The sequence below is a fragment of the Paenarthrobacter sp. NPDC018779 genome (assembly GCF_044391085.1).
GTDB lineage: Bacteria > Actinomycetota > Actinomycetes > Actinomycetales > Micrococcaceae > Arthrobacter.
Window position 1 is genome coordinate 312,685 of record NZ_JBIRZS010000002.1, and the last position, 112,506, is coordinate 425,190.

The window sequence follows — 112,506 nt, forward strand, 5'->3', positions numbered from 1 at the left end:
GGTCCCGTCCTCCAGTGCGACCTCGGCGCCCATGGATGCAAGGATGCTCCGCCACAGGTCACCCACCTGGGTGGTTTCGAGCGGCCAGTTGGGGATCCGGACGGTTCCACGTGTGGCAAGCGCTGCCGCGAGGAACGGACCGGCGTTCGAAAGGTCCTGTTCGATGCGCTGGTCGAAGGCCTTGATGGGGCCGGGAGCCACGCGCCAATGGTTCGGCACGGAATCGTCCACCTGGACACCGACGCTGCGCAGGACTGCGACCGTCATGTTGATGTGGTCCAGGCTGGGCACCGGCTTGCCGACGTGCTCCAGGTGCAGCCCCTCCGTGAAGCGGGCGCCAACCAGCAACAGGGCAGAGACGAATTGCGAGGAAGCGCTGGCGTCAATGACCAGGTGCCCGCCGCGGACTTCGCCGGAGCCCTCCACCGCGAACGGAAGGGCCGACGGCGTCCTGCCGCCTTCGCTGCGGACGGGCACGCCAAGCGCCACCAAAGCCTCGATGATGGTTCCCATGGGACGCTTGCGCGCGTGGGGGTCGCCGTCGAACACCGTGACGCCGGCGCGCAGGGCCGCCAGGGGCGGGACGAAGCGCATGACCGTTCCCGCGAGCCCACAGTCGATGGCTGTTTCCCCGCCAGCGGAGGACGGATCCATCGGTGTGATGTCCAGGTCCGGGCCGTAGTCGCCGTCGCCGGGTACTTCGGTGACCGTGGCGCCGAGCTGGCGCAAGGCCTGGATCATCAGCACGGAGTCCCGGGAGTGGAGTGGCGCCCGCAGTCGTGAGGGTCCGTCGGCCAACGCAGCCAGGACCAGGAAGCGGTTGGTCAACGATTTGGATCCCGGTACCGTCACCGTGGCATCCACCGGTCCCGTGGCATAGGGAGCGGGCCACAAGGGGAGGGGTGTGCCGTTCTTCGGGTCGGCGTTTGCTGCGGTGGTACCAGTCATGCTTCCTTATGCTCCAACTGCGTTATCTACGGCCTTGCGAACTGCTTTGTCTGCGCGCTTGATCTGCTTGCCCGTTGCTTTGCGGGCATCCGTGGCGAGGTGTTCGGCGCGCCATGCCAGGCTGGGGCGTCCCTCGGTGTCAACCGATGCCAGCAGCACGCCGCCCGTGAGGGAAATGTTCTTCAATAGCTGCGCCCTGCGCGCGCCGCGGGCTTCCTTGGTGCTGATGTCCGCCGAACGCCACTCGACATAGGTGTTCAGTGCGGACGTCACGGCCAGGACGGTGGCCGCGAAACGTGACAGCTTTCCCAGGCCGAGCAGGGCGCCGGCGCCAAGCTGGGCGCCGCCGATCACCCGTGCAAGGACCTTCTCATCGGCCGGGAACGGCAGGGACTCGGAGGCGCGGCGCAGGACCGGCGAGAGTTGCCGGGCAGTATCGTCCGCGTTCTTGAGCTTGTCCAAACCTGCGATGACAAAGCTGGACGCGAGCATGGGCCGCGCGAGAAAACGGATTACTGACATGTCTTGCCTCCTGGATGGCTTGCCACAAAAGTCACTGAGCGTTGTGTTCAAGGGGTGCAGTCTGCTCTAGTCTTGCACCTTTGCGGAATAATTACCCACCGGGACCCGTTGTGAACATCAGGCGCGGTGAAGACCGGGCTGCGGCATGGCGTTTGCCGCTTCGCGAATGGAGTTGGTTTTTTGACCCTGGTTGAGGACCGTCTGGATTTACTGGGGGCCCGGGTACCGGCGCAGCCGGATTCCCTGAAGCTGACAGTAGACTTGGCTTCGATGAGCACCATTGAACCGGCCGCAGCGGCCATGGACCAGGCAGCCGGAGGGTTGGACGACGCCGGGGCGGTCACCGACGTCGATCCCGCCAAGGAGACACCCGAACAGCGGCGGGAGCGCTTTGAGCGCGACGCCATGCAGTATGTGGACCAGTTGTACTCGGCGGCCATGCGCATGGCGCGGAACCCGTCCGATGCCGAAGACCTGGTCCAGGAGGCCTATACCAAGGCGTTCTCGGCTTTCCACCAGTACAAGCCGGGGACCAACCTCAAGGCGTGGCTGTACCGGATCCTGACGAACACCTACATCAACCTCTACCGGAAGCGCCAGCGCGAGCCCTTGCAGTCCAACTCGGACACGATCGAGGACTGGCAGTTGGCCAAGGCGGAGTCCCATACTTCGTCCGGGCTCCGTTCAGCCGAAGCCGAAGCCCTTGACCATCTCCCGGATTCGGATGTGAAGAACGCCTTGCAGGCCATACCGGAGGAGTTCCGCTTGGCCGTGTATTTCGCGGACGTCGAGGGATACGCCTACAAGCAGATATCCGAAATCATGAACACCCCCATCGGTACCGTCATGTCGCGACTCCACCGCGGCAGGAAGATGCTGCGGGACATGCTGGCGGACTATGCCGCCGAACGGGGCTTCAGTGCCCAGACAGAAGACCAGGCCTCGGCCGGTAGCAACAATCAGGAGAAAGAGAAATGAGCGACTGCCAGGGATTGGGCGATTGCGACGATACGCGGATGCAGCGTATTTATGAGTACCTCGACGGCGCCTTGACCCGCGAGGACCTCGGCGAGATCAAGCAGCACTTGGACGGTTGCGAGGAATGCTCCGAGCAGTACGACCTCGAGTGCCTCATCCGCACCATGGTCAAGCGCTCCTGCACCGAATCGGCACCGGAAAACCTCAAGAACTCCATTCTTGACAGGATCCATTCGATCAAGCCGGTGGACGCCTGAGACAGGCCCGTTGATGCCGATCCGGCCTTGAACGCCAAGGGCCCCGGAAACCTGATGGTTTCCGGGGCCCTTGCGGTTTAAGCCTTGACGCTAAGCCTGTGCTTAGGTGTTGGGGCGCTTGCCGTGGTTCGCGCCGCCGCGCTTACGGTCACGACGCTTACGTGCACGCTTGCTCATAGCTGGCCTCCTTCAATGATTGATACTCAATAAAGCTGCCCTCCAGTTTCGCACATCCGGGCACGGGCTAGCGAACCGGGACGGTGCTGGTCAGCCGCGCAGCGAATTTCTGATGGCGACGCGGGCCTGGTCCAGCACGGTGCGCACTGTTTCCAAGGTCACGGGGGAGATCGGGTGTGATGCCCCGTGTTTCCTGAGCTCAACGCGGACATCGTCCCTGAAGGATTGCACCATGAGCTCGGCTTCCTTGAGGATGCGCTGGCCTTCGGGCGAGTAACCGGAGGGCCGGCCGGGTGCCGCGGTGGCCGTCCTGGCACTGCTCCGCGCAGCTTCCGCCGTTGCCGCCAGGTCCGCCCGCAGGCCCTGCATGTTGCTTCGGATGTCTGCCCGCAGATCGTCGGCGAGCCGCCTGACGGAGGCCGAGATGTTGTCCTCTACATCGGCCAGTTCCTGGCGCCGGCGGTCAAGCTCCGCGCGGCCGGCGTCCGTGATCAGGTACTTCGTGCGCCTGCCTTCGGTTTCGGTAGCCACCAGCCCTTCCTCTTCGAGCTTGGCCAGCCGGGGGTAGATGGTTCCGGCGCTCGGGGAGTAGGTGCCGCCAAAGCGGTCGCCGAGGGCCTTGATGAGTTCATAGCCGTGCTTGGGGGCTGCCTCCAGCAAGGCAAGCAGGTACAGGCGGAGCGCTCCGTGGGCAAAGACCGGGGGCATCAGAGGCCCGCTTCGCCGGGGAACGGGTGCTCGCCCTCCGCTGCCGGCGCGGTGGCGTGCATGATGAACGTCTTGCCCGAGACCGTATTGGTGCGCAGCAGCATGAGCTTCTCGTCAGGGCCCACGATCGTGTGGACGTTGCTGCCTGGCTGGGCATAGAGCTGATCGTCAATGACAACCGATCCGCTGGCCGATTTCGCCACGACGTCGAGGCCCACGTCGTGGGGCAAGCGGATGGTGAGGTCGCCGGAGACCGAATTGGCGCCGAAATCGCTGGTGTAGTCCTGCAGGTCGAAGCTGAGGTCGCCGCTGACGGTCGTGGCCCGAACGTTCGAAAAGTTGCCCGAAGCGGTTACTTCGCCGGAGACGCTCTTGGCGGTCAGGACGCCGTCGTGGTTGCGGGCGATGACCTCGCCACTGACCGTATTGACGTGCAGTTCGCCACTGGTGCCATCGGCCATGACGGAACCCGAGACGGTGTTCAGCCGCACGCGGCCGCTGATGCCGGATACCAGGCCGTCGCCGCTCACCGTCCCCGCCTCGACGTCGACGCCGGGCGGAAGTGCGATCCCGACGATCACCGAATTGGTGCTCGTGTTGTTCACGGTGCCCATCAGGTTGCGGAACCAGCCCTGCGGTCCCTGCAGTTGATGGCGGACTTCGAGCCGGCCATTGACCAGCGTGACCGTCAAGGGGTCGCCGCTGATCTCGCTCACCTCGATCCGGACAAAGGGCTCATCGTGGGTCACCACGTCGAAGCGGCCCTTCACGATTCCCAGTTTGAGTGAACGGACATCGTCCACGTCGATGGTTTGCGGGCCCGTCACGGTCCATAGCTCGTCTGACATGATCCCTCCAGAGATGCGATATATCGCGTTGATAAAAACACGATATATCGCGAATCCCGGATTGGCAACGGTCTGATGGCTTCAGTCGACCCGTTTGCGGACCCCTGCACGTTCGGCGTCGTGGCTACTCCGGTTGGGCGATGTTAAGCCATTGGAACCAGCCGCGATGAAGGACCAGCCACGCAATCAACCCGTAGCCGGCCTGTCCCGGCGTGCCCCCGTTGGCTGCGAGGTCCGTCCTCCACTGCTCGTGGTTGAGGAGCGGCGAAAAAGTGTCAACGTAATGGTGGTTCCGCCGGGTTGTGACGTCGGCGAAGGCGGTGTTGAGCTCAGCCAGCCGCTTGTTGCGGGCAGGATCCAGCGTGGGCGGCGGCCCCACCACAAACACTTCCACACCGCTGTGCGACGCCCCGTCAAGGATGTTCGCCAGGTTCAGCCGGCTCCGCGCGGTGGACAGTCCGAACTCCAGGTCACGCCCGGACAAGCCGATGACCAGGCGGTTCTCGTGCGTATCGCTGAAGCGCCGGCCGGCCTCGTCCTGCCACCGGGCCGCCAGGCCTTCGGTGCCTTCCATGGGGCAGGGGAGCGAAAAGCATTCCACCGTGACGGATTCCTGCGGTGTACGGGCCAGCACGCGGCCCAGCCAACCCAGGGCACGGGGATCGCCCAGTCCGGCCAGCAGTTCATCTCCAACAGCCGCGATGCGCAGCTTCCTGTCTTCCACGATTACCTCTTCACACTCGTTACGGTCCATGCTCGGCTTATGCGGTCAGCGCCGGTTAGCGAACCGGGTATCTGTCCCATTAAACAGAAAATGCCCGGCCCGCGGCGCATGACAGCGCCCCGGGCCGGGCAGATTTCCTTACTTGCGTTCGAACGCCTGCTTGATCAGGGTGTCCTGTTCGGCGGCGTGGCGCTTCATGGAGCCTGCCGCGGTGGATGCAGAAGCCGGGCGCGATACCAGGCGGACCTTGCGGTCCAGCTCGGGCGCCAGGTTGAGGCCCATGAACGGCCACGGACCCTGGTTGGCCGGCTCATCCTGTGCCCACACGATGTCCGCGTTGGGGTACTTGGCAAGCTCTGCCTCGATCTCGGCCTTGGGCAGCGGGTAGAGCTGCTCAACGCGGATGATCGCGGTGGAGGTATCGCCGGACTTCTGCCGGTTGGACAGAAGGTCGTAGTACAAACGGCCGGAGACCAGGATGACGCGGTCAACGTTGGCAGCCTGGACTTCGTTCTCGCCGATCACCGGCTTGAAGCCACCGGTGGTGAAATCCTCGACGGCGGAAGCGGCGCCCTTGAGGCGGAGCAGCTGCTTCGGCGTGAAGATGATCAACGGCTTGCGCGGGCGGCTGTAGGCCTGGCGGCGCAGCAGGTGGAAGTGCGAGGCCGCCGTGGTCGGGTTGGCGACGATCATGTTGTCCTCGGCGCACAGCTGAAGGAAGCGCTCGATGCGTGCCGACGAGTGGTCGGGTCCCTGGCCTTCGTAGCCGTGCGGCAGCATCAGGACCAAGGAGGAGCGCTGGCCCCACTTCTGCTCAGCCGAGGAGATGAACTCATCGATGATGGTCTGTGCACCGTTGACGAAGTCGCCGAACTGGGCCTCCCACAGCACCAGGGCATCCGGGCGCTCTACCGAGTAGCCGTATTCGAAGCCCATGGCTGCGTATTCGGACAGCAGGGAGTCGTAGATCCAGAGCTTGGCCTGGTTGTCCGAGAGGTTGCCCAGGGGGAGCCACTCGTTGCCGTTGGCGCGGTCGTGGAACACCGCGTGGCGCTGCACGAACGTACCGCGGCGGGAGTCCTGGCCGGCGAGGCGGACGGGCACACCCTCCATGATGAGCGAGCCAAAGGCTGCGATTTCGCCGAAGCCCCAGTCGATGCCGCCTTCGCGGGACATCTGCTCGCGCTTCTCAAGGAGTTGCTTGAGCTTGGAGTGGACCGTGAAGCCGTCCGGGATTTCCAGGTGGGCCTTGCCGATGCGGGCCAGGGTGTCCGTGGAAATCGCCGTGGAGGCAGGCGAGTTGGTGCCGAAGTCGGCCTGCTGGGCGATGGGGCGCTCGATGTCCGAGACCGCCGCGGAATCCGCGGTGATGATCGGGATCGGGGAGGTCTGGGCGGCGTGCGTCTCCGCGAACACGCGTTCCAGGCGTTCCTGGTAGTCGCGGAGCAGCTGCTCTGCTTCTTCCTCGGTGATGTCGCCACGGCCGATGAGCGATTCGGTGTACAGCTTGCGGACGGAGCGCTTGGCTTCGATCAGGTTGTACATCAGCGGCTGGGTCATCGAGGGGTCGTCGCCCTCGTTGTGGCCACGGCGGCGGTAGCACACCATGTCGATGACAACATCCTTGTGGAAACGCTGGCGGAACTGGTACGCCAGCTGGGCCACGCGGACCACGGCCTCGGGGTCGTCGCCGTTCACGTGGAACACCGGCGCCTGGATCATCTTGGCGACGTCCGTGGAGTACGTGGACGAGCGTGAGGAGGACGGAGCCGTGGTGAAGCCAACCTGGTTGTTGACGATGACGTGGATAGTGCCACCGGTACGGTAGCCACGCAGCTGGGAGAGGTTCAGCGTTTCGGCTACCACGCCCTGGCCGGCGAAAGCGGCGTCACCGTGGACCATGATGGGCAGCACGGGGAACGATTCGCCCTGGTCCAGGCGGTCCTGCTTGGCGCGGACGATGCCCTCGAGTACGGAGTCGACGGCTTCCAGGTGGGACGGGTTGGCGGCGAGGTAGACCTTGGTCTGCTTGCCGTTGTCCGAGGTGAACGTGCCTTCGGTACCCAGGTGGTACTTGACGTCACCCGAGCCCTGCACGGAGCGCGGGTCCTGGGTGCCTTCGAACTCGCGGAACACCTGGGCGTAGGTCTTGCCCGCGATGTTGGTGAGGACGTTGAGGCGGCCACGGTGGGCCATGCCGATGGCGACTTCGTCGAGTCCGTCGTCGGCCGCGTCCGAGATGACGGCGTCCAGCAACGGAATCAGCGACTCGCCACCTTCAAGGGAGAAGCGCTTCTGGCCCACGAACTTGGTCTGCAGGAAGGTCTCGAAGGCTTCTGCGGCGTTGAGCTTGGACACGATGCGCAGCTGCTCTTCGCGGCTGGGCTTGGAGTACGGGTGCTCCAGCTCGTCCTGGAACCACTTGCGCTCGGCAGGCTCCTGGATGTGCATGTATTCGATGCCCGTGGTGCGGCAGTACGCGTCGCGAAGGACGCCGAGGATGTCGCGGAACTTCAGCTGCGGCTTGCCGCCGAAACCGCCGGTGGGCCACTCGCGGTCGAGGTCCCACAGGGTCAGGCCGTAAGTGAGGACGTCCAGGTCCGGGTGCTTGCGCTGCACGTACTCCAAGGGATCGGTGTCTGCCATCAGGTGGCCGCGCACGCGGTAGGAGTGGATGAGCTGCTGGATGCGGGCAACCTTGTTGATCTCGTCGGCCGGGTCAACCTGGAGGTCCGGGCTCCAGCGCACGGGCTCGTACGGGATGCGCAGGGCTTCGAAGATCTCGTCGTAGAAGTTCTGCGCGCCCAGCAGGAGCTGGTGGACGAGCTTGAGGAACTCGCCGCTGCCTGCGCCCTGGATGACGCGGTGGTCGTAGGTGGACGTCAGCGTCAGGATCTTGCTGATGGCGTTCTGGGCGATGATCTTCTCGCTGGCGCCCTGGAACTCAGCGGGGTAGTCGAGGGCGCCGACGCCGATGATGGCTGCCTGGCCCTTGGAAAGACGCGGCACGGAGTGGACGGTGCCGATGCCGCCGGGGTTGGTCAGGGAGACCGTGGTGCCGGCGTGGTCGTCGGCCGTCAGCTTGCCGTTGCGGGCGCGCTTGATGAGGTCCTCGTAGGTGTGCCAGAACTCCGCGAAGTCCATGGTCTCGGCCTTCTTGATGTTGGGAACCATCAGGAGGCGGGTGCCATCGGGCTTGGGCATGTCGATGGCGATGCCGAAGTTGACGTGGGCGGGCTGGACGGCGCTGGGCTTGCCGTCGATCTCGTCGTAGTACACGTTCATGGACGGGAACTGGGAAAGTGCCCGGACTACGGCGTAGCCAATGATGTGCGTGAAGGAGACCTTGCCGCCGCGGGCACGGGCAAGGTTGGAGTTGATGACCACGCGGTTGTCGATCAGCAGCTTGGCCGGAACGGCGCGCACGCTGGTGGCGGTGGGAACCTCGAGGCTGGTGACCATGTTGGAGGCAATGGCCTTGGCCGGTCCGCGAAGGACGGAAACGACGTCTTCCTCGGGTGCGGTGGGCGCCTTGGTGCTCTTGGGGAGCTGGGCCGGAATGGGCTGTGCTGCGTTGCCGCCGGAGGGCTTCTTTGCCCCGTCCCGGGCAACCGTGGCAGGTTCCTTCTTCGCCGGTGCGGGAGCTGCGGCAGCGGCGGGGGCTGCAGCCGGCGCGGCCGGGGGAGCGGCCGGCGCCGGTGCCGGTGCCGCTGCAGCCGGGGCTACAACCGGAAGTACTTGGGTGGGGGGATTGGCAGCTGCTGGGGCTGCGGAGGTTCCGTTGGAAGAAGTGCCGTCACCGGTGTCAAAGGATTCGAAGAGCGGCCACCACTTGGCGTCGACCGAATTCTTGTCCTGCTGATACCGCTCGTACAGTTCGTCAACGAGCCACTCGTTTCCGCCAAATTCCTCTGGTAGACGGTGGCTGGGCTGCTCTGGCACTTGAAATACGCCTCTTCCATGAGTGTTGATTTCCCGCTGGCCACGTTGCTTTTCCACAACAATGCGCCAGGGTCCGGGTCCCGCGAACTCAGACCCCTGTCAGTCTAGTTAGGATCGTTGGTTAACTGCCAATAGTGGTGACCTAAATCATGTTGCGGGCTCCAGTGAAGGATTTCAGGCCGTCACCAACCCCTGAAAATGAGTAAGGTGCGGGCAGGCTGGCCTGTAAACTGGAATCCTTATGGACAGTAAATCCAGGTGCCGGCCTGGGTACTGCTGGGGGAGCCTGAAGGGCAACTCTCCACAGCGTGCCCCGCGAGCCGGCAACACCCGTTCACATGCCCATCACGCGCCGGCCCTCCACGCCGGTGGTCCGGCAGGTTCCAGGCCTGCGGGACCGGACCAGCCTCCGCCGGCCCTCCGCCGCCGACGCCAGGCGGGCACCCCATCCCACGCACCGGCCCTTGGAGGGATCCGCTAAGTGGAATGGCTCCTCCTCCTTGCCGGCTTTGCCCTGATCCTGGGCACCGGTTTCTTCGTTGCCGTTGAGTTTTCCCTGGTCGCTTTGGACCAGGCAAGCGTTCAGCGCGCGGTGGACAACGGCGACCACGCCGCGGCGCCCTTGCTCAAGTGCCTCAAATCCCTCTCAACGCAACTTTCCAGTTGCCAGCTGGGCATCACCCTCACAACGCTCCTGACGGGTTTCGTCATGGAACCCTCGGTTGGCCAGCTTCTGTCCGGGCCGCTGGGGCTGCTGGGGCTGGCTCCCGAGGTGGCCCGATCCGTGGCACTGGTGGTGGCCATGATGTTGGCAACCCTGCTGTCCATGCTCTTGGGTGAACTCGTGCCGAAGAACATGGCGATCGCCCTCGCTTTCCCCCTGGGCAAGCGCCTTGCCCGCCCCCAGTTGGTCTTCACCGCCGTCTTCAAACCTGCGATCGTGGTCCTCAACGGGTTCTCGAACAAGGTCCTGAACCTCTTCGGGCTGGAGGCCAAGGAGGAAATCTCCGGTGCCCGCACTCCAGCGGAGCTTGCCTCCTTGGTGCGGCGTTCGGCAGAACTGGGCACCTTGGACGCCGGGACTGCCAACTTCGTGGCCCGCACGTTGAACTTCTCCGGCAGGACCGCAGCCGATGTCATGACGCCCCGCATCCGTATGGAAACCATCGATGCCGACCAGCCCGTCACCGATATCCTCGATGCCGCCCGCCGCACCGGCTATTCACGGTTTCCCGTGATCGGCGACTCCGCGGATGATATCCGCGGGGTGGTCCATGTGAAGAAGGCAGTGGCCGTACCGTCCGACCGCAGGGCCAAGCTGGAAGCCGGAGCGATCATGACTGAAGTCCTCCGCGTGCCCGAGACGATCCACCTGGACTCGCTCCTGGCTGAACTGCGTGAAGGAAACCTGCAGCTCGCCGTCGTCCTGGATGAATACGGCGGTACTGCGGGCATTGCCACGCTCGAAGACCTTGTGGAGGAGATCGTGGGCGAGGTGTCCGACGAACACGACAAGGTCCGCCCGGGACTGCTCCAGAGCGCGTCCGGGGATTGGTACTTCCCCGGCCTCCTGCGGCCGGACGAAGTTTCCGAGCAGATTCCCGGCCTGACTGTCCCTGACGAGGCTGCCTATGAAACCGTTGGCGGCTACGTCATGAGCAAGCTGGGCCGCATCGCCAAGGCGGGCGACGTGGTGGACGCCGGCGGAGGGACATTGACGGTTACCAGGATGGATGGCCGCAGGATCGACAGGATCTGCTTCCACCACATCGAGGAGCCGGAAGAGGCCTCCGACGACGGCCGCGCACAGTCCCACGGGGCGGGGGCCCTGTGAGCGACTGGGCAGGCCTGGTATGGCTGGTGATCCTCCTGGTTGGCAATGCCTTCTTTGTGGGCGCTGAGTTCGCGGTCATGTCCGCGCGGCGCAGCCAGATTGAACCCTTGGCGGAGGCAGGGTCCAAGCGCGCGCAAACCACCCTTGTGGCCATGGAAAACGTGTCGTTGATGCTTGCGTGCGCACAGTTGGGCATTACCGTGTGTTCGCTCCTGATCCTGCAGGTTGCGGAACCGGCAATCCACCACCTGCTGGCTGAGCCACTTGAGTTGGTGGGTGTCCCGGTGGAGTTGGCCGACGTGATTGCGTTTGCCATCGCCCTCCTGTTCGTCACGTTCCTGCACGTGACGTTTGGCGAAATGGTGCCCAAGAACATCTCCGTATCCGTGGCAGATAAGGCGGCATTGCTGTTGGCGCCGCCGCTGGTGTTCATTGCCCGTGTGGTCAAACCCATCATCTGGACGCTGAACTGGCTGGCAAACCACATCCTGCGGCTCATGAGGATCGAACCGAAGGATGAGGTTTCATCCTCCTTCACCTTGGAAGAGGTGCAGTCGATCGTCCAGGAGTCCACCAGGCACGGCCTGGTGGATGACGAGGCCGGGTTGTTGACTGGTGCGTTGGAGTTCTCCGAGCACACCGCTTCCCACATCATGGTTCCCCTGGACAAGCTGGTGGTGCTCAAGACGGCTTCCACTCCTGTGGATCTGGAGAAGGCGGTCAGCCGTACCGGCTTTTCGCGGTTCCCCATGGTGGACGACGACGGCGAACTCGCCGGATACCTGCACGTCAAGGACATCCTCTCCATCCCGGAGGAGGGGCGCCGCCACCCGATCGCCGAGGGGCGGATCCGTTCGTTGGCGAACCTTTCCCCGGAGGATGAGATTGAACGGGCCATGTCCGTGATGCAGCGGACGGGTTCACATCTGGCGCGTGTGGTGGGACCGGGCGGGAATACCCAGGGGGTGCTCTTCCTTGAAGATGTCATTGAGCAATTGGTGGGCGAGATCCGCGATGCCACCCAGGCCACCGGGATCCGCCGGCTGGGCGGTGGCGGACAGCAGTCGTAGCGGAGACCACGTCCGGCTATCCGCGGAAAGCGGAGCCATCCAACCCCAAATAGGAATGATTCCTATTTAGGGTTACACTGAAGTCATCCACTTGTTGTGTTTGATTCTCATTTTGAGTAGAGCCGAGGTTTTCGTGCGTCGTAACGCCGCCCGCCTGTCCATGGTCGCAGTGGCCGCTGCTGCTGCCCTGTCCCTGTCCTCCTGCGCCGGCAACGCCGGGGCGGGTTCGCCGTCGTCGTCCGGAGCGATCGAGGTGGTGACCTCCACCAATGTCTACGGCGACATCGTCAAGGTGATCGGCGGGGACAAGGTGAACGTCAATGCCATCATCACCAAGACCAGCCAGGACCCCCATTCCTACGAGGCAAACGCCCAGGACAAACTGGTGATCTCCAAGGCCAGGCTTGTGGTGGAGAACGGGGGAGGCTACGACGACTTCCTCCACAAGATCGCCGACGACACCAACATTGGCCACGACAACATGATCAGCGCTGTAGAGGTGTCCGGGCTGGCTCCAGAGGAGGCCGGCCACAGCGAGGAGGCACACTCCGATGATGCCCACGGCCACAGCCACAGCCACGGGGAGTTCAACGAGCACGTCTGGTACAGCCTGGAGTCCATGGGCAAGCTGGCGGATGCCGTGGCAGCAAAGCTTGGGACGCTGGACAGCGGATCGGCGGCCACGTTCAAGAGCAACGCGGATTCCTTTAAAGGCAAGCTGGCGGAACTGACCGGAAAGCTCCAAGCCCTCAAGGCAAGCAACCAGGACGCGCCCGTGGCCATCACCGAACCGGTTCCCCTCTACCTCCTTGAGGCCGCCGGACTGGTGAACAAGACGCCGGAAGCGTACAGCGCCGCCGTCGAGGAGGGCACGGATGTCCCCGCCTCCGTCCTGAAGGAAACCACCGACCTTGTCTCTGGCGTCAGGCTGCTGGCGTACAACGAGCAGACCGAGGGGCCGCAGACCGAGGCCGTCAAGAAGGCGGCGGAGGCTGCCGGCGTGCCGGTAGTGAACTTCACTGAGACGCTGCCTGAGGGCAAGGACTATGTTCAGTGGATGGCCGGCAATGTCGATGCCATCTCAGGGGCACTGGCCAAGCAGTAGGCCCCGACAACCAGCGCCGCGTTGCCGCGGAGGGCACCGCAAGCGTCCTAAGATAATCAGGATGGCTGCGGGGCCCACGCTTGCCATCACCTACCCCGCGGACCATCGCGGCACCCAACTACCACGGCCTGGCGCCGTGCACGGATCGAGGACACCTTTTGACACCGGTAGTGAGCCTCCGCGGAGCGAGCCTGAAGTTCGGCAAGAGGACACTCTGGCAAGACCTTGACCTCGACATCCATCCGGGGGAATTCTTCGCGGTGCTCGGGCCCAACGGCAGCGGCAAGACCAGCTTCCTCAAGGTCCTCCTGGGGCTCCAGGAACTGCACTCCGGAACCGTGGCCCTTGGTGGCCACCCGGTGGAACGCGGGAGCAGGCGCATCGGCTATATTCCGCAGCAGAAGTCGTTCGCACCGGATACGCCCCTTCGCGCCAGGGACCTTGTGGGCCTGGGGATCGACGGACACCGTTGGGGCCTCAGGCTGGCTTCGCGCGCCGTCAACAAGCGCGTGGATGAACTGCTTGAGCTGGTGGGCGCCGCGGATTACGCAAAGGTTCCGGTGGGCCAATTGTCCGGCGGCGAACAGCAGAGGCTCCGGGTTGCCCAGTCCTTGGCCACCGAACCGCAGGTCCTGCTCTGCGACGAGCCCCTGCTGTCATTGGACCTCCACCACCAGCAGGCCGTCAGTTCGCTCATCAACGAGCAATGCCATTCCCGCAACAGCGCAGTGGTGTTCGTGACGCATGAAATCAACCCTGTCATCGACTACGTGGACCGCGTGCTCTACCTCGCCGGCGGCCGGTTCCGGGTGGGGACCCCGCAGGAAGTGATGACCACCGAAGTCCTCTCGGATCTCTACAACAGCCATGTGGAGGTTATCCACGCCAACGGAAGGATCGTCGTCGTGGGTCTTCCCGACGCCACCACGCACTTCCATGACGATGCCCACGCGGCTTCCGGGGAGGAGTTCTGATGGACTGGGGAAGCGTCCTGCAGACGATCTTCAATTTCGAGAACTACGGCGAGTTGCTGGTCCTGGTGCAGAACTCCATCTGGGCGGGCGCCGTCCTGGGCCTGCTGGGCGGGCTGGTAGGCACCTTCGTGATGAAACGGGACCTTGCCTTTGCCGTGCATGGCATCTCCGAGCTCTCCTTTGCCGGTGCCGCTTTTGCCCTGCTCATTGGTGCCGACATTATTTTCGGCTCGCTCATAGGTTCCGTGGCCGCGGCCGTCCTCCTGGGCTTCATGGGTGTCAGGGCGCGGGACAAGAACTCGATCATCGGCGTCATCATGCCCTTCGGGCTCGGCCTGGGGATCCTCTTCCTGGCCCTCTATGAAGGACGCGCGGCCAACAAGTTCGGCTTGCTGACCGGCCAGATCGTGTCCGTGGACACCGTCCAGTTGCAGGTCCTCGCCGGAACGGCCGTGGTGGTAATGCTTGCCCTGGCCGCCATCTGGCGGCCCTTGAGTTTCGCGAGCGTGGATCCGGACATGGCCGAGGCACGCGGCGTGCCGGTGCGTGGGATCGCCATCGGCTTCATGGTGCTCCTGGGCGTGAGCGTGGCATTGTCCATCCAGATCGTGGGCGCACTCCTGGTGCTCGCGCTCCTGATTACTCCGGCGGCGGCGGCCCTCCGGGTAACGACGTCACCGCGGTTGGTGGTGTTGCTGAGCGTCGCTTTCGCCATCACTGCCACGGTGGGTGGAATTCTCCTGGCCCTCGGCAGCCGGATCCCCATCAGCCCCTACGTCACCACGTTGTCCTTCCTGATCTACGTGGTGTGCCGGGTGATCGGCCGGGTCCGGGCCAGGCGGGGACTCAACGGACGCGTGTCCCGGGACCAGCCGGCGAGGGCGCTCTAAAGCTTGCCTTCGGCCTTCCTGGCGGTGCACTCCGGGCACAGCCCGAAAATCTCAACGGTGTGGGCCACTTCCGTGAAACCGTGCTCGGCAGCCGTACGGGCGGCCCAGGTTTCGACGGCGGGCGCCTCGACCTCCACGGCTTTGCCGCAGTTGCGGCACAGGAGGTGGTGGTGGTGCCCGGTGACGGCGCAACGCCGGTAGACGGCCTCGCCATCGCCGTTGCGCAGGACATCGATCAAGCCGTCATCCGCGAGGGATTGCAGGATGCGGTAGGCCGTAGCCAACGAAACCGAGACGCCTTTGTTCTGCAGGAGGCGGTACAGCTCCTGCGTGCTGACGAAGTCGTCCAGTTCATCCAACGCAGCGCTGACCGCCAGGCGTTGCTTGGTGACGCGCTGCTCCTTGACACCGCCGGAAGCAGGCGCAGATGGACCACTCGTGGCGGACTGGGTGCCGTGTGGCATTGTGGAAGGCTCCGTTTCCTGGGGTGCTGGCGAGTCCCAATTTTACCAGCCGGGCTGCTTGGAAACCCTTTGCGGCGGACCATAGGCTGTGACCATGAAGCTCACCAAGTACACGCATGCCTGTGTCCGCCTGGAAAAGGACAGCCACGTCCTGGTCATTGATCCGGGGACGTTTTCCGAATCGAAGGAAGCCCTGGACGGTGCGCAGGCAGTACTTATCACCCATGAGCACGCGGACCATATAGACCAGCCTGCGGTCCTTGAGGCCATGGAAGCCAATGGGGGACTGGAGCTGTATGCTCCGGCGGGGGTGGCCAACTCGGTGAAGAAGGCCGCGGAGGATGCGTCCGCCGGAAACGTGGCAGACCGCATCCATGCCGTCGATCCCGGTTCGGCCTTCGAAGCGGCCGGATTCGACATCAAGACGTTCGGTGGCCAGCACGCGTTGATCCACGCCCAGATTCCGGTGGTCTCCAACATCGGCTACCTCGTGGACGGCAACGTGTTCCATCCTGGTGATTCCTTCGTGGTACCGGACGGAATCGACGTCAAGACACTCCTGGTGCCCATCCATGCGCCGTGGTCCAAGGTGGGCGAAGTGGTGGACTTCGTGATCGCAGTCCGTGCGCCGAAGGCTTTCCCCGTCCACGATGCCTTGCTCAACGACCTTGGCCGCGGCCTGGTCGAGGGCCACGTGACGCGCATCGGAGCGCGGTACGGAACCACGTACGCATCACTGGCTGCACGCGAGAGCGTCGAGGTCTAGTCCCCGTTGTTCCAGGCTCCGGTCTCGTGGAACGTGTCAAGGACGGTTTCGAACGGGGCCGGATCCAGTCCCTTGCCGGCCAGCCATCCGGCGTCGTAATAACTGCCCGCGTAGCGGTCACCGGCGTCGCACATGAGCGAGACGATGCTGCCCGCCCTGCCTTCGGCCACCATCTCCGCAACCAGCTGCCAGACGCCCCACAGATTGGTGCCCGTGGACGGCCCCGTGTGCAGGCCGGTGAGTTTCTTCAGGTGCCGCATGGCGGCAACGGAGGCAGCGTCCGGGACTTGGATCATGTGGTCGATGACCGCCGGGACGAAGCTGGGCTCGGCCCTGGGGCGGCCGATGCCTTCGATGCGGGAGGGCAGGCCCGTAGCGGTTCCCGCCGTTCCGTCCCGCCAGGCCGGGTAGAATGCTGAGTTCTCCGGATCCACCACGGCCAGCCGGGTGCTGTGCCGGTTGTAGCGCAGGTAGCGGCCAATGGTGGCGCTGGTTCCGCCGGTGCCGGCGCCCACCACGATCCATTCCGGAACCGGGTGGCGTTCCAGCGCAAGCTGCTCGAAGATCGATTCGGCGATGTTGTTGTTGCCTCGCCAGTCCGTGGCCCGTTCGGCGAAGGTGAACTGGTCCATGTAGTAGCCGCCGGACGTCCGGGCGGTCTGTTCGGCAACCGCGTAGACCTCCGAGGCATGGTCAACCAACAGGCAGGCGCCGCCGAACTCCTCGATCAGGGCGATCTTCTCGGCGCTGGTGCTCTTGGTCATGACGGCGATGAAGGGCAAGCCGATGAGCCGGGCGAAATAGGCTTCGGAGACGGCGGTGCTGCCGCTGGACGCTTCCACGATGGTGGTGCCTTCGGTGATCCAGCCGTTGACCAGGCCGTAGAGGAAAAGGGACCGCGCCAGGCGGTGCTTGAGGCTGCCGGAGCGGTGGGTCGATTCGTCCTTGAGGTAAAGGTCCACGCCCCAGTGTTCGGGCAATGGAACCGCGTAGAGGTGCGTGTCCGCCGACCGGTTGTTTTCGGCCTCGATCTTGCGGATGGCCTCGTGGGCCCAGGCCCTGTCCTGAATGCACGAATTGCTCACCGGACAAGCCTACCGGCGGCTGCGCCCTGCGGGCCGGACTAGGCTGGAACCAGACATCAGCAGGGAACTGCTTAGCGAAGGAGAATCATGGCGATCCTGATTGACGCAGCCGGGTTGCAGCGCCGCCTCGACGCGGGAGAGCGTACCGTGCTCCTGGACGTGCGGTGGGTCCTGGGACGGACTGACGGGCACAGCGAATACGTGGCCGGGCACATCCCGGGCGCGGTTTTCGTGGATCTTCCCAGCGAGCTCGCCGACCATGCGCAACCGTCCCTGGGCAGGCACCCGTTGCCCTCCGTGGCCCGCTTCCAGGAAGCCGCGCGGCGTTGGGGCATCAACGACGGTGACACCGTGGTCGCCTACGACAACAGCGGCAGCATGGCGGCCGCCCGGGTCTGGTGGATGCTCCGAAACGCAGGGGTCGCCTCGGTGTACCTGCTCGACGGCGGCCTGGCCGCCTGGCGTGCGGCAGGGAACCGCGTGGAGGCAGGCGAGGTGACTCCCGACGTCGGGCAAGTCACCTTGGGCGACGGGGCAATGGCGACGATCGGCGAGGGCGAAGCTGCCCAATGGCACGGTGAACGCCTGCTGCTCGATGCCCGTGCGGGGGAGCGGTACCGGGGCGAGGTGGAACCGATCGACCCACGGGCAGGACACATCCCGGGTGCCGTGAGTGCGCCCACCACGGCCAACGTGACCGCCGACGGCACGTTCCTGCCCGCCGCGGAACTCAGGGAGCGATTCGAGGAGTTGGGCGTGGGAGCGTCATCCGAGGTAGCTGTCTACTGCGGTTCGGGTGTGACGGCTGCCCACCAGATCGCCGCCCTGGAAATCGCCGGCTTCGAGGCCGCGTTGTTCCCGGGATCGTTTTCGCAATGGTCGAACAACGACGCGAATCCCGTCGCGGTGGGTGACCGACCCTTCGAAGCGGAGGGCGTCGCCGGGCCGAGTGGCACCAGCAGCGCCGCCGGGAGTAGCGTCAAAGCATGACCCCCGGACGCCCTGTGCCCCCGCCCCTTGGAAAAACAATCACCCCTGAAGCATCGCCGTCGTTCGCCGGTTCCCTGCTCGCGGCCGCCTATGGTGCCACGTCGCCGGAAAGCGGCCTGGTGCCGCTGACCGTTTCCCGGCGGGCGCCCAAGGAAGACGACGTGGAGATCGCGATCGAATTCTGCGGGCTCTGCCACTCCGATGTCCACGCCACCAGGGGCGAGTGGCGCATCCCGCCGTACCCCCTGGTGCCAGGCCACGAAATCGTGGGACGGATTACCCGGGTCGGTTCCGCGGTGCAGGATTTTGCGCCCGGCGACCGTGTGGGCGTCGGCTGCATGGTGGACTCCTGCCGCGAATGCGACAGTTGCCTTGAAGGCCTGGAACAGTACTGCGAGCGGGGAAACGTTGGCACGTACGGCGCCAAGGATCCCCGCAACGGCGACGCCGTCACCCAAGGCGGTTACTCCACCTCGGTGGTGGTGGACCGCCGGTTCGTCCTGCGTATTCCGGATGGGCTGGACCCGGCGGCCGCAGCGCCGCTCCTGTGCGCCGGAATCACCACCTACTCGCCGTTGCGCTACTTCGACGTCGAGGAAGACGACGCAGTGGGCGTCGTTGGACTCGGCGGGCTGGGGCACATGGCGGTCAAGATCGCCAAGGCCATGGGTGCCGATGTTACGGTCTTCACCACTTCCGCTGACAAGTTCGCGGCTGCCCGTGAGCTTGGTGCCCACCACGTGGTGCTGTCCACCGACTCCGAAGCAATGGAAGCCGCCACCAGGAGCATCGACGTGATCATCGATACCGTCGCCGCACCCCACGACCTCAACCCGTACTTCAAGACGCTCCGCCTGGACGGTGCGTTGTTCCAACTGGGCCTGCCTGCGGAGGATATGCCGCCAGTGAGCCCGGGGCTGTTGATCCGGCGCCGCCTGGCCTATGCCGGGTCCCTGATCGGCGGCATCGCGGAGACCCAGGAAATGCTGGACTTCTGCGCCGCGCATTCGGTGGCGAGCGATATTGAAATCGTCGGAGCCGATCAACTGAACCAGGCCTACGACCGCATGGTGGCAGGCGACGTGAAATACCGGTTCGTGTTGGACACTTCGACACTCCAGGAACCTTCGGAAAGGGCAGACGCATGAGCACGCTGTTTACCAGGATCATCAACGGGGAGATTCCCGGCCGTTTCGTGTGGAAGGACCCGGAGGTGGTGGCGTTCCTGACCATCGCGCCCATCACGTCCGGACACACCCTGGTGGTTCCACGCGATGAGGTGGATTCGTGGACCCATGCCAGCCCCGAACTGCTGGGCAAGGTCATGGACGTTGCCCAGAAGATCGGCAAGGTACAGGAAGACGTGTTCGATGCCAAGCGGGTTGGCGTCCTCATGGAGGGCTTCGAAGTGGACCACCTCCACGTCCACGTGTGGCCGGCCTATTCGATGGCCGACTTCGAGGTGCATAACGTGGACCACAATCCTGACCCGGCCATCATGGACGCCACAGCCGTGAAACTGCGCGCGGCGCTCCGCTCCGCCGGCCACGGCGACGTGGTTCCGGAGGACTGATCCCTTACCTCTTAACCCGGTGGTGCTTTTTCAGCGCCACCGGGTTCTTTTTTTGGGCCGGAGCCCGGCCGGGCACCGGAGGGCCATCAGGCGGGTGCGAGGGCCTGGTTAAGGACGGTCCGGATGCGCTTCTCGGACACGGAATACGCCGTGCCAAGCTCCACCGCGAAGAGGCTCACCCTGAGTTCTTCGATCATCCAGCGCACCCGGGTTAAATCAGGCCCGATCCTGCGTCCCGGCAGGAGCGCGGAGACGGCGTCGTCGTAATCGTCTTCAAGGCCCTGGATCACGGCCATGTTGAGGCCATCGCGTTGGACGTTGCCGGGCAGCTTTTCGAGCCGCTTTTCCATGGCCTGCAGGTAGCGTGGCACTTGGCTCAACTGGGCGTAGCCCGTCTGTGCCACAAACCCGGGAAAGACCAATTGCTCCAACTGGCTCTTCATGTCGTTCAAGGCACTGATCAGGGCGAGGCTGGCACTGCCCTTCAGTTGCTTCTGGATCCGGCGCGTACTGGCCAGGATGCGCTCGACGACGGCAGTTACCGTGAAGACGGTATCGATCAGTTCCGCACGGACCGCCTCGTATAACGCATCGAACGCCTCCTTGTCCCAAGGAAGGTCCCTGGGCGTCAGCTTGTCGATGGCGGCCAGGGCGCAATCGGCGATCAGGGCATTGACCGAGCCGTGCGGATTCTGGCTGAAGGTCAGCTTCTCCGTGTTGCTCAGGTGTTCCAGGACATAGCGGTCCGGCGACGGAATGCGGAGGGCCAGGAGCCGGATTACTCCGCCACGCATGGCAGCTTCCTGCTCCTGCCGGGTCTGGAATACCCGCAGGGAAACGGATGATCCTTCGTCCACCAACGCAGGGTAGCCCGTGACGGCATGGCCTTTGACGGTCCTGGTAACCTGGCGTTCCACCGGGCCGAAATCCCAGGAAGTGATGCCGTCGCGCTCGGCAACAGCGCCGTTGCCCGACGTGTTTGACGCCGCGGGCGCCGGTTGGGAACCCTTGCCTTCGCTGCGGGCCGGACCGTTCTTCGGGGCCCGGGTGGTGGCCGGCGTCGCTCCGAGCGACTCTGCGATGGCGCGACGGGTGGCCGGGGCCAGGGCTTCCTGGAGGCCGGCGAGGTCCTTGCCTTCGCCCAGGACCTTGCCGCGGCTGTCCACTACTTTGAAACTCACCCGCAAGTGCGGGGGAACTGCCGCCCAGTTCCACGAGCCCGGCGGAATGATGTGCCCCTTCAACCGGCGCAGGACCAGCTCGAGCGAGGTTTCCAGCTCATCCGAGGCGGGGTCGAAGTCCGCTTCAAGGGCAGCGGTTGCCTGGCGCGCGACGTCGGGGGCCGGAACAAAGTTCTTCCGGACCTGCTTGGGCAAGGACTTGATCAATGCGGTGACCAGGTCCACCCTCTGGCCCGGGATCTGCCAACGGAAAGGAGCGTCCTCCATTTGGTTCAGGAAAAGCACGGGTACTTCGGCCGTGACGCCATCCGAGGGATTAGGTGCCGAACCAGGCGCCACCGGGTGGAACTCGTAGCTCAGCGGAAGCTCGAATCCCTTGTGCACCCAGACCTTGGGGTAGGCCGAGTCATCCAGGTCATCGGCGTCTTCGGACATCAGGAAGGATTCATCGAAGTCCAACAACGTGGCGTCGGACTGGCGGGCTTCCTTCCACCACTTGTCGAAGTGCCGCTCGGACACCACGTCCTTGCCCACACGGGCATCGTAGAACTCGAAGAGCGTTTGGTCGTCCACCAGGATGTCCCGGCGCCGCATCCGGGTCTCCAGTTCCTCGACTTCCTGGAGGAGGGCGCGGTTCCGGTGGAAGAACTTGTGGTGGGTGCGCCACTCACCCTCCACCAGGGCATGCCGGATGAACAACTCCCGCGACAGTTCGGGGTCGATCCGGCCGTAGTTGACGCGGCGGTTGGGAATGATCGGCACCCCATACAGGGTGACTTTCTCGTGCGCCAGCACCGCACCCTGGCGCGACGACCAGTGCGGTTCGCTGTAAGTGCGCTTGACCAGGTCCGGGGCCACTTGCTCGGCCCACAACGGATCAAACTTCGCAGCCACGCGGGCCCAGAGCCGGCTGGTCTCCACCAGCTCCGCCGCCATGACGAACGCAGGAGACTTCTTGAACAACGCCGAGCCGGGGAAGATCGCGAAACGGCTGCCGCGTGCGCCGGCGTACTCGCGCTTGCGTTCGTCGTAGATGCCAATGTGGCTCAACAAGCCGGACAGCAGGCTGATGTGGATGCCGTCGTGGTGCCCCACGGGATCGGCTACCCGGGTGTTGTCCAAGGTAATGCCCAGTGGCTTGGCCAATTGCCGAAGCTGGGTGAAAAGGTCCTGCCACTCCCTGATCCGGAGGTAGTTGATGAACTCCGTGCGGCATAGGCGGCGGAACTGCGTGGAGGACAACTCGCGCTGTTTTTCCTGCACGTAGTTCCACAAATTGAGGTATCCGGTGAAGTCGGAGTTCTCATCGCGGAAGCGGGCATGCTTCTCCGAGGCGAGCTGCTGCTTGTCCGTGGGACGCTCACGGGGATCCTGGATGGTCAGCGCCGCCGCAAGGATCATGACCTCACGGACACAACCGCGCTTCCCGGCTTCCACGATCATGCGGCCCAGCCGGGGGTCCACAGGCAGCTGGGCGAGTTTCTGCCCGACGGCGGTCAGTCCACTGCCGCCGCGGCCCTGGCTGCCGCGGCGGTGCCCGCCCCGGACCGTGGCCGGCTGATCCTGGCCGTCTTGTTGCCGGGGCGCGCTCAAGGCGCCGAGTTCGCGGAGGAGGGTGACGCCGTCGTTAATGGCACGCGAGTCCGGCGGCTCCACGAACGGGAAGTTTTCCACGTCCTTGGGACCCCGGGCCACGCCCATGGCAGTCATTTGCAGGATGACGGCTGCGAGGTTGGTCCGCAGGATTTCCGGGTCGGTGAATTGCGGGCGGGACTCGAAGTCTTCCTCCGAATAGAGCCGGATGGCGATGCCCTCGGAGACGCGTCCGCAGCGTCCGGAGCGCTGGTTGGCCGAGGCCTGCGAGACCCGCTCGATCGGCAGCCGCTGGACCTTGGTCCGGTGCGAATACCGCGAAATGCGGGCTGTTCCCGTGTCCACCACGTACTTGATGCCCGGAACAGTCAGGGAGGTTTCCGCCACATTGGTGGCCAGGATGATGCGGCGTTTGCCGCCCGGGTTGAACACCCGGTGCTGCTCCTGCAGGCTCAAGCGTGCATACAGCGGGAGGACCTCCGTGCCTGCCAGGCGGCGGTTGCCCTGGATCCGGCTGTTGAGTGCCTCGGCGGCATCGCGGATCTCGCGCTCGCCGGAGAAGAAGACAAGGATGTCCCCGGGCGCCTCCTTGGCGAGCTCGTCCACGGCGTCGCAGACGGCGTCCAAGGGATCCCGGTCCTCTTCGAGTTCGTCGTCGGTGTCATGGTCGTCACCGCTTGGCTGCGAGAGCGGACGGTAGCGGATTTCCACGGGATATGTCCGGCCCGAGACCTCGATGATCGGAGCCGGCGAGTCCTCCGTGCCGAAATGCCTGGCGAAGCGGTCGGGGTCAATGGTGGCCGAGGTGATAATGACCTTCAAGTCCGGGCGCTGGGGGAGGATCCGCTTCAGGTAGCCGAGGATGAAGTCGATATTAAGGCTGCGCTCGTGGGCTTCGTCAATAATGATGGTGCTGTATTTGCGCAGCAGTTTGTCCCGCTGGATTTCGGCCAGCAGGATGCCGTCGGTCATGAGCTTGACCTTGGTGGCCGCACTGACCTCGCCGGTGAAGCGGACCTGGAAACCGACTTCCGCACCGATGTCCACGCCAAGCTCGGAAGCGATCCGCTCCGCTACCGTCCGGGCAGCGAGCCGCCGCGGCTGGGTGTGGCCGATCAGTCCCTTCTCGCCCAATCCGAGTTCCAGGCACATCTTGGGAATCTGGGTTGTCTTCCCCGAGCCGGTCTCGCCGGCGATGATGGTCACCTGGTTCGCGGCGATGGCCGCCATCAAATCCTCGCGGCGCTCGGAGACGGGGAGCTCGGCGGGGTAGGAAATATGAAGTGTCATGGTTGATGCCAGTCTACTGCCGGGCATCAGGCGGTGTGCCGCACAGGCAGGGGAGGCGCAGAGGGACGCCCGTTGGTTCATGGAGTCCTGCAGTAACTCCGTGAACCAACGGGCGCCGGATGGATGGGGCGTGCGTGGATCCTTGACAGTGTTCCGGGCTGGCGGGCTCAGTAGATCCGCGGGTTCCAGTAGGGGCTGCTGGGGGCCTCGAAGGCGCTCCAGGGTTCCTTGGAGGAGATGGGCGGGTTGTGTCCGCGGCCGTCCTTCAGGAGGGCGGCGATGGTGGCTGAAACGGCGGTGATGAGGACGATGAAGAGGATAATTCCGAAGATTTCCATGCCTCCATCCTTCTCTTGCAGGCACTGGGAAAACAGTGGCAGAAATGACCCAAATGAACAATTTTCTGCCATAATGGAGAGATGTTGACATCAGTGGCCGTGATAGTGGTTCCCAACTTCTCCATCTTTGAGTTCGGCACTGCGTTCGAGGTTTTCGGCATCGACAGATCGGACAGGGGAGCCGGTGTTCCCGCCTTCGATTTCCGCGTATGTGCGCCCGAACCCGGCGATGTCCGCATGAAGTCCGGGCTCTCCCTGCACGTCAATCTCGGCCTGGAGGCAACAGCGGACGCTGACTTGGTGATCATGGCGCCCTTTGGCCGGGACCAGGAGGTGCCGGAGTCTGTCTACACGGCTTTGCGCGCTGCCCATGAGCGCGGGGCCTGGGTGATGTCCATCTGCTCGGGAGCGTATGCCTTGGCGCGGGCAGGGCTTCTGGAAGGGCGCCGTTGCACCACCCACTGGCATTACTCCCAGGACCTCGCCAGCCGGTATCCCGGGGTGATCGTGGACGAAAATGTCCTCTACGTCCAGGACGGAAACATCATCACCAGCGCCGGAACCGCCGCCGGCATCGACGCGTGCCTGCACCTGGTGCGGGTGGAGTTGGGGGCCAACGTGGCCGCATCCATTGCGCGCGACATGGTGGTTCCCCCGCACCGCGACGGCGGACAGGCCCAATTCATCGACCGGCCCATGCCAACCTGCGGTTCGGCGCCGATGGAGGCCCTCCTGCGCTGGATGGTGGAGCATTTGGACCAAGAGCACAGCGTGAACGATCTTGCAGCCCGGCTCCACATGTCCCCGCGCACCTTCGCCCGACGCTTCCGCGCCGAAACGGGCGCAACACCCGCCGCATGGTTGAACTCCCAGCGGGTTCTCCGCGCACAGGAACTGCTGGAAACCACGGAACTGAACATCGACGAGATTGCACGTGAGGCCGGCTTTGGGCATTCGGTGCTGTTGCGACACCACTTCACGAAAGTGCTGGATACGAGCCCCCAGAGTTACCGCAGGGCCTTCCGGGGGCAGTTGGCCGAGGCAATCTAGCGGCTGTCAGAGGCGGCGGGGGACTAGCGGCGGCCGCCCACGCGCCCACGCGTTTCGGCGCCTTCGGCCTTGGCGCACTCCACGAGGTCCTGCCACGGTCCAGTGACGGCCCGCTCGGGCAGGGTAGCCCGGCGTTGCCCTGCCCGGATGGAGTACATGAAACGGTCGGGTTCGTTCAGTGCGCGGGCCTGGTTCTTGGCTTCCTCCCAGGGGCAGGCCTCCACCATGGGCATCCAGCGCTCTTTTTGGTCTGCGGACACGGCCTCGACGCTCCAGACGCGGGTCATGGCGGCGACGCCCCCGCTGCGTTGGACGGTGATCTTCATGTCCGGCTGCTTTCCCGTTAACTGGCCTGCGGCGGCCAGTCCGGGGCGGGACTGCAGGGAGTGCGCAATCCCGCCGGCTGGCCTAAACCTTCACCTTCACAGTGTCCCACGCCTTCCGGACGGCGTCATGCTCTACCGAGCCGGCACCGAAGAGCTCCTCCGCCGTGGACAGTGTGGTCCTGGCGAACTTGCCGAACGTGCAGGCAGGAGGCAGGGAGCCGCTGGTCAGCGTTCCGTACCAGATCTGGCCCGGGGCGCCCCAGGCGTTGCCGCCGAGCTCGGCTGCCACCAGGTAGAAGGCACGGTTGGGGATTCCGGAGTTGATGTGAACGCCGCCGTTGTCAGCGCTGGTGCGGACGTAGGTGTCCATGGAGTCGGGCTGCGGGTCCTTGCCCAACACGTCGTCGTCATAAGCGGTGCCGGGCGCTTTCATGGACCGCAGTGCAGCGCCCTGGACCTTCTCGGTGAACAGTCCTTCACCGATCAGCCATGACGCCTGCGCGGTGGTCTCCTGCTTCAGGTACTGCTCCACCAGCACGCCGAAGACGTCGGACATGGACTCGTTGAGCGCGCCGGCCTGGTTGCGGTAGGCAAGTCCGGCCGTGAACTGCGTGACACCGTGGGCGAGCTCGTGGCCAATGACGCTGACCGATTTGGTGAACCGTTGGAACACTTCACCGTCGCCGTCCCCGAAGACCATCTGCCGGCCGTCCCAGAACGCGTTGTCATAGAGATTGCCGTAGTGGACGGTGGCATCCAGCGGCAAGCCGGCGCCGTCGATCGAATCGCGGCCGAAGATGTCCGCGTAGAGGCGGTGGGTGCTGCCCAGGCCGTCATATGCTTCGTCCGCCGCGACATCGCCAGTGGCAGCAGCGCCCTCCTTGCGTACCAGTTTGCCGGGCAGATTCTCCGAGGTGTCGGCGTCGTAGATGGACCGCTTGGGTGGGCCCGGCTGGGCTTGCCGGGCGCTCGGCGGTGCGGACGGTGCAGGAGCCGAGCGGACGGCCTGCAGTTCCTTGATGTGCAGCAAGGACTCCTTGGCAGCCCTTGCCACGGCCCAGAGCCGCGGCTCACTCCGGGCGGCAAGCTTACGCAGCATGTATGGCGGAACGATCGAACAAAACACGGCAACCCCTTTGGCTGGAAACGTCTGACGGGCAACTTGTGCCCAGCTTAGGATCGGGGGCCGACATTTTGGCCGTGGGCCTCCGGCAAGCCTCGAACTGATAGCCCTGCCTTGCGTTTCCGGGCCAGTGCTGCGGCCGGCAGAATGCCTCGTGCGGACATGAAAATACCCCGCCAGCTTGGCTGGCGGGGTATTCAATGTGCCCTCGATAGGATTCGAACCTACGGCCTTCTGCTCCGGAGGCAGACGCTCTATCCCCTGAGCTACGAGGGCAACCGGGGTTCCCTCCGTTGCCGGTGGGACGTCCTAGAGCTTAGCAGCCCACGCGGTGCAAAGGAAAACCGGGCACCACCTCGGCAAACACGCGGAGGCCTGCACGTCTCAATACCCGGCGAAGGAGTCCACATGCACCTTCCGTGCCCCTGCCCCGCGTGCGGCTGCCCGGAGTGAATCCACGCTCGCCGGAGACCCGGAGACGTACACCTCACGGTCCTTGACGTCCGGAACCAGCTCGGCAAGGCGCGCCGCATCGATCCTTGAGCTGCCGGCGTCGTGCATGAACTCAGGCGGCGTGGAACCGTCCGCCAGCCGGGCAATCACGTGGGCACCCGAGGCCTCCAGTTGTTCGCAGGCAGCCAGCTCGTCCCGGCTCTTCGCCAGGTACAACACCACAGCGTCCCTGGAGGCCTCGGACGCAAGGTGGGACAGGAAAGCCGTGATCCCGATGCCGGCGGCTATCAGCAGGACCGGCCTGCCGGCGTCGTGGGGCAGCAGGAAGTCGCCGCCCACGGCCGTACCGGCCACCCGGTCTCCCGGCTTCAACGCAAGCAACGATTTCTTCGCCGAGGAGAGCGGTTCGGCAGTTCCCACTCCAAAGGTCACTTCCGGCGCTCCCGGGGCGCTGGTGATGCTGAACACCCGGCGCCGTCCTTTGCCGTCCGAACCCGAGTGGGGGAGGTTGAGTTCCATGAACTGCCCGGCCGCAAAACGTACCGGCCGCCGTGGTTCGAAGCGGAACTCCGTGGTTCCGGGCGTAAGCTTCCGCGAGTCCTTGAACGTCAGTTCCACGCCACCGCGCTGGCCGAGGAAGAACGCCAACGCGTTGCCCACCAGCAGGGCCAGTTCGGGGGAGTTGGCGACGAAGCCCAGGTTGTACGGAACAGCAAAAACAAGGCCCACGACGGCGGCAAGCGCCAGTTGCTGCCACCGGCGCGGAGGCAGGGTCAGCGGCTCTGAAAGCATGAAGCCCACGAAGAACAACAAGGGGCGTTGTGCCAGCGGCTGCCACAGGGCCTGGCCCGCTGTCATGCCGCGGTTGATCAGCTCAGTGAAGATGATGCCCGTGGCCACCACCAGGAACACCGAGGCCATCAGGAGTTTCCGCGTCCGGTAGAGCACCACGAACACTCCCGGAACCAGCAGCCACAACATGGCCGGAGTGGCCGCCCACCACGTTGCGATGTTGAGCCCCGTCAAGCCGGTGATGAAGGCCCCGGCAGCAGCAGGGTTGAAGATGTGCCGGCCCCGGAAGGCCAAGGCATACTTCGACGCACTGGCCAGGACACAGGCCAGGGCAACCCCGAGCATGTCCATGGCACCGAACGTTGGCCAGAACAGGAAGTAGAGCAGCAGCCCGGTGATGAGCGAGGATTCTGAATGCGGCCGGGTGCGGAACAGTGGCGCCAACAAGCGGTTGGAGGCGTACGTCAGTCCCAGGCACAAGGCCAGGTGCACCAGCATTTGGGGAATGCCGAACGTCAACCAGCCCAGGACATTCAGCACCAGGCTGTACACCACCAGGATCCCCAGGACCCAGAGGATCAGTCGGTACATGGTGAAGCGGCCCAGCCACGTATCCAGTCGCGACTTAACGGCAATCATGAGAACAGTCTCCCCTCAAAGCCGCCAGATAATGTGGCGGCACCATTCGAAAAAACCCGGAGCCAGGAAAAGTCGAACACGGTTTCCAACGTTTCCGGTTCAACCATGAAAAGTGCCGTCGCCAGGGCATCGGCCGCCAGGGCATTTTCCGCCATGGTCCAGGTGGCAACCGTGGTTGGGATGGGTTGCCCGGTGGTCGCATCCAGGACGTGGTGCAGGCCATCGCCCCACGCGCGCCTGTTGGCGGCGGAGGCACACAATGCGGCATTGTCCAGCTCGACCGTTCCGATGGCCTGCTTGGGGTCGTAAGGATGTTCCAGCGCCACGGTCACCGGTTGGCTGCCGGAATGGAGCATGTCCCCGCTGCCATCCACCAGGAAATCCGTGTGGCCGGCCTCGCGCAGCACGCCGCCCAGCAGATCCACGAGTTGTCCCTTCCCGGCCGCGCCTATGTCCAGCACCACTGCCTCCCTGGCCGTGATGGTGGTGCCGTCCCAGTCGAGGACGTCCTCCCAACGCGGCGCGGGCTCGGGCGTTCCCGAGGGAACCAGCGTGTACGCCGCGTCATAGCCCAAACGGTTCAGGCTGCTGCCCACCAGGGGCGTCATGGCGCCCCGGCTGAGCCGGTACAGATCGGCGTAAACCCGGTGCAATGCCCCGGCATGCCGGGGCAGCATGATGGTTCCGGGTGCCTTGGCCAGAGCGGCGACGAGGGAGTCCGGCCTGAACCGCGAATACGTATGGTCGTAGTCAGCGACCATGCCGAGCAGTTCCTCCCGTACCTCCGGAGCGAGCTGTTCCGGCGTCGAAACGTCCCACTGGGTACCGATGCCCGCAAAGCCGAAGGTGCTCCAGCCCGGGTGCGGCATGGCTGCTACTTGGCCTGGGACTTGATCTGCTGGACGGCGTCGTTGAAGCCGCCCGAGGTCAGCGAGGAGCCAGCCACCTTGGATACGTTGAGCTCATCGATGTCCTTGCCCACGATCTGGGCGGCGATGCCGCTGGCGAACTCGCCCTGGAACTTCCTGGTGTTCGGGTTGGACGGGTGCGTGGTGATGTTGACAGCCGAAACCTTGTCCCCGGCGAGGGTCAGTTCGACGCCCACGGTTTCCTGGCCGTTCGGCGACGTGTAAGTTCCGTCGGCGCTGTACGTGCCGTCCTTATAGGTGGAGCCGGTGGTGCCGCTGGACGCAGCCGACGACGCGCTGGGGCTGGTGGTGGATTCCTGGCCGCCGTTCTGGCTGGCCGGTGTCTGCGAGGGGGCCTGCGTACTGGGCGCGCACGCTGCAGCCGTACCAATAATGGAAAGGCCTGCGAAGCCGGCGTAGAGGGTCTTGCGGAGTGGCGTAGTCATGGTTCTGCTCGTTTCAACTGGACAAGATTCGTCTGGACAAGATTCAACTGCTGGGATGGGTCTGGGTTCGGTTTTATCGTTGATGACTTCATGGCCACCTCTTACGTCTTCAACAACGTCGGATTCAGCGTAATGGTTCACCCTGTGCCGGCAGGCGTCCTTTCCTGTGTCCCGGCTGTGGGCACGTTACCCACATACGGCCGTCCAAATTCCGCGACTTTGCGGGCCCCCGGTAGGCTAGATGCGTGACTCCCGAAGAACTCTCCACTGCCATATCCACTTGCCTTAAGGACGCCGTAGCTGCCGGTGAAATTGCCCTGGCGGAATCTGCCCTTCCCAACGACGTCCGAGTGGAACGACCCAAGAACAGGGATCACGGAGACTGGGCCACCAACATCGCCCTGCAACTGGCCAAGCAGGCAGGCACCAATCCGCGGGAATTCGCCGGAATCCTTAGCAACCGCCTGCAGGAAATACCCGGAGTGACCGGCGTGGAAATCGCAGGTCCCGGCTTCCTTAACATCACGGTGGATGCCGCAGCTGCCGGGGCGCTCGCCAAGGTGATTGTGGAGGCCGGCCCGTCCTACGGAACCAACCAGGCGCTCGCCGGCCACATCATCAACATGGAATTCGTGTCCGCCAACCCCACCGGCCCGCTGCACATCGGGCACACGCGCTGGGCTGCCCTGGGTGACGCGATCGCACGCGTGCTGCGTGCTTCCGGCGCAGACGTCACAGCCGAGTACTACATCAACGACGCCGGTTCGCAGATGAACGTCTTCGCCAACTCTGTCCTGTCCCGGTTGCATGGCCGTGGTGTGCCCGAGGGTGGCTATCCGGGTGAATACATCATGGAACTGGGTGACGAAGTCCTGAAGGCCCACCCGGACATCCGTGAATTGACGGACCAAGCTGCGCTGCCGGTGATCCGCGCTGCGGCCTACGAGGCCCAGATGGTGGACATCAAGAACACGCTGGGCGATTTCGGCGTGGACTTCGACGTCTTCTTCTCGGAGAAGGAACTGCACGACGCCGGCGCGATCGAGGCCGCTGTGGCCCGCCTTCGGGAGCAGGGCCACGTGTTCGACGACGGCGGTGCGGTGTGGCTGCGCACCACCGATTTCGGTGACGACAAGGACCGGGTCATGATCCGTGCCAACGGTGAACCGACGTACTTCGCCGCCGATGCTGCCTACTACCTTTCGAAGAAGGACCGCGGCTTCATCGAGAAGATCTACCTCCTCGGCGCCGATCACCACGGCTACATCAACCGCCTCAAGGCCATCGCGGCCTGTGCGGGCGACGATCCCGAGGTGAACATTGAGGTCCTCATTGGTCAGCTGGTTTCCGTTAACGGTGCCAAACTGTCCAAGCGGGCCGGCAACATCATCGAATTGAAGGACCTCATTTCCTGGCTGGGCAAGGATGCCGTGCGCTACTCGCTGGCACGCTTCCCCGCCGACTCGCCGCTGACGCTGGACCCCGAGCTGCTCAAGAAGAACAGCAACGAGAACCCAGTGTTCTATGTCCAGTACGCCCACGCCCGCTCGCGCGGCACGGCCCGCAACGCCGCCGACGCCGGGGTGGACCGTTCGGTCTTCGACGCCGCCCTGCTGGACCATGCCACCGAGAACGAGCTTTTGTCCTACCTGGGCAGCTATCCCTCGATCGTTGCCAAGGCTGCCGAGCTGCGCGAACCGCACCGCGTGGCACGCCACCTTGAGGTCATTGCCGGCGCTTACCACCGTTGGTATGACGCTTGCCGTGTGTCGCCGCAGGGCGATGAACCTGTCCAGGACGTCAACCGCACACGGTTGTGGCTCAATGACGCCACCAGCCAGGTTCTGGCCAACGGACTCGAACTGCTGGGCGTTTCGGCGCCGGAACGGATGTAGGGAACCATGACTGAAAATTCTTCCCCGCTCGCCCCCGGGTGGCTGGCAGTACCGGAAAACCTCGACGCCTTGCAGGAACCCATGTGGGCTGCCGGGGTGGAACGGAATGACGCTGGCGAGGTCACCATCGATGGCCTGTCCGTCAGTGAGCTCAAGGCGCAGTTCGGCACGCCGCTCTTCGTCATGAGCGAGACGGACTTCCGTTCCCGGGCACGCGCCTTCAAGGACGCCTTTGACGCCGCCTTCGCCGACATTTGCGGGGGAGTGGACGTCTACTACGCCGGAAAGTCCTTCCTGTGCACCTCGGTGGCCAGCTGGGTTACCGACGAAGGCCTGCGCCTGGACACCTGCTCGGGCGGCGAGCTGGCTGTCGCGGCGCGTGCCGGGGTGCCGGGCGGCAACCTGAGCCTGCACGGAAACAACAAGTCCGATGCCGAAATCAACAGGGCCCTGGACATGAAGCTTGGCCGCATTGTGGTGGACAGCCTCGATGAGCTGGAACGCGTCGCCAAAATCGCGTCCAGCCGCGGCGAAACCGCCAAGGTCATGCTCCGCCTGACGCCCGGAGTGCACGCCCACACCCACGAATTCATTGCCACGGCCCATGAGGACCAGAAATTCGGGTTGTCCATGGCCGGGGATTCAACGGAGGAAGCGGGCCTGTCCGCAGCCGAGGAGGCCGTGGCAGCAGCAACCTCGTACGCAAGCATTGAACTGCTGGGCCTGCACTGCCACATTGGATCCCAGATCTTCGAGCCCGATGGCTTCGCCCTCGCGGCCAGGAAACTCCTTGCTTTCCAGGCGGCCATGCAGTCCAAGTACGCCATCGTCATGCCTGAGCTCGATCTCGGCGGCGGTTACGGAATCGCCTACACGCCGGTGGACACCCCCCGCCCCGCAGCAGAAATCGCGGAGGCGATGGCCGCCGTCGTACGTTCCACGTGCGCGGAACTGGGCATCGCATCACCCCGCATTTCCATCGAACCCGGCCGGGCGATCGTAGGTAGCACTACCTTCACGCTGTACGAGGTGGGAACCCTCAAGACGGTCCGTGTGGATGCCGAAACGGGGCAAGAAGGCCAGGAGAACGTTACGTATCCCCGCCGCTATGTGTCGGTGGACGGCGGCATGAGCGACAACGCCCGTCCGGTGCTTTACGACGCGGATTATTCGGCCGTTTTGGCTTCCCGCGGCTCCGAAGCGGCTCCGCAGCTGTCCCGCGTAGTGGGCAAACATTGCGAGAGCGGCGACATAGTTGTTAGAGATGTATATCTGCCCGCGGATGTGGCAGCCGGTGATTTGCTCGCAGTACCGGGTACCGGCGCCTATTGCTGGGCACTCTCCAGCAACTACAACTACCTGGCCCGGCCCGGCGTTGTCGCTGTGCGCGACGGAGCCGCCAGGCTCATTGTCCGCGGGGAAACCGAAGAAGATCTCTTGAACCGCGACATGGGAGTGGCGAATGTCTGAAGTGCGAAACCTGAAGGTGGCCCTGCTGGGCTGTGGCAACGTTGGGGCCCAGGTCGCGCGGATTCTGATTGACGACGCCGACGCCCTTGCCGCCCGCAGTGGCGCCCGCCTGGAACTGTCCGGCATTGCCGTGCGCACCATCGACGCGCCCCGCGACGTGGAACTGCCCCGCGAACTCTTCACCACGGACGCCGAGACCCTGGTCAAGGACGCCGACCTCGTGATCGAGCTCATGGGTGGCATTGAGCCTGCCCGTTCGCTGATCCTCACGGCCATCCAGAACGGCGCCTGCGTTGTCACCGGCAACAAGGCCCTCCTGGCGCAGGACGGCCCCACGCTCTACGAAGAGGCGGACAAGGCCGGCGTGCAGTTGTCCTACGAAGCCGCAGTAGCCGGGGCCATCCCCATCCTGCGGCCCATCCGCGACAGCCTGTCCGGCGACCGCATCACGCGCGTGCTGGGCATCGTCAATGGCACCACCAACTTTATCCTGGACCAGATGGACAGCACGGGTGCCCAGTTCAGCGACGCCCTGGCCGAGGCCCAGCGCCTTGGCTACGCGGAGGCCGATCCCACCGCCGACGTCGAGGGCCACGACGCCGCTGCCAAGGCCGCAATCCTGGCGTCCCTGTCCTTCCATACCCGCTTCTCCCTGGACGACGTCTACTGCGAAGGCATCACCAAGGTCAGCGCCGAGGACATCGCATCTGCCAAGGAAGCCGGCTTCGTCATCAAGCTCCTGGCCATCGCGGAGAAGATCGAAGCCTCGGACAATGGCAGCGGCATCTCCGTCCGCGTCCACCCCACCCTGTTGCCGCGCGAGCACCCGCTCGCTGCAGTCCGCGGAGCGTTCAACGCCGTCTTCATCGAGGCCGAGAACGCCGGCGAGCTGATGTTCTACGGCCAGGGCGCAGGCGGAACCCCCACGGCGTCTGCCGTCCTGGGCGACCTCGTCTCCGCCGCCCGCCGGTTGGTACTTGGTGGGCCGGGCCGTACCGAAACCACCACGGGCCATGTTCCGGCCCTCCCGGTGGATGCCTCGAACACCAGCTACTACATTGGCCTGGACGTCGCCGACCAAGCCGGTGTCCTGGCGCGCATCGCCCACATTTTCGCGGAGAACGGTGTCTCCATCGAAATCATGCGCCAGACGATCCACCGGGATTCCGCATCCAAGGTTGAGTCGGCTGAGCTGAAGATCGTGACGCACCGTGCATCCGAAGCTGCACTCGCAGCAACCGTCGAGGCCGTGAAGGGCCTTGACGTCATCAATTCTGTGACATCCGTACTGCGGGTAGAAGGGGTCTAAGTGGCTCACCAATGGCGCGGAGTAATCCGCGAATACGCTGATCGTTTGCCTGTAACGGAAGCCACGAAGGTCATCACCCTCGGCGAGGGCGGCACTCCTCTTGTCCACGCACAGAAGCTTTCTGAGCTGACGGGCTCCCAGGTGTACCTCAAGGTCGAAGGCATGAACCCGACCGGTTCCTTCAAGGACCGCGGCATGACCATGGCAATGACGGCCGCAGTGGAGGCCGGAGCCAAAGCAGTTGTTTGCGCTTCCACCGGCAACACGTCCGCTTCCGCGGCTGCCTACGCCACGGCTGCCGGCCTCAAGTGCGCCGTGCTGGTGCCCGAAGGCAAGATCTCCATGGGCAAGCTGAGCCAGGCCATCGCCCACGGTGCCACGCTGCTGCAGGTGGACGGCAACTTCGACAACTGCCTGGACATCGCCCGCAAGCTTGGCGAGTCCTACCCTGTGTTCCTGGTGAACTCCGTGAACCCGGCCCGTATCCAGGGCCAGAAAACGGGTGCGTTCGAGGTAGTGGACTCCCTGGGCGACGCCCCGGACATCCACGTGCTGCCGGTTGGCAACGCCGGAAACATCAGCGCGTACTGGAAGGGCTACAAGGAGTACTCAGCTCCCTTCGAGACCGCGAATGGCACGCTGCCTGCGGTTTCCACCAAGACCCCCATCATGTGGGGCTTCCAGGCTGCCGGGGCTGCGCCGTTTGTTGCCGGCCACCCCATTACGGAACCGGACACCATTGCCACGGCCATCCGCATCGGCAACCCGGCTTCGTGGGAGACTGCCGAGGCAGCCCGGGACGAGTCCGGTGGCCTCATTGAAGCAGTGACCGACGAGGAAATCCTGGCCGCCCATCGCTGGCTTTCGTCCAAGGAAGGCGTCTTCGTGGAGCCCGGCTCCGCAGCAGGCGTCGCAGGCTTGATCAAGAAGCACGCCGCAGGCGAGGTGCCCTCGGGCAAGACGATCGTCATCACGGTGACCGGCCACGGCCTCAAGGACCCCCAGTGGGCCCTCCGTACCGAGGACGGCAGCGATGTCCAGCCGGTCAAGGTACCGAACGACGTCGTCACCGTTGCAGCAGAACTGGGACTGGAAGAAAAGTAAAGAGTGGAAACATCGCAGCCCACCGCGACTGATCGTGCGCTCGTCGCGGCAGGCCAGCGGCTGACCGTCAAGGTCCCCGGAACGAGTGCCAACCTGGGTCCTGGCTATGACAGCCTCGGTTTGGCCCTGTCCATCTACGACACCTTGACGGTGGAGACCCTGTCCACCGGAGAGCTCGAGTTCGAGCTCTCCGGTGAGGGGGCAGACACCCTTCCGCGCGATTCGTCCCATCTGGTGGTCCGCGCCATCGACCTGGCCTTGGCGCGCCTCGGCTTCGAACGGGGCGGCCTGAAGATCATCGCGGACAACGTGAACCCGCATGGCCGCGGACTCGGCTCCTCAGCCTCGGCCGTGGTTGCCGCCGTGACCGCGGCGAATGCCCTGGTGCCTGAAGAAGCCCGGCAGGACCGCGACTGGATCCTTCAGCTGACCAGCGAAATCGAAGGCCACCCGGACAACGTCGCACCCGCGATTTTCGGCGGACTGGCGCTGTCATGGCAGGACAGCGAGCAGTACAGCAGCACCCGCGCGGATGTAGCGCCGTCGGTGGTTCCCGTGGTGGCCGTTCCGGACTATGAACTCTCCACCGAGACGGCCCGTGGCCTCCTGCCGGCCTCCGTCGGCCACCACGCCGCCGCCATGAACTCGGGGCGGGCCGCCCTGCTGGTCCACGCCCTCACCACACAACCGGCGTTGTTGCTGCCCGGCACCGAAGACTACCTGCACCAGAGCTACCGCGCCGAGGCCATGCGCCCCAGCGCCAACCTGATCGCGTCCCTGCGTTCGGCAGGTTTTGCCGCCGTGGTTTCGGGCGCAGGACCCACCGTCATGGTGCTGGCCAATGGCCCGGCTGAGGCCGATGCCATCACCGAACACATCAACGGATTCACGTCGGCCAACACACCGGACGTCGCTTGGCGTGTGATGACGCTGGCTGTGGACGTTGAAGGTGCTAGAGTGGAAGTGCACCGGCGGTAAAGCCGCGGGCAGTTCCCTGATTTTGGATCTCGGTGGTTTCGCCGTACCTTTCGTCAACTGTGCCAACGTCTGGCGGTGCCGTCTCCTTCCGGCCTGTCTCAGGTGCCGCAGAACTCTCTCTGTTTCCTGAAAATTCAGTCGGCTGTCCGGGCAACTGGATCCAGTGAAGACGATCAGTATCCGGCCCTGTTGGCCACAATCCATCAGGCACGGCCGAAATCAACGATTGCAGATCTGAACTGCAATCTGGAACAAATCATCGCGTCCGGCTCTCGCTTCGGACGCCGTCGAGGGGGAAGGATCCTTCGTGACAGAAACCACTGAGCTGGCTTCAGCTGTGGACACCACATCTTCTGCTGCCGAGTCGTCAACGGCAGCAACCACCAAGAGCAGCGGCCTTGCCGGCCTTAAGCTCGCCCAGCTCCAGGCTCTTGCCAGCCAGCTGGGCATCTCCGGGGGATCCCGTATGCGCAAGGGGGACCTGGTCAACGCCATTTCCGCCCATCGTGCCGGTACCTCCACGGCAAAGGCGCCCACCAAGGCTGCTGCCGCAAAGTCGGCCGCACCCAAGGAAACTCCTGCTGCCGAAGCAAAGCCGGCTGAAAGCAACGCTCCCGCAACCGAGGCCGCTCCGGAAGCTGCGGCCCAGGAGGCACCCCGCCGTGGCCGTGGCCGCAGCCGTCGTGCCACCAGCGATGGCGTCGTTGCCGCAGCAGAAGCCGCCGCGGCTACCGCCGAAGCCGCTTCTGCTCCCGCCGCTGAGGCACCGGCCGCGCCCGAAGCAGCCGAAGCCGGAACCGAACGCCGCCAGCCGCGGACGCGCAACCGCCGTCGTAATGACGCTCCCGTAGCCGAGACCGCAGAGGCGCCCGCTGCCGAGCAGCCGGCACCGGAAGCCCGCGGCACCGAACAGCGCGGAACCGAGCAGCGCAGCACCGAACAGCGGGGAACCGAGCAGCGCGAAGCCCGCACCGAGCAGCGCAGCACCGAACAGCGCGAAGCCCGCGCTGAGCGTTCCGAGCAGCGCGAACAGGCCGACAGCGGTGACCAGCAGCAGCGCGAACGCCGTGACAATTCCCGCAACCGCCGCGAGGACAGCAACGACGCCGAAGACGGCGGCAACCGCCGTAGCCGTCGCAACCGTCGCGACCGCAATGACCAGAACGACCGGAGCGATCGTCGCGGCGGTCAGGACAACCGTGACGGCAACAGCCGCAGTGACCGCTTCCGCGACCGCAACGAGCGTCGCCGCGGACGTGCGCAGGGACCCGACGTTGACGACGTCGAAGTTACCGATGACGACGTCCTCCTGCCTGTGGCGGGCATCCTGGACGTGCTGGAGAACTACGCGTTCATCCGCACCTCGGGTTACCTCCCGGGCGCCAACGACGTCTACGTCTCCCTGGCGCAGGTCAAGAAGTACAACCTCCGCAAGGGTGACGCCGTCGTCGGAGCCATCCGTGCGCCGCGTGACGGTGAAGACCGCAACCAGCAGTCCTCCCGCCAGAAGTTCAACGCCCTTGTCCGCGTCACTTCGGTCAACGGCAAGACGCCTGAAGAACTGAAGGACCGCGTCGAATTCGCGAAGCTCGTCCCGCTTTACCCGTCGGAGCGCCTGCGCCTCGAAACGGACCCCAAGAAGATCGGCCCGCGTGTCATTGACCTCGTTGCTCCGATCGGCAAGGGCCAGCGTGGCTTGATCGTCTCCCCGCCGAAGGCCGGCAAGACGCTCATCCTGCAGTCCATCGCGAACGCGATCACCACCAACAACCCTGAGGTCCACCTCATGATGGTGCTGGTTGACGAACGTCCGGAAGAAGTCACGGACATGCAGCGGACCGTCAAGGGCGAGGTCATTGCCTCCACCTTCGACCGTCCCGCCGACGACCACACCACGGTTGCCGAACTGTCGATCGAACGCGCCAAGCGCCTGGTCGAAATGGGCATGGACGTGGTGGTCCTCCTCGACTCCATGACCCGCCTGGGCCGTGCCTACAACCTGGCAGCACCGGCGTCCGGCCGTATCCTGTCCGGTGGTGTGGACTCCGCAGCCCTCTACCCGCCCAAGCGCTTCTTCGGTGCCGCCCGCAACATCGAAAACGGCGGCTCGCTCACCATCCTGGCCACCGCGCTCGTGGAGACCGGTTCCAAGATGGACGAGGTCATCTTCGAAGAGTTCAAGGGCACCGGCAACATGGAACTGCGGCTGTCCCGCCAACTGGCAGACAAGCGCATCTTCCCCGCCGTGGACGTCAACGCTTCCGGCACGCGCCGCGAAGAGAACCTGCTCTCGGCCGAAGAAGTCAAGATCATGTGGAAGCTGCGCCGCGTCCTCTCCGGCCTGGAGCAGCAGCAGAGCCTCGAACTGCTGACCAACAAGATCCGGGAAACGCAAAGCAACGTCGAGTTCCTCATGCAGGTCCAGAAGACGACGCTTGGAGCAAAGTCGGACAACGACAAGTAGCTGCTCTGGTGAGCCGCTGATTCTGCTGCCCCCGCCCCTACGCGTGGTGGCAAAGTCCCTTCGGACTTTGCCACCACGCTCCGGCAGGCCCGAAGCCACTCCCGGGGCAGCAGAATCAGCGGCTCGTTCCGCTTTCGGCCCGCCTTCGCGGGTTGGCAAAATGCTCGACGGCGGCACGGGTCTCCTGAAGGATCAACGTGGGCTCCAGCCCTGTGTCATTGGCCCGACGCCGCAGTTATTAGACTTGTACGAGTCGAAAGAGGTTTGAAAATGTTTGAGTCCGTCCAGGGATTGCTTGATGAGCACGCTGCCATCCAGGCACAGTTGAGCGATCCTGCTGTTTACGCCGACCAGTCCGTAGCCCGTAAGTTGGGGCGGCGTTCTGCCCAGCTCCAGGGCATTGTGGAGGCGTACAACAAGTGGCGCGGGCTCAACGATGACATGGAAGCCGCCAAGGAGATGGCGGCCGAGGATCCTGACTTCGCTGCCGAAGTGGAGCAGCTCGAGGAGCAGATTCCCGCGGCGCAGGAGCGGCTTCGGCGGCTCCTCATTCCGCGCGACCCGGATGACGCCCGCAACGTGATCCTCGAAGTCAAGGGTGGTGAAGGCGGCGACGAGGCTGCCCTGTTCGCCGGCGACCTGCTGCGCATGTATATGCGTTACGCGGAATCCCGTGGCTGGAAGACGGAAATGATCTCCGCCACCGAGTCCGATCTGGGCGGGTACAAGGACGTTTCCGTCGCCATCAAGGGCAACTCGAACGATCCCGCGGAAGGCGTTTTTGCGCGCTTGAAGTTCGAAGGCGGCGTGCACCGCGTGCAGCGTGTTCCCGTGACCGAATCGCAGGGACGCATCCACACGTCCGCGGCGGGTGTCCTGGTGCTGCCGGAAGTCGACGAACCCGAAGAACTCGAGATCAACCAGAACGACCTCAAGATCGACGTGTACCGTTCCTCGGGTCCGGGCGGTCAGTCCGTGAACACCACCGACTCCGCGGTCCGCATCACCCACTTGCCCACGGGCATTGTGGTGGCCATGCAGAATGAGAAGTCGCAGCTGCAAAACCGTGAAGCCGGCATGCGCGTCCTGCGGGCAAGGCTCCTTGCCCACCAGCAGGAGCAGATCGACGCAGCGAACTCCGAGCAGCGCAAGTCGCAGATCCGTACCATGGACCGCTCCGAGCGCATCCGCACCTACAACTTCCCGGAAAACCGCATTGCGGACCACCGCACCGGCTACAAGGCGTACAACCTGGACGCCGTGATGAACGGGGACCTGGAACCGGTCATCCAGTCGGCGATCGAAATGGACGAGCAATCGCGGCTTGACGCCATCGGCGAGTAAAGCCCGGTAGCCGAAGCCATGCCGTTCTACCCTGGCCAGAGCCTCGCGGACGCCGTCCGTGAGGCCACGGCTGTTTTGTCCGACGCTGGCGTCCCCACCCCGCGGGTCGACGCCGAGCTCCTTGCCGACCACCTCCTGAACGTGGGCCTTGGACGCTTGCGTGCGTTGCTCCTTGGCGATTCGCCGGCACCGGAGGGCTACGCCGCCTTGGTTGCCGAGCGTGCCGGACGCGTGCCGCTCCAGCACATTACCGGCGTCGCTTATTTCCGCCACCTGGAGTTGCGCGTGGGACCCGGCGTCTTCATTCCCCGGCCTGAAACCGAGTCCGTGGTGCAGTTGGTGATCGACCACCTGGCGGGGGTGTCCGCTCCGAAAGTGGTGGACCTCGGAACGGGTTCGGGCGCAATCGCCGGTTCGATCGCGCACGAGATCCCGGGGGCCGACGTCTACGCAGTCGAATTCAGTGCCTTGGCCCACGCCTGGGCTGCCGGCAACCTGGAACCTTTGGGTGTGACCTTGGTGGAGGGCGATCTCAGGGATGCGTTGCCCGAGCACGACGGAACCTTCGACGCCGTCGTTTCCAACCCTCCCTACATTCCTGCCGAAGCCATCCCCAACGAACCCGAGGTGGCCCTGCACGATCCCCCCGAAGCGCTGTACGGCGGGGGAGCAGACGGGATGGAACTTCCGACGGCGGCAGCCGCCTCTGCGGCCCGCCTCCTGAAGCCAGGGGGCTACTTCGTCATGGAACACGCGGAAGTCCAGGCCGGGTGGATCGCCGGCATGCTGCGGCGCGCCGGCCACTGGCAGGAAATCACTACGCACTTTGACCTCAACGGCAAGGAACGTGCCACGAGCGCAGTGCTGGCAAAGACCGCTCCCAACGAGTGAAAGAATAGCGCTGTGACCACAACCTACAATTGCACTTCCGATGACCAGCGGGCTGAAGGGCTGCAGCACGCGCAGCGCGCCATCAGCGAAAAAAAGTGCATCGTGATGCCCACGGACACCGTGTACGGCATCGCGGCAGACGCCTTCTCTCCACTCGCGGTGACCATGCTGCTGGCATCCAAGGGCCGCAGCCGCCAAATGCCTCCGCCTGTGCTGATCCCGCGGATCAACGCTTTGGATGGACTGGCCACCGATGTTCCGGCTGATGCCCGGGCACTGGCACAGGCTTTTTGGCCGGGTGGGCTGACGCTCATCCTCCACGCACAGCCTTCACTGGACTGGGACCTCGGGGATACGAAGGGCACCGTGGCCCTGCGTATGCCCGATGACGAGCTCGCCCTGGAACTGCTGGGCCTCACCGGTCCGCTCGCCGTCTCCTCGGCCAACCGCACTGGCCAGGAAGCAGCACAGACCGCCTCCGAAGCACGCCTGCAATTGGCGGAATCGGTGGAGGTGTACCTTGAGGGTGGCTTCCGGCCGGTCCAAGGCACGGCCGCCGTTCCTTCGACGATTGTGGACGCGACCTCCACCCCCTTCAAGGTGGTACGCCAGGGAGCGATTTCCCTGGACCGGTTGCGCGACATAGTGCCTTCCGTCTTGGGCGTGGGCGAAGTGGCGGCTCCGGAGGCAGCCGGGGAACAGAGCGAGGCCGACGCCGGGGGCGTCATCGATGCTGCTTCGGAACGCGTTACGGAAGCACCGTCCGAAAGCGTTACGGAAGCACCGTCCGAAAGCGACCTTGGGGCTGCTTCGGACACAACCCCCACATCGGCTTCGGCGGACGGGGAGGCAGGACCATCGTCCGGGGCCGCGCGCGAAGCCACCCCCGAATGATTCCCGAACGCCAGCGCGTCCCCGTCCTCGACGTCGACGCCACTCCGTTGCGCGCGGACGGGGTGGTTGCGGCGCTGGGACGTCTCATCGCCGATGGCAAAACCAGTACGATCCTTGGGCACAACCTGCACAGCGTCACGTTGTTCCATTCCCGACCGGAGTTCCGTGCGCTCTATGACAACAGCGAGATTGTGCTTCTGGACGGCGCTCCGGTAGCCATGCTGTGGGGCCTTGCCCACAGGGAGCAGTTGAAACCCCTGGGCCAGGGCACCATGGCTTTCCGGATGGGATCCATGGACTGGATTCCGGAATTGGGCGGCGTACCCGGACTGGAACGCGTGGCGGTGATCGGCGCCGGACGTGACGCCAACACCAAGGCAGTCGCCAAGCTCCGCACCATCATCCCGGGTGCTACGGTGGACGGCATGCCCGGCGAAGGCTGGGACGGAGCACTTGAGGACGCCGTGGTTGACTGGCTCGCGTCCTATCGCCCCCAACTGGTTTTGCTGGGCCTTGGCATGCCCTTGCAGGAGATGGTCCTGCAACGGAGGATCCAGCAGCTGCCGCCTGCCGTCTATTGCGCCGTGGGTGGAGCGATCGAACAAGTTGCCGGCGTGCAGAAGCTTGCTCCCCGCTGGTTGGGGCGGCTGGGCCTCGAATGGGCCTGGCGCCTGGTACTGCACCCGGGCCGGGTGGCCTACAGAGTATTCGTTGAACCGTGGAAGCTGGCGGGCCTTTTGATCCGCAGGCGTTTCCAGCCATCCCAGACCAAAGGGAAGTAATGTCAAAACCCGTGGTGGTTGCCGTAGTGGTGACCTATAACCGGCGCGAACTCCTTGAGACAACCTTGGCGGGCATCGCCGCCGGCACCCAGGTGCCGGACGCCGTCGTCGTGGTGGACAATGCCTCCACCGACGGAACTGCAGACTTTCTGCGCAGTTACGCGGGTCCGGTGCCTACCGATGTAGTCACTTTGAACACCAACGTGGGCGGCGCCGGTGGGTTCGTAGTAGGGATGGAACGCGCCGTTTTGGACCATGGAGCCCACCACGTGTGGATCATGGACGATGACACCGAGCCGCAGCCCGGTGCCCTCCGTGAAGCCCTGGATGTGTCCGAGGACTACGCCCGGCAAACGGGGGAGACGCCGGCATTCATCGCCAGCCGGGTGGTGTGGACCGATGGCCGCGACCATCCGATGAACCGCATGCGGCCGAGGATTGGTGCTGCTGAATCGGCGCGGGTGGCGGCCACACGGGTGGGTGCGACCCAGATCCGCAGTGCCTCGTTTGTCTCCGTGCTGGTCCATGCGGAGGAGATCAGGCGCCACGGCTTGCCGATTGCCGACTACTTCATCTGGAATGACGACCTTGAGTTCACGGCCCGGGTATCCCGGCGCGGTGTGGCGCTCACAACCGATGCGTCCGTTGCCAACCACCACACGAAGGTATTCGGCGACGCCGGCGCGGATCCCGGTCCCCGCTTCTATTACGAGGTCCGCAACAAGCTGTGGGTCTACACGCGGTCCAACGCACTGGCCCCGTGGGAGAAGGTTCTCTTCACGGGTGCTTCGCTGCGCAATTGGACCCGGACCATTGCGTCCTCATCCAACCGCAAAGTGTTGGTGGCAGGGTTCCTGAAGGGCCTGCGCGACAGCTACCGGCCGCCGCGGTCCAATGAAAAAGTCCTGGAGGGCATCTACGCCTTGCGGGACGTCACGGGCCCGCAAAAGTAGCGCGAACGCAGTTAAACGGCGGCCAAAAGCAGGCCTGCCGGCGGCTGCGTCGCGCCGGTGGTCACGGCGGTTGGCATTAGTATCGTGACTAGAGTCCACAGAAAACCAGCAACATTCGGCACGGCCGGTGCAGGCATGGCGACGGAGTAGTTCCATTTATCCACAGACAGCGTTCCACACACCAAGCTGCCCCGAATCATTCGATTTTTCAGCGGCCACCGCGCTGCGTTCCGGAGCCGCATCATGATCATGTATCTGCTGATGGCGCTCACGGCTGCCGTGGTGTCCTATGCGGGAACATGGGGTGCCCGGGTCCTGGGCAACAAGCTCCGGCTCTACCGCCCCATCCGCAGCAGGGACATGCACTCGTCTCTGATCTCCAAGCTGGGAGGCCTTGGCATCTTCGCGGGCTTTTTCGTAGCGCTTGTGGTGGCCAGCAACTCGTTCTTCGTCAAGGACATCTTCAGGCATAACGATGCCCCGTGGGGGATTCTCGCTGGTGCAGTGGTGATCGTCGCGGTGGGTGTGGCGGACGACATCCTGGACATCCGGTGGTGGATCAAGCTCCTCGGCCAGGCCGGAGCCGCCTTCATTGTTGCGATCTGGGGCGTCCGGATGTCCGTGGTTCCTTTCATACCTGAGCCGATCTTCATTCAGTCCGAGCTGGTCCAGATCGTCCTCACTGCAGGGTTGATCGTGACCACCATGAACGCGGTGAACTTCATCGACGGCCTGGACGGACTCGCTGCGGGCGTGGCGACCATCGGTGGCGGGGCGTTCTTCCTGACGGCCTACTGGGTGCACCGGAACAATCCCTCAACGGACAACTCGGACCTGGCCACGCTCCTGATGGCCATCCTGGTGGGTGGCTGCATCGGGTTCCTGCCGCACAACTGGTTTCCCGCCAAGATTTTCATGGGTGATTCCGGGGCCATGCTGATTGGCCTCCTCATGGCCGCGGCAGGTGTCGTGGCCACCGGACAGATCGGTTCCGGCCTCTATGACCGCGCCAACGGTATTCCCACCGTCATTCCGATCCTCTTGCCATTTGCCGTCTTGTCGCTGCCGCTGCTCGACTTCGGCATGGCCGTGGTCCGCAGGACCGCGCGGGGACAGTCGCCGTGGTCAGCGGACCGCGGGCACCTCCACCACAAGCTCGTGGACCTCGGGTACTCGCACCGCACCGCCGTCGTGATGCTGTACGTGTGGACGTGCATCCTTGCCTTTGGCGGCGTCGCGTTCGCTGTCTTTCCCTGGCAGATCGTCCTGATCGTGGATGTTGCTGCGGCCCTGGTGATGGCAGCTGTCACAGCCTGGCCCTACTTCACCCGAAACACGGCGCAACCGGGGGAGTAGCCGGAAGCTCCCGGTTAGGGTCACAGTTCTATCTCGTGTAGAATTTTCGGTGCGGACAGTCACTCGCCCGTAACCCCCACTTTGAGAATATGGCTCCCCTGCCACGAGGATTGGTATCCCCATGACATCCAACGCCGAAACCGGACGTCCGTCCGGCAAACGTGGTGTTGGAGTTTTCGGGCGCATGTCCTCGCTGTGGTTGGGGCTGCTCCTTCTGAGTACCTGCGTCGCGGCTATCGCCGCTGCGGTCACTTCAGTGATCGCCGCCGTGCTCGACGGCGGACCGGCTTCGCTTTCGACGGCGGCCGGCGCCCTGCTGGTCATGCTCTTCTTTGCCATCAGCCTGCTGATTGGCCATTTCGTCGGCCGGAACAATCCTTCCGGGGCTATCGGTCTCTTTGTTGCGACGTATTTCGTCAAAGTCGTCGGGTTCGCAGTCGTGCTTTTTGCGCTCGGCAGGCCTGACTGGCTCAACGGCCGCTGGTTCCTGATCGGCGCCGTGGTCAGCGTCGTGGCATGGCAGGCAGCCGAACTCTACGGTTTCAGCAAAGCCCGCCTCCAGATCTTCAACGATCCTGCGGACCGAAAGGGGGGCCCTGATGGCACTGCGTAAGCGCAAGTCTTCTCCGGCAACTCCCGCTTCCGGATCCACCCACGCAGCCGATAATGCCGAAGTCCGGAATGACGGCGGATACAACGCCGGCCTCGCGGTCTTCAGCTACATCATTGGCGGGATCATTGTCTGGAGTTTGATAGGCTGGGGACTGGATAATCTGTGGGGGACCCGCTGGATTGTGCTCCTTGGCGCTCTGCTGGGAGCCGCAGGAGGGTTCTATCTTTCCCATATGCATGGCCTCACCAAGCAAAGCACTTCTGCCGGAGAGAACAACGCAGACAGCGGTCCGTCCAAGGACGGGGACAGTAATGCCAAATAATTTCACATGGAATGGGGATGCGTCGAACGTGTCCACGTTCCGCCCAATGCCCAATGATGGACACAGCAGAGAGGAAACGCGTTGATCGCGCTTGCGCTCCCAGCCCAGGATTCGGGGTCCTTCACCCCACCCGGAATCGAAGAAATGCACCTGCCGGCAATCCTGCCCTGGGGTGCTGCGGACGGCTTCTCCAAGCAAATGCTGCTGGTGATCCTGTCGGTCGTCATTATCGCCGCCTTCTTTGTGGCCGCCGCCCGGAAGCAGCAGCTGGTCCCCGGCAAGCTGCAGTTCGCCGGCGAGATGGCCTACGGCTTTGTCCGTAACAGCATCGCCAAGGACATCATCGGCGGCAAGGACTTCATCAAGTACGTCCCCCTGCTGTTCAGCCTGTTCTTCTTCATCCTGGTGAACAACATCTACGGCGCCATTCCGGTGATCCAGCTCCCGAGCTTCTCCCACGTGGGCGGCGCCTACGTGCTGGCAGGCATCGTGTACTTCACCTGGATCATCATCGGCATCAAGAAGAACGGCTTGAAGTACTTCAAGCTCGCAACCGTTCCCTCCGGTGTTCCGTGGTACATCCTCCCGATCGTCGTTCCGATCGAAATCATTTCCAACTTCCTGGTCCGCCCGGTAACGCACAGCCTCCGTCTGTTTGCGACCATGCTGGCCGGCCACCTGATCGTCATGCTCGCCGGATCCGGCATCGAGTTCCTCGTCATGCAGGAGAATGTCCTGCTCAAGGGAACCTCCGTCCTGGTGCTGGTCGGCGCCATCGCCATGTACATGCTCGAAGCCCTGATCATGGCGCTGCAGGCTTACGTGTTCACGCTGCTGACCGCGATCTACATCGAAGGCGCCCTGCACGCCGACAGCCACTAAGGCACCCACACTTCCCCTGTAGGGGATTGAAGTAAACCAAACAACCTGCCACATGGGTGGCATCTTGAAAGGAAAAAAATGGAAGGCAATCTCAACCTCGTAGGTTACGGTCTGTCCGCAATCGGCGGTGGTATCGGTGTTGGTCTCGTGTTCGCGGCTTACATCAACGGTGTTGCTCGTCAGCCGGAAGCTCAGCGCGTGCTGCAGCCGATCGCGTTCCTTGGTCTGGCCCTGACCGAAGCTCTTGCCATCCTCGGCCTCGTCTTCGCTTTCGTTCTCTAGTTTCAACTTCAGAACACAGCGAATTCCGCAACCGAGTAGATAGGACGGGTGAAACATGAATCAGCTGATCATCTCAGCCGCCACTGAAGGGGCAAACCCGCTCGTTCCCAACGTTTGGGAAATGGGCGTTGTCCTGGTCGGCTTTGCTGTCCTCCTGTTCATCGTGGTCAAGTTTGTTGTCCCGATGTTCGAGAAGACGTTTGCAGAGCGCGCCGAAGCAATTGAAGGTGGCATTGCGAAGGCCGAGCAGGCCCAGGCAGAAGCTTCTGCAGCTCTTGAAGAGTACAAGCAGCAGCTCACCGATGCCCGTGCCGAGGCCAACCGCATCCGCGAAGAAGCACGTGCCGAAGGCGCCCAGATCCTCGCGGACCTGAAGGCCAAGGCAGCTGCCGAGTCTGCACGCATCACCGAGCAGGCACACGCCGCCATCGAGTCCGAGCGCCAGGCAGCTGTTGTCTCGCTCCGCTCCGAGGTTGGCACGCTTGCTACCACGCTGGCAGGCCGCATCGTCGGCGAAGCACTCAACGACGACGAGCGTTCGGCACGTGTCGTGGACCGCTTCCTGGCTGATCTGGAGACCCAGAACGCAGGTGCAGCTAAGTAATGGCAGGAATATCGAGCGAATCGCTGACCACAGCACTGGCAGACCTGGAAGCCAAGCTTCCTTTGGCCTCGCTGCAGTTGGCAAAGGACCTCTTCGGAATCCTGGGAACGGTGGACAGCTCGGCTGGCTTGCGCCGCGCCCTGACTGACCCTTCCCGCAGCGGGGACGAGAAGTCGGCGCTGGTCAAGCAGCTGGTTGGCGGAAAAGTCTCCGCTGATGCTGCTGAGATTGCAGGCGGACTGGCCAGCTCGCGCTGGGCATCCGCACGCGATATCGGCGATGCACTCGAGACGCTTGCCGCCACGGTCGTCATTGCGGTAGCTGAAAACAAGTCGGCCGTTTCTGCCTCCGGTATTACGGGGCTGGAAGAGCTGGAAAACGATCTGTTTGCTTTCAACCAGGTTGTCGCTTCCAGCCACGAAGTACAGCGGGCTTTGTCTGAGCCGCAGGCATCGGGTGCCGCCAAGACTGCCCTTGCCGAGAAGCTTGTTCCTGGCATCAGCGAGGAAGCCAAGGTTCTTATTGGCCAGGCAGTTTCGGAGCCGCGCGGTGTCAAGCCGAGCAAGCTCGTCGAATCCTTCGCCAAGCTTGCAGCCAAGCGCCAGCAGCGCTGGATTGCAACTGTCAGTGTTACCCGTCCGTTGACGGAAACGCAGGCCAGCCGACTGCAGGCCGGGCTCAACGCCCTCTACGGCCGCGAACTGAAGGTCAACATCACTGTTGATCCTGCACTGATCGGTGGAGTCCGTGTCCAGGTAGGCGACGAAGTGCTTGACGCTTCGGTCATCGCCCGCTTGACCGAACTCCGCCGTCAGCTCGCTGGCTAGTGAAGACAAAGCACAACTAACTGATATAAACCCGGTCATCGTGAGCAACGATGATCACGAAAACAGGAGAGCAGGGACTGCAGATGGCCGAATTGACCATCAACGCCGACGACGTCCGTAATGCGTTGAACGAGTTCGCGGCGTCCTACGAACCCGGTAACGCAGAGCGCGTAGAGGTTGGTCGCGTGACCACCGCAAGTGACGGCATCGCCCGTGTTGAGGGTCTTCCCTCGGTCATGGCGAACGAGCTGCTTCGCTTCGAAGATGGCACGCTGGGCCTGGCCCAGAACCTTGACGTCCGCGAGATCGGTGTCATTATCCTCGGTGACTTCACCGGAATCGAAGAAGGCCAGGAAGTTCACCGCACCGGTGAGATCCTGTCCGTGCCCGTTGGCGACGCCTTCCTGGGCCGCGTGGTTGACCCCTTGGGCCAGCCGATCGACGACCTCGGCGAGATCAAGGCCGAGGCCACCCGTGCACTGGAACTCCAGGCTCCGGGCGTGACCGAGCGCAAGTCCGTTCACGAGCCCATGCAGACCGGCCTCAAGGCCATCGACGCCATGATTCCGATCGGCCGTGGCCAGCGTCAGCTGATCATTGGCGACCGCCAGACCGGCAAGACCGCCATCGCCGTTGACACCATCATCAACCAGAAGGCCAACTGGGCTTCGGGCGATGTCAGCAAGCAGGTTCGTTGCGTTTACGTTGGTGTTGGCCAGAAGGCTTCCACCATCGCAGCCGTCCGTCAGACCCTCGAGGACCACGGTGCACTGGAGTACACCACCATCGTGGCTTCCCCGGCTTCGGACCCTGCCGGCTTCAAGTACCTCGCACCGTACGCAGGCTCGGCCATCGGCCAGCACTGGATGTACGGCGGCAAGCACGTCCTGGTGATCTTCGACGACCTGTCCAAGCAAGCCGAAGCCTACCGCGCCGTGTCCCTGCTGCTCCGCCGCCCGCCGGGACGTGAAGCATACCCGGGTGACGTCTTCTACTTGCACTCCCGTCTCCTGGAGCGTTGTGCAAAGCTCTCCGACGAGCTCGGTGCGGGTTCCATGACCGGTCTGCCGATTGTCGAGACCAAGGCGAACGACGTTTCCGCCTACATCCCCACCAACGTGATCTCCATCACCGATGGCCAGATCTTCCTCCAGTCGGATCTCTTCAACGCCAACCAGCGTCCTGCTGTTGACGTTGGTGTGTCCGTCTCCCGCGTTGGTGGCGCCGCACAGGTCAAGTCCATGAAGAAGGTCTCCGGTACCTTGAAGCTGGACTTGGCCCAGTACCGCGACATGCAGGCTTTCGCCATGTTCGCCTCGGACCTGGACGCTGCTTCCCGCCAGCAGCTGACCCGTGGCGCACGCCTCATGGAGCTCTTGAAGCAGGGCCAGTACTCGCCGTTCCCGGTTGAGAACCAGGTTGTTTCCATCTGGGCCGGTACCAACGGCTACCTGGACGACGTTCCGGTTGAGGACATCAGCCGCTTCGAGTCCGAGTTCCTGGAGCACCTGAAGCACCAGTCCTCCATCCTGACCACGCTGGCCCAGACCAACGTCCTGGATGACGACACCGCCGCAGCGCTGAAGGAAGCAGTCGTTTCCTTCAAGAAGGGCTTCTTCGGAGAGGGCGACAACCGACTGGTCGGTGCCGGACACGAAGAGCACGAAGCGATCTCGGGCGGCGACGTCGACCAGGAAAAGATCGTCAAGCAGAAGCGCTAGTTTCGATGACCTGCTCTGCCGGGGTCCGCAAGGGCCCCGGCAGGGCGGTACGTCGGGAACTTAGGAAAGGATAAGTATGGGAGCCCAGATTCGGGTCTACCGTCAGAAGATCAGCTCGACGACGTCGATGCGCAAGATCTTCAAGGCGATGGAACTGATCGCTACCTCGCGCATCGGTAAGGCCCGCGCCCGCGTAGCAGCTTCACTGCCTTACGCGAACGCCATTACCCGTGCCGTTTCTGCTGTCGCGACCCAGAGCGAAATCGACCACCCGCTGACCACCGAGCCGGAGCAGATCCGCCGCGCCGCCGTCCTGATCATCACCTCGGACCGTGGCCTTGCAGGATCGTACTCCGCAAGCGTGCTCAAGCAGGCCGAAGGCCTCACCGAGCTTCTTCGCGCAGAAGGCAAGGAAGTCAAGTCGTACCTGGTTGGCCGTAAGGCCCAGGCGTACTTCGAATTCCGTAACCGTGACTACTCCCGTGTTTGGACGGGTGGTACGGACGCTCCGGAATTCGGAACAGCCCAGGAAATCGGTGCTGCACTTCTCGAAGACTTCGCCACTGACTACGCCGAGGGTGGCGTGGACGAGATCCACGTCGTCTACACGCGCTTCAAGTCGATGGTGACGCAGGAGCCGACGGTTATCCGTTTGCTTCCGTTGGAGGTCGTCGAAGAGGAAGCAGCCTCGGAGTCCGAGCTGTTGCCGCTGTACGAATTTGAGCCGGAAACGGAGCAGGTCCTCGACGCCCTGCTCCCGCGTTACATCGAGTCCCGCATCTTCGCAGCCATGCTGCAGGCAGCAGCTTCCGAGCTCGCGGCCCGCCAGCGGGCCATGAAGTCGGCCGGTGACAACGCAACGGAACTCATCAAGAAGTACACGCGCCTTCGCAACACGGCCCGCCAGGCCGAGATTACGCAGGAGCTTTCCGAGATCGTGGCCGGCGCCGACGCCCTCGCGTCCTAGCCGGTACGGATCCGGCTCGAAGCCGCACCTGCACCAAACAGATAAACTTAACCCCACGCCATCTACTGAGTGAAGTGAGAGAGATGACTGCCACTGCTACCGAACACGTAGCAACGGCCGGCGCCACCGGCCGCATTGCCCGTGTTATTGGTCCGGTTGTCGACGTCGAATTCCCGGCTGACGCAATCCCCGAGATCTACAACGCACTGACCACTGAGGTCACCCTCAACGGCCAGACCAAGACCATCACGTTCGAGACCTCCCAGCACCTGGGTGACAACCTCGTTCGCGCCATCTCCCTGCAGGCAACCGACGGCCTGGTCCGCGGTACCACCGTGCAGGACTCCGGCGCTCCGATCTCCGTGCCCGTTGGCGACGGCGTCAAGGGCCACATCTTCAACGTCCTCGGCAAGCCGCTTGACGTTGACGAGTCGGAGATCAAGGCTGACGCCTACTGGCCGATCCACCGCAAGGCTCCGAACTTTGCGTCCCTCGAGGGCTCCACGGAGATGCTCGAGACCGGTATCAAGGTCATCGACCTCCTGACCCCCTACATCAAGGGTGGAAAGATTGGTCTGTTCGGTGGCGCCGGTGTTGGCAAGACCGTTCTGATCCAGGAAATGATCACCCGTGTGGCCCGTAACTTCGGTGGTACCTCGGTATTCGCCGGCGTTGGCGAGCGTACGCGTGAAGGCAACGACCTCTGGGTTGAAATGGAAGAGGCAGGCGTCCTCAAGGACACCGCCCTCGTGTTCGGCCAGATGGATGAGCCGCCGGGAACGCGTCTGCGCGTGGCACTGTCCGCCCTGACCATGGCGGAGTACTTCCGCGATGTCCAGAACCAGGACGTGCTGCTCTTCATCGACAACATCTTCCGCTTCACGCAGGCAGGTTCCGAAGTTTCCACGCTGCTCGGCCGTATGCCGTCCGCCGTGGGTTACCAGCCGAACCTTGCTGACGAGATGGGCCTCCTCCAGGAGCGCATCACGTCCACCAAGGGCCACTCGATCACGTCCATGCAGGCAATCTACGTCCCTGCTGACGACTACACCGACCCGGCTCCGGCAACCACCTTCGCCCACCTCGACGCGACCACGGAGCTTTCCCGTGAAATCGCATCGCGTGGTCTGTACCCGGCTGTTGATCCGCTGACGTCCACGTCCCGTATTCTGGACCCCCAGTACATCGGCAAGGACCACTACAACACGGCTGTCCGTGTGAAGCAGATCCTGCAGAAGAACAAGGAACTCCAGGACATCATCGCCATCCTCGGTGTTGACGAACTGTCCGAAGAAGACAAGATCGTCGTGTCGCGTGCACGTCGTATCCAGCAGTTCCTGTCCCAGAACACCTACACCGCCAAGCAGTTCACCGGCGTCGAGGGCTCCACCGTCTCCATCAAGGACACGGTTGAAGGCTTCACCGCCATCTGCGACGGCGAGCTGGACCACATCGCAGAGCAGGCGTTCTTCAACGTCGGTGGCCTGGATGACGTCGAGCGCAACTGGGCCAAGATCCAGGAACAGACCAAGTAGTATGGCTGAGCTTGAGGTTGAGATTGTCGCAGCGGACCACTTCGTGTGGTCCGGCGCGGCCAAGATGGTGAAGGCCCGCACCAGCGATGGTGAAATCGGAATCCTGCCGGGCCACTCGCCCCTTCTGGCCATCCTGGCCGAGGGCGAGCTGGCAATCCAGCCGGTTTCCGGTGACCGCATTGCGGTAGTGGTGGACGGCGGATTCTTCTCCGTCGACAACGACCGTGTGGTCATTGTTGCTGACAACGCCCAGTTGGGCGAAGCGGCTACAGCGGGGATCCGATAGCACGACCTTGATGGACGATTCCCTTATTCCGTTCATCGCCCTGGCAACGGCGTTTGCGTTGCTGATTCTTACACTGTGCCTGTTTGGGGTGCGCCGCTTCAATCTGCGGCGCGCCCTGGGCACGGTAGACGCCTCCATTTGCATGGCTGGAAACAGCTGGCAGATGGGGGTTTGTCGTTATCAGGACAATGAACTTGAGTGGTTCCGCTTGATGTCCCTCAGCGTGATACCCAAATACCGTTTCAAGCGCAGTTCCCTGGAACTCCTTGGACGGCGTAAACCCACCGAGGACGAACTTGTCCGGGTCCAACCCGGCGTGGTGGTTGTGGAGCTTCAATACGAAGGCCAAACCTTCATGCTGGCCATGAAGTTCGAAGCCTACGCCGGGCTTTCATCATGGCTTGAAGCCGGGCCTGTCATCGGTGTTGGAACCTGGCGTTAGGCGTCATGGATTTCCTGTCCGACGTCAGCCTCGTTGACGGGCCGTTCTTCTGGTTCTCCCTTATCTGCGGAGTTGTTGGCGCATCCTGGTTGCTTTGGCGGCGCAGGCGCTGGTGGCCGGTGGTGGTGGTTGCTTCCCTTGCGCTGGCTGCCGGCGTGGTGGCACTGACGCATTGGCTGCTCATCGACGTGATGGCCACGTTCTCTGAGAACCTGCCTTTTGAGACGCTGGTGTGGTCCACCGTTGCGGTAGCTGCACTTCTTCTTTGCGTGGCCCGCTTTCCCCGCGCTGCCTGGAAGGGGCGCTCCGCGAGTGTCGCCGCAATGCTGGGCGTCGTGCTCCTGTCCGTGGTCCAGGTCAACTCCTACTTTGGCCTCAACAACACCGTGGCCGACCTGCTGGGTACAGCCGTTGCGCGTATCCAGCCGTTGGAAGCAGGACTGCAGCGTGCTCCGGACAGCACGCCCGGCCCGTCGCCGTCCGCCTGGAAGGCGCCCGAAACCATGCCCCGTGGGGGTACGCTGCGCCGGGCGGACATTCCCGGTACTGTTTCCGGCTTTACCGCGCGGGAAGCATACGTCTACCTCCCGCCGGCGTATCTGACCGAAAACCGCCCCAGCCTTCCCGTGCTTATCCTGTTCTCGGGTCAACCCGGCGGTCCGGCCGATTGGCTCACGGGCGGGCAGCTCCGCTCGCAGCTGGACAAATTCGCCGAAGCACATGGCGGTATTGCACCCGTCACCGTGGTGGTCGATCCCAATGGCTCGGCCAACGCAAACACCATGTGCATGGACAGCAGGATTGCTCCCGCGGATACCTATCTCTCCCAGGACGTCCCCATGTGGATCAGCAAAACCCTGGCTGTCTCCACCGACCACCGGCAATGGGCCGTGGGAGGGTTTTCCTTTGGGGGAACGTGCGCGGTCCAGATGGGTACCGCCCACCCGGAGCTGTTTCCTTCCGTGGTTGGGTTCTCGGCCGAGCAGGAGCCTGCCCTCGCCAAGGACAGGAACAAGACGATCGCTGACTCGTTCGACGGCGACGCAGCGGCTTTCGAGTCCAGGACCCCTTTGTTCCTGATGCAGCAGAGGCAGTATCCAGGCAGTGGCATGTACTTGACGGCCGGGGCTACGGACAATGAGTTCATCGCTTACATGCACGCCTTGGCAGACGCTGCCCGGTCTGCGGGTTTCACGGTTGAGGACCACGTCATAGACCACTCCGGACACTCGTGGGACTCAGTGGTTCGCGGCATGCCCGGTGCCCTGGACTTCTTGGCGGCCAGATGGGGGTTGCCGCAGTGAGCCTCGCCCTGAAGGGTTTCATCCAGCCGGCCATGCGGCAGGCGGGGCGGCATTTGCTGGCTACGCCCTTGACGCTGGCCGTGGTGGGAGTGTTCGTCCTTGTCTCCATCGTTTCCGGCAGCATCGTCGCCGGTCCGCCCGAGTCCTGGCTGCCCGTGGCGGGCGTGACGCTGCGCGGACTGCGTGCCGGCGAATGGTGGTCCATCTGGACCTCCCTCTTTTTCACCACCAACGTTCCTGCCTTCGTCGTCGTCGTGCTGATGATCCTTTTCCTCCTGGGCCTGGCGGAGCGCCATTTCGGGTTCCTGAAAACATCCCTGGTATTTCTCGCCTTCCAATTCGCCTGCGTCACGGCCTTCTTCCTGGTGACCCAAATAGCGCGGTACGCGGACGACGGCTGGATCTCCCGCATGGTGGACACCCGGCTCATAGGTCCCTACGGCGCCTTGCTGGCCACGGCCCTGGCTGCCAGCGCCAAGCTGCCAACGCTGTGGCAGCGGCGGTTCCGCACGGTGGCGTTGTCCATCACCTTGCTCCTGGTGCTTTTCGTTGGGCATCCTGAGACGCTCATGGGCTTGTTGGGCGCGTTGATCGGGTTGGCGGCGGCGTGGTGGATGCAGAGCAACCAGGGCCATCTCCATCTGCACAGGTCCACGGGCCGCGAGGTGCGGAACCTCCTGTCGCTGACCATGGCCATCTTTGCCGTGGGCCCCATTCTTACTGCCGTAGCCAAGAGCCCATCGGGGCCGCTTGCCTTGCTTCGCGATGTGATCCTCAACCCCCTGCCCACGCTCAGCCAGTTGGAGGGCAACTGCGGGGGGACCATTGATGTAGCGTGCCTGGAACTGGGCCGGCAGGGCTATACCGGGCCCTTCGGCCTGGCCCTGGCCGTGGTTCCGGTGGTCCTGTTGCTCATCTGCGTTGACGGGATGCGCCGTGGACGCCGCCTGGCCCTGGGCATTGCAATCGGCGTCCAGGTGGTGGTGGTGGCTTTGTCCACGCTCTATCTCGGCCTGTTTGCCGGCATGCCGCAGCTGCCGGGCCGTCCGAGGGTGGGCATGATGAACTCGGCTGTGGCGCACCTGATCCCGCTGGTCATGGTTCCGCTGATCCTGGCGATCCTCCTCTTCGCGTACCGGGGACATTTCCGGGTGGAGTCGTCGACGCGGATGCGTCGCAGGGTCTTTTGGTTCGTTGGGCTCAGCGGTGTGGCCCTCGCTCTGGCGTACACCATCGTTTGGTTGGCTTCCGGCGGAATGGCGCGCGACGGCGGCTTGCTGGGTTTGGGTACTGAACTGGCCCGCCAATACCTGCCGGTTCCTTTGCCCGGCCTTTACCGCAAGGTGTTCGCCGAGCGCGATGCCCTCGAAGTGTTCCTTTTCTCCTACTCGGGCACTGCTTTTTGGCTGGTGGCCCTCATCGGCGTCTGGTTGCTGTTGATCCGCGGACACCATGCAGGTGGCCTTGACCACCAGTCCCGGGAAAAGGCCCGTTCCCTGGTGAAGGCGGGCGGCGACTCCTTGTCCTGGATGGCGTTGTGGGAACCAAACAAGTACTGGTTCACTCCGCAAGGGACCGGGGGAGTGGCCTACCAGCAGCACGGACACGTTGCGCTGACGTTGGCCGGACCCATTGGTGCGGCGGAGGGGCATCGGGCCACTGCTTTGGGTTTCCTGGAGCATTGTTCGCGGAACGCCCTGATCCCTTGCCTGTATTCGTGTACGGACGAGTTGTGGCCGGAGCTGCAGGCAAGGGGTTTCCGGAGGGTCGCCGTTGCGCAGGAAACCCGGCTCAGGATCCGTGGCCTGGAATTCCGCGGCAAAGAGTGGCAGAACGTCCGGACTGCCCTCAACAGGGCCAACAAGATGGGAATCACCGCCGTCTGGGGTGCCTTTGGAGAGCTGCCGCACTCCTTGCGGGCAAAGGTGGGCGAGGTTTCCGAGGAATGGGCGGCGCAGAAACGCGTCCCGGAAATGGGTTTCACCTTGGGCGGCATGGATGAGCTTGAGGACCCGGATGTCCTGTGCTGCGTTGCTGCCGACGAGGCGGGCACGGTCTACGGAGTCACCAGTTGGTTGCCGGTCTATGACAACGGCACGGTTGTCAGTTGGACCCTGGACTTCATGAGGCGCAGTGGTGATGCCTTCCCCGGAGTGATGGAGTTCCTGATCGCCTCGGCCGTGCTGCACCTGCGCGAGTCGGTGGAGGTGATCTCGTTGTCAGGTTCACCACTGGCCAGGGACAAGGATGAACCGGACCAGCGGCCCGAAGGCTTGGCAGGAATCCTGGACCTCGTGGGGCAGGCCTTGGAACCGGTTTATGGCTTCCGCTCCCTGGCTTCCTTTAAATCGCGCTTCCAGCCTGACTACAGGACGCTGTACATGTATTACCAAGACCCCTTGCACCTTCCGGCAATGGGCCGGGCCCTGAGCCGCGCTTACCTTCCGGGTTTATCGGTCCGGCATTCCGCCCGGTTGTTGCGTACCCTGGTTGGTTGAATTGTCAACGCTCCATTTGGGGAGTCTTTTCGCATTTCTTCACTGTTTGTAACAGGCCTTGTCAGAAATATCAGACATTTCCGTCCGCAATGATTGGCGCTTAAACAGCTTGGCCCCGGCTAAATGCCGGGGCCAAGCTGTTGGTGAATCTGCCGGAGGCAGGTTCAATGGATCAAACTAGACGACGGTGACGCCGGTAGCCTGGGGACCCTTGGCGCCCTGGCCGATCTCGAACTGAACGCGCTGGTTCTCATCGAGGGTCTTGAAGCCGCCGGTCTGGATCTCCGAGTAGTGAACGAAGACGTCGCCATCCGAGTCGTCCGGGGTGATGAAGCCGAAGCCCTTTTCAGCGTTGAACCACTTGACGGTTCCGAGTGCCATGTATTTCTCCTCAATTTGGAACATCAGTCCGATACACCGCGTACCGGCCTTGTTACTCCGCGAGAAGATCCGGATTCCTTCCGGTTGCCCGGTTGGTTTCGCAGGAGCTTCACGCTCGCAACTCGTCTTGCGAGCATGAAAACCACCTACACAAAGACTGCTACAACACTTTCATGCGCGGTGCCGGAGGTCAACGGTCTTTTTGGTAATTCGGGAAAATTTTCGGTAAAAAGCCGGTTACGACGCCCAAAGTAATTCCGCATGGACCTTTGGCCTATGACAACCATTCGCCATTTCGCATGACCCCCGTCAGTCCCAGTTCCTGGTCCGCGGTCACGACGTCCGCCCGAAGTCCCCGGCGCAACCCGCCGACTTCATCCGAAAGGCCCAGGACGCCGGCCGGAACCGCCGTGGCGGAGCAGACGGCGTCGGGGAGGTCGACGCCGGCTGCGACGGTCCTGCGCACTACGTCCAGCAGGGTCGCGGTACCGCCGGCGATGGAACCGGTGGCATCCAGGGTGGCTACGCCCTTGCTGACCGTCACGGGGGAGGGACCCAGCATGTACTGGCCGTCGGAGAGTCCGGCGGCCGCCATGGAATCGGTGACCAGCACGATGTTGTTTGCCCCCACAAGCTGGAAGACCGTGGCCACCGTGCTCGGATCGAGGTGGGTATCGTCGGCGATCAGTTCCACCACTGCCTTGCCGGCCTGCGCAGTCCGCAGGCAGGCCGCAACCGGCCCGGGCGCGCGGTGGTGCAGGGGAGGCATCCCGTTGAAAAGGTGCGTCACGGTGGGAAGTGAGCTGACGCCGTCGAACCCTGCCGACTCAAGCCCCTCACGTGCGGCGGCCAACGACGCTGCCGCCGTGGCGTCGTCGCAATCCGTGTGGCCCAGGGAGGGAGTCACCCCGTGGGACGTCATCAAATCCACCAGCGCGGCAGCTCCCGGAAGCTCCGGTGCGTAGGTCATGGTGGCAAGCTTGCCTTCCGCAGCCGCCACGAGTTCGTCCATGAGGTCCAGGTCAGGTTCCAGCAGGTAGGCAGGGTTTTGTGCGCCACACCGTGCGTGGGAGAGGAACGGGCCCTCCAAGTGGATGCCTGCGACCAGGCCTTCGTCGGCGAGCTTCACGTACAGTTCGATGCCGCGAAGCAAATCCTCCCGTGGTGCCGTGACCATGCTGGCCAGGAACGTAGTGGTGCCGGAGCGGTGCAGGAAGTCCACTGCCTTGCGGGCCGAGGATTCCTCCCCGCCGGGGAAATCGCCGCCGTTGCCGCCGTGGCAGTGCACGTCCACCAGTCCGGGCAGCAGGTAGTGGCCGGCCGGGACGCCATGCCGGATGGCGCTCTGGAAACCGGGAAAGTCTTCAGGGACGAAGGCCGAGGCCGGCCCGGCATAGGCGATCCGGTCACCCTCAATTGCCAGCAAACCGTCTTCCACCACCGTTCCGTCGGTGACGAGCGTTCCCAGGAGGATCTGGTGGCTGGGCGCGGAAGGACGGACAGAAGAGTCTGCGGCAGTCATGGTTCTGATTCTAGTGGCCTGCCGCACACGCCTCGGGTGCTGGGTCAGAAGAGCCGTGACTCGCTGTCATCCACGCCCCGCATTGCGTCATAATCCAGGGTCACGCAATCGATGCCTCGGTCATTGGCCAGCACCTTGGCCTGCGGCTTGATCTGCTGCGCTGCGAAAATGCCCCGGACCGGTGCCAGGAGGGGATCGCGGTTGAGGAGTTCCAGGTACCGGGTGAGTTGCTCCACGCCATCAATGTCGCCCCGCCGCTTGAGCTCAACGGCAACTGTTGCCCCGTTGGCGTCCCGGGCGAGGATGTCCACGGGGCCGATCGCCGTGAAGTATTCGCGGCGGATCAGCGAGTAGCCCGTGCCAAGGGTTTCGATCTGCTCCGCAAGGAGCCGCTGCAGATCGGCTTCCACGCCGTCCTTGATCAGTCCCGGATCAATGCCGAGCTCGTGGGAGGTGTCGTGCAGCTGCTCGTAGATGTTGATGATGAGCCGGTCGTCCGACTTGGCGGACTGGACCGTCCATTGCTCCACGACGCCTTCCTCCACGTCTGCCTCCTCGGGCGAGGTAACACGGAGTGTGGCCGGCGGACTCATCCAGTTCAGGGGCTTGTAGGAGCCACCGTCCGAATGCACCAGCACCGAGCCGTCCGCCTTGACCAGCAGGAGCCGTGTGGCGAGCGGGAGGTGGGCCTTGAGGCGGCCAACATAATCAACAGAACAACGGGCTATGACGAGTCGCACCCGCCCAACATTACCGCGTGGAGTCCTGCGGCTGGGGCAGAATGGACTCATGCCCCGCTCCAACCGTCCCCGCCGAAACGCGTCCGCAGCGCGTTCCAACAAGTGGGCCGAGGCTGTCCCGGAGCTGGATCTGGAACGGTCCCGTGCCGGCATCGCGCGCCGGGAGAGTGCCCCGGACGGGGACTGGATGGTCCGCACCATGACCGCCCGGAAAGCGGAGAAGCAGTACATTTGCCCGGGTTGTTCGACGGCCATCATGCCTGGGATCGCCCACTTGGTGGTGTGGTCTGACAGCCATCTTTTCGGCGAGGCAGCTGGGCTGGCCGAACGCCGCCACTGGCACACCAACTGCTGGACATCACGGACGTACCGCTACCGCTGAGTCGCTTAGGCTTGAAGGCATGACTTTCGATCCCGCCACGCTCGTTTTCGTGCCCCAGGATGCTCCGTCGGAGATCCGGGCTTCCACCGTGTTGCCTGCCCGTCGCGAAAACGTGGAGTTCACCACGGAAGACGGCAAGGTGTTGGTAGGCGAGTTGGCCCTTCCGGAGTCCGGTGATGTGGCGGCGACGCTCATCATGCTCCACCCCCTGCCTACCCATGGCGGATTCATGGATTCGCACGTCTACCGCAAGGCTTCCTACCGTCTGCCGGCGCTGGCCGGGGTGGCAGTGCTGCGATTCAACACCCGCGGTACTGCGTCGCCCCGCGGAACCAGCGAAGGCCACTTCGAGGAAGGCATTGGCGAGCGTTACGACGTCGAGGCAGCCGTCCGGTTCGCCGTGGACCGCGGCCTGCCCAACCGTTGGCTGGTGGGCTGGTCCTTCGGCACCGAACTGGCGCTCATGTACGGGGCGGTCGAACCCGTTGCCTCGCAGGTGGAGGGCGCGGTCCTCCTTTCGCCGCCGCTGCACCGCGCCACTGACGTGCACCTCAAGGAGTGGGCCGCCTCCGGCAAGCCGCTGAGCGTGCTCGTCCCCGAGCACGACGACTACCTCCAGCCCGCCGAGGCCGCCGCCCGCTTCAGCCTGGTCCCGCAGGCCCGGCTGGTGGGGGTGGATGGCGCCAAGCACCTGTGGGTGGGCGAAAAGTACGCTGCGCGGGTCCTGGATGAAATCGTCGACGACGTCACTGAGGCGGGTGCCGGCGTGGACGGCCTGCCGCGCGTCTGGGCGGGGTCGGTCGCCAACGGCTAGTCCGGTCGCCAACAGCTAGTGCCTGTCCTGGCGGACGATGAACACTTCCTTGATCAGCAGCATGATGGCCGCTGCCGTGGGAATGGCAATGAGTGCGCCGAGGACACCCAGGAGGCTGCCGCCCGCGATCACGGAAATTACCGCCACCGCGCCAGGTACGGCCACTGCCCGCTGCATGATGCGCGGCGAAATGAAGTACGCCTCGAACTGCAGGTAGGCGAAGTAGGCGATCGCGTAGATGAGGGCTGTCTGCCAGCCCGCGGTGAGGGCCACCAGGATCACGACGATTGCCGCGATCATGCCACCCACCAGGGGGATGAAGGCGAGCAGGGCCACCACGAAGGCAAGCAGGACGCTGAACGGCACGCCCAGGATGGTCATGACGATGAAGGCGAAGACCGCGTTCAGGAGTGCAACGCAGGCCTGGCCGATCACGTAGTTGCCCACCGAATCCGTAATGGCTTCGGAGAGCGCCTCGACGCGGGGCCGGCGTGAACGCGGCGCCAGGCGGTAGGCCCATTTCTTCATCGAGGGCAAGGCGGCCAGGAAGTAAAGGCTCAGTACCAGCACGATCAACGTGCCGAACAGCCCGTTGGCCACCGAGGAGCCGAAGCCAACCACTCCGCCGAAGATGCCACCGACGGCCTCGGAGTTCTGCCCGAACTTGTCCAACTCCTGGGTAATCCTGTCCCGGAGGCCGAACTGGCTGTCCACGTTCCGGAAGAAATCGGAATTGAGGAAGTCCCGGATCCAGTCCGGTGCTTGCCGCACGATGTCCGAGACCTGGTTGACGATGGTGGGGATCAGAGTGGCGAAGAAGCCCGCCACGGCCAGGACCAGGACGGATACCGAAATCAGGATGCCCGCCGGGCGGGGGATTTTCCGGGACTCAAGCCAGCGAACCACGGGGTCAAGGCCGAGGGCGATGAACAGTGCGGTCAGGATCCACAGCAGGAGCTGGCTGGTATTGCTGGCGATGTAGAACACCAGCAGGGCGACCCCCACTCCGGCGGTGCCCATGAAACCGACGTATAAGGGGTGTTGAGAAGACATTCTGGGGCCGGGTGATCCGAAGTCGTGGTCCTCGTCCCCGGAGGCACTCTTGACGGCCACCTCCGACTCGTCCTCGGGCGGCATTTCGAAGCGGACGCGCGTCCTGGCGCCGGGAATGGGTTGCCGAAGGCGCCTGGCCACAGCTGCGAGCCGACCGGTACGGACCGGAACCGTCACGGAGGTCCCGTCGGACGGGGCATCCACCGCGGGCGAGCCGGACTCGTCGTTGGTGCTGGGTTCCAAGTGGTCTTTCACGCGGTTTTGCTGCCTTCTGCTTGTTCTCGCACTGTCTCTACCGGGATGTGACACTCTGGATACAGGTGGTTTTCGCCCCCAATAGCATGATCATCGCCACACTATCAGCCCCCTGTCTTGGCCCTTTGGCGGCGCCACAGCGGGGTTTCGGGCGTGTCATGGCCGGTCGGCCGATCTGACTCTTTGATAACAAAACGGTTACCCTTGAAGTTCAACGACCGCTGATGATAGGTGATCCTGTGCGTTTGAAGACTGCAGCCTTGCTGGTGCTGCTGGGCCTGCTGACGATGCTGGCCGGCATTGGCCAGCTGACTTTCTGGGCCCCCGCCGAGACCGTAACGGCCTCGGTCCCCAGTGACACTAAAGCTGCCCCGTTGACGGTGATCGACCAGAAGTTGATCGCCCTCCACGAGGGTCCGGTGAAGATCAAGATCCAGGGCGAAGGCAACTTCGTCGTCGCCACGGGACGCCCGGACGACGTCACCGCCTGGGTCGGCAAGACTGCCCACAATACCCTCACCGGTGTTTCCCAGGACCAGAAGGCGCTGGAAGTTTCCACCACTGATGGTGAGGCAACTGCGCCGAGTCCCGCCGGTTCCGACCTCTGGGTCAACACCGAAGACGGCAGCGGCGAACTGGACTACACGTGGAACCCGCCCGCCAGTGGCGAGTGGTCCCTGCTGGTAGCCAGCGACGGAACCAAGCCGGCGCCGTCGTCGATTTCCATGACGTTCCCCAACAACGCAACCACGCCGTGGGCCATTCCGCTCATCGTGCTGGGCATTATCATCATCCTGGTTGGCGCAGCCCTGCCGTTCGTCGCCAAGGCACTCGGTAACCGCCGCAAGGACGGCGGCGATGAGGGTCCGCATGGTGGCGGAGAAACTTCTGCGCTGCCCGTGCAACCGTCCGCCGGCGACGCCGGTCGACGCGCCCCGGGCGCCGAGGGTTCAACCTTGCGCATCTCCGCCATCGCCGCAGCCTTGGTTGCCGCGTTGGTTGGCGGCACCGCGGTGGCGGCACAGGCCAGCCCGGCGCCGGAGTCCAACAGCAGCAACCCGAGCCCGTCCGCGTCTGCGGAAAAGGGCGGAACGCCGGTGCTCCTCGAGTCCCAGCTGCAGCGGGTCCTGGAGCAGGTAGCCAGCACCGTGGATGCGGCAGACGCCGCCAAGGACGCCGCGAAGCTCGCTCCGCGCGTGGACAAGATGGAACTGCAGGTCCGTACCGCCAATTACAAGATCCGCACTGCCGTATCTGCCTACGATGCCCGGATGCCGGTGCGTGCCACCAAGCTGCAAAGCAGCGTGATCAGCACCAAGCGCGACTGGCCTCGCACGGTGTTCGCCCTGACCCAGGGTGATGGCAACGTGGTCCCGCAGGTCCTGACGCTGGTCCAGCTCTCGCCGCGCGAGAACTACAAGCTGTGGGGCACCGCTCCGCTGCAGCCGGGCACCAACTTCCCGTCCTTCCCGGTTCCCCGTGACGGCACGGCCCCCGTGGCCGCGGACGACAAGAACGGCCTGGCCTACAGCGGCAACGAAGCGTTGAGCATCCTCGGTGAAATGCTCACCACGCCGGATTCCCCGAACCGCAGCAAGCTCGCCGATGGCCAGTCCTCGCCGTACATCGCCGGCGCCTTGGCCTACCAGGCGGACACCGTCAAGAACGGCACCAGCGCCAACTTCAAGTTCGCGCACACCCCGGTGACCAACCAGACCGTGGTGCTGCACACCGCCGACGGTGGCGCGCTGGTGGTTGGCCGCCTCGATTTCGCCTTCGAGGGAACCCCCAAGGCCTCCGGTGACAAGCTGATCCTTGAAGACGATTCGGCCGTGTTTGCCGGTGGCAAGGAAACCACCACGGGTATGTCGCTCAACTTCGCCGAATCCGTGGCTGTCTACATCCCGCCGGCAGGATCCTCGGATCCCATGAAGCTCGTGGCCGCTACCCGCGGACTGGTCGGCGCCAGCTTCAAGTAGGGCGTGGCCCAGGCAGGGCAGCGGCTAGAGTGGACGGTATGAGTTCGCCCGGATACCGACCCACTCCAGCCGCTGCCAGCCAGCTCAACCTTCGCGGCGCCGTCGACCTCTCGTCGTTGCGCCGCCCACCGGCTCCGCCGCAGTCGCCACCGGCCGCGTCGACTGGTGATCCGGCAGCCTCCGACGGCCCGGAAACGGGCAGCCCCTCGCTGCGCGTGGATGCTACGGAAAGCAACTTCCAGGACCTCGTCCAACTGTCGGCGCAGATCCCGGTCCTCTTCCTTCTCTGGTCCCGCTACGCGGCCGAGTCTCCGGGTGTCCTTGATGCCGCACAGCGCGTTGTTGAGGGCTTTGGTGGCCGCCTGGTTCTGGCCGCCGCCGACGTCGACTCGTTCCCGCAGCTGGCCCAGGCCTTCCAGGTCCAGGCCGTGCCTACGGCCGTCGCCGTGGTCAAGGGCCAACCAGTGCCCCTCTTCCAGGGCCCCGCCGACGACGCGCAGATCCGCAGCCTCGTGGAGGAGCTCCTCCAGGTGGCCGCTGCCAACGGCGTGACCGGAAGCATCGGCGACACCCCGCAGGCCGGCGATACCGAACCCGCCCCGCTGCCCCCGCTTCACCAGGCGGCGATTGACGCCATCGAGTCCGGTGATTATGCCGGAGCAGCGGCGGCCTACAAACAAGCCCTCCTCGAGCAGCCGGCCGACGCCGATGCCAAGGCAGGATTGGCGCAAGTGGAACTGATGGCCCGGCTGGAGAAGCTCTCCGCACCGGAGGCCGACAGCCTGCGGCAGTTGGCTGCGCAGGAGCCGGACAATGTGGATGCCCAGCTTGGCGTGGCTGACCTGGATGTCTCCGGAGGACACATCGAAGACGGCTTCAACCGCATCATTTCCTTCATTGGCCGGAACTTCGGCCCGGAGCGGGAGGCGGCCCGGGTGCGGCTCCTTGAACTGTTCGAGGTAGTAGGCACGTCCGACGAGCGTGTTGCCAAGGCCCGCCAGGGGCTGGCGCGGGTCCTCTTCTAGTGCCGTCAGCGCTGTTCAGCCCGCTTCAGCTGCGCTCGCTCACCATTCCGCACAGGGGCTGGGTATCGCCGATGTGCCAGTACAGCTGCCTCCCGGAGACCGGCGAGGGCGTGCCCAACGACTGGCATTTGATGCACCTGGGGTCCTTCGCTGCCGGTGGCGCAGCCCTGATCATCACCGAGGCAGCCGCCGTTAATGCCGCCGGACGGATCAGCCCGTGGGACGCCGGCATGTATTCGGAGGCACAGGCAGCCGGTTGGGAGCGCATGGTCGATTTTGTCCACCGCCATGGTGCGGTGGACTGCAGGATCGGCGCGCAGCTGGCCCACGCCGGACGCAAGGCCTCCACTTACTGGCCGTTCTCCGGGCAGTCCGGTTCCGTTCCGGCGTCCGACGGCGGGTGGCAGACCGTTGGGCCCACCACGTCACCTTTTGACGGTTATGCCTCCCCGGCGGCCATGTCCGAAACGGAGATCCTTGCGGTGATCCAGGACTTCGCGGCGGCGGCGGGACGGGCCGTTGCGGCAGGCTTTGACGTCGTGGAGATCCACGGCGCCCACGGCTATCTGTTGCACCAGTTCCAAAGCCCCTTGATCAACACACGGACGGACGGTTGGGGCGGTGATGAGGCTGGACGCAACCGCCTCATGCTGGAAGTCGTGGATGCCGTGCGCAACGCCATCCCCGATTCCATGCCGCTGTTGCTGCGCATTTCCGCTTCCGATTGGGCGGACGGCGGAGTGGACGTTGAGGCATCCGTAAGGCTGGCGCGCGCCGCGGCTGAGCGGGGCGTGGACCTGGTGGACGTCTCGAGCGGCGGCGCCGTGGCCCACCAGGCCATCCAGGCGGCGCCTGGCTACCAGGCCGGTTTTGCCGAACGGGTCAAGCACGACGCCGGTGTCCCCACCGGAGCTGTCGGCCTCCTGACCAGCCCGGCCCAGGCCGAGGACATCGTGGCCAATGGTCGTGCCGATGCTGTGTTCATGGCGCGGGCAGCCTTGCGCGATCCGCACTGGTGGCTTCGGGCGGCGTACGAATTAGGCCACGATATTCCCTGGGTTCCGCAGTACGAACGGGCTGTGCCACGCCACGGCTTCTAGGGACCGCCGCGGGCGTGCCCCGGCAAGGCTAGGCTGTTGCCATGACGGAACCAGACCATCAGGCCAAACCTCAGTCATCCCACCTCCACCAGGTGCCCGTTCCGCCGGCACAACCACCGGAGCCTGCGAACGGCCAGGCCATTCCGGCTTTGGCCATCCGTGGCCTCGCCAAGCGCTTTGGCGAGAAGATCGCCGTCGACGGCGTGAGCCTGGATGTGCCGGCCGGTTCGTTCTACGGAATGGTGGGCCCGAACGGCGCCGGCAAGACCACCACGCTGTCCATGGCAACAGGTTTGCTGAGGCCGGACTTCGGAACCGCAACCGTGCACGGCGTGGACGTGTGGGCCCGTCCCCTCGAAGCAAAAAAACTGATGGGCGTGCTGCCCGATGGCGTGCGCTTGTTCGACAGGCTGACCGGGGAGCAGTTGGTCACGTATGCCGGACTGCTCCGGGGGATGGACCGCGACGTGGTCCTGTCCCGGGTCTCGGAGTTGCTGGCGGCTTTCGACCTCCAGGCTGACGCGGGCTCACTGGTAGTGGACTACTCAGCCGGCATGACCAAGAAGATCGCCCTGGCATCGGCACTGATCCACGCGCCGCGCCTCCTGGTGCTGGATGAGCCTTTCGAGTCTGTGGATCCCGTTTCCGCGGCCAATATCCGGGGGATCCTGGAGGGCTATGTTTCCTCCGGAGGAACGGTGATCGTTTCGAGCCACGTCATGGACCTTGTACAACGCATGTGCAGCCACGTGGCCGTGGTGGCTGGCGGGCGCGTCCTGGCTGCCGGCTCCGTGGAAGAGGTCCGGGCAGGCTCCACCCTCGAAGAGCGCTTTGTTCAGTTGGTGGGCGGCGGGCACCGGACGGAGGGGCTCGAATGGTTGCGCACCTTCTAAGGCTCAAGTGGCGCCTGCTCCTCAATGGCTTCAAACGCAGTCCCTGGCAGTTGGTGGGCATTGGCCTGGGGCTGCTCTATGCACTCGGCATGCTCACCATGTTGGTGGGCGGGTTGGTGGCGCTCCGCTGGGCCGACCCCGCAATCGCCCACACGGTGGTGGTCCTGGGCGGGGCGGCAACCATCATCGGATGGGGGATCATACCCTTGGTTGCCTCGGCGGGGGACATGACGCTCGATCCTGCGCGGTTCACTACGTTCGCGATCCCGCCCCGGCAACTGCTGGCAGGCCTGGCACTGGCCGGCTTCATCGGGATTCCCGGATTGGCAACCTTGCTTGCAGCCTTGGGAACCGTTGGCACCTGGTGGCGGAGCGTTCCTGCAGCGGCAGGTGCCTTGGTGGGGGCAATCCTTGCTGCCGTGACCTGCGTGGTGCTGTCCAAGGTGGTGACCACCGCGACGGCCGGGCTGGCTTCCTCGCGTCGTTTCAAGGACGTCAGCAGCATCGTGGTCTTTGTCCCCTTGGTACTCCTGGGGCCGATCATGGTGGGAATCGTTGACGGCATCCGGGGGAGCGCCGACTATCTTCCGGTATTGGCGCGGACAGTTTCCTGGACCCCTCTTGGAGCTGCATGGTCACTGGGCGGCGAACTGGACGCGGGCAATCCGGGCGCTGCCGGCCTCAAAGCCCTCATCGCCGTGGCCACCATCGGTGTCCTCCTGTGGTGCTGGCACGTCCTCTTGCAGCGCGCCCTGGTGACGCCCGCATACTCCGGCGGTCCAACCCGGAAGGGTGGCAAGCTGGGCTTGTTCGGTGTGCTGCCCGGAACTCCGGCCGGAGCCGTTGCCGCCAGGGCATTGATCTACTGGCTGAAGGATCCCCGGTACGCGGGTTCGTTGGTGGTGATCCCGTTGCTTCCGGTGATTTTCTACTTCGGCGGCAGCCAGTCCGGAAGTTATGGGCTCCTCATGGTGCTGGGACCGCTCACAGCCTTCATGATGGCCTGGTCGATCTCGGCGGATGTCTCCTATGACAACACGGCCTTCGCCCTCCACCTGGCCTCGGGCGTCCGTGGGTTGGATGACCGGCTTGGCCGTGCCATGGCATGCCTTGTCATCTCGCTGCCGGTGGTGCTGGTCTTTACCGTTGGGCCGCTGGTGATCACGGGGGAGTGGGCTTGGCTTCCCAATCTCCTGGGCCTGTCCCTGGGGACGTTGTTTACGGGACTGGGCTTGGCTTCGGTCATTTCGGCGCGCTACAACGTTGCCGTTCCGCTGCCCGGTGACAGCCCGTTCAAGAAGCCACCGGGGAATGTTGCCCAGACCTTGGCCGTCCAGGGCATCGGTATGGGCGCACTGGCGCTCCTGCTCCTGCCCGAACTGGCCCTGGTGGTTGTGCAAATGGTCAGCGGCGGGCCGGAGGCAGGCTGGATCAACCTCGCGGTGGGCCCATTGCTGGGTGCCGTGCTCCTGGTGGTGGGCGTTCGCCTGGGCGGGAAGTGGCTGGACGCCCGCGGGCCCGAAATGTTTGCCCAGCTGAGCGTGAACAAGTGACGACGTAACAGCACCCCTCAGTTGTGGGACATGGGATATCCTCGACTCAAGCAAACACCCTCTTCGTAGAAAGGCCGTGACAATGGAAGTTGTCATCCTCCCGGGCACCAAGCAGATCGGCGCCTTGGCAGCCGACGCCATCGAGGCGCTCGTCCGGCGCAAACCGAATGCCGTGCTCGGATTGGCTACCGGGTCCTCGCCGCTGCCCATCTACGATGAACTGGCGCGTCGTTACGAGGCAGGTGGCCTGGATTTCAGTGAAGCGCACGGTTTTGCGCTTGATGAATACGTAGGGCTGGAAGCCGGCCACCCGGAGTCGTACCGTGAGGTGATCCGGCGGGAATTCACCAACAGGGTCAACATCAAGCCGGAGAATGTCCATGGTCCTGATGGGGCGGCACAAGACCTCGAAGCTGCATGCCAGGCCTACGAGGACGCCATCAGGGGCGTGGGCGGCGTGGACCTCCAGATCCTGGGAGTGGGCACCGACGGGCACATCGGCTTCAATGAGCCCGGATCATCGCTGGCTTCGCGTACGCGCATCAAGACGTTGATCGAGCAGACGCGCAAGGACAACGCCAGGTTCTTCGACAGCATCGACGACGTTCCCCACCACGTGGTCACGCAGGGCCTGGGCACCATCATGGACGCCAAGCACGTGATCCTGGTGGCCACGGGTGCGCAGAAAGCCCAGGCAGTCAGGGATTTCGTGGAGGGACCTGTGGCTGCGATCTGCGCGGCATCGGTGCTCCAGATGCACCCGCATGCCACCATCCTGGTGGACGAAGCGGCCGCTTCTTCGCTGAAGTTGGCCGACTACTACCGCCACACCTACGACAACAAGCCGGAGTGGCAAGGCCTCTAGACGGTAGGATGGATGCCATGACTACGCTTCCTCCGGATCCATTCGAAAACGACCCCATGCGCGAGCTTTCCGGAGCCGGAACGTCCACGGCCACCATTGAGCGCGAGGAAACCCGCCAGGAAGTGGAGCCGGGCGACAGCGAGCGGTTTGCGCACTATGTCCGCAAGGAAAAGATCATGGAGTCGGCAATGACCGGCGAGCCCGTCATTGCTTTGTGCGGGAAGGTCTGGACACCGGGCAGGGATCCGCAGAAGTTCCCTGTTTGCCCGGAATGCAAGGAGATCTATGATGGCCTCCGCCCGGGCAACGACGGCGGGAACGGCGACGGCCCGGGCAACTCCAAGTAGTGGGTGGGAAGACTACACAGGCCCACATGACGGAAACACTTTTTGGTGGCCCCTCCCTGCCTCCGGCGTACCCGGAACGGGCGGCTTGGGGAACTGCTCCCAAGCTCCGTGCGTGGCAGCAGGAGGCCCTTGACCTCTACATGAGCCGTGGTCCCAAGGACTTCTTGGCGGTAGCGACCCCCGGCGCAGGCAAGACCACTTTTGCGCTCAGGATCGCCACCACCCTCCTGGATAGCGGCGTGGTCAACAGGGTCACCATCGTTGCGCCCACGGACCACTTGAAGCGCCAGTGGGCAGACGCCGCGGCGCGCGTAGGCATCGCGATCGACCCCAACTTCAAGAACTCCGACGGACAGCACGGCCGCGGGTTTGTCGGCGTCGCGGTGACCTATGCCCAGGTAGCGAGCAAGCCCATGCTGCACCGCGCCAAGACCGAAGCGGCCCGGACTTTGGTGATCCTGGATGAGATCCACCACGGTGGTGAGGCACTGTCCTGGGGTGATGGCCTTCGCGAGGCCTTCGACCCCGCTGCGCGCCGCCTGTCACTCACGGGTACCCCGTTCCGTTCGGACACCTCGCCGATTCCGTTCGTCGAGTACGCCGAGGACCGGGACGGCATCAGGCGCTCCAAGGCCGACTACACGTACGGCTACGGCAACGCGCTCCGCGACCACGTGGTGCGGCCGGTGCTGTTCATGGCCTATTCGGGCCAGATGCGCTGGCGTACCAGCGCAGGCGACGAGATGGCGGCTTCCCTGGGGGAAGCCGCAGTCACGAAGGACATCACGTCGCAGGCATGGCGGACTGCGCTCAATCCTGCCGGTGAATGGATTCCGGCGGTCCTGGCGGCCGCGGACAAGCGCCTGAGCGAAGTGCGGCGCACGGTTCCGGATGCCGGCGCGCTGGTTATCGCAACCGACCACGAGGACGCCCGGGCGTACGCGGGCCAGCTGAAGAAGATCACCGGGGAATCGCCCACGGTGATCCTCTCGGACGACTCGAAGGCCTCCAGCAAGATCGAGGAATTCTCGGCCGGGGACAAGCGCTGGATGGTGGCTGTCCGCATGGTGTCCGAAGGCGTGGACGTCCCCCGGCTCTCGGTGGGTGTGTACGCAACATCCACGTCCACCCCGTTGTTCTTTGCCCAGGCCGTGGGCCGCTTCGTGCGTGCCCGCAAAAGGGGAGAGACGGCGTCGGTCTTCCTGCCGTCGGTTCCACCCCTCATGGGCCTGGCCAACACCATGGAAGCCGAACGCGACCACGCACTGGACCGCCCCGAAAAGGACGACGACGGGCTCTTCAGCCCCGAAGAGAACCTCATGGCGGAGGCCAACCGCGAGGACAAGGCTTCCGACGAGCTCACCAAGGGCAAGTTCGAGGCCTTGGATTCCCAGGCCTCCTTTGACCGGGTGCTGTTCGACGGCGGCGAGTTCGGCACGGGAGCCGACATCGGCTCCGATGACGAGCTCGACTTCCTGGGCATTCCGGGTTTGCTGGACGCCGAGCAGGTGGGAACGCTGTTGCGCCAACGGCAGCATGAACAGCAGTCCCGCAAAAAGCGCCAGGCTCCCGCGGCGGAGTCGGCTCCGGCCATTCCGGACCACCGCATGCTGATGGACCTGCGCAACGAGCTGGCCAAGAATGTCTCGGCCTGGTCTGCGCGGACGGGGACACCGCACGGCGTGGTGCATACCAAGCTCCGTGAAGTGTGTGGCGGCCCGGCGGTCGCGCAGGCCAACGAAGAACAGCTCCAAGCGCGCTTGCGCAAGCTGCAGGATTGGTTCATCGGCCGTAAGTGACCGATGGCAAACCGAAGGGCGCCGCATCAGCGGCGCCCTTCGTCGTCTGTCTGGATGTCCTGCAGCCGGAATGTACTGCGGTCCGGGTGTACTTCAGCCCGGGGGTATTAGCCGCGTTCCACTTCGACGCCGGCCGACTCCATGTCATCGAACGCCTCGTCGAGGTGGTCCGATATGCCCGCCGTCAGTTCCGCGATCACCGTGGTGGCATAGCCGGCCTGCACTGCATCAAGGGCGGTTGCCTTGACGCAGTAATCGGTGGCGAGGCCCACCACCACTACTTCTTCGACGTCATGGCTTTGCAGCCAGTCGTCGAGGCCGATCGCGTCCTCTTCGAGGACTTCCGTCACGGTGGCGCCCGCCTTCAGGTCGCCGGAAGGAACGTCGTCCTCCGGTGCCAGCACGCCTTCGAACCCGGAATACGCGGCCGTGTACTGTCCCTTCCGGAAGTACGCCTCGATGTATTCGGGGTCCAGGTCCTGGTGCAGTTCGGCGCCCTTGGTCCGAGCCCGGCAGTGCGGCGGCCACGAATCCACCATGTCCGGCTCGTCCGAAAAGTGGCTGCCTGGTTCGATGTGCCAGTCCTGTGTGGCCACCACGTGGTCGAAGTGCTGCTGGTTCGCGTCGAGGTACTCGCTGATGGCGCCGGCCACGGCTGCCCCACCTTCGACGGCGAGTGTTCCGCCTTCGCAGAAGTCGTTCTGGACGTCGACGATGATCAGGGCTTTGGCCATCAGTCCTCCTCGTAGATGGTAGGGATCGCTGCTTCGCCGCGTTGCAGGCGGTTCACGACGGCGGGTAGTTCGGCCATGCTGGCGGCGTGGCGTTCCTTGGCGCGGATGACGCCTTCCGGGCCGGTCCAGCCGGGCAGGAGTTCGCCGTTCTTGATGAATTGCTGGAGGAGGGAGCGGTCGTTCCCGTCGTCCTCGGGCCGGTGGCCGATTCCCACAACCTCGTGGGTGGCCCTGCCGCGTTCGTTGAGCTTGCGCAGGGCGTACTTGCGTCCGCCCACGCTGGCCTTGTTCTTGGCCGCCTTCGCCACCGAGATGAACTCACCGGAATCGTTGGTGCGGCTCACCAGTTTGTACACCATGCTGGCAGTGGGCGCGCCGGAACCGGTAACCAACGAGGTGCCCACCCCATAGGAATCCACGGGGGCGGACTGCAGGGCAGCGATGGCGAACTCGTCGAGGTCCGAGGTCACCACGATCCGGGTGTCCACATTGCCGAGGTCATCGAGCAGTTGGCGGACCCACTGCGCCTGGGCGATGAGGTCGCCGGAGTCCAGGCGGACCGCGCCGAGCTTGTTGCCGGCGAGTTCGACGGCGGTGCGCACCGCGGTTTCGACGTCGTAGGTATCCACCAGCAGCGAGGTTTCGGGCCCGAAAGCGGCAATCTGCGCTTCGAAGGCCTCACGTTCAGTGTCGTGGAGGAGGGTGAAGGAATGGGCGGCCGTGCCCACCGTCTTGATGCCGTAGCGGCGGCCGGCCTCGAGGTTGGAGGTGCTGGCAAAGCCGGCGATGACGGCGGCGCGGGCGGCCGCCGTCGCCGATTCCTCCTGGGTGCGCCGGGAGCCCATCTCGATGCACGGGCGGTTCCCGGCGGCCGAAGTCATCCTCGAGGCGGCGGAGGCAATGGCGCTGTCGTGGTTCAACACGGACAGGATGTACGTCTCGAGGATGCAGGCCTCGGCGAAGGTGGACTCGACAATGAGGATGGGGGAGTTGGGGAAGTAGGCATCGCCCTCGGCATAACCCCAGATGTCGCCGTTGAATTTGTAGTTGGCGAGGTAGTCCAGGGTTTCCTGGTTGACCACTTTGTTCCGCGCCAGGTAGTCCAGCTCGGCCTCGCCGAACGTGAAGTCGGCGATGCCCTCCAGCAGGCGTCCCGTCCCGCCCACCACGCCGTAGCGGCGTCCATCGGGCAACCTCCGGGCGAAGGCCTCGAACACGGAGCGGCGGTGCGCGGCGCCCGAATGCAGGGCGGCCTGCAGCATGGTCAGTTCATAGTGGTCTGTATACAAGGAAGTTGCGGGGTGATCCCAAGACGTGGCTCTACTCACGAATTCACTCTAGTGCGAGCCGCCCTAGAATGGACAGATGACCCCTAGCGTTGCGTTTGGCACGGACATCGATGAACGGACGGAAGCTGCAGAGCTGACCTCCACCGATGTCCTGACCGCCCCGGACATCCCCTGGAACCTTGTGATCTGGAACGATCCCGTCAACCTGATGAGCTACGTCAGCTATGTGTTCCAGAGCTATTTTGGCTACTCCGAGTCCAAGGCGCACAAGCTCATGATGGAGGTCCACCGGAAGGGCCGGTCCATCGTGGCGCACGGCAGCAAGGAACAGGTGGAACAGCACGCCGTGGCCATGCACGGCTTTGGGCTCTGGGCAACGGTGGAAAAGGCCGCGAGCGGCAACCAGACACCCGGAAAGGGCGGCCGCCAGAGTGGCTAAGGCATTCAAATATGGACTCAAGGGAATCAGCGGCTACCTGGAACCGGCTGAGCGGGACCTGCTGCGGGGGCTGCTGGCCGACGTCATCTCCATGCTTGACTCCGACGCCCGGGAGGACGAGGATCCGTTGACAGCCATGATCGGCCTGGACATGGACGTGAAGCAGCCCACGGACCGCGCGCTTCTGCGGTTGCTGCCCAACGTCATGAAGGACGACGACGCCGGCTCGCTGGAGTTCAGGCAGCTCACCGAACGCTCTGTCCGGGAAAGCAAGATCGGCGCCTTGCGCGCAACGGCCATGGGCCTGGACAAGGACGAACTGGTCCTCACGCCCGAGGACGCCAACCGCTGGGCCATGGCCCTGAACGACGTCCGGCTGGTTCTTTCGGAACGCCTGGACATCCGCGACGAAGCTGATGCCGACCATATCCACAGCATGCAGGACTGGAGCCAGGCTGAGGACGTGGAGAGCTATCTCGCGCTGGTGTACAACTTCACCACGTGGCTGCAGGAGTCCCTGGTGCAGTCCATCATGGCGGCCAGGCAGGCGGCGAAACCCTGATCCGGCAGCCCGCCGTTGCCCCGCACCGTGTGACAAATCAGACACGATGGGGGAGACGCAGCTAATGGCCGCAACCCAAGGGAAGCCTTATTCTCGAATAATCATGACAACAGCCACGGCCAACTCAACAGGCGTCTCCAATGAGCTCATGGGCGCGCGTCCGATTGGGGTCTTCGATTCCGGCGTGGGGGGCCTCACTGTTGCCCGGTCCATCATCGACCAACTCCCCAACGAGTCCATCCTCTACGTGGGCGACACCGCCAACGGCCCCTACGGACCCCTCCCCATCGCCGAGGTGCGGGCCAACGCCCTGGGCGTCATGGACGAATTGGTTGATTCAGGCGTCAAGCTCCTCACCATCGCGTGCAACTCGGCCTCCGCGGCCGTGTTGCGGGACGCCCGCGAACGCTACACTGCCCGCTACGGCATTCCCGTCATCGAAGTGATCCAGCCCGCCGTCCGCCGCGCTGTGTCCGCCACAAGGTCCGGCCGCATCGGTGTGATCGGAACTTCGGCAACGGTGGGATCGCGCGCCTACGAGGATACGTTTGCCGCAGCTCCGGACCTCGCCATCACGTCCGTGGCTTGCCCGGCCTTCGTGAACTTCGTCGAAGCCGGCATCACCACCGGGCCGGATCTCCTGGCCGCGGCCAACGAATACCTGGAACCGCTCAAGCATGCGGGTGTGGACACCGTGGTGCTGGGCTGCACGCACTACCCGCTGCTCACCGGGGTGATCTCCTTCGTCATGGGCGAGGACGTCACGCTGGTGTCCAGTGCTGAGGAAACTGCCAAGGACGTTTACCGCGCCTTGGCCAACGGGGGCATCCAGCGCACGGATTCATCGGCCCCCAGCCACGAGTTCATCGCCACCGGCGACGCCGCACAGTTTGAAACCCTTGCCCGCCGCTTCCTGGGTCCGGAAGTCCTGTCCGTGAAGCACGTGGACCACGTTTCGGCGCAGTATCCCACCGGCAGCCTCGCCCGGATCACTCCGGAGATGCTGGCGGCCGCCCGTGCCGGCGGAGGCCTTTCCCGCCGTTCCTATTTTGTCCAGCCGGAGGCCGGCACGCGGTCAGATGCGGAGCGTGGCCTGTGAAGCTGACCATCGTGGGCTGTACTGGTTCTTTTCCCGGTCCCGGCTCCCCGGCGTCGTGCTACCTGGTGACCGCGCACGATGGTGAGCGCGAGTGGAAGATCGTGATGGACCTCGGCAGCGGCGCCCTCGGGGCCATCCAGCGCTATACGGACCTTGAAGACATCGACGCGATCTTCCTCACGCACCTGCACCCCGACCACTGCATGGACCTGTGCGGCCTCCACGTTGCTGTCCGCTGGAAGCCCGGCGGGTGGGGCCGCGACCGGCTCCCGGTGTGGGGTCCCGCGGCAACGGCGGACAGGATGGCCACCGCGTACGGCCTTGACCTGGACCCGGGCATGCACGAGGAATTCGACTTCACCAACTGGGCGGAGCAGAAGCCTGTCACCGTGGGTCCGTTCACGGTGACCCCGTATGGCGTGAACCACCCGGTGGAAGAGGCCTACGCCCTGCGCGTTACGGCCACGGAGCCCGGCAAGGACGGGACGCCGGTGACCCGCGTCCTGACCTACTCCGGTGACACGGACTCGTGCCAGGGGCTCGAAGACGCCGCCAAGGGCGCCGACCTGTTCCTGTGTGAGGCAGCTTTCGAGGAAGGCCGCGACGACGCCATCAAGGACGTTCACTTGACCGGCAAGCGCGCGGGCGAGGCAGCTACCAATGCGGGAGCCAAGCGGCTGCTCCTGACGCACATCCCGGTATGGACCTCGCAGACCAAAGTGATGTCCGAGGCGAAGCCCGTCTTCGCCGGCGACGTGGCCGTGGCTGTCGCCGGAGTCCACTACACGATTTAGCCCGGGACGGACAAGCGGTGTTCCTCGATAAGCTGGGGGCATGACTTCAGAAGCAACCGCAACACCCGTGATCCGCGCCGATGGCCGCACCCCCGATCAACTGAGGCCCATCAGCATCACCCGCGGCTGGTCCAAGCAGGCCGAAGGTTCGGCCCTCATCGAGTTCGGCAACACGCGCGTCCTGTGCACGGCTTCCCTGACGGAGGGCGTTCCGCGGTGGCTCAAGGGCGAAGGCCGCGGCTGGGTCACGGCCGAATACGCCATGCTGCCCCGCGCCACCAACACCCGTTCGGACCGGGAATCGGTCAAGGGCAAGATCGGCGGACGAACGCACGAGATTTCGCGCCTGATCGGTCGTTCGCTGCGCTCGATCATCGACACCAAAGCACTGGGTGAGAACACGATCGTCCTGGACTGCGACGTCCTGCAGGCCGACGGCGGTACGCGCACCGCTGCCATCACCGGAGCCTACGTGGCGCTCGCCGAGGCGATCCGCTTCGCCCGGGAGAACAAGCTGATTTCCCGCAACGCTGAGCCGCTGGTGGATACCATCGCCGCGGTATCCGTTGGCATTATTGACGGCGTTCCCATGCTGGACCTGCCGTACGTCGAGGACGTGCGGGCGGAGACGGACATGAACGTGGTGGTGACGGGTTCGGGCAAGTTCGTGGAGGTCCAGGGCACTGCCGAAGGCGCTCCCTTCGACCGTGACGAACTCAACGCACTGCTGGACCTGGCGCTCATTGGCACGGGCCAACTGGCAGCCATCCAGCGCGAGACCCTGGCGGAGGCTCCGTGAGCGGCGCCGCTGCCGGCGTGACACCGCGCCTGGTTCTGGCTACGCACAATAAAGGCAAGTTGAAGGAGCTCCGGGAACTGCTCCGCGGCCAGGTTCCAGGGCTCGACGTCGACACCCAGGTGGTGGATGCAGCTGAGGCAGGTGCCCCGGACGTTGCGGAGACCGGAGTGACGTTCGCCGAGAACTCGCTCCTGAAGGCACGCGCCGTTGCGGAGGCAACCGGGCTGATTGCGATTGCCGATGATTCCGGCCTGGCCGTGGATGTCCTTGGTGGCGCGCCCGGCATCTTTTCCGCCCGGTGGTCCGGACGGCACGGCGATGACGCGGCGAACCTGCAGTTGTTGCTGGCGCAGCTTTCCGATGTTCCGGACGCCTCGCGCGGGGCCGCCTTCGTGTGTGCTGCTGCCTTGGCCATTCCCGGCGACGGCGGTATTGCGCGGGAAACGGTGGAGTACGGCGAGCTGGAAGGAAGCCTGCTGCGCGAGCCGCGCGGTGAAGGCGGCTTCGGCTACGACCCCATCCTGCAGCCCAAGGGTATGGACCGCAGCTGCGCCGAGCTCAGCTTTGAGGAAAAGAATGCGATCAGCCATCGCGGCCAGGCCTTCCGTGCCTTGCTCCCGGCAATCGTCGCGGCTCTCTCCGAGGCCGCAGGCTAGGCCGGCCAGGCAGGCAAGGAAAAGGCGCCCCACGTGATCACGCGGGGCGCCTTTCCATTGCCTGGATCAGCCGGAACTCAGTGTTCGCCGTGCTTTTCCGTTTCATGTTCTTCGATGAATTCCTCCACCGGGTCCGTGCCCTGGGCGGCTGCTTTCCGCTTGGCTGCCATGCCGCGGAGCACCTCGATGCCCACGGGGACCACGGAGATCAGGACGATCACAATGAAGATGATGTCCAGGTTGTCGCGGACCCACGGAATACGGTCGCCCAGGAGGTAGCCCAGGAGCGTCACGCCGCCACCCCACAGGAAGGCGCCAATGACGTTGAAGAGGAAGAACTTCCGCTTGTCCATCTGCGCCACGCCGACGATCACGGGGACGAACGTGCGGATGATGGGAACGAAGCGGGCCAGGATGAGCGCCTTGCCACCGTGCTTCTCGAAGAAAGCGTGGGCACTTTCAACGTTTTCCTTCTTGAAAAGCTTGGAATCGGGCCTGTTGAAGATAGCCGGGCCGGCCTTCGAGCCGATGAGGTAGCCCGTCTGGTTGCCGATGATGGCCGCAATGATGATGAGTCCGGCAAGGCCCCAGATATTGAACTTGATGGTGTCCGTGGCCACGAGGAGTCCAGCCGTGAAGAGCATGGAGTCGCCCGGCAGGAAGAAGCCCACCAACAGGCCTGTTTCGGCAAAGACGATGCCGCAGACCAACAGGACCACCCACGGCGCCAGGGCGGGGTCGGCCAGGAAGATCTGGGGGTTCAGCCAGTCAGGCAGGAACGAGGCCATGGGCGGCCGCACCGGTCCCGCGCCCCCAAAGGTGGATACGGCAAAGTCGCTCATCGCAGAAAGGATCACCCGTTAAGCCTACTGGACCTCCGGCGTCGGAATTCCTGGGAGAAACCTTGACATTGCGTTGATTGCTTGTATGGTTAGTTACATGAGTAATGAACCAGTTAGGCGGTGGTGCTCATGATCGACGACAGCAAGCCGATCTTCATGCAGATCGCCGAGCTCATCGAGAACGGCATCGTCGACGGCAGCTTGCCCGAGGAGTCGCAGGTGCCTTCCACCAACGAGTTCGCCGCCTTCCACCGCATCAACCCGGCCACTGCAGCCAAGGGCGTCAACGTGCTGGTGGATTCAGGGATTCTCTACAAACGCAGGGGGATAGGCATGTTTGTTGCCACCGGAGCGCGCGCCCACGTGGTGGCCCGCCGCACCGAGGAATTTTTTGAGCAGTACGTCAGGCCGCTGACGGCGGAGGCCCGCAAGCTGGGCATCTCCACGCAGCAGCTGAACAGCATGATCGAACGCGGCGCCGAACTCGCTCCGGACGCCGGTACTGACAAGGAAAGGAGCGCGGCCCTGTGAACGAGATCGTCGTCGAGGCCCGTAACCTGAACAAGCGCTACAAAGACCTCAACGCCCTGGACAACGTGGACCTGAAGCTGACGTCCAATCGCATCTATGGCCTGCTGGGCCGCAATGGCGCAGGCAAGACCACCCTGATGTCCATCCTGACCGCCCAGGCTTTCGCCACCTCAGGGCAAGCCCTGGTGTTCGGTGCCAGTGCCTATGAGAACGATGCTGTCCTTTCCCGGCTCTGCTTCATCCGGGAGTCGCAGAAGTACCCTGACGACTTCCAGCCGCGGCACGCCTTCCGCTCGGCGGCGCTGTTCTACAAGAACTGGGACCAGGACTTCGCCGACCGCTTGGCCGAGGACTTCCAGCTGCCCGTCAAGCGGCGCATCAAGAAGCTGTCCCGCGGCCAGTTGTCAGCCGTTGGGGTCATCATCGGCCTTGCTTCACGCGCGGAACTGACGTTCTTCGATGAACCGTACCTGGGGCTCGACGCCGTGGCGCGGCAACTCTTCTACGACCGCCTCGTGGAGGACTACGCGGAGCATCCGCGCACCATCATCCTGTCCTCCCACCTGATCGATGAGGTGGCCAACCTTCTGGAGCACGTAGTGGTGATCGACCGTGGCCGGATCATCATGGACGCTGACGCCGAGGACATCCGCGGCTCTGCAGTCACTGTCTCGGGTTCCGCGGACAAGGTTGATTCCTTCCTTGCCGGACGCCGGATCCTCCACCGCGAGACCCTTGGTTCCCTGGCCTCGGTCACGGTGGATGAAGCATTGGATGCCCGCGAACGGGCAGAGGCGCAGGAGCTCGGGCTGGAACTGGCCCCGGTCTCCCTGCAGCAACTCGTGGTCCGGAAGACCATGGCCGGCGCAGGCCTATCCGGCGCCGTGCCCAGCACCACAGATTTCGCCGATGGCAGCATGGAGGCAACACGATGAGCCGGGCAATTGCAGTGGCCAGGATGCAACTGATCAACAAATGGACGTTCATCGGGTGGCCCCTGACCATCCTCGCGGCATCGTTCCTGATGTCCCTGGCGATCTTCGCCCTCATTCCGGTCAACGAAGGCAAGTACGGCGGCGGCAGCCAGGCGCCCATGTGGTATTTCCTGGTCCTGGGGATCCAAAGCCTGACCCTGGTGTTTCCTTTCTCCCAGGGCCTGAGCATCAGCCGGCGGGCGTTCTACCTCGGCTCCCTGGGCTTGTTCTCGCTGATCGCCCTCGGCATGACCATCCTCTACCTGGTGGGCGGGGTCATCGAGAAGGCCACCAACGGCTGGGGCGTCTACGGCTTCTTCTTCTCCATTCCGTGGGTCACCGACGGGCCATGGTATTCAACAGCCGCGTTCTTCTTCGTGGTCATGATGTTCATGTTCATCATCGGCTTTTGGTTCGCCACGATCTTCAAGCGCTGGGGAACCACGGGTGTGCTGGTTTCCACGCTCGGTTCGGTGGTGGTCCTGATCGGCATCGCCGCGCTCTCCACCGTCCTTGAATGGTGGGGGAGCATCGGTGGGTGGTTCGCGCAGCAAACGCCACTGAGCCTCAGTGGCTGGGCTGCCCTCCTGTGCGTAGTGCTCGCTGCAGGTTCATACTCCACGCTGCGGCACGCCACCCCCTGACGCTTGCCAAACAAAGCCCGCCATGTAGCGTTCGCCACAATGGAGGCCTGAAGGGCCGCCCCCGCCGGGTCACACGGCAAGGGGCGGCTCTCTCCGCCTGTACCCTTGACCAGTGGCATTGGACTTTACGGCGATCGACTTTGAAACGGCCAACGGCTTCAGGGGGTCGCCCTGCTCGGTGGGACTGAGCAAAGTCCGCAACGGCGTGGTGGTGGAAGAGGCCTCCTGGCTCATGCGCCCCCCGGAAAACCACGACCATTTCGAAGTCCACAACACCCGCATCCACGGCATCCGTGCCGAAGACGTTGCAGGCAAGCCGCGGTTCGGTGAGCTGTTCCCCGAAATCGGCGCGTTCATTGGGAACGATGTCCTCGCCGCCCACAACGCCGCCTTCGACCTGGGAGTCATCCGTTCGGGTCTGGAAGTCTCGGGCCTGCCCGGCCCGGCCTACGAGTACGTGTGTACCGTCATGTTGTCCCGCCGCTGCTACTCGCTGGTGTCCAACTCGCTGCCCTACGCCGCGGAAGAGGCCGGAGTGCCGCTGGTCAACCACCACGACGCCACGGAGGACGCCCGCGCCTGCGCCGGAATCCTGGTCGATATTGCCCGGCGCAACAACGCCAACAGCATTGCCGAGCTGTACTTGTCGCTGGGACTGGCCTTGCCCACGCAGCCGGCTTTCGATCCTGCCAAGAGCCTGTCCAAGGCCACCGTGGCCGCGCTGGCGGCAAAGGCTGCAGCGCCTGGAGCCGTGAGCGCCGCGGAACAGGCGCTGGGTGGGGCTGTTGTGCGGGGCTGGTCGGCCTGGCCGGAGGAGGGTCCCAACCCGCTGCCCAATCCCAGCGCCGAGCCGGGACATCCACTTTTCGGCCAGACCGTGGTGTTCACCGGCGACCTCGCCATGACCCGGCCCGAGGCCAAGTCGCGGGCTGCGGACATGGGTGCCCGTCCCGAAAGCCGGGTGACCGCCCGCACCACGGTCCTGGTGGTGGGCGACGGATTCGACGCCGGCGACCTGCGGGCAGGGCGGCTGACAGGCAAAGCGAAGCGGGTGCTGGAACTGCATGCCAAGGGCCAGCAGATCGAAGTGGTGTCCGAAGGCGAATTCCTCCAGATGGTGGGCGGCCGCTAGCTCCCCGGGGGTCATAGTGCGCAACAATGCTTTCCGCTGCGCCGATCCCGCTCCTAGCCTTGGGGCATGACCAAGGAACAGTCCACCGGCATCGACTGGCGGTCCGTCTTCGCTTTTCCGAACCCCGTCAACGAGTACGCAGCCAGGATTACCGCCGGGTTGGTGGTGGTGCTGGCCGTGGTGACCCTGCTCACCGGCTCGGGCCTGGGACTCGTTGCCCTGGCCATCGGCTTTTGGCTTCGCGTGCTCTTCGGACCCAGGATTTCCCCGTTGGCCCTGCTGTCCGTTAAGGTCCTGGCCCCGCGCATAGGCCATGCCAAGCTCGTGGCGGGTCCACCCAAGCGTTTCGCCCAAGGAATGGGCGCCGCCTTGACCAGTGCCGCCGTCGTGCTTTTCTTTGTTGGCGTGCCGCTGGGGGCCTGGATCCTGCTGGGATTGCTGATCGTGGCGGCGTCGCTGGAATCCTTCGTGGGGTTTTGCCTGGGATGCGTAATTTTCGGTTTCCTGCAGAGCCGCGGGCTGATCCCCGAGGACGTATGCGAAGCGTGCAACAACATCAGCCTCCGCCAGCCCCAGGGGAACCTCAGCCGGTAGTCACTGCCAGGAGGCGGTTGGCCATGCCACGGATAACTTCCGGTGCTTCCAGCACGTCCATCCAGTCTGCCGGGAGGCACTCCTCGCCATAGAGGGCGCCAAGGATGTTCCCCGCGATGGACCCGGTGGAGTCGCTGTCGCCGCTGTGGTTGATGGCCACGGCGATGGCCCTGCGGAAATGCTCCGCCGGCGTGCCGCCCGAGGTCGAGAGCACCGAATAGAGCCCGACGGCGAGGGCTTCTTCGGCGACCCAGCCCTCGCCCAGCGCCGTGGTCAACTCTTCGGGACCGAGGGTGACGCCCTCAGCGGACAGCCGCAGTGCTTCGGTGATCCGCCCGCCCAACTCCGGGGCCTTCGCCGGGAGGGCGTCGACGTACTCCAACGCCGCTGTGGTGGCCGTGCGCACATCGCTGCCCGCCACGACGTGGTGGATCAGGAGGCTGAACACGGCGGCCCCCAACCGGGCCGCCGGGTGCCCGTGGGTGAGGGAGGCGGCGTCCATGCTGAGCTTGGCCACGGCCTCGGGGGAGATATGCGGGATCAATCCGAAGGGGGCTGAACGCATCACCGTGCCACAGCCCTTGGAATCGGGGTTAACCGGCCTGGCTGCCGTTCCCATTTCCCCGGAAGCGAGGCCACCCAGGCAGGCGTTGCCGGGCGCCCGGCGGTGCTTCAGGACTTCCTGTCCATCGATCCACCGGGGTTGCGGGACCGGTGCTGCCGGGGAGGCTGCAACGTCCTGCGTGGCCAGCCAGCGCAGGTACGCCAGCCAGAGGCACGCGATCTCGTCGGCGGCCACGCCGTCGTTGGCCCATTCGAGCGCTTCCACCAGGCCATCCACGGTGTAGAGGGTCATTTGGGTGTCGTCCGAAAAGTGGCTGCCGCCGTCGAGCTGGTCAAAAGAGGTGAGGCCCGCATCGCCAAACCTGGCACGGATGGTGCGTATGGCGTCGAACTCCACGGCGTATCCGAGGGAGTCGCCCAGAGCGCCTCCCAACAGGGTGGCGTGGACGCGGGATTCGAAGGAAGGGGCTGCAACACTCATGCCAGTAACTTACCGTGCCCGCCAAGCGCCGCTGATATGGTGGGGAAGCTGCGCAGGCCTAGGGAAACTGGAGTAAGAACGTGCGTGAACCCGCTTGGCGACGGACCGGCAAAACGCCTGACTACAGATTTTCCCTTGCCAACGAGCGCACATTCCTTGCCTGGATCAGGACCTCGCTGGCCCTGCTCGCCGGCGCCGTGGCGATTGACCAGCTTGCCCCGAACATTGCCCCGCAACCCGTCCGCCTGGTCCTTTGCGTGGTGTTGTCCGTCATCGGCGCAGGGCTCGCCATCCTTTCCTACCGCCGCTGGGGCCAGATGGAAGCGGCCATGCGCAACGACCAGGCGCTGCCGTTCTCACGCGTGATGCTCTTCATGACGATCGTGGTTGCCGTGGCCGCCTTGGCCTTTGCCGTCTTGATCCTGGTTGCCCGGTGATGGCTGCTGCTCCCCGGGTGCGGTTGTGAGCCTGGAAACCCGCGATCCCGGCCTGCAGCCGGAACGGACCACGCTGGCGTGGCGCCGAACACTGATTTCGCTCGTGGTGGTGGACCTGTTCATCTGGCGCCGATGGTTGTCCGCGGCGCCGGGTCCGCATGTTCCTGGCGTCCCGGGCCTCGACTACGAGGGTATTTGTGCGCTCATGGCCGCCGCTGCGACCATCGTCTGGGGTTGTGCGGTGTGGATCCGCTCACGGGAGTTGCACGCCGGCAACACCGCCCCGCCCGCGTGGTTGATGTTGCTCAGTACCGCCGCCGTGGTGGGACTCGGTGCTTCCGCCATCGCAGCGATTGCCTTGGGCGGGTAGGCTCAAAACGGCGCCACGGCCCGGGCTACCCAGCCGGGATCCAGCATCTCCCCAGACTTCATTGGCAAGATACTCAAGGTTTTTGCCCCCAACCGTAAGGAATCCTTCGCCATGTCCTCCTCCGTCCCGGCCCCTGCAGAGCATTCGCCCGGATTGATTGCCCGGCTGGGTGCCGAAGCTCTGGGAAGCCTGTTCCTGGTGCTCGTGGCGGCCGGCGTGAAGATCTTCCTGAACCCGCAGTCCGGGCCCATGCCGGCCAGCTTGGCTACCGGCCTCGCGGTCGCCGCCGCGATGATTGCCTTCGGTTATGTTTCCGGCGGGCATTTCAACCCCGCCATCACCCTGGGAAACCTCATTGCCGGACGCATCCGCGCCGTCGCTGCCCTGGCCTATGTGGTGGCGCAGGTGGTGGGAGCCGTGATCGGTGCCGCCTTGGTCTACTTCGTGGTGTTGGCTACCCCCGTCCTGTCCGATCCCCGTGCGGCCCTTGGAACGGTTGCGGCAGGCTTCGGCGAGCACTCCGCTGCGCAAACCCAAATGGCGGGCGTGCTGCTGGTTGAGGTCATCGGTTCGGCCCTCTTGGTGGGCGTTTTCCTGGGCGCCACCGCAGGCCGGCGGGCGGTTCCGGCGCCTGCCCCGTTCGCCGTGGGCCTCGCCACTGCCGTGCTGCTGCAGTTCGGAGAGGTTGTAGGCAACCTCCCGTTCAACCCCGCCCGCGCCACCGGGCAGGCGTTCTTCAGCCCCTCCTGGGCCCTTGAGGGCCTGTGGCTCTTCTGGTTGGCCCCGCTGCTGGGCGCCGCGCTCGCAGGTTTCGTGTTCCGTGGCTTCAGTGACGCCGCCACCAAACCGGCCACGGATGAGGCACTCGACGCGGAGGACGGTGACGATGACCTGGACGTCGAGGACGCTGGAACTTCCGTAGCCGCACCCGTTGACGTTCCGGCCAAGCCGGCGGGCGCGGCACAGTCCACGGACGACGCGCGCGACTTCTTCGACGGCAGGAAAGGCCAGTAACAGGACGGGTTCGACGGCGGGCGGCCAGCCTTCGCTTTATTGTCGGTGCCCACCGTTAGCTTGAAAATATGCGGTTACTTCATACCTCGGACTGGCACCTCGGGCGGTCCTTCCACGGCGTCGGCATGCTCGAGTCCCAGCGCAGCTTCGTGGACCAACTGGTGGCCTATGTGGAGGCGGAGTCAGTTGACGTCGTGCTGATCGCCGGTGATGTCTACGATCGCGCGTTGCCCGGGCTTGATGTGGTGAGCCTGCTGGACGAGGCCTTGGTCCGGATCACGGGGGCGGGAGCCAGCGTGGTGCTGACCAGCGGCAACCATGACTCCGCCATCAGGCTCGGCTTCGCTTCCCGCTTGCTGGAACGCGGCGGGGTGCATTTGAGGACGCGCATCGAGGACCTGGACACTCCAGTGGTGCTGCCAGGCGGTCCCGGGCCGGAAGGGAAGGGGATAGTCGCGCTTTACGGCATCCCGTACCTTGAGCCCCGCCTGGTGGCCGAGCGCCTCGGCGTGGAGGATGCCAACCACGTCGACGTCACCAAGGCCGCAACGGACCGGATCCGCCAGGATGTTGAGCGGCGCCGGAAGGCCGGCCCCGTGTTCCCTGTGGTTCTGGCGCACACCTTTGCCAGCGGGGGCATCACCTCGGACAGTGAACGGGACCTCAGCATCGGTGGTCTCGGAGCCGTGCCGTTGGACCTGTTCGAGGATTTTGGGTACACCGCGCTGGGCCATTTGCATGGGAGGCAGGAGTTGGCGCCACATGTGCGCTACTCCGGCTCGCCCCTGGCTTATTCGTTTTCCGAGGCCAAGCACCGGAAGGGCGCCTGGCTTGTTGACGTGGATGCCGATGGCCTCGTGGATGTCCGGGAGGTGGTCTGGGACGCGCCACGCACCCTGGCCGTCCTTCGCGGAACGCTGGCCGAACTGCTCGAGTCGCCGGACCACCAGTGGGCGGAAGGGGCGTTCTGCCAGATCACCCTGACCGATGCCCAGCGTCCTGTCCAGGCCATGGAGCAGCTCCGTGCACGCTTCCCGGACACGCTGGTCCTGGCCTTCGATCCCCAGGGCGTGAAGGCAACTGCCCAGGCCACCTACAGCAGCCGTTTGGCCGCTGCGGAGAACGATCTTGGCGTCTGTTGCGGTTTCCTGGAGCACGTCCGCGGTCACGGTCCCGGAACCATCGAGGACGCGGCCTTGCGGGAAGCACTTGAAGCCGTGCGTGTGGAGGAGGCAGAACTGTGAGAATCCATCGCCTGGAGATTGAAGCCTTCGGACCATTTGCCGAACCCCAGAGCATCGATTTCGATCACTTGGGTGCCCAAGGACTGTTCCTGCTCAACGGCGCCACGGGTGCGGGCAAGACCAGCATCCTGGACGCCATTTGCTTCGCCCTGTACGGTTCGGTGCCCGGCGCCCGCCAGGAGGGCAAACGGCTCCGGAGCGATCACGCCGCTCCGGCGGCGGAGCCACGGGTGGTGTGCGAGTTCTCCGCACGTGGGCGTCGGTTCGAAGTGACCCGTTCGCCCGCGTGGGACCGCCCCAGCGCGCGCGGCCGCAACGGCTACACGACGCAACAGGCCAAGACCCTCCTCCGGGAGCGCACGGGCGGAGCGTGGCAGGAAAAGTCCTCACGCAATGATGAAGTGGGCGCCGAGCTTTCCGACGTCCTGGGCATGGACAGGGAGCAGTTCACCCGGGTGGTGATGCTGCCCCAAGGGGACTTCGCTGCTTTCCTCCGTTCCAAGGCCTCGGACCGCCTGGACCTGCTGCAGAAGCTTTTTGGCACGGAGCGCTTCGAAGCCGTCGAAAAGCAGCTTGCCCGTATGGCTGCCGAGGCTGCCCGGGCCGTCGAGGACAATACGGCGGACTTGAAGCTGTTGCTCGGCAGGGCTAACGCCGAACGCGAAGCGCTTGGCTTGGAGCAGGAGGATCCGGAAGGAACCGGAGCAGCAGCACCGCCGGCGGATTCCCTGGCGGACACATCTCCCGAGGCATGGCTCGCGGCCCTCGCCGCGAAAGCCGCCGCAGAACGGGACCGCCGCGAGCTCCAAGCCGGGGCAGCCGAGGCCCAAGCGGCCCGGTTGTCGGAGAAGCTCCACGAGGACCAGGACAAGGCCCGGCGCCACGGAAGGCTGGCCGCGGCCATGCAACGGCGCGTCTTACTTGAGCTGGCAGCACCCAGGGCGTTGGAAGACAAGGAGCGGCTCGGCAGGCATCGCCGGGCTGCAGTCCTCAAGGGTCAGCTCGACGCCGCGGACAACGCCGCGCGCGCCTGCCTGGCGGCCAGCGCCAGGTCTGGCGAAATCCACGGGCTGCTCCAGGAAGCGGGCTTCGGCGATGCTGTCCCCGAGGTCGCACTCGAATCGACCAAGACCACCATTGCCTTGGTGGAGGCGCGGGTGTCCGATGAACAGCGCATGGAGGACATCGCCGGAAGGCTGGCGGCCAAGCGTGCCGAACGGACCACGTCCCACGCCGCGGCCGAACGAGCCCAGGAAGCGCTGAAGGCCCTGGCGGTCCAGGAGTCCGCGGTTCTTGCGGACATTGCCCGGCTGGAGCCCTTGGCCGCGAAGGCCGGCGACGCAGAACGGGCGGCCGCTGCTGCCCTGGAAGTGGTGGAGGTGGTGGACCGCTATGCCCGGGCAGCAGCGGAACGTGATGCCGCCGAAGGGCGGCACGCCCAAGCACGGACGGCATCGCAGGATCTCCGCCAAGGATGGCTGGACCTCCGTGAGGCCCGGCTGGCCAACGCAGCGGGCGAGCTCGCTGCAGCCTTGGTGGACGGGGAAGCCTGTGCAGTGTGCGGCAGCGCGGAACACCCTCATCCTGCCTCGGCCGCGCAGTCAGCCCTGTCCCTCGCCCAGGACGAGGACGAGGCCCGCAAACGCTTCGAGGCCAGCGAGAAGGTCCTTGCCCGGCTGGCCGCCGAGTTGTCTTCCTCCGAGCAGGAGCTTGCCGCCTTGGCCGCCCGGGGCGGAGCCGTGGACGCCGCCGAAGCAGCGTCCCTCGCTGAGTCTGCCAAGGCAGACGCAGCAGCCACGCGGGAGGCTGCCCGGCAGCTGGAGTCCCTGAAGGACCAGCTGGAGCAGTTGCACCGCCGGGCGGACGCGCACCGCGAAGAACATAGTTCCTCAGTTGCAGCCGCCGAGCAGGCTGCCTCGCTTGCTGAGCTCCTCCAGGAACAGCACACCGCCATCCAGACCGAGCTGGCGGGCCTCCAGCAAGGCTTTCCGAGCCTGCGGACCCGGCTGGAAGCCCTCACGGAAGAACGGCGCCTCCTGCAGTCGGCGGTGGCCGCCGGGCAGGAACTGGAACAGGCGCAGCGCGCCAGCGCAGACGCCCTCGCCGCACTGGACAAGGCCTTGCCCGAGGCCGGGTTCGACTCAGCGGAGGATGCCCGGCGGGAACTTCTCACGCCATCCGACGTCCTTTCCCTGGAAACGGCGCTCTCCGATTTCGAGAATGAAACCGCCCGCCTGGAGGAGTTGTTCGCGGCCGAAGACCTCGTCCTGGCAGGCAAGGAGGCGAGTATTGGCGAACTGCCCCTTGCAGAGGCGGAGCTCGCCGGTGCCGCCGCGGACGCCGCGCAAGCGGCCACCGCCGCCAAGGAGTTCGCCTTGTCAGCCAGCCTTGCGGGGAAGGCTGTGCAGACACTCGGACGGATCAGGGACGAGTACCAGCAACTGACCGTCACCGGACAGGAGCCCCGCGAACGGGCCCGCCTCCTGTCGGGCCTGGCGGACACGCTGCGTGGTGCCGGGGAGAATACCTACCGCATGAGCCTGAACAGCTATGTGCTGGCCGCGCGGCTGGAGCAGGTGGCCGTTGCGGCATCGGAGCGCCTGGTGACCATGAGCGATGGCCGGTACACCCTCCACCACACCGATGCCAGGGCTGCCCGCAATCAAAAGTCCGGCCTGGGCCTGGAAGTGGTTGACGAGTGGACCGGCCAACGACGCGATACATCCACGTTGTCCGGGGGCGAATCCTTCATGGCCTCCTTGTCCCTGGCACTGGGTCTGGCCGATGTGGTGCAGCAGGAAGCCGGGGGAGTGGACATCGAGACGCTCTTCGTTGACGAGGGTTTCGGAAGCCTGGATGAGCAGGCGCTGGAACAGGTCATGGATGCGCTGGAAGGACTGCGCGACGGCGGCAGGGTGGTGGGCCTGGTCAGCCACGTCGCGGACATGAAGCAACGGATCACCAGCCAACTCCACGTCGTCAAAGGCCGGCACGGCTCCAGTGTGAAGATCGTCGAGGCCATGCCCGTCTGAGGCAGTATCCGATAGACTTGATTCGTTACACCGGGTCGCGCGCATCGGGAGGAGGGACGATGCGCAAACTTTAGCGAACCCGGAATGATGGAAAAATCTTCTTTGGCCTCCCAGCCGAGGCGCGTCCCACACACCACGCCCACACCGCGGCCTTCCCGCTTGCCCGGCCGTTTCGCCCGGCTTCCCGAGCTCGCAGGTCCCGGCTTCCTGCCGCTGGGTCTCTTTGCGAGGCTGCCTCTGGCGATGCTGACGGTAGGTACCCTGACCCTCGTCACGTCGGTGAGCCACTCCTATGCCATCGGCGGCATGGCTGCGGGAGCGGTGGGCATCGGTTCCGCCATCGGAGCCCCCGTGCTGGGTTCCCTCGCTGACCGCGCAGGCCAGCGAACAGTGTTGCTTGTTGCCGCCGTGATCAACACCCTGGCGGTCGCAGGACTCCTGGGCGCCGCCTACCTTACGCCCGCCTATTCCTCACCCATGGATGCCGTGGCTGTGCTGGTGACGGCTTTCCTTGCCGGTGCGAGCTGTCCCCAAGTGGGTCCCATGGCACGTGTACGGTGGATGGCCCTCACTACGCGCAACCTCGCCACGCCGGTTGCCGGACACCGAAGCGTCGCTGCCAACCGCGCCGATCTGGATACTGCCCTGTCCTATGAGGGAACCGCCGACGAAATAACCTTCGTCCTGGGGCCTGCTCTCGTGGGTCTCCTCGCGAGCCTGGTGGCTCCGTGGCTGCCGCTCGCGCTCGCGGCAATCATGACCATCACCCTGGTCCCGGCGTTTGCCGTCCACCCCAGCCACCACGCGGTGGTCCCGCACCCACGGAAGCCACGTTCCGGCGTCGTAAGCTCGGAACCACAGCACCAAAGCCGCCGGGCACTGGCCGTGGTGGCGGTTCCGGTGCTGGCCATGGTGTGCATGGGCACGTTCTTTGGGGCAACCCAGAACGGTTTGAGTGCCTTCGGGGCAGAGTTCGCCACGGCGGAGGTCGCCGGCCTCCTGTATGCCGTGATGGGTCTCAGTTCCGCCGTGGCTGCGTTGTCCGTGGCCTTTTGGCCGCAGCGTTTTGGACTCCCCGCGCGGTGGGTGGCTGCCGCGTTGGCAATGTCTGCGTTGTCACTCCTGCTGCTCCTGCCCGCGGGAATGTGGTCGATGGTTGTGGTGCTCCTGGTGCTCGGCATTCCGGTGGGGCCGGTGATGGTGACCGTCTTCAGCATTGGTGGACTGGTTGCACCGCACGGCCGCATGGCCACGGTGATGACGGCCCTTGCGAGCGGCATCGTGGCCGGAACAGCCCTGGGCGCCTACCTGGGTGGGCAGTTGGCCCAGGACCAGGGACCCGGGGGAGCCTTCCTGGTGTCCATGGCCGCGGCACTGGGGTTGCTTGTGCTGGGGCTGGTGACGTGGCTGGTCCTGCGCCGCAAGAGCGCAGCCTGACTCAGCTGTAGTCGAGCCCGGCTGCCAATGAACGCGCCATGAGTTCCACCAGCCGCAGGGAACGGTCCTCATCGGGGTCCGCCAGGTGCTGCATGCTGATGCCGTCGATGCCGGAGATAAACAACCGGGTGATGTCTTCCAGGTTGTGGGGGAGCGGCTCGCCGGAGGCCTGGGCCGCGTTGCGGAACAGGTCCAGGGTGGAGTTGACCCAGCCGTCGTACATTGAGCGGTTCATGAGCAGGGCCTGGGGCTGGTCCACAGCCTCCACGCGGTAGCGCCTGAGGAGCAGCTCGAAGGTGGTCACCTGCTCGTGCGGGTTTTCCAGCATGCGGCTCCAGATGCGCCGGGCATGGGCGGCGATCATGGGGCGCAGGCCCAGGCCGGGGTCTGCCACGGGCTCCAGGGCTTTGGCGTAGTCCCTGCTCAGGAAGTTGTAGACCTCTTCGAGGAGTTCGTCCTTGTTGCGGAAGCAATAGTGGAGCGCTGCCAGTGGGGCATCTGCCTCACTGGCAATCCGCCGCGTGGTCGCTGAGGCCAGCCCGTCCTGGGCTATGACCCGTGCAGCTGCCTCCACGAACTGCAATCGCCGTTCCTCGGCGGGAACCCTGGCCATGCTCGGCCCCTCTCCTCATGTTCTGACCGGCCACGCCAACAGCCGGTCCCATCGATCCTAGGCGGTGTGCGCCCGGGCCCGCTTTCGGCGCCGCCGGGGAGGGTGAAATGACCTCCAAAAGAAATTTTAGCCGAGAACCTAGTCAAATGACCTAGTCAAGCGACATACTTCTTTCAGGAACGTTGCCTGCATCACATTTAGTGGCTGCAGAAACCTGAGGAGACCCGATGCAAGAATTCGCCGATCTGGTGATCGTCAATGCGGAGGTCCACACCATGGACCCGAGCGACCCCGAACGAATTTCGGACGCGATTGCCGTCAAGGACGGCTTGGTTGCCGCGCTGGGACGCGAAGACGTCGATGCCATGACCGGGCCCGGCACGGTGACAGTTGATGCTGCCGGCGGAGCAGTGATTCCCGGCATCAACGATGCACACCTCCACTTCGTCTCCGCGGCCATGGCCTCCTACGGTTACGTCCGCCTGGACGCCACGGCGGCACCCGACTGGTCCGCCGTCGTCAAGGTCATCGAGTCCGCACCCGTGGGTGCGGACGGCTGGATCCGCGCCCACGGTTGGGACGAGGTGGTCCTGGGTGCGGCGAACGGCCAGTTGCTCGACGCGCGGCCCGGGACGCCGGTGGTGGCGTTCGACCAAACCGGCCACCAACTGCTGGCGAACAGGGAAACGCTCCGGCTGGCGGGAGTCAGTGCGGCCACCGCGGACGTGGACGGCGGTGTGGTGGTCCGGGCGTCGGACGGCAGCCCCACCGGGTTGTTCCAGGACGGGGCCATGGAACTCATCTCCCGTGCCCTGCCGCCGGTGCCGGAGGAAACCCTGCGGCCCGCATTGCTGCGCTTCCAGGAACACTTGCACTCGTTGGGCATCACGTCCCTCACCGATCCCGGACTCGGTCCCGCCAGTGCCGGACTCATGGACGGGGCAGGCTCGACGGCGGCCCTGGGCTTATTGGGCGACCTCGCCGCGGCGGGGCTGCTCACCCTGCGGATCAACGTCCTGATGCTGTTCGCGGGGACGGGCGGTGCTACCGCCCAAGCGGTGGAAGAAGGCCTGGGCAGCGGCCTGGCCGATGCCTATTCTGCCAGGGGAATCGACCCCCGCCAGTTGCGGATAGCCGGCGTGAAAGTCTTCGCCGACGGTATTCCGCGCAGCGGTACGGCCTGGATGACCGAACCCTACGGAAAGGCCTGCACGCACGGACGCCTGGTGATCCAGGGCGGCACCGACTCCGAGAGGGTAGCCGAACTGCACCGGATCCTGCGCCTGATCGACACGGCAGGCCTGCAAGCCGGCATCCATGCCACGGGCGACGCCGCTACCGGCGCCGCAGTGGAAGCCATCCTCGCCGCGGGCAACCGTGCCGGGGATGCCAGGCACTACGTCATCCATGGGTCCTTCAGCGACTTCGGCACCCTCTCCACCATGGCGGACAACGGTATCGGCTACAGCACCAACCCGCTGATCCGGTCCGAGGCGGGGGACATCATGCGCACCGTCCTGGGTGAGGAACGCTTTACCCGCCACCAACCCCTCCGCTCTGCGCTCCATGCCGGCGTGCAGTTCAACCTGGCCTCGGATGCGCCCGTGACCAGCCCCGACTGGCGGCGCACCATCGTGGCCGCCGTTCGAAGGGGAACGGCTTCCACCCCCGGCGATCCTGCCGACCCCGAACGGATCACCGGACTGCAGGCCCTTGCCTCCATGACCGGCAAAGCGGCGTGGCAGGACCACGCAGAACATTTCAAAGGCTCGCTGTTGCAGGGAATGGCAGCAGACCTTTGCCTCTTGTCCCGTCCCTGGCCGGACGACGAGGAGATCGAAGCGCTCCTCCACGCCCGGACCAGGCTCACTGTGGCGGGCGGACGCATCGTCCACCAGTCCACCACCCCAGATACCGCTTCTGAGCAATTCTCCAGTTCTTCCAACCGTTCGTAACCCAAGGAGCATCCCCATGAAACGCACTCTTCCGTTGGCTTTGGCCGCCCTGCTCTCCATGTCCCTGGCTGCCTGTGGCACCTCGTCCGGTCCATCGGCAACCGCTGCGGCCAATGGCACCGCCACCCTCAAGGTAGGGACCATCGGCATTGGTTCCGACGCCGGGATCAAGCTCGCCATCGACAAGGGCTATTTCAAGGAACAGGGGCTCAACGTGGAGCTCTCTGTCATTGCCAACCCGCCCGCCGGCATTGCGGCAGCCCAAAGCGGCCAGCTGGACCTCACCTACACGCCTTCCATCCCGATGCTCAACGCCCTGAGCCAGAATGTGCCGCTCAAGGTGGTGGCTGCCGCCGATGGCTACAAGGACGGAGCCAGCGAAGGCGCCGAGCTGAACCGCGTGGATGACACCGGCCTCCTGGTCCAGAAGGCCTCCGGCATTTCCCGGCCCAAGGACCTGGAAGGCAAGAACGTCAGCGTACCGGCGCGCAAGGCCCAGCTTGAAGTTACGGTCAGCAAGCTCATCAAGGACGACGGCGGCGACCCCGCCAAAGTGAACTGGATGGTCCTTGATCCCTCCTCCGCGCTCCAGTCCTTGAACTCCGGCCGGGTTGACGCAGCCTCCCTCGTCGCGCCGTTTACCTCCAAGGCCGTCTCCGAGGGCAACCGCCTCCTGGCCTCACCCGGTGTCAAGTTCTTCGAGGAAGGGGCAATCGGGCTCTGGGTTTCCGGCGCGAACACCGTCAAGGGCAAGCAGAAGGCCCTGGAAGGCTTCAAGACCGCCATCTACAAGGCCAACGCCTACGCCAACGGCCACACGGACGAAGCCCAGCAGCTCAGCGCGGAGATCACCAAGACTCCCTTGGACGTGGTGAAGTCCGGAGCCGTCAACTACTGGCCGGAGGAGGTCCGCATCGAGGACATCGAGCGTGCCAACACCAACCTTGCCGACCTCGGCTTCCTCAGCGCCCCGGTGAAGCTGCCGGGCGACCTCATCTTTGGAAAGTAGGCCCGGCGTGGCAACGGGAGAATCACCATGAAAACGTCAATGCGGCCACTGGCCTACAGCGCGGCCGGAATTGCGGCAGCCCTGGTTGTGTGGCAAGTCCTGGCAACGGCCAAGGTGGCCGGCAACGCTTTGCCGCCGGCCACTACGGTCTTCGGAATGCTGGCAGGGATACTCGGCACGGGAACCTTCTGGTCCGCCCTCGGGTCAACGGTGGGGATAGCACTCTTCGCCCTTGCTGTCTCAGCCGTCGCCGGCGTCATCCTCGGACTGCTCGTGGGCAGCTTCGAGACCATCCGCTACGCCACCCTGGCGGTCCTCGAATTCCTCAAACCCGTGCCGCCGATCGTCGTCCTGCCGCTGGCTGTGCTGGTCCTGGGGCCCACGGCCCAGATGTCCCTGTTCCTGGTGGTGTTCGGCTGCTTCCTGCCGATCGTCATGCAGACCGTCGATGGGGTGCAGGGCACCGATCCCGTGGCCCGCGATACCGCCCGCAGCTACGGAATGTCCGGAGCCGAAATCCTCTTCCGCGTGGTCCTGCCCAGCGCCTTGCCCTATATCGGAACGGCCATGCGCGTAGCGGCTCCTGCAGCCCTGGTGGTCACGGTGGTGGCAGGGCTGCTTGGCGGTGGCCCGGGCCTGGGCCAGAGCATCTACCAGGCCCAGGCCGGCGGGGACTACGCCACGCTGTACGCGCTGGTGATCGTCCTGGGCATCCTCGGCCTGTTGTTCCAAGGTGCCACCAGGCTGGCGGAACGCCGGGTCCTGCACTGGCATGAGTCCTACCGGGAAGTGGTGCCCTGATGAAATCCCTGACCGTTCGAAACTGGTTGATCGGAGCGGGCACTCCGGTGCTCCTGCTGCTGGCATGGTGGTTCCTGTCCGCCGGCTCCATCGACCCCTTCTTCCCGCCACTGCAGGACATCCTGGTGCGGTTCCAACAGCTGTGGCTCTTTGACCACTTCCAGTCGGACGTCCTGCTGAGCCTGGGCAACCTGTTCGTCGGCTTCGTGATTGCGGCCGCGGGCGGGGTTGCCTTGGGTTTTGCCACGGCGCTGGTCCCGCAAGTGCGCTGGATGATGGATCCCCTGATCCACTTCCTGCGGGGCATTCCGCCCGTCGCCCTGGTACCGATCTTCATTTCGCTGATCGGCTTCGGTACCCAGATGCGCGTCACCAGCATCGCGTTGGCCGCAATGTTCCCCACCATGATCGCCACCGTGGACGGCATCCGGGGGGTGGGGAGCGACCTGAAGGATGTGGCCCGAGTGTACCGGCTAACCCGCAAGGAGAGGCTGGTCAACGTCCTCCTGCCCGCAGCCGCACCGCAGATCTTCTCCGGACTCCAGGTGAGCCTGCAAGTGGCGTTCATCGTCATGATCGCCAGCGAAATGCTGGGCAGCTCCCAAGGCATCGGGGCCATGACGCTGTTGGCCCAGCAAAGCTTCATGACCGCCGATATGTGGGCCGGAATCCTGCTCCTGGGCGTCATCGGGTTCGTGGTCAACGTGGTCTTTGCGCTCGTCAAGCGCAAGGTCCTGTCCTGGTACATCGGTTCCCGGGCCATGGCGCGTGCCGCATGAGCAACCGGCAGTCACCAACGCTTCCCCTCCAGATCAGAAAGTCAGCCATGCAGCAGCAACCAGAAGCCACCCGGCAACCAGAAGCAAGCCAGCAGCACAAAGCCTCCGCTGTGCCACGGCTGGACGTTTCCCACCTCGCCAAGACCTACGGCAGCGGCGAGAAGGCCCGCACGGTCATCGAAGACCTCACCTTCACGGTGGATGCCGGCGAGATCGTCTGCATCGTCGGTCCCTCGGGCGTCGGGAAAACGACGCTGCTCAAGTGCTTGGCCGGCCTGCACCCCGCCAGCAGCGGCCGGGCCGCCATCGATGGACGGACCATCAGCGGGCCGCCACCGGAAATGGCCTTGGTGTTCCAGGACTACAACCGTTCGCTCATGCCCTGGTTGACCGTCCGCAAGAACCTCGTGCTGCCGTTGAAGCACCTCAAGCTGCCCGCAGCGGAACTGAAGGAGCGCTGCGACAGTGCGCTGGCCGCCGTCGGGCTTTCCCACGCCCACAACCAGTACCCGTGGCAATTGTCCGGAGGCATGCAGCAGCGCGTGGCCATTGCCAGGGCACTGGCCTACCGCCCGGAGATCCTCATCATGGATGAACCGTTCGCCTCGGTGGACGCACAAACCCGGTTCGACCTTGAAGACCTGTGCCTGACCATCCGCCGGGATTTCAACATGACCATCCTGGTTGTCACCCACGACATCGACGAGGCCGTGTACCTCGCCGACCGGGTAGTGGTCCTCGGGTCCCGCCCGGCGCGGGTGCACCGGATCGTCGACGTCGACCTCCCGGCTCCGCGCGACCAGATCAGCACGCGTTCGCTGCCGGCCTTCGCCCGGCAACGCACCGAGGTGCTGTCCATGATCAAGAGGCCCGCATGAGGGCCGCCACCCAGGAGGGAACGCGGCGCCGGCCCAATGTGCTGTTCTTCATCGCGGACCAGCTGAGGGCGGACCACCTGGGCTTCGGCGGGAACAGCACGGTCCGCACGCCCAACCTCGATGCGCTCGCGGCCAGGAGCATGGTGTTCACGAATGCGACGGTGGCCAACCCTACGTGCATGCCCAACCGGGCCAGCCTCATGACCGGGCGCTGGCCATCGGCCCACGGAACGCGCTGCAACGGCATCACCCTGGACCCCCTGACGCAAACCGTGCCGGGATCGCTGGCCTCCGGGGGATACCGGACCATCGGCGTCGGCAAACTCCACCACCAGAACATGGGATGGGAGTTTGAACCGCACCAGGCCGAGGAAATCCGCCGGACGGATCCATTGCTCCTGGACAAGGCGGTGGGCGACGCCCGCGCCCGCAGCCTGGCGCCGGGCTGGGACCAGTGGGAAAACCGGGAAGCCCATGATGGGCGTTTCATCCCCCTGCCCGCGGACTACTACGGCTACCAGCACGTTGACCTGGTGATCGGCCATGGGGACCGTCCCGGCGGGCACTATGTGCATTGGGCGCGGGAACGCGGCGTGGACCCGGAGGCATTGGGCGGTCCCGAACGGTCCGCCAGCACCTTTACCGGCTGGGACCAGGTGTACCAAACGGCCATTCCCGCCGACGCCCATCCCACGAGCTACGTCAGCGAGAAGGCCATTGAGCACCTCAAGGACGCGGCGGGCCAGGACCAGCCCTTCTTCATGTTCGTTTCCTTTCCGGACCCGCACCACCCCTTCTCCCCGCCGGAGGGGTACTCGGACCTGTACCATCCCGTGGATATGCCGTTGCCGTTGGGCTTCGATCAGGACCACACACGCTCACCGGGCCACATCCGGACCATGATCGAGCACCGGGGCACGCCGAACCCCGATCCCACCATGACCTGGGCCGCCACTGCCGAGCAGTACAGGCATGCCGCGGCCGCCCAGTACGGCCTGATCACCCTGATGGACGAGCACATTGGCCGGATCCTGGACGAACTCGAACGGCAGGGCCTGGCCGAGGACACCATCATCGTCTTCACGAGCGACCACGGCGACTTGTTCGGCGACCACGGGCTAATGCTGAAGCACTTTGTCCACTACCGCGCGGTGACCAATGTTCCGCTGGTGGTGCACGTTCCAGGAGCTGCCACCGGCCGCTCGGACGCCCTGGTTTCCAGCGCGGACCTGGCGCCCACCCTGCTCGAACTCACGGGGTCAACGGGCTTTCGGGGAATCCAGGGCCGTTCGTTGGCGCCGTTGCTGAGCGGCAGCGTCCACCGGCACCGGGACGCATTGCTGGTGGAGGAAGAACAGCCGTTCGGCCTGGACGGATTGCCCGGCCCTGTGCGGATGCGGACAGTGATCACCGAACAGGGCCGCCTTACGCGCTACTTTGGCACGGACCTCGTGGAACTCTATGATCACCGCTCTGATCCTGGAGAGCTGGTGAACGTCGCCGGTGATCCTTCCGCCGCGGAGCTGGAGGCCTGCCTGGTGAAAACCATGATGGAGGAGATGGCGGCACTGGCCGATGAAGGGACGGCGCCTACCGCAGCTGCCTAGAGGTAAACCGCCGGAAAGGTTCGACGGCGGCAACGGAACCTCAGTGGCTGCTGCGGTAGCCGGTGGGGGAGTTCCCAAAGGCCGCGCGGAAGATCCGGCTGAAGTGGGCCGCATCGGTGAACCCCCACCGGGCTGCGATGGTGGTCACGGCCCGGTCTGCCAGCACCGGGTCCAGCAGGTCCCTCCGGCAGCGTTCCAGGCGGCGCTGCCGGATTGAGGCAGCAACGGTGGTCCCGATTTCCTGGAACAGGTCATGCAGGTGCCGCGTGGAGATGTAGTGGGCCGCGGCGATGGTTCCGGGGGAGAGGCCCGGATCGCCGAGGTTGGCTTCGATGTAGTCGTGGATCCTGCCGAGGAGGAGCAGGTGCGGATCGCGGCCCGTTTCAATCAGCTGGTCCAACTCGCCATTGAAAAGGGTGGTCACCAAGTCGAGGGCGTTGTGGACCAGGCGCAGTCCATTGGTCCCGGACAGCGCCTCCAGGTTGTCCGCGAGCCGGACCAGGAAGGGGCTGATCAGTTCGCCCAGGCCTTCATCGCCGGGGATCCGCAAGGCTGTCACATGGCCCATGGCTTCGGCCGGCAAGTCCAGCAGGACGTGCGGGAACATCAGCACCAAAGTGCGGAAGTCGTCGTCGAACGTCAACTGGTAAGGACGGGAGGTGTCGTAGATGGAAAGGTCGCCCGGGTTGAGCACCGCCTCGCGCTCATCCTGGACCAAGCGGCCGGTACCGGAGAGTTGGATGCTGAGCTTGAAGTAGCGTCCCGTGGAACCGGCGATCAGCTCGGGGGTCCGCAGGACGGTGTGGGGCCCGGCGGTGACTTCCACCACGGAGATTTGGCCGAGGACCCTGGCACGCATGGTTCCGTGGAAGGCGGCCCCGCGCGGTCCCTTGGCCAGCAAGGGCACGAAGGAGGCGGAAATGGCCCGGCTCCATTCCTGGAACGAATCCGCGACGATGGTTTGCACGGTAGCTGGCCCGGTATCAGCCGCGACGGTCATCAAGCTCCCTTTCAATGGCCCGCCGTGCCGCTGGGTACCGGCAAGGGATGCCGCAGACCGGACGTGAGCTTGCCCACGATTCTACACCGCGGCCCTGCGGCACAGCGGCGTGCGTGGACAGACAACCACCTTGCCGTGTGAGACAAGTCACGCGCAGCCTGTCCGGTGGAAGATTGCGGAATGACCCACACCTACCGCGCCATCTCCCGCGGTATCGAGGCAGGAGCACACTTATGAGCGTGGACAATCCCGTGAAAGGCCGGACCGCCGGGTCCGTCACCACCAAGAGGCGTCTGGGCGTTCCGGCCGTGACGTTCATGATCATCGCGGCGTCGGCGCCGCTCACCGTCCTGGCCGGTGGCGTGACCACCACGTTCGCGGTGACGGGCGTTACCGGCGTGCCGTTGTCCTTCCTCATCCTCGGCGGGATCCTGGCCCTCTTCGCCGTGGGGTACGCCGCCATGAGCCGCTACGTCACCAATGCCGGGGCCTTCTACGCCTACATTGCCCAAGGCATCTCCCGGCCCGCCGGGGTCGGGGCCTCGCTTGTTGCGCTGATGGCCTACAACCTGATGCAGGTGGGCATCTACGGACTCTTCGGCTTCACGGTGTCCTCGCTGCTCTCCGCACGCCTTGGCGTTACTGTTCCCTGGTGGATTCCCGTGCTGGTCTGCATCGCGATCGTCGGCTGGCTGGGTGTCAACCGCGTGGACCTTTCCGCCAAGGTCCTGGGCATTCTGGTGGCCCTGGAATTCCTGGTGGTCATTGTCTACGACATCATGAGCCTGGCCGTGGCCCCCGAAGGCGTCACCGCGGCGACCTTCAGCCCGGAAAGCCTGTTCGTTCCGGGCATCGGAGCGGTGCTTTCCTTTGGCATTGCGGCGTTCATGGGCTTCGAATCGGCAGCCATCTACGGCGAGGAATCCAAGGACCCCAAGCGCACCGTTGCCCGGGCCACCTTTGCCGCCGTCGCCATCATCGCTCTCTTCTACGCTGTGTCCGCGTGGGCCATGACCGTGGGAGCGGGACCGTCCGCCGTCGTCGAGGCCGCCACCACCAGCGGCCCGGACATGATCTTCTCCTTCCTGGGAACCAACGGCGGCGTCCTCCTCAGCGACATCGCGCAGGTCCTCTTCGTCACGAGCCTTTTCGCCGCCTTGGTGAGCTTCCACAACGCCGTCGCCCGCTACTTCTTCTCCCTGGGCCGCGAGCAGGTCATTCCCGCAGCACTCGCCGCGGTCCGTCCCGGCAGCGGGGCACCCTTTGCCGGTTCGCTGGCGCAGACGCTGATCGCCGTCGTCGTGACCGTTGCCTTCGCCATCGCCGGGAGCGGTTCCGAACTCGCGGAACTGTACCCCGTGCTCACCATGTTCACCTGGCTGACCAACAGCGGAGCGATGGGGCTGGTGCTGCTCATGACGGTCGTTTCCCTCGCCGTGATCGGTTTTTTCCGCAAGGAATCACACGGCGCCAGCCTGTGGGTCCGCGTGGTGGCACCGGCCCTCGGCTTCATCCTGCTGGCGGTTGTTTTCGTACTGATCCTGGCCAACTTCAACGTCCTCCTGGGACAAACTGAGTCCACCGCTGCCACCTTTGTCCTGCCGCTGGTGGTGCTGCTCCCGGGAGTGGTTGGCATTATCTGGGGCTTGCGGCTGCGGCGCTCGCGGCCGGCGCTCTACGCCCGGATCGGCCACGGTTCGGAAAGCTAAAATAACGCAGCTCGGAAAGCTGAAATAACGCAGCTCGGAAAGCTGAAACAACGCAGCAAAAAGGCGTCCCGGCAGATCCTGCCGGGACGCGTTCTGCTTTTAGAGTGCGTTCTGCTTTTAGTGTGCGGGGTCCAGTCCGGGGCTGTGGTGGCTGACGCTGATCAGCCGGCCATGGGCGCCGAACGTGAAGTGGACGGGTTCCACCCCGGATTCGTCCCAGCCGAAGAGGCTCCCATGGGAGCGGATGGCGTTGATGTCGCGGTGGTCGGCGATGGTTACCGATCCGCACGGAATCACCTTCTCGCGCCACGTGAAGACGTAGATGCCTGGCCTGATGTGGAAGACGGTGTTGGAATCGGTGTCCGCCAGTCCGCGTTCGGGACCCGCCAGGCACTGCCAGGAGTACCAGGTGGGGCTGAGGTAGACGTGTTCGTACGCGTGGACCGGGCTGTAGACCCATTCCACGCGGCGGCCGATCAGGCCGGTGCTTTCCTGGATCGGTTCGCCGCTTGTCGCGTACCCCTCAAGGACGCCGGCCCGGAAATCGTGCTGCACTGCGGTGGTACCGGGAGTGGCCTGTCCCAACAGCGCACCGATATACAGTGCGCGTCCGTTGGCCAGGTCAAGGATGAGGGATACTGCCAGTCCTGGCTCCACCGTGCTGTGCCATTGGGCGTAATAGAGATCCTCGGCCACCAGGAACGCTTCGTACTGCGCAGTGCCGGCTTGTCCCGCGGCCGCCCAGTTCACTTCTTCGTCGTCGAAACTGAAGGTCATGGGGCCGCCGTCGCCATTGACGGTGAGGTGGCGGCCGGCCAGATCCTGGACGGTTGGGGCTTTATTGGCATCGAAGCCGGGGGCCAGGCCGTCCAGGGGCAGCCAGTTGGACGTGTCAAGGAGATTCACGCTCATGGGGTTCCTTCCGAAACTCTGCGGAGGCAGGCCAAACGGTCCTGTCCTCCTACGAGTATTCGAAATCCTTTGGGCCGCGGTCTTGTGTGCTGGGGCACACTCCTTGGCCTGGAGGGAATGACTTCAGGCGAGCTGGCTTTCGATCCGCGCAGCGCTTGCCGCCAGTGCCTTGCCCACCTGGTCCGCGTCCTGGTCCAGGCGGATATAGACGACGGCGATCGCGGCCGGCCGTCCGCCGGGAACGTGGATGGGGGCGGCCAGGGAAGACAACCCGGCAATGACTTCGTCGTGGCTGGTGGCGTAGCCGACGCGCCTGGCTTCGTGTGCTTCAGCCCGGTACGGCACGCCTGGTCCTACCTGCTGCCAGCGTTCCTCGGTCATGGTCGACTGGATGGCGATGCCCGGCGCTCCGGTGCTGATCGGGTGGCGGGTTCCGGGGTGTTGGGCGAGTGCTGCGCCGGATTGGCGGGGTTCCACCGTGACCAGGGTGACGCATTCCTGGTGGTCCCACACGGCAACGAAGGCTGTCATGTGCAGCGTGTTGGCCAGTTGCGTGAGCTCGGGGAGGGCTGCGGCCTGCAGGTTGCGCGAGACGCCGCGGGCCAGGACGGCCAGTCCGGCCCCGGGCTGGACCCGGCCGGAGTCATCACGGAACACGAGCGAGTGGTCCTCCAGCGTGCGCAGGATGCGGTACGCGATGGAGCGGTGCACGCCCAGAGCTTCGGCGAGTTCGGCAATGGTCAGTGGTCGGTCGGCGGCCGCCAGGATCTCCAGTGCGCGGATTCCCCGGGAGAGGGTTTGCGACGGCGGGGCCTGGCTTGGTGCTTCCGTCGGTCCTTTGACGTCGCTGCGGGAACTCATGCCACCAATCCTATGTCCCGGAAGCTCTGTGCTTCCGGTCACAGTGTGTAGTACAGTTTCCTAACTGACCGTTCTGTCGGTTAATGCAAGCCGCACGCCGACGAGCCACTTACACCCACTGGAGTTCCAATGACCGCAACTTCCTCTGTCGACTCCCTGTCAGGTCCCAGCAGTAAGCGCGAAGAGCGCCGCGTCCTGGCCGGGACCCTGGTAGGCACCACCATTGAGTGGTACGACTTCTTCATCTTTGCCCAGCTCACGGCCACCCTGCTGTCGCCGCTGTTCCTGACGCCGCTGGAGAAGTCCAACCCCGGAGTCGCGCAGATCCTCTCCTTCGCCACCATCGGGATCAGTTTCCTGTTCCGCCCCCTCGGGGCAACCATTGCCGGTCACTTGGGTGACAGGGTGGGACGCAAGGCCGTCCTGGTCATGACGTTGGTGATGATGGGTGCCGCGACGGCCCTCATCGGCTTGCTGCCTACGTACGAAACCATCGGCTTGTGGGCTCCCGTGCTCCTGATTTTCCTGCGCGTCGTCCAGGGATTCTCCGCCGGTGGTGAATGGGGCGGCGCGGCCCTCATGGCCGTGGAGCACGCACCGATCACCAAGCGCGGGCTGTTCGGAGCCTACCCGCAGATTGGCGTACCGATCGGCATGATCCTCGCTACCGGCCTGCTGTTCTTCCTGCAGTCCGGCATGTCCAAGGAAGACTTCGCTGCTTGGGGCTGGCGCGTTCCGTTCCTGCTCTCCGTAGTGCTGATCGTGGTGGGGTACCTCATCCGCCGTGCGGTCGGCGAAAGCCCGGTGTTCAAGGAGATTGCCCAGCGCAAGGCCGAAAGCAAGGCTCCCCTCGGTGAGCTCTTCCGCCACAACACCAAGGAAGTAGTCCTCGCGGCCCTGATCTTCATCGCCAACAACGCCGCAGGCTACCTGCTGATCGCGTTCTTCATCTCTTACGCCACCAAGGCCTTGAAGATGCCCACGCCGCAGATCCTCCTTGCCACCACCATCGCCTCCTTCGGTTGGCTCATCTTCACCATGGTGGGCGGTTGGCTTTCGGACAAGATCGGCCGGGTGAAGACGTTCCTCCTGGGCTATGCCTTGGTGTTTGCCTGGATGATTCCGCTGTTCGCGCTCATCGACAGCAAGGACATCGTGCTGTACGGCTTGGCCCTCTTCGTCCTGACCATCGGCCTTGGACTGTCCTACGGGCCCATGTCCGCCATGTACGCCGAGATGTTCCCGCCGCAGGTCCGCTACTCCGGCATCTCCATCGGCTATGCCCTCGGCGCGATCCTCGGCGGTGCGTTCGCCCCGACCATTGCGCAGGCGCTGCTTGACCAGACCAAGTGGTCCGGTTCGGTGGGCATCTACATCATGGCCCTCTGCGTCATCTCCGCCGTAGGAGTGATCCTGGCCAAGGAAACCAAGGGCCGTCCGCTCGGCTTCAGCACACACCACTAGCCAAAACCAGCAAAAGAAGGGGCGCAGCCGACACACCGGCTGCGCCCCCTTCCTGCGTTGCTAGGAATGCCCTTCCGCGCTCTTCAGCAGTTCCATGACATCCTCGTCCGTCAATTGCTCGAAATGCCGATAAAAAGCGCCCACGGCGTGAAACTTGCCCGGGATGTGCAGGCTGAACACGGCGTCGCACACCCAGGACAGCGACGTTGATGCTTCGAGCGACGCCACGGGGACTGCGGCGACGACGGTGGAGGCACCTGCCGCGCGGACGGACTCGACGGCGGCCCGCATAGTGGCTCCCGTGGCCAGGCCGTCGTCCACCAGGATGACGCTCTTGCCGCGCAGATGATGGTTGATGCCCGGATACCCTGCGGCACGACGACTGAGCTCAGCGCGTTCGGCGGCCTCCACTGCATCGAGGGAGGACTCGGCCATGCCCCGGGCCAGGAGCAGCGACTTCAGTTGCCTGTTGACGATCCGGACAACGTCCCCCTGGCGCCAGGCGAGGGCTCCAAAGGCCGTCTCATCCCGGCCGGGGATGCCGAGCTTCCGCACCAGGACGGCGCCAAAAGGAAGATACAGTTCGGCTGCCGCGGCCGCTGCGATGGGTACGCCGCCGCGGGCAAGGCCCAGCACCACGGTGTCCGGCCGTTCCCTGAACTGGGGGAGTCCCTGGGCCAGGCGTTGCCCGGCCTCAGCCCGGTCCCTGAAACGCATGCCCATTTGCTCCCATTCCCATCTTGTCCGGCGCTGGTTCAAGCCTACAGTTCATCCTTGCCCGGGGGTTGTCACACTGGAAGCATGGCCTTGTGAACAAGCCCATCGGTTATTGGATCAAACGGCTCGATGCCGCACTTGAAGTGCAGTTGGACAGTACGCTTGCGCGGGTCAAGCTGAGCCGGCGCCAGTGGCAAACGCTCAGTGCCTTGTCCGAGGCGACCATGAAGCCGGACGAACTGCACCAGGTCCTGAGCCCGTTCTGGGGTACGGACCTCCGGTTGCGGGAACGGGAGCTCGCCTCGCTGGTTGGCCGGGGATTGATCACCATGATCGATGACAGGCTCACCCTCAGCGACCGCGGCCGGGAGACCTTCCACCAAGCCCAACGCCTGGTGGAGGAGGCCCGCCTGGATTTATCCATGGGCATCGGCATTGACGAGTACGCCATGGCCGTCAGCGTCCTGGAGCGGATGAGCCTGAACGCTGAGCGGCTGGCCCGGTAGGCCTGTCAGCCAAGCCCTGTCAGGCAAGCCCTGTCAGGCGCCGAGGAACTGCACGGCGGCTTCCTTGAACGCGCGGCTGGTGATGACGTTGGTGTGGGTCCGCCCCGGAACCACCAGGGTTTCCACCGTGGCGCCGCGCTTCCGCGCCAGTTCTGCCAGTTGGGGCATGCTGGCCGCCCGCTCATCCTTTTCGCCGGCTACGAGCAGGAGCGGGACGTGGGGTGCGGCCTCGGCAGGATCGAAGGGTTCGCCTTTGATGGCCTCGATGAGGGACAACATGGCGAAGAGATTGTTGCTTGGCAGCAGCCGCGCCATTTTCAGCAATCCGTCCGTGGACTGGTCTGTAATCGGCGTGCCGTCGGCCAGGTACCGCTGGGCCGCCGCGAGGTCGAAAGCGGCGAGCGGGTCGGCGGCGCTCGGCCCGCCCAGCACCACACGGTGCACCAGGTCCGGCTGCGTGGCGGCGAATTCCCACGCCAGCCGCGAACCCAACGAGTATCCAATGATGTCCAAACCGCTGGCCGGGTTCCCGTCCCGCAGCGGCCGCGCTCCGGCGTCGAACACCAGCTGGAGGAGGTCGGCGCGGATGCGGCTGGGCGTGTACGAATCCAGGTCCTCGGGGGAGTGGCTGCGGCCGTGGCCGGGCAGGTCAACGGTGATGACCCGCCGGCCTGCCTCCTGGAGGGTGGTGATCCAGCCGCTGTCGCCCCAGTTCAGCTTGCTGGAGGAGGAGAATCCGTGGATCAACAGCACGGGGCGCAGCCCGGCATCCGTGGCAGGTTCATGGACTTCGACGAACAATTCGGGATCAGTGCCCTCAACGGTGTGCCGCTGTTCCACTGTGTGCCTGCCGGTCATCATGTCAGTCCTCATCGAGTACGGCGCTCAGGCGGACCCGGCGCTTGGGTGCTTCGTCCTTCGGAACAGTGCCCACGATCCCGGCGGTGTCATCCGGTACCTCGAACACAATCAGCGGCTCGCCGACGTTGATGGTCCCACCCGGCTCGCCGTGAGTACGCACCACTTTACCCGCCTGCGGGCTGGGCAACTCGAGGGCGGACTTGCTGGTTTCCACCTCCACCAGGGGTTGGTTCCGTTCCACCTGCTGGCCCGGTTCCACGAGCCATTCCAGGACGGTTGCTTCGATGAGGCCCTCGCCGAGGTCGGGGAGAGGGAAGGAAATTTCAGCCACGGCGGTACTCCAGTACGCGTTGGATCCCATAGAGGATGCGGTCGATGGTGGGAAGGTATTCGTCCTCCAGGTCGCCGGAGGGGTAGGGCACGTCGAAGCCGGTGACGCGCTCCACGGGCGACTTCAAGGTGTTGAAGCAATGCTGGGTGATGAGTTGGGCGACTTCGGCGCCAAGGCCTGAGGTCAGCGGCGCTTCATGGACGACGACGGCGCGACGCGTCTTCGCGACGGACCTCGCCAGGGCTTCGGCATCGATGGGCTTGAGCCACCGCAGGTCCAGGACTTCCACGTCGATCCCGTCTTCGGCGGCCAGTTCGGCCACCTGCAGGCAGCGGGCCACCATGGCGCCCCAGGCCACGAGCGTCACGTGCCGGCCCTGCCTCGCCACGCGCGCGCCGGTGAGGCTGCCGCCGTCGTTCGCCTCTTCGGCGGGAACCGCCGTGGTGACGTCGACGGGTCCTTTCTGCCAGTAGCGGGACTTCGGTTCCATGAAGATCACCGGGTCCGGCCGGGAAGCGGCGTACTTGAGCAGGTGGTAGGCGTCGTGCGGGGTGGACGGTGAGACCACCTTGAGGCCCGGGACGTGCGCGAACAGGGCTTCGAGGCTTTCGCCGTGGTGCTCCGGGGCGCGGATGCCGCCGAAGCTGGGAACGCGCAGCGTGATGGGCATGGGCAACGTGCCGCGGCTGCGGTAGTTCATCCGGGCGATCTGGCAGACGATCTGGTTGATGGCCGGGTAGGCGAAGCCATCGAACTGGACCTCGGGGATGGGATGGAAGCCGGCCATGGCCAAGCCGACGGACATGCCGAGGATGCCGGACTCGGCCAGCGGGGTATCGAACACGCGGTCTTCGCCGTGCTTGGCCTGCAGGCCGTCGGTGATCCGGAAAACGCCGCCCAGCTTGCCGCAGTCCTCGCCGAAGATGACGGCCTTCGGATCCTCCGCAAGGACGTCGTCCAAGGCCCGGTTGAGGGCCTGCTGCATGGACAACTGCCCAACACGGGTCCTGGTTTCGGTGAGCGTCTCAGACATGGTCGGACTCCTTCCGCCACGCGGTGGCCTGGGATTGCAGGGCGGGGGTGGGTTCCTGGAAGACCAGGCTGAACATTTCAGCGCCGGGGCGGGGGCCGAGCGCTTCGATGCCGGCTCGGATGGCCTCTTCTTCTTCCTCTGCCTGGCGCTGGGCCAGGTCGAAGAAGGACTGGTCTGCCAGGCCGTCTGCCAGCAGTTGCTGCCGGAAGCGCGCCAGGGGATCTTCGCCGGCATCCAGCCGTTCCTCGTCCAGCGTGCGGTAGCGGCCGGGATCGTCAGCGGTGGAGTGCGGACCGCGGCGGTAGGTCATGGCTTCCATCACCACCGGGCCGTTGCCCGCCCGGCAGTGGGCCAAGGCCGAACGGGTGGCCTCGTGGACCGCTACGACGTCGTTCCCGTCCACCTGCAGCGACGGCATCCCGTACCCGGCAGCGCGTGCGGCCACGGAACCACCGGCAACCTGGCGCTCCGTCGGCACGGAAATGGCCCAGCCGTTGTTCTGGATGAAGAAGACCACCGGGGCCTTCATGACCGCGGCAAAGTTCATGGCCTCGTGGACGTCGCCTTGGGAGGAAGCGCCGTCGCCAAAGTAGGTAAGGGCAACGCCCATTTCCCCGGACAGCGTCTGGCCGTGCGCCCACCCCACGGCGTGCAGGACAGAACCGGCAACAACTGCCTGGATGGGCGCGAAGCGCGACTCCAGCGGGTTGTACATTCCGCCGTGCCAGGTGGCCTTGTGGGTGGACATGTAGCCCACCATGTCCAGGCCCATGGCCCGGGCCACACCCATCTCGCGGTAGGTGGGGAACACGAAGTCCCGGCTTCGATCCAGGGCGTACCCGCTCCCAACCTGGGCAGCTTCCTGGCCCAGTTCCGGAGCGTAGCCGGGGATGATGCCCTGGCGCTGCCAGGCGACGGCGGCGGTATCCAGGTGGCGGACAGCGGCCATGAGTGTGTACAGCTCCCGCAACTGGTGGTGCGTGAGCGGAGCCTCGTCTCCTTCGACGGCGGCAAGCACTGGTGTGGTTGTCATGGCTGTGACACTAGTCACCCGGATGTGGGGTGCGCAATCAGCTAAGTTTCGGCCAAACAACTTGTACAAAATGGATACAAAAAGAGGCTCTCTGCAGGACAAACTGCAAAGAGCCTCTTGGTTTGATATGGCAAGCCGCTACCTGGCGGAGTGGCCCACCCTTCCTGCCTTCGCGCGGGCGTTGAGGTAGCAGCCGAGCGCGATCACCAGGATCAACACCGTGGTGCCGAACAGTTGGCCGGCGCTCTCCGGGTTGGCGAAGCCCACCGCAAAGATGATGCCCAAAAGGACCAGCCCCAGGATGGTCAGCGCCGGGAAACCCTTCATGCGCAGGGGAAGTTCCGTGCCGTCGCGGTCGGCCCGGCGGCGCAGGATGAGCTGGGAAACCAGCGCGGTACCCCACACCACCAGGCAGGTGGAGCCCACCAGGTTCAGGAGGGCCGGCAGGACCTTGTCCGGGAACAGCAGTTCAAGCACCGTGGCGATGAAACCGAAGGCGACCGAAATGACGACGGCGGCAACCGGCACCTTGGAGCCGCTGAGCCGCGACAGGAAGCGCGGCGCTTCCCCGCGCTCGGAGAGGGAGAACACCATGCGGGACGCGCCGTAGAGGTTGGCGTTCAGCGCTGACAGCAGGGCAACAACGGCAACGAGGGTGATGGCTGCTCCAGCACCCGGGATTCCCGCGAGGTCCAGTACGCCGGCAAACGGAGCCTTCAGGCCGTCCGAGCCCACCGGGAGGATCGCTGCGATAACAAACACCGAGCCAATGTAGAACACCAGGATCCGCCACACCACGGTCCGGATGGCCTTGCCGACGCTGTGGGCGGGGTTCTCCGTTTCGGCTGCGGCGACGCTGACGATTTCGGTCCCGCCAAAGGCGAAGATGACCACGAAGAGGGCTGCCGCGATTCCGCCAATGCCGTTGGGTGCGAAGTCCCCAAAAGCCGAAAGGCCAGGTGAGGGGACATTCGGCAGCCAACCGAAGAGGAGCGCTGCACCGATCAGGAGGAAAATGACGATTGCGGCCACCTTGAGGATGGCGAACCAGAACTCGAATTCACCGAAGTTGCGCACGCCCACCAGGTTGATGCCGGTGAAGACCACCATGAAGACCAATGCGAGGACCCATACCGGGATGACCGGCCAGACGGAGAAGAGGAGTCCCGCAGCGCCTAGGGCTTCGGCCGCAATCACCACCACCAGCTGCAGCCACCACAGCCAACCGATGGTGCCGCCGGCGGTCTTGCCCATGGCCTTCTCGGCGTAGACGGAGAAGGCGCCGCTGTTGGGGTTGGCTGCCGCCATCTCGCCGAGGGCCCACATCACCAGGATGATCAGGGTCCCTGCCACGAGATAGGAAATCAGGACCGCTGGACCCGCTGCCTGGACGCCTGCGCCCGAGCCGAGGAAAAGGCCTGCGCCGATCGCGCTGCCCAGGCCCATCATGGTGAGCTGGCGTGGCTTGAGGGAGTGGCCGAGGCCGGATTTCGATGCAGGAGCCGCGATGGACTTCGTTGTCATACGTGTCTACCTTCTATGGATTTCATACGGGCGGTGGCGTGCCTGCTTTGTGGGCTGGGCGCGCGGGGCGTCGACGACGCAGCAAGAGCCGTGGAATAATTCTCGCAGTTTGTAAGATACATCACTTTTTGCTGTGGCGAAGTGATGGGTAAGGCTCCCCGGGGACAGGAACTTTGATGCTGGTCGATGCTCTTGATGCAAAAATTGTACGTTTCTTCACGGATTCGCCGCGATCCTCCGTACTGGAGGCGTCCCGCGTCCTGAAGGTGGCGCGGGCAACGGTGCAATCCCGTATTGACCGCATGATCGAGAACGGCGTCATCGGCTCGTGGGTGCCGCAGCCGGACCCGGCTAACTTCGGATTCCCGGTGGTGGCGTTCTGCTCGGTCACCATTACGCAGGAGATCGGCCATGACGCCATCATCGAAGGCCTCAGTGCCATTCCGGAGATCATCGAAGTCCATACCGTCACCGGTAACTCGGATCTCATGGTCCGGATCGCCGCGCGTTCCAATCCGGACATGCAGCGTGTGCTCGACGCCATGATCGCCACCAAATCGGTGGTCCGGTGTTCCTCTGTGATCGTACTGAACAGCCATATCCAGGGACGCACGCTGCCGCTCATGGAGTCCGCCGCCAAGCCTGTGTGACGGAAAGCATTTTGCCCTTCGCCCTTCGAGTCGTACCATTAGTTCTAGTCAATCTGACTTTAACTAATCCGGAACAGACGGTTCCAGCGGCGACGAAGCGAGGTGAACGCCGTGAACGTCAACTCAGCCAACGTCGCCGAGCGGCGGCTCGCACCGCCGTCGTTGGCCAT

Annotated in this window: 109 protein-coding genes and 1 tRNA gene (2 of these 110 cut by a window edge); 75 read left to right on the top strand and 35 right to left on the bottom strand. The window is 64.7% G+C overall.

The genetic code is table 11. The features are described from left to right. On the bottom strand, positions 1–948 hold the 5' portion of the coding sequence (aroA, locus tag ACH488_RS03755; RefSeq protein ID WP_397322353.1) for a 3-phosphoshikimate 1-carboxyvinyltransferase. It extends 432 nt beyond the left edge of the window; the window shows 948 of its 1,380 coding nt (coding positions 1–948); the start codon lies at positions 946–948; its stop codon lies off the left edge, out of view. A gap of 6 nt (positions 949–954) precedes the next feature. Beyond that, the gene (locus ACH488_RS03760; protein ID WP_397322354.1) at positions 955–1,470 is read right to left on the bottom strand and encodes a DoxX family membrane protein; all 516 of its coding nucleotides are present in this window, start codon (positions 1,468–1,470) and stop codon (positions 955–957) included. 180 nt (positions 1,471–1,650) lie between these two features. Here ACH488_RS03760 and ACH488_RS03765 point away from each other — a divergent pair, with 180 nt between their 5' ends. Together ACH488_RS03765 and rsrA are read left to right on the top strand one after the other, a co-directional pair. Further along, positions 1,651–2,448 (top strand): sigma-70 family RNA polymerase sigma factor, encoded by a 798-nt coding sequence (locus ACH488_RS03765; RefSeq protein WP_397322356.1) that lies wholly within the window; start codon positions 1,651–1,653, stop codon positions 2,446–2,448. Further along, on the top strand, positions 2,445–2,705 hold the full coding sequence (gene rsrA / locus ACH488_RS03770) for a mycothiol system anti-sigma-R factor (protein ID WP_387435803.1): 261 nt from the start codon (positions 2,445–2,447) through the stop codon (positions 2,703–2,705). Before ACH488_RS03765 ends, rsrA begins: the two co-directional genes overlap by 4 nt. Positions 2,706–2,807: 102 nt before the next feature. Here rsrA and ACH488_RS03775 read toward each other — a convergent pair whose 3' ends face one another. The 5 genes from ACH488_RS03775 to ACH488_RS03795 all read right to left on the bottom strand — a co-directional run bounded on the left by ACH488_RS03775 (position 2,808) and on the right by ACH488_RS03795 (position 9,104). Then, entirely contained in the window at positions 2,808–2,882 is a 75-nt protein-coding gene (locus ACH488_RS03775) for a 50S ribosomal protein bL37 (RefSeq protein ID WP_369299106.1), read from the bottom strand. Positions 2,883–2,972: 90 nt separating this feature from the next. Then, entirely contained in the window at positions 2,973–3,590 is a 618-nt protein-coding gene (locus ACH488_RS03780; RefSeq protein ID WP_397322358.1) for a PadR family transcriptional regulator, read from the bottom strand. After that, positions 3,590–4,438 carry a DUF4097 family beta strand repeat-containing protein gene (locus tag ACH488_RS03785; RefSeq protein ID WP_397322359.1) on the bottom strand — a complete coding sequence of 283 codons (849 nt, stop codon included), beginning with the start codon at positions 4,436–4,438 and terminating at the stop codon, positions 3,590–3,592. The genes ACH488_RS03780 and ACH488_RS03785 overlap by 1 nt, the downstream gene beginning before the upstream one ends. Before the next feature lie 124 nt (positions 4,439–4,562). Then, positions 4,563–5,162: a GDSL-type esterase/lipase family protein gene (locus tag ACH488_RS03790; RefSeq protein WP_397322524.1), complete on the bottom strand. Its 600-nt coding sequence runs from the start codon at positions 5,160–5,162 to the stop codon at positions 4,563–4,565. Between the two features lie 138 nt (positions 5,163–5,300). Further along, positions 5,301–9,104, bottom strand: a complete 3,804-nt coding sequence (locus tag ACH488_RS03795) for a multifunctional oxoglutarate decarboxylase/oxoglutarate dehydrogenase thiamine pyrophosphate-binding subunit/dihydrolipoyllysine-residue succinyltransferase subunit (RefSeq protein WP_397322360.1) — start codon at positions 9,102–9,104, stop codon at positions 5,301–5,303. Positions 9,105–9,585: 481 nt separating this feature from the next. On the opposite strand from ACH488_RS03795, the gene ACH488_RS03800 reads away from it, so the two are divergent. From ACH488_RS03800 to ACH488_RS03820, 5 genes are all read left to right on the top strand, one after another. Next, the gene (locus tag ACH488_RS03800) at positions 9,586–10,938 is read left to right on the top strand and encodes a hemolysin family protein (protein WP_397322361.1); all 1,353 of its coding nucleotides are present in this window, start codon (positions 9,586–9,588) and stop codon (positions 10,936–10,938) included. Continuing rightward, complete coding sequence (locus ACH488_RS03805) at positions 10,935–12,008, top strand: hemolysin family protein (protein ID WP_397322362.1); 1,074 nt, start codon at positions 10,935–10,937, stop codon at positions 12,006–12,008. Before ACH488_RS03800 ends, ACH488_RS03805 begins: the two co-directional genes overlap by 4 nt. Before the next feature lie 133 nt (positions 12,009–12,141). After that, complete coding sequence (locus tag ACH488_RS03810; protein ID WP_397322363.1) at positions 12,142–13,113, top strand: metal ABC transporter solute-binding protein, Zn/Mn family; 972 nt, start codon at positions 12,142–12,144, stop codon at positions 13,111–13,113. 170 nt (positions 13,114–13,283) lie between these two features. After that, positions 13,284–14,087 carry a metal ABC transporter ATP-binding protein gene (locus ACH488_RS03815; RefSeq protein WP_397322364.1) on the top strand — a complete coding sequence of 268 codons (804 nt, stop codon included), beginning with the start codon at positions 13,284–13,286 and terminating at the stop codon, positions 14,085–14,087. Then, positions 14,087–14,977, top strand: a complete 891-nt coding sequence (locus ACH488_RS03820) for a metal ABC transporter permease (protein ID WP_397322366.1) — start codon at positions 14,087–14,089, stop codon at positions 14,975–14,977. Before ACH488_RS03815 ends, ACH488_RS03820 begins: the two co-directional genes overlap by 1 nt. On the opposite strand, the gene ACH488_RS03825 is transcribed toward ACH488_RS03820, so the two are convergent. Then, positions 14,974–15,441, bottom strand: coding sequence for a Fur family transcriptional regulator (locus ACH488_RS03825; RefSeq protein WP_397322367.1), 468 nt, complete (start codon positions 15,439–15,441; stop codon positions 14,974–14,976). The genes ACH488_RS03820 and ACH488_RS03825 overlap by 4 nt on opposite strands. A 94-nt stretch (positions 15,442–15,535) precedes the next feature. On the opposite strand from ACH488_RS03825, the gene ACH488_RS03830 reads away from it, so the two are divergent. Continuing rightward, a complete protein-coding gene (locus tag ACH488_RS03830; protein WP_397322369.1) occupies positions 15,536–16,207 on the top strand; it encodes an MBL fold metallo-hydrolase in 672 nt (223 codons plus the stop codon). Here ACH488_RS03830 and ACH488_RS03835 read toward each other — a convergent pair. Further along, positions 16,204–17,292 carry a PLP-dependent cysteine synthase family protein gene (locus ACH488_RS03835; RefSeq protein ID WP_397322370.1) on the bottom strand — a complete coding sequence of 363 codons (1,089 nt, stop codon included), beginning with the start codon at positions 17,290–17,292 and terminating at the stop codon, positions 16,204–16,206. The two genes, ACH488_RS03830 and ACH488_RS03835, sit on opposite strands and share 4 nt — an antisense overlap. Positions 17,293–17,379: 87 nt before the next feature. Here ACH488_RS03835 and ACH488_RS03840 point away from each other — a divergent pair, with 87 nt between their 5' ends. Genes ACH488_RS03840 through ACH488_RS03850 form a run of 3 tightly spaced genes read left to right on the top strand, consistent with a single transcriptional unit; the run spans position 17,380 to position 19,855 of the window. Next, entirely contained in the window at positions 17,380–18,282 is a 903-nt protein-coding gene (locus tag ACH488_RS03840; RefSeq protein ID WP_397322371.1) for a sulfurtransferase, read from the top strand. After that, positions 18,279–19,430 carry an NAD(P)-dependent alcohol dehydrogenase gene (locus ACH488_RS03845; protein ID WP_397322373.1) on the top strand — a complete coding sequence of 384 codons (1,152 nt, stop codon included), beginning with the start codon at positions 18,279–18,281 and terminating at the stop codon, positions 19,428–19,430. The genes ACH488_RS03840 and ACH488_RS03845 overlap by 4 nt, the downstream gene beginning before the upstream one ends. Beyond that, the gene (locus ACH488_RS03850; protein ID WP_397322375.1) at positions 19,427–19,855 is read left to right on the top strand and encodes an HIT family protein; all 429 of its coding nucleotides are present in this window, start codon (positions 19,427–19,429) and stop codon (positions 19,853–19,855) included. Before ACH488_RS03845 ends, ACH488_RS03850 begins: the two co-directional genes overlap by 4 nt. A gap of 86 nt (positions 19,856–19,941) precedes the next feature. Here the strand turns inward: ACH488_RS03850 and hrpA are convergent, their stop codons facing one another. Both hrpA and ACH488_RS03860 read right to left on the bottom strand, forming a co-directional pair. Beyond that, positions 19,942–23,919, bottom strand: a complete 3,978-nt coding sequence (gene hrpA / locus ACH488_RS03855; RefSeq protein ID WP_397322376.1) for an ATP-dependent RNA helicase HrpA — start codon at positions 23,917–23,919, stop codon at positions 19,942–19,944. Positions 23,920–24,086: 167 nt separating this feature from the next. Beyond that, positions 24,087–24,257, bottom strand: coding sequence for a hypothetical protein (locus ACH488_RS03860; protein ID WP_397322377.1), 171 nt, complete (start codon positions 24,255–24,257; stop codon positions 24,087–24,089). An 81-nt stretch (positions 24,258–24,338) separates the two neighbouring features. On the opposite strand from ACH488_RS03860, the gene ACH488_RS03865 reads away from it, so the two are divergent. After that, entirely contained in the window at positions 24,339–25,307 is a 969-nt protein-coding gene (locus tag ACH488_RS03865; RefSeq protein WP_397322379.1) for a GlxA family transcriptional regulator, read from the top strand. A gap of 23 nt (positions 25,308–25,330) precedes the next feature. Here the strand turns inward: ACH488_RS03865 and ACH488_RS03870 are convergent, their stop codons facing one another. The 6 genes from ACH488_RS03870 to ACH488_RS03895 form a co-directional block, all read right to left on the bottom strand. After that, entirely contained in the window at positions 25,331–25,633 is a 303-nt protein-coding gene (locus ACH488_RS03870; RefSeq protein ID WP_397322380.1) for a protealysin inhibitor emfourin, read from the bottom strand. A gap of 82 nt (positions 25,634–25,715) precedes the next feature. Continuing rightward, a complete protein-coding gene (locus ACH488_RS03875) occupies positions 25,716–26,732 on the bottom strand; it encodes a M4 family metallopeptidase (RefSeq protein WP_397322382.1) in 1,017 nt (338 codons plus the stop codon). A 227-nt stretch (positions 26,733–26,959) separates the two neighbouring features. Beyond that, positions 26,960–27,032 (bottom strand) — tRNA-Arg (locus ACH488_RS03880). A 108-nt stretch (positions 27,033–27,140) separates the two neighbouring features. Continuing rightward, on the bottom strand, positions 27,141–28,640 hold the full coding sequence (locus tag ACH488_RS03885; protein ID WP_397322383.1) for an FAD-dependent oxidoreductase: 1,500 nt from the start codon (positions 28,638–28,640) through the stop codon (positions 27,141–27,143). Continuing rightward, positions 28,637–29,509, bottom strand: a complete 873-nt coding sequence (locus ACH488_RS03890) for an FAD:protein FMN transferase (protein WP_397322385.1) — start codon at positions 29,507–29,509, stop codon at positions 28,637–28,639. The genes ACH488_RS03885 and ACH488_RS03890 overlap by 4 nt, the downstream gene beginning before the upstream one ends. A gap of 5 nt (positions 29,510–29,514) precedes the next feature. Then, positions 29,515–29,994: a hypothetical protein gene (locus ACH488_RS03895; protein WP_397322386.1), complete on the bottom strand. Its 480-nt coding sequence runs from the start codon at positions 29,992–29,994 to the stop codon at positions 29,515–29,517. Positions 29,995–30,239: 245 nt separating this feature from the next. On the opposite strand from ACH488_RS03895, the gene argS reads away from it, so the two are divergent. The 25 genes from argS (at position 30,240) to ACH488_RS04020 (ending at position 57,717) form a co-directional block, all read left to right on the top strand. Beyond that, complete coding sequence (gene argS / locus ACH488_RS03900; RefSeq protein ID WP_397322387.1) at positions 30,240–31,889, top strand: arginine--tRNA ligase; 1,650 nt, start codon at positions 30,240–30,242, stop codon at positions 31,887–31,889. A 6-nt stretch (positions 31,890–31,895) separates the two neighbouring features. After that, complete coding sequence (lysA, locus tag ACH488_RS03905) at positions 31,896–33,359, top strand: diaminopimelate decarboxylase (protein WP_397322388.1); 1,464 nt, start codon at positions 31,896–31,898, stop codon at positions 33,357–33,359. Next, the gene (locus ACH488_RS03910) at positions 33,352–34,668 is read left to right on the top strand and encodes a homoserine dehydrogenase (protein WP_397322389.1); all 1,317 of its coding nucleotides are present in this window, start codon (positions 33,352–33,354) and stop codon (positions 34,666–34,668) included. Before lysA ends, ACH488_RS03910 begins: the two co-directional genes overlap by 8 nt. Beyond that, positions 34,669–35,772 (top strand): threonine synthase, encoded by a 1,104-nt coding sequence (thrC, locus tag ACH488_RS03915; protein WP_397322390.1) that lies wholly within the window; start codon positions 34,669–34,671, stop codon positions 35,770–35,772. A 3-nt stretch (positions 35,773–35,775) separates the two neighbouring features. Next, the gene (gene thrB / locus ACH488_RS03920; RefSeq protein ID WP_397322391.1) at positions 35,776–36,750 is read left to right on the top strand and encodes a homoserine kinase; all 975 of its coding nucleotides are present in this window, start codon (positions 35,776–35,778) and stop codon (positions 36,748–36,750) included. 307 nt (positions 36,751–37,057) lie between these two features. After that, complete coding sequence (rho, locus tag ACH488_RS03925; protein ID WP_397322392.1) at positions 37,058–39,214, top strand: transcription termination factor Rho; 2,157 nt, start codon at positions 37,058–37,060, stop codon at positions 39,212–39,214. Positions 39,215–39,484: 270 nt separating this feature from the next. Continuing rightward, a complete protein-coding gene (prfA, locus tag ACH488_RS03930) occupies positions 39,485–40,558 on the top strand; it encodes a peptide chain release factor 1 (protein ID WP_397322393.1) in 1,074 nt (357 codons plus the stop codon). Positions 40,559–40,576: 18 nt separating this feature from the next. Next, the gene (gene prmC / locus ACH488_RS03935) at positions 40,577–41,449 is read left to right on the top strand and encodes a peptide chain release factor N(5)-glutamine methyltransferase (RefSeq protein WP_397322395.1); all 873 of its coding nucleotides are present in this window, start codon (positions 40,577–40,579) and stop codon (positions 41,447–41,449) included. A 12-nt stretch (positions 41,450–41,461) separates the two neighbouring features. Beyond that, positions 41,462–42,343 (top strand): L-threonylcarbamoyladenylate synthase, encoded by an 882-nt coding sequence (locus tag ACH488_RS03940; RefSeq protein ID WP_397322397.1) that lies wholly within the window; start codon positions 41,462–41,464, stop codon positions 42,341–42,343. Further along, positions 42,340–43,125, top strand: coding sequence for a WecB/TagA/CpsF family glycosyltransferase (locus ACH488_RS03945; RefSeq protein ID WP_397322399.1), 786 nt, complete (start codon positions 42,340–42,342; stop codon positions 43,123–43,125). Before ACH488_RS03940 ends, ACH488_RS03945 begins: the two co-directional genes overlap by 4 nt. Continuing rightward, positions 43,125–44,078, top strand: coding sequence for a glycosyltransferase (locus tag ACH488_RS03950; RefSeq protein WP_397322401.1), 954 nt, complete (start codon positions 43,125–43,127; stop codon positions 44,076–44,078). The genes ACH488_RS03945 and ACH488_RS03950 overlap by 1 nt, the downstream gene beginning before the upstream one ends. Positions 44,079–44,321: 243 nt before the next feature. Further along, complete coding sequence (locus tag ACH488_RS03955; RefSeq protein WP_397322403.1) at positions 44,322–45,434, top strand: MraY family glycosyltransferase; 1,113 nt, start codon at positions 44,322–44,324, stop codon at positions 45,432–45,434. A gap of 121 nt (positions 45,435–45,555) precedes the next feature. Beyond that, positions 45,556–46,047 carry a hypothetical protein gene (locus tag ACH488_RS03960; RefSeq protein WP_397322404.1) on the top strand — a complete coding sequence of 164 codons (492 nt, stop codon included), beginning with the start codon at positions 45,556–45,558 and terminating at the stop codon, positions 46,045–46,047. Next, a complete protein-coding gene (locus tag ACH488_RS03965) occupies positions 46,034–46,369 on the top strand; it encodes a hypothetical protein (RefSeq protein WP_397322405.1) in 336 nt (111 codons plus the stop codon). The genes ACH488_RS03960 and ACH488_RS03965 overlap by 14 nt, the downstream gene beginning before the upstream one ends. Before the next feature lie 81 nt (positions 46,370–46,450). Further along, positions 46,451–47,251, top strand: coding sequence for a F0F1 ATP synthase subunit A (atpB, locus tag ACH488_RS03970; protein WP_397322406.1), 801 nt, complete (start codon positions 46,451–46,453; stop codon positions 47,249–47,251). Between the two features lie 78 nt (positions 47,252–47,329). Continuing rightward, the gene (gene atpE / locus ACH488_RS03975) at positions 47,330–47,533 is read left to right on the top strand and encodes an ATP synthase F0 subunit C (RefSeq protein ID WP_009356484.1); all 204 of its coding nucleotides are present in this window, start codon (positions 47,330–47,332) and stop codon (positions 47,531–47,533) included. 55 nt (positions 47,534–47,588) lie between these two features. Continuing rightward, the gene (locus ACH488_RS03980) at positions 47,589–48,137 is read left to right on the top strand and encodes a F0F1 ATP synthase subunit B (RefSeq protein WP_387435864.1); all 549 of its coding nucleotides are present in this window, start codon (positions 47,589–47,591) and stop codon (positions 48,135–48,137) included. Continuing rightward, complete coding sequence (locus ACH488_RS03985) at positions 48,137–48,964, top strand: F0F1 ATP synthase subunit delta (protein WP_397322408.1); 828 nt, start codon at positions 48,137–48,139, stop codon at positions 48,962–48,964. The genes ACH488_RS03980 and ACH488_RS03985 overlap by 1 nt, the downstream gene beginning before the upstream one ends. An 83-nt stretch (positions 48,965–49,047) precedes the next feature. Beyond that, positions 49,048–50,685, top strand: coding sequence for a F0F1 ATP synthase subunit alpha (gene atpA / locus ACH488_RS03990; RefSeq protein ID WP_397322526.1), 1,638 nt, complete (start codon positions 49,048–49,050; stop codon positions 50,683–50,685). A 76-nt stretch (positions 50,686–50,761) separates the two neighbouring features. Next, entirely contained in the window at positions 50,762–51,652 is an 891-nt protein-coding gene (locus ACH488_RS03995; RefSeq protein ID WP_397322409.1) for a F0F1 ATP synthase subunit gamma, read from the top strand. A gap of 83 nt (positions 51,653–51,735) precedes the next feature. After that, entirely contained in the window at positions 51,736–53,187 is a 1,452-nt protein-coding gene (gene atpD, locus ACH488_RS04000) for a F0F1 ATP synthase subunit beta (RefSeq protein WP_397322410.1), read from the top strand. 1 nt (position 53,188) lies between these two features. Beyond that, positions 53,189–53,473, top strand: a complete 285-nt coding sequence (locus ACH488_RS04005) for a F0F1 ATP synthase subunit epsilon (protein WP_216923952.1) — start codon at positions 53,189–53,191, stop codon at positions 53,471–53,473. A gap of 10 nt (positions 53,474–53,483) precedes the next feature. Continuing rightward, positions 53,484–53,915, top strand: a complete 432-nt coding sequence (locus ACH488_RS04010; RefSeq protein ID WP_397322412.1) for a DUF2550 domain-containing protein — start codon at positions 53,484–53,486, stop codon at positions 53,913–53,915. 5 nt (positions 53,916–53,920) lie between these two features. Continuing rightward, positions 53,921–55,219 carry an alpha/beta hydrolase gene (locus ACH488_RS04015; protein ID WP_397322413.1) on the top strand — a complete coding sequence of 433 codons (1,299 nt, stop codon included), beginning with the start codon at positions 53,921–53,923 and terminating at the stop codon, positions 55,217–55,219. After that, positions 55,201–57,717 carry a bifunctional lysylphosphatidylglycerol flippase/synthetase MprF gene (locus ACH488_RS04020; RefSeq protein WP_397322414.1) on the top strand — a complete coding sequence of 839 codons (2,517 nt, stop codon included), beginning with the start codon at positions 55,201–55,203 and terminating at the stop codon, positions 57,715–57,717. The genes ACH488_RS04015 and ACH488_RS04020 overlap by 19 nt, the downstream gene beginning before the upstream one ends. 177 nt (positions 57,718–57,894) lie before the next feature. Here the strand turns inward: ACH488_RS04020 and ACH488_RS04025 are convergent, their stop codons facing one another. The 3 genes from ACH488_RS04025 to nucS form a co-directional block, all read right to left on the bottom strand. Continuing rightward, positions 57,895–58,098: a cold-shock protein gene (locus tag ACH488_RS04025; RefSeq protein ID WP_018776337.1), complete on the bottom strand. Its 204-nt coding sequence runs from the start codon at positions 58,096–58,098 to the stop codon at positions 57,895–57,897. A 274-nt stretch (positions 58,099–58,372) separates the two neighbouring features. Next, positions 58,373–59,620, bottom strand: coding sequence for an N-acetylglucosamine-6-phosphate deacetylase (locus ACH488_RS04030; RefSeq protein ID WP_397322415.1), 1,248 nt, complete (start codon positions 59,618–59,620; stop codon positions 58,373–58,375). 44 nt (positions 59,621–59,664) lie between these two features. After that, complete coding sequence (gene nucS / locus ACH488_RS04035) at positions 59,665–60,360, bottom strand: endonuclease NucS (protein WP_397322416.1); 696 nt, start codon at positions 60,358–60,360, stop codon at positions 59,665–59,667. A gap of 49 nt (positions 60,361–60,409) precedes the next feature. Here nucS and ACH488_RS04040 point away from each other — a divergent pair, with 49 nt between their 5' ends. Next, positions 60,410–60,742, top strand: coding sequence for an ATP/GTP-binding protein (locus ACH488_RS04040; RefSeq protein WP_397322418.1), 333 nt, complete (start codon positions 60,410–60,412; stop codon positions 60,740–60,742). A gap of 19 nt (positions 60,743–60,761) precedes the next feature. Continuing rightward, complete coding sequence (locus tag ACH488_RS04045) at positions 60,762–61,556, top strand: alpha/beta hydrolase (RefSeq protein WP_397322420.1); 795 nt, start codon at positions 60,762–60,764, stop codon at positions 61,554–61,556. Between the two features lie 15 nt (positions 61,557–61,571). On the opposite strand, the gene ACH488_RS04050 is transcribed toward ACH488_RS04045, so the two are convergent. After that, on the bottom strand, positions 61,572–62,864 hold the full coding sequence (locus ACH488_RS04050; protein WP_397322421.1) for an AI-2E family transporter: 1,293 nt from the start codon (positions 62,862–62,864) through the stop codon (positions 61,572–61,574). A gap of 224 nt (positions 62,865–63,088) precedes the next feature. Between ACH488_RS04050 and ACH488_RS04055 the strand changes: the two genes are divergently transcribed. From ACH488_RS04055 to ACH488_RS04090, 8 genes are all read left to right on the top strand, one after another. After that, on the top strand, positions 63,089–64,843 hold the full coding sequence (locus ACH488_RS04055) for a hypothetical protein (RefSeq protein WP_397322423.1): 1,755 nt from the start codon (positions 63,089–63,091) through the stop codon (positions 64,841–64,843). A 38-nt stretch (positions 64,844–64,881) separates the two neighbouring features. Then, on the top strand, positions 64,882–65,868 hold the full coding sequence (locus ACH488_RS04060) for a co-chaperone YbbN (protein ID WP_397322424.1): 987 nt from the start codon (positions 64,882–64,884) through the stop codon (positions 65,866–65,868). Then, a complete protein-coding gene (locus ACH488_RS04065; protein ID WP_397322425.1) occupies positions 65,868–66,968 on the top strand; it encodes an NADH:flavin oxidoreductase/NADH oxidase in 1,101 nt (366 codons plus the stop codon). The genes ACH488_RS04060 and ACH488_RS04065 overlap by 1 nt, the downstream gene beginning before the upstream one ends. Before the next feature lie 41 nt (positions 66,969–67,009). Further along, complete coding sequence (locus ACH488_RS04070; protein ID WP_397322426.1) at positions 67,010–67,861, top strand: ABC transporter ATP-binding protein; 852 nt, start codon at positions 67,010–67,012, stop codon at positions 67,859–67,861. Then, positions 67,843–69,414, top strand: coding sequence for a transporter (locus tag ACH488_RS04075; RefSeq protein ID WP_397322428.1), 1,572 nt, complete (start codon positions 67,843–67,845; stop codon positions 69,412–69,414). Before ACH488_RS04070 ends, ACH488_RS04075 begins: the two co-directional genes overlap by 19 nt. Positions 69,415–69,496: 82 nt before the next feature. Beyond that, positions 69,497–70,279, top strand: coding sequence for a glucosamine-6-phosphate deaminase (nagB, locus tag ACH488_RS04080; protein ID WP_397322429.1), 783 nt, complete (start codon positions 69,497–69,499; stop codon positions 70,277–70,279). 8 nt (positions 70,280–70,287) lie between these two features. Beyond that, a complete protein-coding gene (locus ACH488_RS04085; protein ID WP_397322430.1) occupies positions 70,288–70,626 on the top strand; it encodes a DUF3039 domain-containing protein in 339 nt (112 codons plus the stop codon). A 26-nt stretch (positions 70,627–70,652) separates the two neighbouring features. After that, the gene (locus ACH488_RS04090) at positions 70,653–72,425 is read left to right on the top strand and encodes a DEAD/DEAH box helicase (protein WP_397322431.1); all 1,773 of its coding nucleotides are present in this window, start codon (positions 70,653–70,655) and stop codon (positions 72,423–72,425) included. A 107-nt stretch (positions 72,426–72,532) separates the two neighbouring features. Here the strand turns inward: ACH488_RS04090 and ACH488_RS04095 are convergent, their stop codons facing one another. Beyond that, positions 72,533–73,159 (bottom strand): isochorismatase family protein, encoded by a 627-nt coding sequence (locus ACH488_RS04095; protein WP_397322433.1) that lies wholly within the window; start codon positions 73,157–73,159, stop codon positions 72,533–72,535. After that, positions 73,159–74,487 (bottom strand): nicotinate phosphoribosyltransferase, encoded by a 1,329-nt coding sequence (locus tag ACH488_RS04100; RefSeq protein WP_397322434.1) that lies wholly within the window; start codon positions 74,485–74,487, stop codon positions 73,159–73,161. Before ACH488_RS04100 ends, ACH488_RS04095 begins: the two co-directional genes overlap by 1 nt. A 37-nt stretch (positions 74,488–74,524) precedes the next feature. Between ACH488_RS04100 and clpS the strand changes: the two genes are divergently transcribed. The 6 genes from clpS (at position 74,525) to rdgB (ending at position 78,797) form a co-directional block, all read left to right on the top strand. Then, a complete protein-coding gene (gene clpS, locus ACH488_RS04105; RefSeq protein WP_387435904.1) occupies positions 74,525–74,887 on the top strand; it encodes an ATP-dependent Clp protease adapter ClpS in 363 nt (120 codons plus the stop codon). Beyond that, a complete protein-coding gene (locus ACH488_RS04110; protein ID WP_397322435.1) occupies positions 74,880–75,449 on the top strand; it encodes a DUF2017 domain-containing protein in 570 nt (189 codons plus the stop codon). Before clpS ends, ACH488_RS04110 begins: the two co-directional genes overlap by 8 nt. A 103-nt stretch (positions 75,450–75,552) precedes the next feature. Then, the gene (gene murI, locus ACH488_RS04115; RefSeq protein ID WP_397322436.1) at positions 75,553–76,548 is read left to right on the top strand and encodes a glutamate racemase; all 996 of its coding nucleotides are present in this window, start codon (positions 75,553–75,555) and stop codon (positions 76,546–76,548) included. Beyond that, positions 76,545–77,342, top strand: a complete 798-nt coding sequence (locus ACH488_RS04120) for an MBL fold metallo-hydrolase (protein ID WP_387435910.1) — start codon at positions 76,545–76,547, stop codon at positions 77,340–77,342. Before murI ends, ACH488_RS04120 begins: the two co-directional genes overlap by 4 nt. A 40-nt stretch (positions 77,343–77,382) precedes the next feature. After that, entirely contained in the window at positions 77,383–78,141 is a 759-nt protein-coding gene (gene rph / locus ACH488_RS04125) for a ribonuclease PH (RefSeq protein WP_347107797.1), read from the top strand. Further along, positions 78,138–78,797: an RdgB/HAM1 family non-canonical purine NTP pyrophosphatase gene (gene rdgB / locus ACH488_RS04130; protein WP_397322438.1), complete on the top strand. Its 660-nt coding sequence runs from the start codon at positions 78,138–78,140 to the stop codon at positions 78,795–78,797. Before rph ends, rdgB begins: the two co-directional genes overlap by 4 nt. A 77-nt stretch (positions 78,798–78,874) precedes the next feature. On the opposite strand, the gene ACH488_RS04135 is transcribed toward rdgB, so the two are convergent. Then, the gene (locus tag ACH488_RS04135) at positions 78,875–79,639 is read right to left on the bottom strand and encodes a DedA family protein (RefSeq protein WP_397322439.1); all 765 of its coding nucleotides are present in this window, start codon (positions 79,637–79,639) and stop codon (positions 78,875–78,877) included. Between the two features lie 129 nt (positions 79,640–79,768). Between ACH488_RS04135 and ACH488_RS04140 the strand changes: the two genes are divergently transcribed. The 5 genes from ACH488_RS04140 (at position 79,769) to ACH488_RS04160 (ending at position 83,514) form a co-directional block, all read left to right on the top strand. After that, positions 79,769–80,170: a GntR family transcriptional regulator gene (locus tag ACH488_RS04140; RefSeq protein WP_397322440.1), complete on the top strand. Its 402-nt coding sequence runs from the start codon at positions 79,769–79,771 to the stop codon at positions 80,168–80,170. Continuing rightward, the gene (locus ACH488_RS04145) at positions 80,167–81,105 is read left to right on the top strand and encodes an ABC transporter ATP-binding protein (RefSeq protein WP_397322441.1); all 939 of its coding nucleotides are present in this window, start codon (positions 80,167–80,169) and stop codon (positions 81,103–81,105) included. The genes ACH488_RS04140 and ACH488_RS04145 overlap by 4 nt, the downstream gene beginning before the upstream one ends. Next, positions 81,102–81,788 (top strand): hypothetical protein, encoded by a 687-nt coding sequence (locus ACH488_RS04150; RefSeq protein ID WP_397322442.1) that lies wholly within the window; start codon positions 81,102–81,104, stop codon positions 81,786–81,788. The genes ACH488_RS04145 and ACH488_RS04150 overlap by 4 nt, the downstream gene beginning before the upstream one ends. Positions 81,789–81,900: 112 nt before the next feature. Then, a complete protein-coding gene (locus ACH488_RS04155; RefSeq protein WP_397322443.1) occupies positions 81,901–82,920 on the top strand; it encodes an exonuclease domain-containing protein in 1,020 nt (339 codons plus the stop codon). Between the two features lie 66 nt (positions 82,921–82,986). Next, a complete protein-coding gene (locus ACH488_RS04160; protein ID WP_397322444.1) occupies positions 82,987–83,514 on the top strand; it encodes a DUF4395 domain-containing protein in 528 nt (175 codons plus the stop codon). On the opposite strand, the gene ACH488_RS04165 is transcribed toward ACH488_RS04160, so the two are convergent. Next, positions 83,504–84,559, bottom strand: a complete 1,056-nt coding sequence (locus ACH488_RS04165; RefSeq protein WP_397322445.1) for an ADP-ribosylglycohydrolase family protein — start codon at positions 84,557–84,559, stop codon at positions 83,504–83,506. The genes ACH488_RS04160 and ACH488_RS04165 overlap by 11 nt on opposite strands. Before the next feature lie 80 nt (positions 84,560–84,639). On the opposite strand from ACH488_RS04165, the gene ACH488_RS04170 reads away from it, so the two are divergent. The 6 genes from ACH488_RS04170 to ACH488_RS04195 all read left to right on the top strand — a co-directional run bounded on the left by ACH488_RS04170 (position 84,640) and on the right by ACH488_RS04195 (position 92,093). After that, complete coding sequence (locus ACH488_RS04170; protein WP_397322447.1) at positions 84,640–84,996, top strand: YidH family protein; 357 nt, start codon at positions 84,640–84,642, stop codon at positions 84,994–84,996. A gap of 25 nt (positions 84,997–85,021) precedes the next feature. Next, positions 85,022–85,366 carry a DUF202 domain-containing protein gene (locus ACH488_RS04175; protein ID WP_397322448.1) on the top strand — a complete coding sequence of 115 codons (345 nt, stop codon included), beginning with the start codon at positions 85,022–85,024 and terminating at the stop codon, positions 85,364–85,366. A 111-nt stretch (positions 85,367–85,477) separates the two neighbouring features. Further along, positions 85,478–86,380 (top strand): MIP/aquaporin family protein, encoded by a 903-nt coding sequence (locus ACH488_RS04180; protein ID WP_397322449.1) that lies wholly within the window; start codon positions 85,478–85,480, stop codon positions 86,378–86,380. Between the two features lie 68 nt (positions 86,381–86,448). Continuing rightward, positions 86,449–87,624, top strand: a complete 1,176-nt coding sequence (locus ACH488_RS04185; RefSeq protein ID WP_397322450.1) for an exonuclease SbcCD subunit D — start codon at positions 86,449–86,451, stop codon at positions 87,622–87,624. Then, a complete protein-coding gene (locus ACH488_RS04190) occupies positions 87,621–90,656 on the top strand; it encodes an AAA family ATPase (protein ID WP_397322451.1) in 3,036 nt (1,011 codons plus the stop codon). Before ACH488_RS04185 ends, ACH488_RS04190 begins: the two co-directional genes overlap by 4 nt. An 87-nt stretch (positions 90,657–90,743) precedes the next feature. Beyond that, positions 90,744–92,093 carry an MFS transporter gene (locus tag ACH488_RS04195; protein WP_397322527.1) on the top strand — a complete coding sequence of 450 codons (1,350 nt, stop codon included), beginning with the start codon at positions 90,744–90,746 and terminating at the stop codon, positions 92,091–92,093. Position 92,094: 1 nt separating this feature from the next. Here ACH488_RS04195 and ACH488_RS04200 read toward each other — a convergent pair whose 3' ends face one another. Beyond that, positions 92,095–92,706, bottom strand: coding sequence for a TetR/AcrR family transcriptional regulator (locus ACH488_RS04200; protein WP_397322452.1), 612 nt, complete (start codon positions 92,704–92,706; stop codon positions 92,095–92,097). A 227-nt stretch (positions 92,707–92,933) separates the two neighbouring features. On the opposite strand from ACH488_RS04200, the gene ACH488_RS04205 reads away from it, so the two are divergent. The 6 genes from ACH488_RS04205 to ACH488_RS04230 are packed head-to-tail and all read left to right on the top strand — an operon-like array spanning position 92,934 to position 99,735. Next, positions 92,934–94,661, top strand: coding sequence for an amidohydrolase (locus tag ACH488_RS04205; RefSeq protein ID WP_397322453.1), 1,728 nt, complete (start codon positions 92,934–92,936; stop codon positions 94,659–94,661). Between the two features lie 16 nt (positions 94,662–94,677). Then, positions 94,678–95,670 (top strand): ABC transporter substrate-binding protein, encoded by a 993-nt coding sequence (locus tag ACH488_RS04210; RefSeq protein ID WP_397322454.1) that lies wholly within the window; start codon positions 94,678–94,680, stop codon positions 95,668–95,670. Positions 95,671–95,697: 27 nt separating this feature from the next. Further along, a complete protein-coding gene (locus ACH488_RS04215; RefSeq protein WP_397322455.1) occupies positions 95,698–96,471 on the top strand; it encodes an ABC transporter permease in 774 nt (257 codons plus the stop codon). After that, positions 96,471–97,250 carry an ABC transporter permease gene (locus ACH488_RS04220; RefSeq protein ID WP_397322456.1) on the top strand — a complete coding sequence of 260 codons (780 nt, stop codon included), beginning with the start codon at positions 96,471–96,473 and terminating at the stop codon, positions 97,248–97,250. The genes ACH488_RS04215 and ACH488_RS04220 overlap by 1 nt, the downstream gene beginning before the upstream one ends. After that, entirely contained in the window at positions 97,247–98,128 is an 882-nt protein-coding gene (locus ACH488_RS04225) for an ABC transporter ATP-binding protein (protein ID WP_397322457.1), read from the top strand. Before ACH488_RS04220 ends, ACH488_RS04225 begins: the two co-directional genes overlap by 4 nt. After that, on the top strand, positions 98,125–99,735 hold the full coding sequence (locus ACH488_RS04230) for a sulfatase (RefSeq protein WP_397322458.1): 1,611 nt from the start codon (positions 98,125–98,127) through the stop codon (positions 99,733–99,735). Before ACH488_RS04225 ends, ACH488_RS04230 begins: the two co-directional genes overlap by 4 nt. Positions 99,736–99,775: 40 nt before the next feature. Here the strand turns inward: ACH488_RS04230 and ACH488_RS04235 are convergent, their stop codons facing one another. After that, positions 99,776–100,735 (bottom strand): helix-turn-helix domain-containing protein, encoded by a 960-nt coding sequence (locus ACH488_RS04235; protein WP_397322459.1) that lies wholly within the window; start codon positions 100,733–100,735, stop codon positions 99,776–99,778. Between the two features lie 233 nt (positions 100,736–100,968). Between ACH488_RS04235 and ACH488_RS04240 the strand changes: the two genes are divergently transcribed. After that, positions 100,969–102,444, top strand: a complete 1,476-nt coding sequence (locus tag ACH488_RS04240) for an APC family permease (RefSeq protein WP_397322460.1) — start codon at positions 100,969–100,971, stop codon at positions 102,442–102,444. A 117-nt stretch (positions 102,445–102,561) separates the two neighbouring features. On the opposite strand, the gene ACH488_RS04245 is transcribed toward ACH488_RS04240, so the two are convergent. Next, positions 102,562–103,356 (bottom strand): MoaF C-terminal domain-containing protein, encoded by a 795-nt coding sequence (locus tag ACH488_RS04245; protein WP_397322462.1) that lies wholly within the window; start codon positions 103,354–103,356, stop codon positions 102,562–102,564. A gap of 123 nt (positions 103,357–103,479) precedes the next feature. Further along, positions 103,480–104,217, bottom strand: coding sequence for an IclR family transcriptional regulator (locus tag ACH488_RS04250; protein WP_397322463.1), 738 nt, complete (start codon positions 104,215–104,217; stop codon positions 103,480–103,482). A 129-nt stretch (positions 104,218–104,346) separates the two neighbouring features. Here ACH488_RS04250 and ACH488_RS04255 point away from each other — a divergent pair, with 129 nt between their 5' ends. Next, positions 104,347–105,681 carry an MFS transporter gene (locus ACH488_RS04255; protein WP_397322464.1) on the top strand — a complete coding sequence of 445 codons (1,335 nt, stop codon included), beginning with the start codon at positions 104,347–104,349 and terminating at the stop codon, positions 105,679–105,681. Between the two features lie 60 nt (positions 105,682–105,741). Here ACH488_RS04255 and ACH488_RS04260 read toward each other — a convergent pair whose 3' ends face one another. Further along, complete coding sequence (locus ACH488_RS04260) at positions 105,742–106,404, bottom strand: phosphoribosyltransferase (protein ID WP_397322465.1); 663 nt, start codon at positions 106,402–106,404, stop codon at positions 105,742–105,744. Positions 106,405–106,490: 86 nt separating this feature from the next. Here ACH488_RS04260 and ACH488_RS04265 point away from each other — a divergent pair, with 86 nt between their 5' ends. Beyond that, positions 106,491–106,904: a MarR family transcriptional regulator gene (locus ACH488_RS04265; RefSeq protein ID WP_397322466.1), complete on the top strand. Its 414-nt coding sequence runs from the start codon at positions 106,491–106,493 to the stop codon at positions 106,902–106,904. Between the two features lie 33 nt (positions 106,905–106,937). Here the strand turns inward: ACH488_RS04265 and ACH488_RS04270 are convergent, their stop codons facing one another. The 5 genes from ACH488_RS04270 to ACH488_RS04290 all read right to left on the bottom strand — a co-directional run bounded on the left by ACH488_RS04270 (position 106,938) and on the right by ACH488_RS04290 (position 111,686). Further along, a complete protein-coding gene (locus tag ACH488_RS04270) occupies positions 106,938–107,762 on the bottom strand; it encodes an alpha/beta fold hydrolase (protein ID WP_397322528.1) in 825 nt (274 codons plus the stop codon). A 4-nt stretch (positions 107,763–107,766) separates the two neighbouring features. Beyond that, entirely contained in the window at positions 107,767–108,096 is a 330-nt protein-coding gene (locus tag ACH488_RS04275; protein ID WP_397322467.1) for a biotin/lipoyl-containing protein, read from the bottom strand. Next, on the bottom strand, positions 108,089–109,129 hold the full coding sequence (locus ACH488_RS04280; RefSeq protein WP_397322468.1) for an alpha-ketoacid dehydrogenase subunit beta: 1,041 nt from the start codon (positions 109,127–109,129) through the stop codon (positions 108,089–108,091). The genes ACH488_RS04275 and ACH488_RS04280 overlap by 8 nt, the downstream gene beginning before the upstream one ends. Further along, complete coding sequence (locus tag ACH488_RS04285) at positions 109,122–110,162, bottom strand: thiamine pyrophosphate-dependent enzyme (RefSeq protein WP_397322470.1); 1,041 nt, start codon at positions 110,160–110,162, stop codon at positions 109,122–109,124. The genes ACH488_RS04280 and ACH488_RS04285 overlap by 8 nt, the downstream gene beginning before the upstream one ends. Positions 110,163–110,300: 138 nt before the next feature. Then, positions 110,301–111,686, bottom strand: a complete 1,386-nt coding sequence (locus ACH488_RS04290) for an amino acid permease (protein ID WP_397322471.1) — start codon at positions 111,684–111,686, stop codon at positions 110,301–110,303. A 176-nt stretch (positions 111,687–111,862) separates the two neighbouring features. On the opposite strand from ACH488_RS04290, the gene ACH488_RS04295 reads away from it, so the two are divergent. Together ACH488_RS04295 and ACH488_RS04300 are read left to right on the top strand one after the other, a co-directional pair. After that, positions 111,863–112,336 (top strand): Lrp/AsnC family transcriptional regulator, encoded by a 474-nt coding sequence (locus ACH488_RS04295; protein WP_397322473.1) that lies wholly within the window; start codon positions 111,863–111,865, stop codon positions 112,334–112,336. Between the two features lie 102 nt (positions 112,337–112,438). Then, positions 112,439–112,506: the 5' end (the start) of an NrtR DNA-binding winged helix domain-containing protein gene (locus ACH488_RS04300; protein WP_397322474.1), read on the top strand. It continues 652 nt past the right edge of the window; 68 of the gene's 720 nt are visible here — the first part of the coding sequence; its start codon is at positions 112,439–112,441; its stop codon lies beyond the right edge, outside the window.

Excerpts from the sequence above, each read along its gene's own strand:
- ACH488_RS03945 (WP_397322399.1), top strand. The coding sequence starts at position 42,340 with ATGATTCCCGAACGCCAGCGCGTCCCCGTCCTCGACGTCGACGCCACT.
- ACH488_RS03825 (WP_397322367.1), bottom strand. The coding sequence starts at position 15,441 with ATGCCACACGGCACCCAGTCCGCCACGAGTGGTCCATCTGCGCCTGCT.
- ACH488_RS04060 (WP_397322424.1), top strand. The coding sequence starts at position 64,882 with ATGAGTTCGCCCGGATACCGACCCACTCCAGCCGCTGCCAGCCAGCTC.
- ACH488_RS03860 (WP_397322377.1), bottom strand. The coding sequence starts at position 24,257 with ATGGAAATCTTCGGAATTATCCTCTTCATCGTCCTCATCACCGCCGTT.
- murI (WP_397322436.1), top strand. The coding sequence starts at position 75,553 with ATGACAACAGCCACGGCCAACTCAACAGGCGTCTCCAATGAGCTCATG.
- nagB (WP_397322429.1), top strand. The coding sequence starts at position 69,497 with ATGGAAGTTGTCATCCTCCCGGGCACCAAGCAGATCGGCGCCTTGGCA.
- ACH488_RS04160 (WP_397322444.1), top strand. The coding sequence starts at position 82,987 with ATGACCAAGGAACAGTCCACCGGCATCGACTGGCGGTCCGTCTTCGCT.
- hrpA (WP_397322376.1), bottom strand. The coding sequence starts at position 23,919 with ATGACACTTCATATTTCCTACCCCGCCGAGCTCCCCGTCTCCGAGCGC.
- rsrA (WP_387435803.1), top strand. The coding sequence starts at position 2,445 with ATGAGCGACTGCCAGGGATTGGGCGATTGCGACGATACGCGGATGCAG.
- ACH488_RS04165 (WP_397322445.1), bottom strand. The coding sequence starts at position 84,559 with ATGAGTGTTGCAGCCCCTTCCTTCGAATCCCGCGTCCACGCCACCCTG.
- ACH488_RS03950 (WP_397322401.1), top strand. The coding sequence starts at position 43,125 with ATGTCAAAACCCGTGGTGGTTGCCGTAGTGGTGACCTATAACCGGCGC.
- ACH488_RS03870 (WP_397322380.1), bottom strand. The coding sequence starts at position 25,633 with ATGAAGATCACCGTCCAACGCAGCGGGGGCGTCGCCGCCATGACCCGC.
- ACH488_RS04150 (WP_397322442.1), top strand. The coding sequence starts at position 81,102 with ATGAGCCGGGCAATTGCAGTGGCCAGGATGCAACTGATCAACAAATGG.
- ACH488_RS03955 (WP_397322403.1), top strand. The coding sequence starts at position 44,322 with ATGATCATGTATCTGCTGATGGCGCTCACGGCTGCCGTGGTGTCCTAT.
- prmC (WP_397322395.1), top strand. The coding sequence starts at position 40,577 with ATGCCGTTCTACCCTGGCCAGAGCCTCGCGGACGCCGTCCGTGAGGCC.
- ACH488_RS03830 (WP_397322369.1), top strand. The coding sequence starts at position 15,536 with ATGAAGCTCACCAAGTACACGCATGCCTGTGTCCGCCTGGAAAAGGAC.
- ACH488_RS04245 (WP_397322462.1), bottom strand. The coding sequence starts at position 103,356 with ATGAGCGTGAATCTCCTTGACACGTCCAACTGGCTGCCCCTGGACGGC.
- ACH488_RS04195 (WP_397322527.1), top strand. The coding sequence starts at position 90,744 with ATGGAAAAATCTTCTTTGGCCTCCCAGCCGAGGCGCGTCCCACACACC.
- atpD (WP_397322410.1), top strand. The coding sequence starts at position 51,736 with ATGACTGCCACTGCTACCGAACACGTAGCAACGGCCGGCGCCACCGGC.
- ACH488_RS04005 (WP_216923952.1), top strand. The coding sequence starts at position 53,189 with ATGGCTGAGCTTGAGGTTGAGATTGTCGCAGCGGACCACTTCGTGTGG.
- ACH488_RS04230 (WP_397322458.1), top strand. The coding sequence starts at position 98,125 with ATGAGGGCCGCCACCCAGGAGGGAACGCGGCGCCGGCCCAATGTGCTG.
- ACH488_RS04295 (WP_397322473.1), top strand. The coding sequence starts at position 111,863 with ATGCTGGTCGATGCTCTTGATGCAAAAATTGTACGTTTCTTCACGGAT.
- ACH488_RS03780 (WP_397322358.1), bottom strand. The coding sequence starts at position 3,590 with ATGCCCCCGGTCTTTGCCCACGGAGCGCTCCGCCTGTACCTGCTTGCC.
- ACH488_RS04215 (WP_397322455.1), top strand. The coding sequence starts at position 95,698 with ATGAAAACGTCAATGCGGCCACTGGCCTACAGCGCGGCCGGAATTGCG.
- ACH488_RS04020 (WP_397322414.1), top strand. The coding sequence starts at position 55,201 with ATGGGGGTTGCCGCAGTGAGCCTCGCCCTGAAGGGTTTCATCCAGCCG.
- ACH488_RS03995 (WP_397322409.1), top strand. The coding sequence starts at position 50,762 with ATGGGAGCCCAGATTCGGGTCTACCGTCAGAAGATCAGCTCGACGACG.
- ACH488_RS04240 (WP_397322460.1), top strand. The coding sequence starts at position 100,969 with ATGAGCGTGGACAATCCCGTGAAAGGCCGGACCGCCGGGTCCGTCACC.
- ACH488_RS03980 (WP_387435864.1), top strand. The coding sequence starts at position 47,589 with ATGAATCAGCTGATCATCTCAGCCGCCACTGAAGGGGCAAACCCGCTC.
- ACH488_RS03960 (WP_397322404.1), top strand. The coding sequence starts at position 45,556 with ATGACATCCAACGCCGAAACCGGACGTCCGTCCGGCAAACGTGGTGTT.
- ACH488_RS04185 (WP_397322450.1), top strand. The coding sequence starts at position 86,449 with ATGCGGTTACTTCATACCTCGGACTGGCACCTCGGGCGGTCCTTCCAC.
- ACH488_RS03850 (WP_397322375.1), top strand. The coding sequence starts at position 19,427 with ATGAGCACGCTGTTTACCAGGATCATCAACGGGGAGATTCCCGGCCGT.
- ACH488_RS04225 (WP_397322457.1), top strand. The coding sequence starts at position 97,247 with ATGAGCAACCGGCAGTCACCAACGCTTCCCCTCCAGATCAGAAAGTCA.
- atpA (WP_397322526.1), top strand. The coding sequence starts at position 49,048 with ATGGCCGAATTGACCATCAACGCCGACGACGTCCGTAATGCGTTGAAC.
- ACH488_RS04200 (WP_397322452.1), bottom strand. The coding sequence starts at position 92,706 with ATGGCCAGGGTTCCCGCCGAGGAACGGCGATTGCAGTTCGTGGAGGCA.
- ACH488_RS04030 (WP_397322415.1), bottom strand. The coding sequence starts at position 59,620 with ATGACTGCCGCAGACTCTTCTGTCCGTCCTTCCGCGCCCAGCCACCAG.
- ACH488_RS04025 (WP_018776337.1), bottom strand. The coding sequence starts at position 58,098 with ATGGCACTCGGAACCGTCAAGTGGTTCAACGCTGAAAAGGGCTTCGGC.
- atpE (WP_009356484.1), top strand. The coding sequence starts at position 47,330 with ATGGAAGGCAATCTCAACCTCGTAGGTTACGGTCTGTCCGCAATCGGC.
- ACH488_RS04220 (WP_397322456.1), top strand. The coding sequence starts at position 96,471 with ATGAAATCCCTGACCGTTCGAAACTGGTTGATCGGAGCGGGCACTCCG.
- ACH488_RS03895 (WP_397322386.1), bottom strand. The coding sequence starts at position 29,994 with ATGACTACGCCACTCCGCAAGACCCTCTACGCCGGCTTCGCAGGCCTT.
- ACH488_RS03890 (WP_397322385.1), bottom strand. The coding sequence starts at position 29,509 with ATGCCGCACCCGGGCTGGAGCACCTTCGGCTTTGCGGGCATCGGTACC.
- ACH488_RS04255 (WP_397322464.1), top strand. The coding sequence starts at position 104,347 with ATGACCGCAACTTCCTCTGTCGACTCCCTGTCAGGTCCCAGCAGTAAG.
- ACH488_RS03845 (WP_397322373.1), top strand. The coding sequence starts at position 18,279 with ATGACCCCCGGACGCCCTGTGCCCCCGCCCCTTGGAAAAACAATCACC.
- lysA (WP_397322388.1), top strand. The coding sequence starts at position 31,896 with ATGACTGAAAATTCTTCCCCGCTCGCCCCCGGGTGGCTGGCAGTACCG.
- ACH488_RS04250 (WP_397322463.1), bottom strand. The coding sequence starts at position 104,217 with ATGAGTTCCCGCAGCGACGTCAAAGGACCGACGGAAGCACCAAGCCAG.
- ACH488_RS03865 (WP_397322379.1), top strand. The coding sequence starts at position 24,339 with ATGTTGACATCAGTGGCCGTGATAGTGGTTCCCAACTTCTCCATCTTT.
- ACH488_RS04290 (WP_397322471.1), bottom strand. The coding sequence starts at position 111,686 with ATGACAACGAAGTCCATCGCGGCTCCTGCATCGAAATCCGGCCTCGGC.
- ACH488_RS03965 (WP_397322405.1), top strand. The coding sequence starts at position 46,034 with ATGGCACTGCGTAAGCGCAAGTCTTCTCCGGCAACTCCCGCTTCCGGA.
- ACH488_RS03910 (WP_397322389.1), top strand. The coding sequence starts at position 33,352 with ATGTCTGAAGTGCGAAACCTGAAGGTGGCCCTGCTGGGCTGTGGCAAC.
- prfA (WP_397322393.1), top strand. The coding sequence starts at position 39,485 with ATGTTTGAGTCCGTCCAGGGATTGCTTGATGAGCACGCTGCCATCCAG.
- ACH488_RS03885 (WP_397322383.1), bottom strand. The coding sequence starts at position 28,640 with ATGATTGCCGTTAAGTCGCGACTGGATACGTGGCTGGGCCGCTTCACC.
- ACH488_RS04045 (WP_397322420.1), top strand. The coding sequence starts at position 60,762 with ATGACTTTCGATCCCGCCACGCTCGTTTTCGTGCCCCAGGATGCTCCG.
- ACH488_RS04140 (WP_397322440.1), top strand. The coding sequence starts at position 79,769 with ATGATCGACGACAGCAAGCCGATCTTCATGCAGATCGCCGAGCTCATC.
- ACH488_RS03875 (WP_397322382.1), bottom strand. The coding sequence starts at position 26,732 with ATGCTGCGTAAGCTTGCCGCCCGGAGTGAGCCGCGGCTCTGGGCCGTG.
- ACH488_RS04135 (WP_397322439.1), bottom strand. The coding sequence starts at position 79,639 with ATGAGCGACTTTGCCGTATCCACCTTTGGGGGCGCGGGACCGGTGCGG.
- rph (WP_347107797.1), top strand. The coding sequence starts at position 77,383 with ATGACTTCAGAAGCAACCGCAACACCCGTGATCCGCGCCGATGGCCGC.
- ACH488_RS04270 (WP_397322528.1), bottom strand. The coding sequence starts at position 107,762 with ATGACCGGCAGGCACACAGTGGAACAGCGGCACACCGTTGAGGGCACT.
- ACH488_RS04015 (WP_397322413.1), top strand. The coding sequence starts at position 53,921 with ATGGATTTCCTGTCCGACGTCAGCCTCGTTGACGGGCCGTTCTTCTGG.
- ACH488_RS04040 (WP_397322418.1), top strand. The coding sequence starts at position 60,410 with ATGCCCCGCTCCAACCGTCCCCGCCGAAACGCGTCCGCAGCGCGTTCC.
- ACH488_RS04180 (WP_397322449.1), top strand. The coding sequence starts at position 85,478 with ATGTCCTCCTCCGTCCCGGCCCCTGCAGAGCATTCGCCCGGATTGATT.
- ACH488_RS04055 (WP_397322423.1), top strand. The coding sequence starts at position 63,089 with ATGATAGGTGATCCTGTGCGTTTGAAGACTGCAGCCTTGCTGGTGCTG.
- ACH488_RS03820 (WP_397322366.1), top strand. The coding sequence starts at position 14,087 with ATGGACTGGGGAAGCGTCCTGCAGACGATCTTCAATTTCGAGAACTAC.
- ACH488_RS04280 (WP_397322468.1), bottom strand. The coding sequence starts at position 109,129 with ATGTCTGAGACGCTCACCGAAACCAGGACCCGTGTTGGGCAGTTGTCC.
- ACH488_RS04260 (WP_397322465.1), bottom strand. The coding sequence starts at position 106,404 with ATGGGCATGCGTTTCAGGGACCGGGCTGAGGCCGGGCAACGCCTGGCC.
- ACH488_RS03760 (WP_397322354.1), bottom strand. The coding sequence starts at position 1,470 with ATGTCAGTAATCCGTTTTCTCGCGCGGCCCATGCTCGCGTCCAGCTTT.
- clpS (WP_387435904.1), top strand. The coding sequence starts at position 74,525 with ATGACCCCTAGCGTTGCGTTTGGCACGGACATCGATGAACGGACGGAA.
- ACH488_RS04205 (WP_397322453.1), top strand. The coding sequence starts at position 92,934 with ATGCAAGAATTCGCCGATCTGGTGATCGTCAATGCGGAGGTCCACACC.
- ACH488_RS04070 (WP_397322426.1), top strand. The coding sequence starts at position 67,010 with ATGACGGAACCAGACCATCAGGCCAAACCTCAGTCATCCCACCTCCAC.
- ACH488_RS04285 (WP_397322470.1), bottom strand. The coding sequence starts at position 110,162 with ATGACAACCACACCAGTGCTTGCCGCCGTCGAAGGAGACGAGGCTCCG.
- ACH488_RS04085 (WP_397322430.1), top strand. The coding sequence starts at position 70,288 with ATGGATGCCATGACTACGCTTCCTCCGGATCCATTCGAAAACGACCCC.
- ACH488_RS03985 (WP_397322408.1), top strand. The coding sequence starts at position 48,137 with ATGGCAGGAATATCGAGCGAATCGCTGACCACAGCACTGGCAGACCTG.
- ACH488_RS04010 (WP_397322412.1), top strand. The coding sequence starts at position 53,484 with ATGGACGATTCCCTTATTCCGTTCATCGCCCTGGCAACGGCGTTTGCG.
- ACH488_RS04090 (WP_397322431.1), top strand. The coding sequence starts at position 70,653 with ATGACGGAAACACTTTTTGGTGGCCCCTCCCTGCCTCCGGCGTACCCG.
- ACH488_RS03785 (WP_397322359.1), bottom strand. The coding sequence starts at position 4,438 with ATGTCAGACGAGCTATGGACCGTGACGGGCCCGCAAACCATCGACGTG.
- ACH488_RS03840 (WP_397322371.1), top strand. The coding sequence starts at position 17,380 with ATGGCGATCCTGATTGACGCAGCCGGGTTGCAGCGCCGCCTCGACGCG.
- ACH488_RS04075 (WP_397322428.1), top strand. The coding sequence starts at position 67,843 with ATGGTTGCGCACCTTCTAAGGCTCAAGTGGCGCCTGCTCCTCAATGGC.
- ACH488_RS04235 (WP_397322459.1), bottom strand. The coding sequence starts at position 100,735 with ATGACCGTCGCGGCTGATACCGGGCCAGCTACCGTGCAAACCATCGTC.
- ACH488_RS04095 (WP_397322433.1), bottom strand. The coding sequence starts at position 73,159 with ATGGCCAAAGCCCTGATCATCGTCGACGTCCAGAACGACTTCTGCGAA.
- ACH488_RS04210 (WP_397322454.1), top strand. The coding sequence starts at position 94,678 with ATGAAACGCACTCTTCCGTTGGCTTTGGCCGCCCTGCTCTCCATGTCC.